The sequence below is a fragment of the Arthrobacter sp. 01T414 genome (assembly GCF_056398965.1).
On record NZ_JBFTQK010000006.1, the window covers coordinates 56,198 to 168,604 of the forward strand.

At 67.7% G+C, this 112,407-nt stretch carries 109 protein-coding genes, 2 tRNA genes, 1 pseudogene and 4 riboswitches (2 of these 116 only partly in view); of the genes and pseudogenes, 32 read left to right on the forward strand and 80 right to left on the reverse strand.

Features of this window, described 5'->3' with window-relative positions; genetic code table 11:
* The 9 genes from AC1DK9_RS13800 to AC1DK9_RS13840 form a co-directional block, all read right to left on the reverse strand.
* Positions 1–382, reverse strand: partial view of a four-carbon acid sugar kinase family protein gene (locus AC1DK9_RS13800; RefSeq protein WP_476916280.1) — the 5' end (the start) only. It extends 1,124 nt beyond the left edge of the window; 382 of the gene's 1,506 nt are visible here — the first part of the coding sequence; the start codon lies at positions 380–382; its stop codon lies off the left edge, out of view.
* A gap of 62 nt (positions 383–444) precedes the next feature.
* Entirely contained in the window at positions 445–1,221 is a 777-nt protein-coding gene (locus AC1DK9_RS13805; RefSeq protein WP_476916281.1) for an SDR family NAD(P)-dependent oxidoreductase, read from the reverse strand.
* A gap of 9 nt (positions 1,222–1,230) precedes the next feature.
* Positions 1,231–2,577: an MFS transporter gene (locus AC1DK9_RS13810; RefSeq protein ID WP_476916282.1), complete on the reverse strand. Its 1,347-nt coding sequence runs from the start codon at positions 2,575–2,577 to the stop codon at positions 1,231–1,233.
* Positions 2,578–2,797: 220 nt separating this feature from the next.
* Positions 2,798–3,526, reverse strand: coding sequence for a FadR/GntR family transcriptional regulator (locus AC1DK9_RS13815; protein ID WP_476916283.1), 729 nt, complete (start codon positions 3,524–3,526; stop codon positions 2,798–2,800).
* Positions 3,527–3,704: 178 nt separating this feature from the next.
* Positions 3,705–4,607 carry a succinate--CoA ligase subunit alpha gene (gene sucD, locus AC1DK9_RS13820; RefSeq protein WP_175322052.1) on the reverse strand — a complete coding sequence of 301 codons (903 nt, stop codon included), beginning with the start codon at positions 4,605–4,607 and terminating at the stop codon, positions 3,705–3,707.
* Positions 4,608–4,619: 12 nt separating this feature from the next.
* Positions 4,620–5,789, reverse strand: a complete 1,170-nt coding sequence (sucC, locus tag AC1DK9_RS13825; protein WP_476863354.1) for an ADP-forming succinate--CoA ligase subunit beta — start codon at positions 5,787–5,789, stop codon at positions 4,620–4,622.
* A 224-nt stretch (positions 5,790–6,013) separates the two neighbouring features.
* Positions 6,014–6,721, reverse strand: coding sequence for a hypothetical protein (locus AC1DK9_RS13830; RefSeq protein ID WP_476916284.1), 708 nt, complete (start codon positions 6,719–6,721; stop codon positions 6,014–6,016).
* 85 nt (positions 6,722–6,806) lie between these two features.
* Positions 6,807–9,368: a DNA helicase PcrA gene (gene pcrA / locus AC1DK9_RS13835; protein ID WP_476916406.1), complete on the reverse strand. Its 2,562-nt coding sequence runs from the start codon at positions 9,366–9,368 to the stop codon at positions 6,807–6,809.
* Between the two features lie 124 nt (positions 9,369–9,492).
* Positions 9,493–10,365 (reverse strand): inositol monophosphatase family protein, encoded by an 873-nt coding sequence (locus tag AC1DK9_RS13840; RefSeq protein WP_476916285.1) that lies wholly within the window; start codon positions 10,363–10,365, stop codon positions 9,493–9,495.
* Positions 10,366–10,473: 108 nt separating this feature from the next.
* On the opposite strand from AC1DK9_RS13840, the gene AC1DK9_RS13845 reads away from it, so the two are divergent.
* A complete protein-coding gene (locus AC1DK9_RS13845) occupies positions 10,474–11,127 on the forward strand; it encodes a hypothetical protein (protein WP_476916286.1) in 654 nt (217 codons plus the stop codon).
* Positions 11,128–11,271: 144 nt separating this feature from the next.
* Here AC1DK9_RS13845 and AC1DK9_RS13850 read toward each other — a convergent pair whose 3' ends face one another.
* The gene (locus tag AC1DK9_RS13850) at positions 11,272–12,198 is read right to left on the reverse strand and encodes a hypothetical protein (RefSeq protein ID WP_476916287.1); all 927 of its coding nucleotides are present in this window, start codon (positions 12,196–12,198) and stop codon (positions 11,272–11,274) included.
* Between the two features lie 344 nt (positions 12,199–12,542).
* Here AC1DK9_RS13850 and AC1DK9_RS13855 point away from each other — a divergent pair, with 344 nt between their 5' ends.
* Complete coding sequence (locus tag AC1DK9_RS13855) at positions 12,543–12,692, forward strand: hypothetical protein (protein WP_476916288.1); 150 nt, start codon at positions 12,543–12,545, stop codon at positions 12,690–12,692.
* 131 nt (positions 12,693–12,823) lie between these two features.
* On the opposite strand, the gene AC1DK9_RS13860 is transcribed toward AC1DK9_RS13855, so the two are convergent.
* The 3 genes from AC1DK9_RS13860 to AC1DK9_RS13870 form a co-directional block, all read right to left on the reverse strand.
* Entirely contained in the window at positions 12,824–14,359 is a 1,536-nt protein-coding gene (locus tag AC1DK9_RS13860) for a putative bifunctional diguanylate cyclase/phosphodiesterase (RefSeq protein ID WP_476916289.1), read from the reverse strand.
* Entirely contained in the window at positions 14,349–14,768 is a 420-nt protein-coding gene (locus tag AC1DK9_RS13865) for a DUF7793 family protein (protein WP_476916290.1), read from the reverse strand. Before AC1DK9_RS13865 ends, AC1DK9_RS13860 begins: the two co-directional genes overlap by 11 nt.
* A gap of 319 nt (positions 14,769–15,087) precedes the next feature.
* Positions 15,088–15,873, reverse strand: coding sequence for a DUF998 domain-containing protein (locus tag AC1DK9_RS13870; RefSeq protein ID WP_476916291.1), 786 nt, complete (start codon positions 15,871–15,873; stop codon positions 15,088–15,090).
* Between the two features lie 84 nt (positions 15,874–15,957).
* Between AC1DK9_RS13870 and AC1DK9_RS13875 the strand changes: the two genes are divergently transcribed.
* The 3 genes and pseudogenes from AC1DK9_RS13875 (at position 15,958) to AC1DK9_RS13885 (ending at position 16,991) form a co-directional block, all read left to right on the forward strand.
* Positions 15,958–16,030: transfer RNA gene (locus AC1DK9_RS13875), tRNA-Arg, on the forward strand.
* A gap of 115 nt (positions 16,031–16,145) precedes the next feature.
* Positions 16,146–16,541, forward strand: a pseudogene (locus AC1DK9_RS13880) (DUF6314 family protein); the annotation flags it as partial.
* Between the two features lie 18 nt (positions 16,542–16,559).
* The gene (locus AC1DK9_RS13885; protein WP_476916407.1) at positions 16,560–16,991 is read left to right on the forward strand and encodes an NUDIX hydrolase; all 432 of its coding nucleotides are present in this window, start codon (positions 16,560–16,562) and stop codon (positions 16,989–16,991) included.
* Here AC1DK9_RS13885 and AC1DK9_RS13890 read toward each other — a convergent pair.
* On the reverse strand, positions 16,988–18,901 hold the full coding sequence (locus AC1DK9_RS13890; RefSeq protein WP_476916292.1) for an ABC transporter ATP-binding protein: 1,914 nt from the start codon (positions 18,899–18,901) through the stop codon (positions 16,988–16,990). The genes AC1DK9_RS13885 and AC1DK9_RS13890 overlap by 4 nt on opposite strands.
* Positions 18,898–20,568 (reverse strand): ABC-F family ATP-binding cassette domain-containing protein, encoded by a 1,671-nt coding sequence (locus tag AC1DK9_RS13895; protein WP_476916293.1) that lies wholly within the window; start codon positions 20,566–20,568, stop codon positions 18,898–18,900. The genes AC1DK9_RS13890 and AC1DK9_RS13895 overlap by 4 nt, the downstream gene beginning before the upstream one ends.
* Positions 20,569–20,827: 259 nt before the next feature.
* Between AC1DK9_RS13895 and AC1DK9_RS13900 the strand changes: the two genes are divergently transcribed.
* The 4 genes from AC1DK9_RS13900 to AC1DK9_RS13915 all read left to right on the forward strand — a co-directional run bounded on the left by AC1DK9_RS13900 (position 20,828) and on the right by AC1DK9_RS13915 (position 24,082).
* Positions 20,828–21,709 (forward strand): hypothetical protein, encoded by an 882-nt coding sequence (locus AC1DK9_RS13900; RefSeq protein WP_476916294.1) that lies wholly within the window; start codon positions 20,828–20,830, stop codon positions 21,707–21,709.
* Positions 21,710–22,441: a hypothetical protein gene (locus tag AC1DK9_RS13905; protein WP_476863366.1), complete on the forward strand. Its 732-nt coding sequence runs from the start codon at positions 21,710–21,712 to the stop codon at positions 22,439–22,441. It begins immediately after the preceding gene.
* A 55-nt stretch (positions 22,442–22,496) separates the two neighbouring features.
* Complete coding sequence (locus AC1DK9_RS13910; protein ID WP_476863367.1) at positions 22,497–23,279, forward strand: hypothetical protein; 783 nt, start codon at positions 22,497–22,499, stop codon at positions 23,277–23,279.
* 77 nt (positions 23,280–23,356) lie between these two features.
* The gene (locus AC1DK9_RS13915) at positions 23,357–24,082 is read left to right on the forward strand and encodes a hypothetical protein (RefSeq protein ID WP_476916295.1); all 726 of its coding nucleotides are present in this window, start codon (positions 23,357–23,359) and stop codon (positions 24,080–24,082) included.
* A 248-nt stretch (positions 24,083–24,330) separates the two neighbouring features.
* Here AC1DK9_RS13915 and AC1DK9_RS13920 read toward each other — a convergent pair whose 3' ends face one another.
* The 9 genes from AC1DK9_RS13920 to AC1DK9_RS13960 form a co-directional block, all read right to left on the reverse strand.
* On the reverse strand, positions 24,331–27,354 hold the full coding sequence (locus tag AC1DK9_RS13920) for an alpha-mannosidase (RefSeq protein ID WP_476916296.1): 3,024 nt from the start codon (positions 27,352–27,354) through the stop codon (positions 24,331–24,333).
* A gap of 105 nt (positions 27,355–27,459) precedes the next feature.
* Positions 27,460–28,344 (reverse strand): formate dehydrogenase accessory sulfurtransferase FdhD, encoded by an 885-nt coding sequence (gene fdhD, locus AC1DK9_RS13925; RefSeq protein WP_476916297.1) that lies wholly within the window; start codon positions 28,342–28,344, stop codon positions 27,460–27,462.
* 84 nt (positions 28,345–28,428) lie between these two features.
* Entirely contained in the window at positions 28,429–29,895 is a 1,467-nt protein-coding gene (locus AC1DK9_RS13930; protein WP_476916298.1) for a molybdopterin-binding protein, read from the reverse strand.
* Positions 29,892–30,179 (reverse strand): DUF6457 domain-containing protein, encoded by a 288-nt coding sequence (locus AC1DK9_RS13935; protein WP_476863372.1) that lies wholly within the window; start codon positions 30,177–30,179, stop codon positions 29,892–29,894. The genes AC1DK9_RS13930 and AC1DK9_RS13935 overlap by 4 nt, the downstream gene beginning before the upstream one ends.
* A complete protein-coding gene (mobA, locus tag AC1DK9_RS13940) occupies positions 30,163–30,900 on the reverse strand; it encodes a molybdenum cofactor guanylyltransferase (protein WP_476916299.1) in 738 nt (245 codons plus the stop codon). Before mobA ends, AC1DK9_RS13935 begins: the two co-directional genes overlap by 17 nt.
* A 61-nt stretch (positions 30,901–30,961) precedes the next feature.
* Positions 30,962–31,462, reverse strand: a complete 501-nt coding sequence (locus AC1DK9_RS13945) for an HNH endonuclease (protein WP_441418266.1) — start codon at positions 31,460–31,462, stop codon at positions 30,962–30,964.
* 233 nt (positions 31,463–31,695) lie between these two features.
* Positions 31,696–32,454: an NlpC/P60 family protein gene (locus AC1DK9_RS13950; protein ID WP_476916300.1), complete on the reverse strand. Its 759-nt coding sequence runs from the start codon at positions 32,452–32,454 to the stop codon at positions 31,696–31,698.
* Positions 32,455–32,717: 263 nt separating this feature from the next.
* A riboswitch (cyclic di-AMP (ydaO/yuaA leader) is annotated at positions 32,718–32,876 on the reverse strand.
* A gap of 146 nt (positions 32,877–33,022) precedes the next feature.
* Positions 33,023–33,841: a M23 family metallopeptidase gene (locus AC1DK9_RS13955; protein ID WP_476916301.1), complete on the reverse strand. Its 819-nt coding sequence runs from the start codon at positions 33,839–33,841 to the stop codon at positions 33,023–33,025.
* Between the two features lie 4 nt (positions 33,842–33,845).
* A riboswitch (cyclic di-AMP (ydaO/yuaA leader) is annotated at positions 33,846–34,087 on the reverse strand.
* Between the two features lie 121 nt (positions 34,088–34,208).
* A complete protein-coding gene (locus AC1DK9_RS13960; RefSeq protein ID WP_476863376.1) occupies positions 34,209–34,901 on the reverse strand; it encodes an iron-dependent transcriptional repressor DtxR in 693 nt (230 codons plus the stop codon).
* 348 nt (positions 34,902–35,249) lie between these two features.
* On the opposite strand from AC1DK9_RS13960, the gene serC reads away from it, so the two are divergent.
* Positions 35,250–36,380: a phosphoserine transaminase gene (gene serC, locus AC1DK9_RS13965; protein WP_476916302.1), complete on the forward strand. Its 1,131-nt coding sequence runs from the start codon at positions 35,250–35,252 to the stop codon at positions 36,378–36,380.
* A 20-nt stretch (positions 36,381–36,400) separates the two neighbouring features.
* On the opposite strand, the gene AC1DK9_RS13970 is transcribed toward serC, so the two are convergent.
* The 3 genes from AC1DK9_RS13970 to AC1DK9_RS13980 are packed head-to-tail and all read right to left on the reverse strand — an operon-like array spanning position 36,401 to position 38,731.
* Positions 36,401–37,744, reverse strand: coding sequence for an MFS transporter (locus AC1DK9_RS13970; protein ID WP_476863378.1), 1,344 nt, complete (start codon positions 37,742–37,744; stop codon positions 36,401–36,403).
* A gap of 42 nt (positions 37,745–37,786) precedes the next feature.
* A complete protein-coding gene (locus AC1DK9_RS13975; RefSeq protein WP_476863379.1) occupies positions 37,787–38,338 on the reverse strand; it encodes a DUF3027 domain-containing protein in 552 nt (183 codons plus the stop codon).
* A 9-nt stretch (positions 38,339–38,347) separates the two neighbouring features.
* The gene (locus AC1DK9_RS13980; RefSeq protein ID WP_175322024.1) at positions 38,348–38,731 is read right to left on the reverse strand and encodes a cold shock domain-containing protein; all 384 of its coding nucleotides are present in this window, start codon (positions 38,729–38,731) and stop codon (positions 38,348–38,350) included.
* Positions 38,732–38,908: 177 nt separating this feature from the next.
* Here AC1DK9_RS13980 and AC1DK9_RS13985 point away from each other — a divergent pair, with 177 nt between their 5' ends.
* The 6 genes from AC1DK9_RS13985 (at position 38,909) to AC1DK9_RS14010 (ending at position 46,216) form a co-directional block, all read left to right on the forward strand.
* Positions 38,909–39,142, forward strand: a complete 234-nt coding sequence (locus AC1DK9_RS13985; protein WP_476863380.1) for a hypothetical protein — start codon at positions 38,909–38,911, stop codon at positions 39,140–39,142.
* A 10-nt stretch (positions 39,143–39,152) separates the two neighbouring features.
* Entirely contained in the window at positions 39,153–41,648 is a 2,496-nt protein-coding gene (locus AC1DK9_RS13990; protein ID WP_476916303.1) for a helicase-associated domain-containing protein, read from the forward strand.
* Positions 41,645–43,291: a DNA repair helicase XPB gene (locus tag AC1DK9_RS13995; RefSeq protein WP_476863382.1), complete on the forward strand. Its 1,647-nt coding sequence runs from the start codon at positions 41,645–41,647 to the stop codon at positions 43,289–43,291. Before AC1DK9_RS13990 ends, AC1DK9_RS13995 begins: the two co-directional genes overlap by 4 nt.
* 67 nt (positions 43,292–43,358) lie before the next feature.
* On the forward strand, positions 43,359–44,069 hold the full coding sequence (locus tag AC1DK9_RS14000; RefSeq protein WP_476863405.1) for a response regulator transcription factor: 711 nt from the start codon (positions 43,359–43,361) through the stop codon (positions 44,067–44,069).
* A gap of 2 nt (positions 44,070–44,071) precedes the next feature.
* Positions 44,072–45,754: a sensor histidine kinase gene (locus AC1DK9_RS14005; RefSeq protein WP_476916304.1), complete on the forward strand. Its 1,683-nt coding sequence runs from the start codon at positions 44,072–44,074 to the stop codon at positions 45,752–45,754.
* A 174-nt stretch (positions 45,755–45,928) separates the two neighbouring features.
* A complete protein-coding gene (locus AC1DK9_RS14010) occupies positions 45,929–46,216 on the forward strand; it encodes a WXG100 family type VII secretion target (protein ID WP_476916305.1) in 288 nt (95 codons plus the stop codon).
* Between the two features lie 32 nt (positions 46,217–46,248).
* On the opposite strand, the gene AC1DK9_RS14015 is transcribed toward AC1DK9_RS14010, so the two are convergent.
* The 6 genes from AC1DK9_RS14015 to AC1DK9_RS14040 all read right to left on the reverse strand — a co-directional run bounded on the left by AC1DK9_RS14015 (position 46,249) and on the right by AC1DK9_RS14040 (position 52,752).
* Positions 46,249–47,286: an RNase H family protein gene (locus tag AC1DK9_RS14015; RefSeq protein ID WP_476916306.1), complete on the reverse strand. Its 1,038-nt coding sequence runs from the start codon at positions 47,284–47,286 to the stop codon at positions 46,249–46,251.
* A gap of 756 nt (positions 47,287–48,042) precedes the next feature.
* Positions 48,043–49,680, reverse strand: a complete 1,638-nt coding sequence (gene groL, locus AC1DK9_RS14020) for a chaperonin GroEL (RefSeq protein WP_476916307.1) — start codon at positions 49,678–49,680, stop codon at positions 48,043–48,045.
* A 297-nt stretch (positions 49,681–49,977) separates the two neighbouring features.
* Positions 49,978–51,156 (reverse strand): ABC transporter substrate-binding protein, encoded by a 1,179-nt coding sequence (locus AC1DK9_RS14025; protein WP_476916308.1) that lies wholly within the window; start codon positions 51,154–51,156, stop codon positions 49,978–49,980.
* Between the two features lie 140 nt (positions 51,157–51,296).
* Positions 51,297–51,500: a cold-shock protein gene (locus tag AC1DK9_RS14030; RefSeq protein ID WP_175322015.1), complete on the reverse strand. Its 204-nt coding sequence runs from the start codon at positions 51,498–51,500 to the stop codon at positions 51,297–51,299.
* Between the two features lie 187 nt (positions 51,501–51,687).
* Positions 51,688–52,335 (reverse strand): LytR C-terminal domain-containing protein, encoded by a 648-nt coding sequence (locus AC1DK9_RS14035; RefSeq protein WP_476916309.1) that lies wholly within the window; start codon positions 52,333–52,335, stop codon positions 51,688–51,690.
* 93 nt (positions 52,336–52,428) lie between these two features.
* Complete coding sequence (locus AC1DK9_RS14040; RefSeq protein ID WP_476916310.1) at positions 52,429–52,752, reverse strand: DUF3263 domain-containing protein; 324 nt, start codon at positions 52,750–52,752, stop codon at positions 52,429–52,431.
* Positions 52,753–52,939: 187 nt separating this feature from the next.
* On the opposite strand from AC1DK9_RS14040, the gene AC1DK9_RS14045 reads away from it, so the two are divergent.
* Complete coding sequence (locus AC1DK9_RS14045) at positions 52,940–53,644, forward strand: uracil-DNA glycosylase (protein ID WP_476916408.1); 705 nt, start codon at positions 52,940–52,942, stop codon at positions 53,642–53,644.
* Between the two features lie 26 nt (positions 53,645–53,670).
* A complete protein-coding gene (locus AC1DK9_RS14050; RefSeq protein WP_476916311.1) occupies positions 53,671–54,510 on the forward strand; it encodes a siderophore-interacting protein in 840 nt (279 codons plus the stop codon).
* A 54-nt stretch (positions 54,511–54,564) separates the two neighbouring features.
* Here the strand turns inward: AC1DK9_RS14050 and AC1DK9_RS14055 are convergent, their stop codons facing one another.
* A complete protein-coding gene (locus AC1DK9_RS14055) occupies positions 54,565–56,061 on the reverse strand; it encodes a threonine/serine exporter family protein (protein WP_476916312.1) in 1,497 nt (498 codons plus the stop codon).
* Positions 56,062–56,093: 32 nt separating this feature from the next.
* Positions 56,094–57,167: a lipid II:glycine glycyltransferase FemX gene (locus tag AC1DK9_RS14060; RefSeq protein ID WP_476916313.1), complete on the reverse strand. Its 1,074-nt coding sequence runs from the start codon at positions 57,165–57,167 to the stop codon at positions 56,094–56,096.
* A 136-nt stretch (positions 57,168–57,303) separates the two neighbouring features.
* Here AC1DK9_RS14060 and AC1DK9_RS14065 point away from each other — a divergent pair, with 136 nt between their 5' ends.
* Positions 57,304–57,858 (forward strand): TspO/MBR family protein, encoded by a 555-nt coding sequence (locus tag AC1DK9_RS14065; RefSeq protein WP_476916314.1) that lies wholly within the window; start codon positions 57,304–57,306, stop codon positions 57,856–57,858.
* A gap of 4 nt (positions 57,859–57,862) precedes the next feature.
* On the opposite strand, the gene AC1DK9_RS14070 is transcribed toward AC1DK9_RS14065, so the two are convergent.
* The 6 genes from AC1DK9_RS14070 to AC1DK9_RS14095 form a co-directional block, all read right to left on the reverse strand.
* Positions 57,863–59,275: an L-serine ammonia-lyase gene (locus AC1DK9_RS14070; protein WP_476916315.1), complete on the reverse strand. Its 1,413-nt coding sequence runs from the start codon at positions 59,273–59,275 to the stop codon at positions 57,863–57,865.
* Between the two features lie 235 nt (positions 59,276–59,510).
* Positions 59,511–60,845 carry a serine hydroxymethyltransferase gene (gene glyA, locus AC1DK9_RS14075; protein WP_476916316.1) on the reverse strand — a complete coding sequence of 445 codons (1,335 nt, stop codon included), beginning with the start codon at positions 60,843–60,845 and terminating at the stop codon, positions 59,511–59,513.
* On the reverse strand, positions 60,842–61,225 hold the full coding sequence (gene gcvH / locus AC1DK9_RS14080) for a glycine cleavage system protein GcvH (RefSeq protein ID WP_476863553.1): 384 nt from the start codon (positions 61,223–61,225) through the stop codon (positions 60,842–60,844). Before gcvH ends, glyA begins: the two co-directional genes overlap by 4 nt.
* A gap of 499 nt (positions 61,226–61,724) precedes the next feature.
* The gene (gcvT, locus tag AC1DK9_RS14085) at positions 61,725–62,873 is read right to left on the reverse strand and encodes a glycine cleavage system aminomethyltransferase GcvT (protein WP_476916317.1); all 1,149 of its coding nucleotides are present in this window, start codon (positions 62,871–62,873) and stop codon (positions 61,725–61,727) included.
* Positions 62,874–62,885: 12 nt separating this feature from the next.
* Complete coding sequence (gcvP, locus tag AC1DK9_RS14090; RefSeq protein ID WP_476916318.1) at positions 62,886–65,777, reverse strand: aminomethyl-transferring glycine dehydrogenase; 2,892 nt, start codon at positions 65,775–65,777, stop codon at positions 62,886–62,888.
* A gap of 39 nt (positions 65,778–65,816) precedes the next feature.
* A riboswitch (glycine riboswitch) is annotated at positions 65,817–65,932 on the reverse strand.
* 1 nt (position 65,933) lies between these two features.
* Positions 65,934–66,032: riboswitch (glycine riboswitch) on the reverse strand.
* Positions 66,033–66,420: 388 nt separating this feature from the next.
* Complete coding sequence (locus AC1DK9_RS14095; protein ID WP_476863550.1) at positions 66,421–66,960, reverse strand: TetR/AcrR family transcriptional regulator; 540 nt, start codon at positions 66,958–66,960, stop codon at positions 66,421–66,423.
* A 68-nt stretch (positions 66,961–67,028) separates the two neighbouring features.
* Here AC1DK9_RS14095 and AC1DK9_RS14100 point away from each other — a divergent pair, with 68 nt between their 5' ends.
* On the forward strand, positions 67,029–68,597 hold the full coding sequence (locus tag AC1DK9_RS14100; protein WP_476863549.1) for an MFS transporter: 1,569 nt from the start codon (positions 67,029–67,031) through the stop codon (positions 68,595–68,597).
* A gap of 115 nt (positions 68,598–68,712) precedes the next feature.
* Here AC1DK9_RS14100 and AC1DK9_RS14105 read toward each other — a convergent pair whose 3' ends face one another.
* On the reverse strand, positions 68,713–69,195 hold the full coding sequence (locus tag AC1DK9_RS14105) for a Dps family protein (RefSeq protein ID WP_476863548.1): 483 nt from the start codon (positions 69,193–69,195) through the stop codon (positions 68,713–68,715).
* 136 nt (positions 69,196–69,331) lie between these two features.
* Complete coding sequence (locus AC1DK9_RS14110) at positions 69,332–70,150, reverse strand: sigma-70 family RNA polymerase sigma factor (protein ID WP_476863547.1); 819 nt, start codon at positions 70,148–70,150, stop codon at positions 69,332–69,334.
* Between the two features lie 225 nt (positions 70,151–70,375).
* Between AC1DK9_RS14110 and AC1DK9_RS14115 the strand changes: the two genes are divergently transcribed.
* Positions 70,376–70,891, forward strand: a complete 516-nt coding sequence (locus tag AC1DK9_RS14115) for a flagellar protein FlgN (RefSeq protein WP_476863546.1) — start codon at positions 70,376–70,378, stop codon at positions 70,889–70,891.
* 67 nt (positions 70,892–70,958) lie between these two features.
* On the opposite strand, the gene AC1DK9_RS14120 is transcribed toward AC1DK9_RS14115, so the two are convergent.
* The 29 genes from AC1DK9_RS14120 to AC1DK9_RS14260 all read right to left on the reverse strand — a co-directional run bounded on the left by AC1DK9_RS14120 (position 70,959) and on the right by AC1DK9_RS14260 (position 95,574).
* Entirely contained in the window at positions 70,959–71,258 is a 300-nt protein-coding gene (locus AC1DK9_RS14120) for a carbon storage regulator (RefSeq protein ID WP_476863545.1), read from the reverse strand.
* 9 nt (positions 71,259–71,267) lie between these two features.
* Positions 71,268–72,422: a hypothetical protein gene (locus tag AC1DK9_RS14125; protein WP_476916319.1), complete on the reverse strand. Its 1,155-nt coding sequence runs from the start codon at positions 72,420–72,422 to the stop codon at positions 71,268–71,270.
* Positions 72,400–74,448: a flagellar biosynthesis protein FlhA gene (locus tag AC1DK9_RS14130; protein WP_476863543.1), complete on the reverse strand. Its 2,049-nt coding sequence runs from the start codon at positions 74,446–74,448 to the stop codon at positions 72,400–72,402. The genes AC1DK9_RS14125 and AC1DK9_RS14130 overlap by 23 nt, the downstream gene beginning before the upstream one ends.
* A gap of 61 nt (positions 74,449–74,509) precedes the next feature.
* On the reverse strand, positions 74,510–75,592 hold the full coding sequence (locus tag AC1DK9_RS14135; protein ID WP_476916320.1) for an EscU/YscU/HrcU family type III secretion system export apparatus switch protein: 1,083 nt from the start codon (positions 75,590–75,592) through the stop codon (positions 74,510–74,512).
* The gene (locus AC1DK9_RS14140) at positions 75,592–76,350 is read right to left on the reverse strand and encodes a flagellar biosynthetic protein FliR (RefSeq protein ID WP_476863541.1); all 759 of its coding nucleotides are present in this window, start codon (positions 76,348–76,350) and stop codon (positions 75,592–75,594) included. Before AC1DK9_RS14140 ends, AC1DK9_RS14135 begins: the two co-directional genes overlap by 1 nt.
* A gap of 1 nt (position 76,351) precedes the next feature.
* The gene (fliQ, locus tag AC1DK9_RS14145) at positions 76,352–76,627 is read right to left on the reverse strand and encodes a flagellar biosynthesis protein FliQ (RefSeq protein ID WP_175321994.1); all 276 of its coding nucleotides are present in this window, start codon (positions 76,625–76,627) and stop codon (positions 76,352–76,354) included.
* A complete protein-coding gene (fliP, locus tag AC1DK9_RS14150) occupies positions 76,624–77,421 on the reverse strand; it encodes a flagellar type III secretion system pore protein FliP (protein ID WP_476863555.1) in 798 nt (265 codons plus the stop codon). The genes fliQ and fliP overlap by 4 nt, the downstream gene beginning before the upstream one ends.
* A 77-nt stretch (positions 77,422–77,498) precedes the next feature.
* Positions 77,499–78,095, reverse strand: a complete 597-nt coding sequence (gene fliO, locus AC1DK9_RS14155; RefSeq protein WP_476916321.1) for a flagellar biosynthetic protein FliO — start codon at positions 78,093–78,095, stop codon at positions 77,499–77,501.
* The gene (gene fliN / locus AC1DK9_RS14160) at positions 78,096–78,824 is read right to left on the reverse strand and encodes a flagellar motor switch protein FliN (protein WP_476916322.1); all 729 of its coding nucleotides are present in this window, start codon (positions 78,822–78,824) and stop codon (positions 78,096–78,098) included.
* A complete protein-coding gene (locus AC1DK9_RS14165) occupies positions 78,821–79,717 on the reverse strand; it encodes a flagellar motor switch protein FliM (RefSeq protein ID WP_476916323.1) in 897 nt (298 codons plus the stop codon). The genes fliN and AC1DK9_RS14165 overlap by 4 nt, the downstream gene beginning before the upstream one ends.
* Positions 79,718–79,764: 47 nt before the next feature.
* The gene (locus tag AC1DK9_RS14170) at positions 79,765–80,592 is read right to left on the reverse strand and encodes an OmpA/MotB family protein (RefSeq protein ID WP_476916324.1); all 828 of its coding nucleotides are present in this window, start codon (positions 80,590–80,592) and stop codon (positions 79,765–79,767) included.
* Entirely contained in the window at positions 80,589–81,410 is an 822-nt protein-coding gene (locus tag AC1DK9_RS14175; protein WP_476863536.1) for a motility protein A, read from the reverse strand. The genes AC1DK9_RS14170 and AC1DK9_RS14175 overlap by 4 nt, the downstream gene beginning before the upstream one ends.
* A gap of 3 nt (positions 81,411–81,413) precedes the next feature.
* Positions 81,414–81,701, reverse strand: coding sequence for a flagellar FlbD family protein (locus tag AC1DK9_RS14180; protein ID WP_476916325.1), 288 nt, complete (start codon positions 81,699–81,701; stop codon positions 81,414–81,416).
* Positions 81,702–82,088: 387 nt separating this feature from the next.
* Positions 82,089–83,264 (reverse strand): flagellar hook protein FlgE, encoded by a 1,176-nt coding sequence (locus AC1DK9_RS14185; protein WP_476863534.1) that lies wholly within the window; start codon positions 83,262–83,264, stop codon positions 82,089–82,091.
* A 32-nt stretch (positions 83,265–83,296) separates the two neighbouring features.
* A complete protein-coding gene (locus AC1DK9_RS14190; protein ID WP_476863533.1) occupies positions 83,297–83,731 on the reverse strand; it encodes a flagellar hook assembly protein FlgD in 435 nt (144 codons plus the stop codon).
* An 18-nt stretch (positions 83,732–83,749) separates the two neighbouring features.
* Positions 83,750–85,360, reverse strand: coding sequence for a flagellar hook-length control protein FliK (locus AC1DK9_RS14195; protein ID WP_476916326.1), 1,611 nt, complete (start codon positions 85,358–85,360; stop codon positions 83,750–83,752).
* Complete coding sequence (locus AC1DK9_RS14200; RefSeq protein ID WP_476916327.1) at positions 85,357–86,076, reverse strand: C40 family peptidase; 720 nt, start codon at positions 86,074–86,076, stop codon at positions 85,357–85,359. Before AC1DK9_RS14200 ends, AC1DK9_RS14195 begins: the two co-directional genes overlap by 4 nt.
* On the reverse strand, positions 86,073–86,507 hold the full coding sequence (locus AC1DK9_RS14205) for a flagellar FliJ family protein (RefSeq protein WP_476863530.1): 435 nt from the start codon (positions 86,505–86,507) through the stop codon (positions 86,073–86,075). Before AC1DK9_RS14205 ends, AC1DK9_RS14200 begins: the two co-directional genes overlap by 4 nt.
* A complete protein-coding gene (locus AC1DK9_RS14210) occupies positions 86,504–87,832 on the reverse strand; it encodes a FliI/YscN family ATPase (protein WP_476916328.1) in 1,329 nt (442 codons plus the stop codon). The genes AC1DK9_RS14205 and AC1DK9_RS14210 overlap by 4 nt, the downstream gene beginning before the upstream one ends.
* A complete protein-coding gene (locus AC1DK9_RS14215) occupies positions 87,829–88,509 on the reverse strand; it encodes a FliH/SctL family protein (RefSeq protein ID WP_476863528.1) in 681 nt (226 codons plus the stop codon). The genes AC1DK9_RS14210 and AC1DK9_RS14215 overlap by 4 nt, the downstream gene beginning before the upstream one ends.
* Entirely contained in the window at positions 88,499–89,515 is a 1,017-nt protein-coding gene (gene fliG / locus AC1DK9_RS14220; protein WP_476916329.1) for a flagellar motor switch protein FliG, read from the reverse strand. The genes AC1DK9_RS14215 and fliG overlap by 11 nt, the downstream gene beginning before the upstream one ends.
* Positions 89,512–91,122 carry a flagellar basal-body MS-ring/collar protein FliF gene (gene fliF / locus AC1DK9_RS14225; RefSeq protein ID WP_476916330.1) on the reverse strand — a complete coding sequence of 537 codons (1,611 nt, stop codon included), beginning with the start codon at positions 91,120–91,122 and terminating at the stop codon, positions 89,512–89,514. The genes fliG and fliF overlap by 4 nt, the downstream gene beginning before the upstream one ends.
* Positions 91,122–91,427, reverse strand: coding sequence for a flagellar hook-basal body complex protein FliE (fliE, locus tag AC1DK9_RS14230; protein WP_476863525.1), 306 nt, complete (start codon positions 91,425–91,427; stop codon positions 91,122–91,124). Before fliE ends, fliF begins: the two co-directional genes overlap by 1 nt.
* Positions 91,427–91,819: a flagellar basal body rod protein FlgC gene (locus AC1DK9_RS14235; RefSeq protein ID WP_476863524.1), complete on the reverse strand. Its 393-nt coding sequence runs from the start codon at positions 91,817–91,819 to the stop codon at positions 91,427–91,429. The genes fliE and AC1DK9_RS14235 overlap by 1 nt, the downstream gene beginning before the upstream one ends.
* Entirely contained in the window at positions 91,819–92,160 is a 342-nt protein-coding gene (locus AC1DK9_RS14240; RefSeq protein WP_476863523.1) for a flagellar basal body rod protein FlgB, read from the reverse strand. The genes AC1DK9_RS14235 and AC1DK9_RS14240 overlap by 1 nt, the downstream gene beginning before the upstream one ends.
* A gap of 167 nt (positions 92,161–92,327) precedes the next feature.
* Complete coding sequence (locus AC1DK9_RS14245; RefSeq protein WP_476863522.1) at positions 92,328–92,729, reverse strand: hypothetical protein; 402 nt, start codon at positions 92,727–92,729, stop codon at positions 92,328–92,330.
* Positions 92,722–93,219: a flagellar export chaperone FliS gene (gene fliS, locus AC1DK9_RS14250; protein WP_476863521.1), complete on the reverse strand. Its 498-nt coding sequence runs from the start codon at positions 93,217–93,219 to the stop codon at positions 92,722–92,724. The genes AC1DK9_RS14245 and fliS overlap by 8 nt, the downstream gene beginning before the upstream one ends.
* Positions 93,219–94,547 (reverse strand): flagellar filament capping protein FliD, encoded by a 1,329-nt coding sequence (fliD, locus tag AC1DK9_RS14255; RefSeq protein WP_476863520.1) that lies wholly within the window; start codon positions 94,545–94,547, stop codon positions 93,219–93,221. The genes fliS and fliD overlap by 1 nt, the downstream gene beginning before the upstream one ends.
* Before the next feature lie 190 nt (positions 94,548–94,737).
* Positions 94,738–95,574: a flagellin N-terminal helical domain-containing protein gene (locus tag AC1DK9_RS14260; protein ID WP_476916331.1), complete on the reverse strand. Its 837-nt coding sequence runs from the start codon at positions 95,572–95,574 to the stop codon at positions 94,738–94,740.
* A 304-nt stretch (positions 95,575–95,878) separates the two neighbouring features.
* On the opposite strand from AC1DK9_RS14260, the gene AC1DK9_RS14265 reads away from it, so the two are divergent.
* The 4 genes from AC1DK9_RS14265 to fliW are packed head-to-tail and all read left to right on the forward strand — an operon-like array spanning position 95,879 to position 99,129.
* Positions 95,879–96,364 (forward strand): flagellar protein FlgN, encoded by a 486-nt coding sequence (locus tag AC1DK9_RS14265; protein ID WP_476863518.1) that lies wholly within the window; start codon positions 95,879–95,881, stop codon positions 96,362–96,364.
* Between the two features lie 10 nt (positions 96,365–96,374).
* Positions 96,375–97,817, forward strand: a complete 1,443-nt coding sequence (gene flgK / locus AC1DK9_RS14270) for a flagellar hook-associated protein FlgK (protein WP_476916332.1) — start codon at positions 96,375–96,377, stop codon at positions 97,815–97,817.
* A 2-nt stretch (positions 97,818–97,819) separates the two neighbouring features.
* A complete protein-coding gene (gene flgL / locus AC1DK9_RS14275) occupies positions 97,820–98,743 on the forward strand; it encodes a flagellar hook-associated protein FlgL (RefSeq protein ID WP_476863516.1) in 924 nt (307 codons plus the stop codon).
* Positions 98,740–99,129: a flagellar assembly protein FliW gene (gene fliW / locus AC1DK9_RS14280; RefSeq protein ID WP_476863515.1), complete on the forward strand. Its 390-nt coding sequence runs from the start codon at positions 98,740–98,742 to the stop codon at positions 99,127–99,129. The genes flgL and fliW overlap by 4 nt, the downstream gene beginning before the upstream one ends.
* Positions 99,130–99,170: 41 nt before the next feature.
* Here the strand turns inward: fliW and AC1DK9_RS14285 are convergent, their stop codons facing one another.
* Together AC1DK9_RS14285 and AC1DK9_RS14290 are read right to left on the reverse strand one after the other, a co-directional pair.
* A complete protein-coding gene (locus AC1DK9_RS14285) occupies positions 99,171–99,734 on the reverse strand; it encodes an AMIN-like domain-containing (lipo)protein (RefSeq protein ID WP_476916333.1) in 564 nt (187 codons plus the stop codon).
* 269 nt (positions 99,735–100,003) lie between these two features.
* Positions 100,004–100,306 carry a DUF4193 domain-containing protein gene (locus tag AC1DK9_RS14290; RefSeq protein ID WP_354233579.1) on the reverse strand — a complete coding sequence of 101 codons (303 nt, stop codon included), beginning with the start codon at positions 100,304–100,306 and terminating at the stop codon, positions 100,004–100,006.
* A 141-nt stretch (positions 100,307–100,447) separates the two neighbouring features.
* On the opposite strand from AC1DK9_RS14290, the gene AC1DK9_RS14295 reads away from it, so the two are divergent.
* Positions 100,448–100,795 carry a hypothetical protein gene (locus AC1DK9_RS14295; RefSeq protein ID WP_476863513.1) on the forward strand — a complete coding sequence of 116 codons (348 nt, stop codon included), beginning with the start codon at positions 100,448–100,450 and terminating at the stop codon, positions 100,793–100,795.
* A gap of 18 nt (positions 100,796–100,813) precedes the next feature.
* Here AC1DK9_RS14295 and AC1DK9_RS14300 read toward each other — a convergent pair whose 3' ends face one another.
* The gene (locus tag AC1DK9_RS14300; RefSeq protein WP_476863512.1) at positions 100,814–101,296 is read right to left on the reverse strand and encodes a GyrI-like domain-containing protein; all 483 of its coding nucleotides are present in this window, start codon (positions 101,294–101,296) and stop codon (positions 100,814–100,816) included.
* A gap of 171 nt (positions 101,297–101,467) precedes the next feature.
* Here AC1DK9_RS14300 and AC1DK9_RS14305 point away from each other — a divergent pair, with 171 nt between their 5' ends.
* Complete coding sequence (locus AC1DK9_RS14305; RefSeq protein WP_476863511.1) at positions 101,468–102,013, forward strand: hypothetical protein; 546 nt, start codon at positions 101,468–101,470, stop codon at positions 102,011–102,013.
* A gap of 527 nt (positions 102,014–102,540) precedes the next feature.
* Here AC1DK9_RS14305 and AC1DK9_RS14310 read toward each other — a convergent pair.
* Positions 102,541–102,617 (reverse strand) — tRNA-Thr (locus AC1DK9_RS14310).
* Positions 102,618–102,765: 148 nt separating this feature from the next.
* Entirely contained in the window at positions 102,766–103,659 is an 894-nt protein-coding gene (locus tag AC1DK9_RS14315; protein WP_476916334.1) for a DsbA family protein, read from the reverse strand.
* 336 nt (positions 103,660–103,995) lie between these two features.
* On the opposite strand from AC1DK9_RS14315, the gene AC1DK9_RS14320 reads away from it, so the two are divergent.
* The 3 genes from AC1DK9_RS14320 to AC1DK9_RS14330 all read left to right on the forward strand — a co-directional run bounded on the left by AC1DK9_RS14320 (position 103,996) and on the right by AC1DK9_RS14330 (position 106,746).
* On the forward strand, positions 103,996–105,405 hold the full coding sequence (locus AC1DK9_RS14320) for an alpha,alpha-trehalose-phosphate synthase (UDP-forming) (protein ID WP_476863554.1): 1,410 nt from the start codon (positions 103,996–103,998) through the stop codon (positions 105,403–105,405).
* The gene (gene otsB / locus AC1DK9_RS14325; protein ID WP_476863509.1) at positions 105,395–106,207 is read left to right on the forward strand and encodes a trehalose-phosphatase; all 813 of its coding nucleotides are present in this window, start codon (positions 105,395–105,397) and stop codon (positions 106,205–106,207) included. Before AC1DK9_RS14320 ends, otsB begins: the two co-directional genes overlap by 11 nt.
* Before the next feature lie 134 nt (positions 106,208–106,341).
* Positions 106,342–106,746: a hypothetical protein gene (locus AC1DK9_RS14330; RefSeq protein WP_476916335.1), complete on the forward strand. Its 405-nt coding sequence runs from the start codon at positions 106,342–106,344 to the stop codon at positions 106,744–106,746.
* A 44-nt stretch (positions 106,747–106,790) separates the two neighbouring features.
* Here the strand turns inward: AC1DK9_RS14330 and AC1DK9_RS14335 are convergent, their stop codons facing one another.
* Complete coding sequence (locus tag AC1DK9_RS14335) at positions 106,791–107,201, reverse strand: VOC family protein (RefSeq protein WP_476916336.1); 411 nt, start codon at positions 107,199–107,201, stop codon at positions 106,791–106,793.
* Positions 107,202–107,459: 258 nt separating this feature from the next.
* Between AC1DK9_RS14335 and AC1DK9_RS14340 the strand changes: the two genes are divergently transcribed.
* Positions 107,460–108,542, forward strand: coding sequence for an ABC transporter ATP-binding protein (locus AC1DK9_RS14340; RefSeq protein ID WP_476909065.1), 1,083 nt, complete (start codon positions 107,460–107,462; stop codon positions 108,540–108,542).
* Between the two features lie 158 nt (positions 108,543–108,700).
* Entirely contained in the window at positions 108,701–110,113 is a 1,413-nt protein-coding gene (locus AC1DK9_RS14345) for a DUF4032 domain-containing protein (protein ID WP_476916337.1), read from the forward strand.
* Positions 110,114–110,211: 98 nt separating this feature from the next.
* Here the strand turns inward: AC1DK9_RS14345 and AC1DK9_RS14350 are convergent, their stop codons facing one another.
* Positions 110,212–111,582, reverse strand: coding sequence for an FAD-binding oxidoreductase (locus AC1DK9_RS14350; protein WP_476916338.1), 1,371 nt, complete (start codon positions 111,580–111,582; stop codon positions 110,212–110,214).
* A gap of 49 nt (positions 111,583–111,631) precedes the next feature.
* Positions 111,632–112,407, reverse strand: the 3' end of a protein-coding gene (locus AC1DK9_RS14355) for a glycoside hydrolase family 13 protein (RefSeq protein WP_476916339.1). The gene runs 1,099 nt beyond the window's last position; the window shows 776 of its 1,875 coding nt (coding positions 1,100–1,875); its start codon lies beyond the right edge, outside the window; its stop codon occupies positions 111,632–111,634.

A 112,407-nucleotide genomic window follows, 5' to 3' on the forward strand; every position in this document is an offset into this window, starting at 1 on the left:
GGCTGACCAGATCCAGGGGTGCGCCGAGCCGCTGCTCGAGCTCGAACAGGGCCCTGCCTGCGGCCTGGTTCAGGGCGACGGCGTCGGCCTCGTCCAGGCTGCGGGTGTTGGTCAGGATGAAGCAGGTCGATTCCGGCTGTGCAAGGGCCGCGGCGTATTCGTCTGCCTCAAGCACGGTGACGACGGAGACGCCGTGCACGGACTGCGAACCGGTCGGATCGTCGTCGAGCACTGCGGTCCGCCTGCCGGTCGCGGCGCGGTAGTCGCGGATCCGTTGCCGGGCATCGGCTAGCCGGACGGGCTCGGGGAAGGCTGCAGAGGCGGCGGCGTGTGCGCCCGGCTGTGCCGGCTGGTGTCCGTCGGAGTGGGTTTCGTGGGTCATGCTGTGGTCCTTCCGGGTGCCGTGCGGCCGAAGCCGCACGGCACGTCGTGAAGCATGCGGGGTCAGGAGACCTGCAGGCCGCCGTTGATGTCGTAGGTCGCGGCGGTGATGTAACCGGCGTCCTCGCTGAGCAGGAAGGCCATCAGGGCAGCGACTTCGTCGCGGGTGCCGACCCGGCCCATCATGATGCCCTCGGACATGGCGGCCTTGCGCTCTTCAGTCAGCGTGCCGCCCATGATGTCGGTGTCGATCGGGCCCGGTGCCACGGCGTTCACGGTGATGCCGAACTCGCCGACTTCGCGGGCCAGGGCACGGGTGAAGCCGAGGATCCCGGCCTTGGAGGCGCTGTATGCGACCTTGGAGAACGTTCCGCCGCCGCGCTGGGCGGAGATCGAGGAGACGCTGACAATCCGGCCGAGGCGTCGTTCGATCATGCCCTTCAGGACCCGCTGCGAAACGATGAAGGTGCCGCGCATGTTGATCGCGAAGACCTTGTCCCATTCGGCGACGGACGTTTCCATGAACGGAGCCGGTGAGCTGATGCCGGCCAGGTTGGCCAGGCCGACGATCGGCGGCAGCGTCTGCTCGACCTCGGTGATGGCCCGGTCCACGGAGGCTTCGTCCGAGACGTCGGCCCCCACGCCGATCGCCTTGACGGCCCGGTTGGAGCCGATCTCGGCTGCGGCGGCCTGGGCGTCCTCGGCGTTGATGTCCAGGATCACGATCGACCAGCCGTCGCGGGCCAGTCGGTCTGCCGTGGCGCGACCAATGCCGCGGGCGGAGGCGGCGCCGGTGAGGACGACCGTGCGTTCGGCGGGGAAGGTGGTGTTTTCAGTCATGGGTGGTTCCTAGTGGCTTTCAGTGGCGGAATGGGCCGCGGCGGCAGAGACGCCTTCCGGGCGGTTGCGGGCGTAGAGGTAGGTGGCGACGGCGGTGATCGCGAGGCAGGCGGCCAGGAAGACCAGTCCGCTCTGGCTGTTGCCCGTGGCGTCCTTGAGGATTCCGACGATGTACGGGGCGACGAAGCCGCCCAGGTTGCCGAGCGAGTTCACCATGGCGAGTCCGGCCGCGGCTGCCGCGCCGGTCAAAGCCGCCGAAGGCATCGCCAGGAACGGCGCAATGGCCGAGTAGATGCCCATCGCTGCGAGCGTCAGGAAGACCATGGCGAGGACCGCGTTGACCGGAAGCAGGTAGCCTGCGCCGAGCAGGCCGACGGCGGCAAGCACCATGCTGGCGCTGGCATGCCAGACCCGGTTGCCCGTGCGGTCCGAGCGCTTGCTCCAGAAGTAGACGAACACGGCCGCGATGGCGTAGGGAATGAAGACGATGAAGCCAACCTGGACGGTATCGAACTTGCCCAGCGCCTTGACGATGGTCGGCAGCCAGAGGCCCAGGCCGTAGATGCCGCAGACCAGGCCGAAGTACAGGGCCGAGTACGCGAGGGTGCGCGGATCCTTCAGGCCGGCCAGGAAGTTGTGCTTGCCGGACTTCTGCTTGTCGGCCAGTTCCTTGCTCATGGTCGTGGAGAGCCACTCGCGTTCCTCGGGCTTGAGCCACTTGGCGTGCTCCGGCCGGTCGGTCATGACGAACGGGGTGATGATGCCCAGCACAATCGCCGGGATGCCTTCGATGATGTACAGCCACTGCCAGCCGTGCAGGCCGGCAACGCCCTCCAGGCCCAGGAGCATGCCCGACACCGGCGCGCCGAGGGCGTTGGAGATCGGCTGGGCCAGGATGAAGATACCCAGGACGGTCACGCGCTGCGCGGCCGGGAACCAGAGGGTCAGGTAGAACAGGATGGCCGGGAAGAAGCCGGCTTCCGCCGCGCCGAGCAGGAAACGGACGATGTAGAAGCTGGTCTCGCCGTTGACCAAGAACATGGCAGTGGCGAAGATACCCCAGCTGATGAGGATGCGGGCGATCCACTTACGGGCGCCGTAGCGGTACATGCCGCCGTTGCTGGGGATCTCCAGCAGGGCGTAGCCGATAAAGAAGATGCCGGCGCCGAGGCCGTAGGCGGCTTCGGTAAGGCCGATGTCGCCCTGCATGCCGAGCTTGGCGAAGCCGACGTTGTTGCGGTCCAAGTAGGCGACGAAGTACAGCAGGACAATCAGGGGCATGAGCCGGCGGCGGACTTTGCGGAGGGTGGTCTGGCCGAGTTCGCTCAGGGCCGGGGCTGCGGTCAGGGAGGTCATCGCGGGCCTCCACCGGTAATCAGGGTGCCCAGGGCAGGGACGTGCGCGCGCATAGAGACTCCTTTGGCTTGCGGCATTCCGAGGTGATTGGGATGTCAGATGTCTGATATCTATCTGAGATTCTAGTCACACGGCTATGCGGCGTCAACAGGATTCGTAAAAATGCAGCGATGGAACGACGCCCCCGCGCAGCCGCCGGCTGGGGTGGGCCGGCTGCGGGTCAGCTGGCCGCGGCGCCGCGGCTGGAGACCGCGAGGTAGCGTTCGTAGTCCTCGAAGGTCTGCGTGATGTGCGCGTCCATCGCCGAGCGTGCGGCCGCCGGTTCGCCGGCCGCAATAGCGGCCAGGACCAGCTTGTGGTGGTGGATGGCGTGCCGCTGCACGTCCGGGAACGCCGAGGTCTCGCGCCGCATGGCGTAAAGCAGGGTAGAGAGCTGGCCAAGCAGGGCTGGCACGAACGGGTTGCCGGATGCCCTCAGCACGGTGTCGTGGAAGGAAATGTCGGCCAGGGTCAGCGCGTCGACGTCGCCGGAATGGTGCGCGGCCTCCATCAGCTCAACGCTTTCGGTCATGGCGGCGAGGTCGGCCGGGCTGTGGCGTGAGGCGGCGAGTTCGGCGGCGCCGGTCTCGACCATGCGCCTAACTTCGAGTAGGCGGAGGGCCACCTGGTCCGAGGCGACGCCGCGGGAGGCAGCCCGCATGATCGCGTCCAGGCCGGTCCAGCGCTCGGGCGGATTCACGAAGGTGCCGAGGCCCCGCTTTACGTACACGACATCCTGGGCCTTGAGCACCTTCATCGCTTCACGTGCGGTCAGGCGGCTGACGCCCGATTCCTTGGCGATGTCCGATTCCGGCGGCAGCGCGTCGTCGGCTTTGATCTGGCCGCTGAGGATGTACTCGAGGACTTTGTCCACGACGACGTCGACCAGCGTCCGTCGCGCATCTGCCATCGTGATCCCCTGCCTGCGCACCAACGGGCGCGCTTTGCCTTTTCTCAACATTACTAGACGCACGACGCCGGCCTCCGCCGCCGTCGTGCTTAACAGAACAACGCGGAGCCGCTCCCGGCCTATCCCAGCGAGTGGGACGGTCCGGAAGCGACCCCGCGTTACGTTGAAGCTGTGATGCCTAGAGTGCCGCGTAAACTTCGCGCAGCAGCTTGGCGGTCTCGGACGGCGTCTTGCCGACCTTGACGCCGGCAGCCTCGAGGGCTTCCTTCTTGGCCTGGGCGGTGCCCGCGGAGCCCGAGACGATGGCGCCGGCGTGGCCCATGGTCTTGCCTTCCGGGGCGGTGAAGCCAGCCACGTAGCCGACGACCGGCTTGGTGACGTGGGCCTTGATGTAGTCAGCCGCACGCTCTTCGGCGTCGCCGCCGATTTCGCCGATCATGACGATCGCCTTGGTTTCCGGGTCAGCCTCGAAGGCTTCGAGCGCGTCGATGTGGGTGGTGCCGATGACCGGGTCGCCGCCGATGCCGATGGCGGTGGAGAAGCCCAGGTCGCGCAGTTCGTACATCATCTGGTAGGTCAGGGTGCCCGACTTGGAGACGAGGCCGATGGGGCCCTTGCCGGTGATGTTCGCCGGGGTGATGCCGACGAGAGCCTCGCCCGGGGTGATGATGCCGGGGCAGTTCGGCCCGATGATGCGGGTGACCTGCTTGCCATCGGCGTCGACCTTGGACTGGGCCAGGGCCCAGAACTCGGCCGAATCCTGGACCGGCACGCCTTCGGTGATGACGACGACCAGGCCGATGCCTGCCTCGATGGCCTCGACGACGGCGTCCTTGGTGAAGGCCGGCGGTACGAAGACGATGGAGACGTCAGCCCCGGTCTCGGCCATGGCTTCCTTGACGGTGCCGAAGACGGTGATCTCGTTGTCGCCGTGCAGGACGGTGGTGCCGGCCTTGCGGGCGTTCACGCCGCCCACAATGTTGGTGCCGGCCTTGAGCATGAGGGCGGTGTGCTTGGTGCCTTCGCCGCCGGTGATGCCCTGGACGATGACCTTGGAGTCCTTGTTCAGATAAATAGACATAGTCGTGTCCCTTTACTTCGCTGCGTTGGCGAGCTCGGCAGCCTTGTCGGCGCCCTCGTCCATGGTGGCGGCCAGGGTAACCAGCGGGTGGTTGGCCTCGGCCAGGATGCGGCGGCCTTCCTCGACGTTGTTGCCGTCGAGGCGGACGACCAGCGGCTTGTTGGCCGAGTGGCCCAGCTCGGCCAGTGCGCCGACGATGCCCTTGGCGACAGCGTCACAGGCGGTGATGCCGCCGAAGACGTTGACGAAGACGGACTTGACCTGCTCGTCGCCCAGGATGACGTCGAGGCCGGCCGCCATGACCTCGGCGGAAGCTCCACCGCCGATGTCCAGGAAGTTGGCGGGCTTGACGTTGCCGTGGTTCTCGCCGGCGTAGGCGACGACGTCGAGCGTGGACATAACCAGGCCTGCACCGTTACCGATGATGCCAACTTCGCCGTCGAGCTTGACGTAGTTGAGGTCCTGGGCCTTGGCCTTGGCCTCGAGCGGGTCCGCGGCGTCCTTGTCTTCAAGGGCGGAGTGCTTCGGGTGGCGGAAGTCGGCGTTCTCGTCGAGGGTGACCTTGCCGTCCAGGGCAACGATGTCCCCGGCGCCGGTCTTGACCAGCGGGTTGACCTCCACGAGGGTGGCGTCTTCCTTCTTGAAGACGTCCCAGAGCTTGAGGATGACGGCGGCGACCTTGCCGCGCAGTTCCTCAGCGAAGCCTGCGGCGGCGACGATCTCGTCGGCCTTGGCCTGGTCGATGCCGACGGCGGGATCGATGGCGACCTTGGCCAAAGCTTCCGGACGCTCGACGGCGAGCTGCTCGATTTCCATGCCGCCTTCAACCGAGCACATGGCCAGGTAGTTGCGGTTGGCCCGGTCCAGCAGGACGGAGAAGTAGTATTCTTCGGCGATGTCGGCACCCTGGGCAATCATCACCTTGTTGACGGTGTGACCCTTGATGTCCATGCCGAGGATGTTGGTGGCGTGCTCGAGCGCCTCGTCAGCGGTCTTGGCGACCTTAACGCCGCCGGCCTTGCCGCGGCCACCGACCTTAACCTGTGCCTTGACGACAGTTACGCCGCCGATCTTCTCGGCAGCTGCCTTTGCTTCTTCAGGGGTGTGCGCCACGATGCCAGCAAGCACGGGTACACCGTGCGCCTCGAACATATCGCGCGCCTGATATTCAAACAGGTCCACGGTTTAGTGTCCTTCTACGTCGAAGTAGTTTCTGTACAGCCGGACCCCGCGTATTCGCGGTTACCGGGCTGCGGAATAAACGCACCCTGCGACAAGCTTGGAAACGAGCCACACGGCGCAATGCTCCTTTTGGAACTCTAGTCCTTCGCGGGGACCAGCCCGACCCAGAGTACCGCTTATGTGAGTAAGGACACTATTCTATTGAGCGTAGAAAAACCGCTAGATTACGGGGTTTTTGAGGCTTGCGACGGCGTCGGGGAGGCCGGTTTGGAGCCCGGAAGGATCAGCTCGTAACGGTCGCGCGAAACGAAGAACGCGACCCCGGCGGACACGTTTCCGCAGGCGACACCGCCGTTGTAGGCAGAGCAGCGCAGGCCGTTGCGCTCGACGTTCTTGCCGTCTTCAAGGACCGGAAGCTGGGAGATCGGGCCGTTGGGCGTGCCCTTGGGACCGAATTCCGCTTCCTGCTGTGTGACGCCGGAGCGGCATTCGCCGTAGACCGCGGCGTCCGGGGTCAGCAGGGCCGTGCCGCCCAGGTAACCGAGGCCGGTGCCGGAGCAGTCGTCGCGGATGTCCTTCGCCTCGGGTTTCGGGTAGGCGGCAAGCTCACAGTGGGCCACGGGCACCGTTGCGAACTTGCCCGTCCCGCTGCCGCCGAAGCCGTTTTCTTCATAGGGCAGGTTGACGTGGCCGCCCCGGGCCGAGGTCAGCGAGCAGACGATGTTACGGTCCGCCGTGACAAAGCTCAGGTAGTCCTGGCCGGCACTCAAGGCCGCCGGGTCCGTCAGGGGCGCCTGCTTGAGCTGCTCCAAGGCCGGCAGCGGGGCCGGCGGGACGTAATCGGGGTCCTTCTGCGTGACGCTGCACGCCGTGGCCGTCAGGGTTAGGAACGCAGCCAGGATCCCCAAAGATGTCCGTCGCATGCGCTCCATTATGCCCGGCAGCTCTATACCGGGCCGCTACATACCCGGCCACGGGCTGCGGCCGGCTGATCCGCCGGGCAGGCGCCCCGCCGGGTCACGCGTCGATCTTGGTGAGCGGGGCGTAGCGCAGCAGGAGCCGCTTCTCGCCGACGCCAAACTTCACCTTCGCCACCGTCTTGTCTCCTGCGCCTTCGACGGCCAGCACGGTGCCGTTGCCGAAGCTGGTGTGGTTGACCTTGTCCCCCACGCTGACGGCGACGATCTCCTTCTGCGGCTGGACCCGGTTCTTGGCGATGGCGGCCGGGACGTCGGCGTTGAAGCCTGCCGCGGCGTCCGCGCCGGTGCCGCGGGCGGGGCCGGCGCCCCAGAAGGATCCGCCGTAGCGGCTGGAGCCGATCGAGCCACCGCTCCCCCAGCTGCTGGCCTGGCGGGTGGACCCTTCGCGTTTCCACTCGACCAGTTCGGCCGGAATTTCTTCGATGAACTGGCTGGCCGGGTTGTACTGGCTCTGGCCCCACATGCTGCGGACCTCGGACCGGGTGAGGTAGAGCCGTTTCCGGGCGCGGGTCAGGCCAACGTAGGCGAGCCGGCGTTCCTCCGCGAGCTCCTTGGGGTCCGTGGCGGAGCGCTGGTGCGGGAACAGCCCGTGTTCCATGCCGGTCAGGAAGACCACCGGAAACTCCAGGCCCTTGGCGGTGTGCAGCGTCATCAGGGTGACGACGCCCAGCCGCTTCGCTTCGGCGACGGCAGCGGCCAGTTCGTCGGCGGTTCCCGCCGGGGCGTCCGGGATCTGGTCGGCGTCGGCCACCAGGGAAACCTGCTCCAGGAAGGCTCCGAGGGAGCCTTCCGGATTGTCGCGTTCATATTCGCGCACGACGGCGACCAGTTCGGCGAGGTTTTCGACCCGGGACTCGTCCTGCGGGTCGGTGCTGGAGCGCAGGGTGGCGAGGTAGCCGGTCTGTTCCAGCACGGCCTCGAGCGCGGCGGCCGCACCAGAGCCGGAGGCAACCTCGGCCAGATCGTCGAGCAACTTCACAAAGCCCAGCACGGCGTTCACCGAGCGGGTGGCCATACCCGGTGCTTCGTCGGCGCGGCGGGCCGCGGCCATGAAGGAGGTCCGGTCGCGCTGCGCGAGCGAGGCGATGGCTCCTTCGGCCCGGTCGCCGATGCCGCGCTTGGGCTCGTTGAGGATGCGGCGGAGGTTGACGTCGTCGTCCGGGTTGACCAGCACGCGCAGGTACGCGAGGGCGTCCTTGATTTCCTTGCGCTCGTAGAAGCGGGTGCCGCCGACTACCTTGTAGGGCAGCCCGACACGCACCAGGACATCTTCGATGGACCGGGACTGGGCGTTGGTGCGGTAGAAGATCGCGACGTCGCCGGGGCGCAGGTTTCCCTCATCCTGCAGCCGGTCGATTTCCTTGGCAATGAACTGCGCCTCGTCGTGCTCGTTCTCGCCCACGTAGCCGACGATCTTTTCGCCGTCTCCCTCGGCCGTCCAGAGCCGCTTCTCGGGCCGGTTGGGGTTCCGGGAGATTACCGAGTTGGCGGCGCTCAGGATGGTCTGGGTGGAGCGGTAGTTCTGCTCCAGCTTGATGGTGCGGGCATCCGGGTAGTCCTTTTCGAACTCCACGATGTTGCGGATGTCCGCGCCGCGGAAGGCATAGATGGACTGGTCGGAGTCGCCGACGACGGTGAGTTCCGCCGCCCCGGGGCCCTCGCCGACGATCTCGCGGACCAGGGCGTACTGGGCGTGGTTGGTGTCCTGGTATTCGTCCACGAGGACGTGCCGGAAGCGGCGCCGGTAAGAATCGGCGAGCGCGGGGAAGGCGCGGAACATGTAGACGGTCTCGGCGATCAGGTCGTCGAAGTCCATCGCGTTGGCCTGGCGGAGCCGCTGCGTGTAGCCCTTGAAGACCTCGGCGACGGCCTGCTCGAAGGGGTCGCTGTGGTTGGCGCTGGAGGAGTAGCTGTCCGCGTCGATCAGTTCGTTCTTGAGCGCGGAGATCTTGTGCTGGATGGCCTTGGGCGCGAAGCGCTTCGGATCCAGATCCAGGTTCTTGGCCACGAGCGTGATCAGGCGCAGCGAATCGGCGGAGTCGTAGATGGAGAAGTTGGAGTTCAGTCCAACGTTGGCCGCCTCGCGCCGCAGGATCCGGACGCAGGAGGAGTGGAAAGTGGAGATCCACATGGTCTTGGCGCGGCCGCCGACCAGGAGCTCGATCCGCTCACGCATCTCAGCGGCCGCCTTGTTGGTGAAGGTAATGGCCAGGATTTCGCCGTGGTGCGCCCGCTTGGTGGCAATCAGGTAGGCGATGCGGTTGCTGAGCACGCGGGTCTTGCCGGAGCCTGCGCCGGCCACGATCAGCAGTGCGCCCCCAGCATGCTTGACGGCCTCCTCCTGCTGCGGATTCAGTCCCTGCAGCAGCTCGTCCGCGTTGGGCAGCTGGGGCCGGTCCCAGTCCTCGCCGTGCCCGTGGTGGTTTGCAGCGTTGTTTCCGCCGTTGGCCCCGAAGTTTGGCCCGCCGTCGGCACCGAAGGCAGCTGACTTCAGGCCCGGCATGCCGGTGCCGGCCCCCGGGTTTCCGGATGATTTAGCGGGCGCGCCCGGATTCGAGGCAGCTTGGAAGGGTCCGTCGGCGTAGGGGTCAAACAACATATCCATGGTGTTAACAAGTCTAGGCGGTGCCACTGACGGCACGGTCCGCGCCGCCCGGTCCACCTCCGGACATGCCCCTCTCCTGCGCCCAGCAACGACTCCGGCAGACGTTGCGCGGGTGCGCCTACCCCACGGAGCCTGACTCAAGTGCCGCTCGGAGCTGCCGCACCGCCGTCGTTCCGCCGGCGACGTGCCACTCAAGTCCGTTGACGCGGACGACGTCGGTGGCGCCGCCGGCGGCGAGCACGATCGCCTTGCCCGGCAGCCAGTCCCACTCCGGGGAGCTGTGCTGGAACCAGCAGTCCAGTTCGCCGTCGGCCACCCGGCCGAGGTCGCACGAGCCCGAACCGAACATCCGGAGCGCCGCAGCGGAGGTCGCCGCTGCGTGCCAGGGCATGGCGCACATCGGGTCGGCCAGCCAGGTGGGATGAATGTACGTGGCGGCGCCGAGCTCCGCCAGCGGCGTCTCGGCGCGGCCCCGGCCGCCCGCATCGCGGGGCAGGAAACTGGTCAGCTGCTCGCCGTTGAGGGTTGCCGTGCGCTCGGTGCCGCCGAGCCAGAGCTTGTCCTCCTCCGGCTGGAAAATGGCGCCGAGCAGCGGGCCCGAGGAATCCTTGAGCGCGATCGCGGCGCACCAGTAGCTGGAACCGTGCAGGAAGTTATAGGTGCCGTCCACCGGGTCGATCACCCAGGTCCGGCCGCTGCTGCCCTGCACGGAGGCGCCCTCCTCGCCGAGGATGCCGTCGTCGGGCCGGCAGCGCTGTAGCTGTTCGAGGACGTAGGCTTCGGCGGCGTGGTCCGCGGCGGTCACGACGTCGGAAACTGATGTTTTCCGCTTGCCCTCCAGGCCAGCCTGCCGCATGAGCAGGGCCAGGGTGCCGGCCTCCCGTACCAGGGCCTCGGCAAGCTGGTAATCATCCAGCTCGGGGCTGAGTTCCGCGGTGCTGTGCCGGCCGAGCCGGTGCCTGACGAGTTCGTTGTTGCCTGATTCGCTCACGCGTTCAGCCTATCGGGCGCCGCGAGGTGCTGAACAGGCAGACCGGGTGGGTGGGGAACCTGTCCGGATCCGGCCAAGACGTCTCCAGCGAGGGGCGATAATGGAGCCATGGCCAAGACACCCGCCCAGCGGATCAAGAAGCACGGCGCGAGCGCGGCCGTTCCCCAGCACCATCTGCCCTCGGTGATCAATCCCAGCACCACCCGGACCCCGCAGAAGGCGCAGAGCAACAGCAACCTGATCCTGATCGCGGGCGTCGTGGCGAGTCTGTTCCTGTTCTGGTACCTGCACCTGTTGACCCTGAACCAGCTCACGCAGCTCAGCGGCGGACTCCCGATGCCCGATTCGCTTATCGGCGGCTTCGACCAGGGTTTCGTGGAGCAGTTGCGCTTGGCCCTGGACACCGACGCCCGCGGCCAGCTCAACTACGTGCACAAAACTGCCGGGACGCTGTTTCCGCTGATCTTCGGCTTCACCTGGTTGCTGCTGATCGGCACCAACGTGGCCCGGAAACCGCTCCGTTGGGCACTATGGGCGGTGCCGCTGCTCTTTGCAGGCGTGCGGCTATGGGGCAACGCGGCCATTGACGCCATGATGTCTGCGGCCACGCTCGACGGCGGTCAGGTTGCCCTAGCGTCGGGCCTCACGGTGGCCGGCTGGGTCCTGCTGCTACTGAGCCTGGTGGCCGGCGGAGCCGCAGTGTTCCTAGGCCGCAAACCCGCGCGTGGGCGGACTGACGCGTCGGGTGCCAAGCCGGCATAGGGTTCGGATTCTGCTGGCGAGGTCTGCTGCACGTGCGGGGTTAGCCTCGACGGTGGACATGCCCACTTCCGGCCGCAGCCGATGAGCACATTCCCTGTATGTCCAAGGCTCAGCGCCGGCGAAGGGCATGCTCAGGAGGGGGAGTCAGCTCCGGTCGAAGCCTGTGACGCGAAGCAGCCAGGACCATAGCGTGTCCCGGCCCACTTCGTTCCTGAGGATGGTTCTGGCTTGCTCAGCGCGTGCGGACGCACCTGCGCTCTCGAAGTGGCTCACAGCTTCCGAAAGAGCCTGACGCGCCATAGCCAGTTCACCGGCTGCGAGGTATGCCCTCCCCAGCAGAAGGCAGATATCACCGAGAGTCTGAGGTGTAAGGCTCTTTGCCGTTGATCGGATGTCCTCCAACGCTGCAATAGCCGATTCCGCGTCGCCTGCCAGGTAGCTCCAGTGAGCCCTGTTCCGTTTCAAAAGGAGCAGGTCGGCCTCGCTCCCGCCAATGACGTCCGTCGCCAGCTCGGCTCGTTCGATACAACGCAATGTGTCGCCATCCGCGACGTTCGCCGCAAGGCGCATGGCCGCCGAGGCTTTGTTGAATTTCGCCCACACGTCCAAGTTCTTCGTGGGCGAAAACGTAGTTGCCGCAAGTTCGTGGTACCGCAGGCCTTCCTCGATCTTGTCGAAGAGAAATGCGACATTACCAATGACCCAATAGGCTTTGCCGGCCAACTGGTCGTCGACATCGTCGGAAACGACGCCCGCGAGACGTTTACTCTCCTCCCAAGCCTCAGGAAGCCTTCCACCATCGGCCAAGGCTGCAATCAGAGCCTGCCTCGCTTTGATGTTGATCTCTGACTCCGACTCTCCGGTCGTTAGCTGAACCGCATTCCGAGCCGCGGCAGCAGCCTGTTCGAGTAGGCCCGCGCCCTGGCTAGCCTTAGCAAGCAGGATGTGTGTCCTCGCTTGATCGTGAAGGTTCGAGGCATCCGTTTGATCAACGATGAGGCGGCTCGCCAATGCCGCGCATTCATCAAAGCGCCCTGCATCCAGGAGGTTCTCAGCCTGAAGGAAAGTCATGCTCCACCAAGAGTCGTAATTCCCGTCGCGGAGGGCTATTTCCGCAGCCCGCTCTGCACTGCCAGCCGCCTCAGCGAAGGCGTGATTGCTGCGATGCTCGTGCGCTCGGAGCTCAGCGGCTGCGTATCGGGGTGAAACGGAATGCATGAATCAATTATCGGTGCCAACAAGCGCTAATGCGTACGCGGCGCGCAAATATCCGCGATCGCACCTGACGAGATTGTTCAGATATCACAAGCGCTGAGCCCCCGCGGCAAATCGTTACACGGTGGCGTGTCGAAAACCCCTATGATGATCCTGCACCACGCATGTCACATCCGCCCCACACGTAACAGGAGTTCTAAATGAAGAAAACCCTCGCTACCCTCCTCGTAGCCGGAGCGCTGGCTGCAGCTGGCCTGTCGGCCGCCTCCGCTGTCTCCGCCACCGGTGACAACGCCGGACAGACCGTAGTAGCTGTCGAGTACTGGCCGAACTCCACCCCGAAGAACTAACGGAGTCAGCAACCGCAAAGGGCGGGAACCGGAGTTAACTCCGGTTCCCGCCCTTTGTTCTTGTCTGGCACGAGTTCAGCGGCCCAAGCCACCCCCAAGACCCAACACCGCCGTCGTTCCTCAAGAAACAATTACTGCGAAATAGAGCTGTCCTGGCTGATGAGCGCCTCGATGGCTTCGGCGGGCGCTGGCCGCCCGAAGTAGTAACCCTGGCCGCTGCCGCAGCCCAGCCGGACCAGTTCCTCGGCCTGCTCGGCGGTTTCGATTCCTTCCGCCACCGCTTTGAGCCCGCAGGCGTGGATCAAATGCAGCACGGCCTCGACAAAGCCGCCCTGCTCCTCGTCCGTTCCCAGCCCGTCGATCAGGCTCTTGTCGATCTTGACCACGTTCACCGGGAGCCGGCGCAGGTAGCTGATGGACGAATATCCCGTACCGAAATCGTCGATTTCGAGCTGCACGCCCAGCTGCCGCAGCCCGCTCAGGGAGTACTTGTCCACGTCGCCGCCGGTGACGGCCATGGACTCGGTCAGTTCGATGATGAGGTTCGCGGCATCCACGCCCGTCTCACGGAGGATGTCCTGGACGTGCTCAATGAGCTCGAGGTTCTGCAGTTCGGTGGTGGAGATGTTGACCCGGACGGAGAACTCGCTGTCCAGAGCCAGCCGGTCCTGCCAGTCCCGGAGCTGCCGGACCGCGTTGCGCAGCACCCAGTGCCCCAGCTCCACGATCATCCCGGTTTCCTCCGCCAGCGGGATGAACTGGTCCGGCATCAGGAGCCCGCGTTCGGGGTGGTTCCAGCGGACCAGCGCCTCGACGCCTTCAATCCGCCCGGTGGCGAGCTCCACAACCGGCTGGTAATGCAGGGTCAGCTGATCCTCGAGGATCGCCTCGCGCATCTCCGTGACCATCAGGCTCTGCAGCCTGCGGGCATACAACAGCGCGGGTTCGAAGACCTTGATCCCGCTGTGCGGCTGCGCCTTCGCCGCGTACATGGCTGTGTCGGCCTCCATCACCAGGTCGTCGGCGGACTGGCCGGGCTCGGCCACGCGGACGCCGATGCTGGTGCCGCAGGTGACCCGCAGGTCCCCGATCTCGAGGCTCTCGCTGAGCGCCTTGAGGATTCTGTTGGCGACCCGCCGGGCCCGCACCAGGTTGGATTTGGGAAGCATGACGGCGAATTCGTCTCCGCCCAGCCGCGCCACGGTATCGGTCACCCGGACCGCGTCTTGAAGCCGCCGGGCGATCACGCGCAGGACGTCGTCCCCCGCGCTGTGGCCAAGGGTGTCGTTGATGCCCTTGAAGGAATCAAGGTCGAGAATGAGCAGGGCCGGTGGCATCTCGCCGCGCGACGTCTCCGCCAGCGCGTGGCTGAGCACCGAGTTCAGCGCCGTCCGGTTCGCCAGTTGGGTCAGCGGATCGGTCAGCGCCATCCGCTCGAGCTCAACCTGGGCCTGGCGCAGCATGGCGGTGCGGCTCTCGACGCGTTCCTCGAGCTCCTGGTAGATGGTCTGCAGGTCGTCGGCCATCAGGTTGATGCCCGCGATGACAGCCGCGACGTCGTCTCGGGCACCGGAGTGCGGGATCCGGGTACTTAGGTCGCCGCTCGCGATTCGGACAATGCCCTCGACAAGCGCATGGAGCCGGGGGTCTGGAACATCACTTTTCACTCGTATAAGGCCTTAACCACTCGAGGGCAACCGTGCGGGAAAGAAAAAACTCCGCCGGGATTGTTTCGGTTCTTGAGCGCAGGAGGTAATGCGCAATGACGCGGTCCACGGGGCTCTCCCCTACCAGCGCAAACGCCGACGCCGCAATGGAACTGGCGTAAACCTGGCGGGCTTCCACGCTGACCCCGACGACGCCGGAGATGACCAGGAGCACCGGAACCCTCTCGCCGCCGGCGAGCATGCGGACTGTCTCACCGGCCACGCGCGCTTCCGGGCCCTCGATCTCCCGGTTATGCGGCAGCTCGACTTCAATGATGCCGCCCTCGAGCAGCCGGACGCCAATGACCGGCTCGCCGGGCGCTTCCTCGGGGATTTGCCCCTCCGGCGCAACGGGGGCTTCGACTGTCATCGGGCAGCGACCCGACGGCCCGCGACCCGGCGTGAAGGAGCACTGTTGTGGTCGCCGAAGACAGTCGCAGCCAGGCGCGGCGCGAATAACTGTTCAGACATGTGCCCCCACAGACTTCAAGTCGGCAATTCGGCGTGCGCTGTACCCAATCTCCCGCACGAGGCACCGGAGCGTTCCGGCGAATGCCCTCATGATAGTGCAACCCTGCGCACAAATGAGGCGTAAGACACCCCTGCGACACAGAATCGCCTCGGCCGCCTGGCCTAGGCGCACTTCCCTTCGGGGCCGGGGCCTGCCGCCGCCCAGCCGGCGGAGTCGGTCACGTCCTGTTGCCGCCGGCTGCGGCCACGCGCGCCCGCTTCCGGGCCACGAGCTCCTGCCGGACGCGTTGCGCGACGACCAGCCCCAGTGCCGCCATGCCGATGGTGATGGGGTACCCCATGAGCCGTTCCAGCGTGCCCGGTTCCGGAACCCGCATCCCCGTCACGCCGCCGGTGATCAGCGCGGCCAGCGAAACGGCGCCGCAGGCCAAGATGAACCAGCCCAGCGGCGTCTGCTTGCGCCACAGCCAGCCCACCACCAGGAGGGCCAGGCCGCCGGCGGCGAAGTACATGACCGCGCCGGCCACATGCCAGCCGGAACCGGCGTCCTCCGGGACCAGGCCCACGATCACCGTCCCGGCACCCGCGGTCAGGCTCAGCGAGCGGGCGGCAAACGCCGCGACCGACGGCGAGCGCCGCCCGGGCGCCACTGCCAGCCGCACTCCGGCCCGGGCCGCAATACCGATCACGGCCGAGCTCAGCAGCAGCGCCCCGACCATCATGCCGATCCCCTGCACCACGAACGAGGCGTTCATCAGCAGGTGCGCCGGCGAGCAAACGTCCCGGCCGGAAAACTCGCCGCAGCCAAGGGCGCCGAGGTCGCTGATGTAGCCGGTGCGGCGGCTGTACGGCTCCGGCCCCGCCCAGGCACCGATCACCGCCGCTTCGGCGACGAAATACTGCAGCACGCTCAATTTCGCGAGCGCGCCCAGATAGAACCGCGTGGAGGCCACGTCCGGGAAGTAGAGGAGCTCCCGGGAAACCGTCGGGGCAGAGGCTGTCATGCCAAGAGCGTAGTACGCGTCCCCACCTTGTATGCTTGTATCCGTGCCGGACGGGCCGGCCGACGGCCGACCGACTGCACGCCCGCCCTCGTAGCTCAGTGGATAGAGCACGGCTCTCCTAAAGCCGGTGTCGTTGGTTCGATTCCAATCGAGGGCACTTGAACTCCCAGACCCCGGGCGACGGCCCGGACTTTGCCCCGCGCGACGGACCGGACTTTGCCCCGCGCGTTGACCGGAGCCGTGACCAGCACCAGGACCTCCGCGCCTACCTGTTGGGCAACTGGACCGTGGCCCGCACCATGCTGGACCGGGCCACCGGCAGCCGCGGCACTTTCACCGGCGTCGTCCGCTTCACTGAAACCGACGACGGCGGCCTCTGCTTCCGCGAAGAAGGCATCGTGCAGTGGAACCCGGCCGGCGGCACGCCTTTTCACGGTCCGGCCAGCCGCGAGTATCTCCTCAAGCCGTCGGCATCGCCGGAGACGATGGACATGTTCTTCTCCGACGGCCGCGCGTTCCACCGGATGGGCTTCGGCGTCCGGGACCACCGGGACCAGCACTGGTGCGCTCCGGACACCTACCGGGTCGACTACACCCGACTGGGCCCGGATGAGTTCCGCTACCGCTGGGACGTCACAGGCCCGGCCAAGGACCTCCTGCTCGAATCCGTGCTCACCAGAACGGGCGTGAATCCCCGCATCGTGGTGTCCGCCGTCTGCGTTTTTGACGACGCCGGCCGGCTCCTGACGGTCCGCAAGCGCGGCACTGACAAGTTCATGCATCCGGGCGGCAAGCCCGAAGTTGGCGAAACCGCGGCACAGGCAGCCTCCCGCGAACTCGAGGAGGAGGTCGGCATCATCGTCGCGCCCGAGGACCTTGCGCCGTTCGGAATCTGGCTGGCCGAGGCGGCCAATGAGGCGGCCACGCAGATTGAAGCCACGGTGTTCACCGCGCCCACCCTGGGTAGCGCAGCAGGCAGCTGGACCGCGCGCCCGTCGGCCGAGATCGCCGAAATCCGCTGGCTGGACCTGACCGCCGCGCTGCCGGACGACCTGGCGCCCCTCCTCACGGACCATGTGCTTCCCGCCCTCGGCGCGAAGCCGGAGCGGAAGGGCTAGAGTTCCGGCACCGACTCCGCCGCTACCGCGGTGGCCTCGGCGAACTGGGTCCGGTACAGCTCCGCGTAGCGTCCCTCGGCGGCGAGCAGTTCGTTGTGCGTGCCGCGCTCCACGATCCGGCCGTCCTCGACTACCAGGATGGCGTCGGCGGCGCGGATGGTGGAGAGCCGGTGGGCAATCACGACGGCGGTGCGGCCTTCGAGCGCCGCGCCGAGCGCCTCCTGCACCGCGGCCTCGTTGGTGGAGTCCAGTGCGGCCGTGGCCTCATCGAGGATCACAACGCGCGGCTGGGCGATGAGCAGGCGGGCGATGGTGAGGCGCTGCCGTTCGCCGCCCGAGAGCCGGTAGCCGCGCTCCCCCACCACGGTGTCCAGGCCGTCCGGCAGGGAGCGGATCATGTCCTCGAGCCGGGCCTGGCGCAGCACGTCCCACATCAGCTCTTCGCTGGCCCCCGGACGGGCCAGGCGCAGGTTGGAGGCGATGCTCTCGTGGAACAGGTGACCGTCCTGCGTGACCATGCCCAGCGTCTGGCGCATCGAATCGAAGGTGAGGTCGCGGACGTCCACAGCGGTGCCGGGTTCGATGCCGCCGAAGCGGACGGCGCCGGAGTCGACGTCGTACAGCCGGGAGAGCAACTGGGCGATGGTGGACTTGCCGGCGCCCGAGGACCCGACCAGGGCCACGGTCTGCCCGGGCTCCACCCGGAAGCTGATCCCGTGCAGCACTTCCTCGCCGCCGCGGGTATCCAGTGTGGAGACGTCCTCAAGAGAGGCCAGCGACACCTTGTCAGCCGAAGGGTAGGAAAAACGAACGTCGTCGAATTCCACCGCGAGCGGCCCGCGCGGCGATTCCACCGCGTCCGGCTTTTGCTGGATCAGCGGCTTGAGGTCCAGGATCTCGAACACGCGCTCAAAGCTGACCAGCGCGCTCATGATTTCCACCCGCGCGTTGGAGAGCGCGGTGAGCGGCGCGTAGAGGCGGGTGAGCAGCAGCGCCAGCACGACGACGTCGCCCGCGGCGAGCTGGCCGCCGAGGGCCAGCCAGCCGCCGAGTCCGTACACCAGGGCCAGGGCCAGCGCGGAGACGAGGGTCAGCGCGGTCACGAAGGTGAACTGGAGCATCGCGGTGCGGACGCCGATGTCCCGCACCCGGCCGGCGCGGAGTGCAAACTCGTGGGATTCCTCGTCCGGCCGGCCGAAGAGCTTCACCAAAGTGGCGCCGGGGGCGGAAAAACGTTCCGTCATCTGGGTGCCCATGGCGGCGTTGTGCTCGGCTGCCTCGCGGCGCAGTTCGGCCAGCTTGGAGCCCATCCGGCGGGCCGGAATGAGGAAGATCGGCAGCAGGATCATGGCCAGCACGGTCACCAGCCAGGACTTGTTCAGCATCACCACAAGCGTGAGGACCAGCGCCACCACGTTGCTGACGACGCCGGAGAGCGTGCCGGCGAAGGCCGACTGCGCGCCGATCACGTCATTGTTGAGCCGGCTGACCAGTGCCCCGGTGCGGGTCCGGGTGAAGAACGCGATGGGCATCTTCTGCACGTGGTCAAAGACCTTGGTCCGCAGGTCGACAATCACGCCCTCGCCGATGGTGGAGGACAGCCAGCGGGTGACCAGGCCCAGGCCAGCCTCGGCCACCGCCACGATGGCGATCAGCACGGCCAGCCAGATCACGGTTCCGGCAGCCGCCTTCGCGATGATCGCGTCCACCACCTGGCCGGCGAGCACCGGCGTGGCGACGGCCAGGACCGCCATCACGATGGACAGCAGCACGAAGGCGATCAGCCGGCCGCGGTGCGGGCGGGCAAAGCCGAACACGCGCTTGAGGAGCTCCTTGGAGAACGGCTTGGACCCGCTGGAGGCGCGGGTGATGTTGTAAAGGGAGCTCCAGGCAACCCGGTCCATGCTCATGTGTTGGTACCTTTCGGGGCGCTCGCGCCCAGCAGTTCGGTGACGACGCCGTCGACGACGTTCCAGCGCACGTCCAGGCGCACGTTTTCCAGCAGCCGTCGGTCGTGCGTAACGAGCAACAGGGCGCCGTCGTAGTTTTCGAGCGCCTCTTCGAGCTGCTCGATCGCGGGAAGATCCAGGTGGTTGGTCGGTTCGTCGAGGACCAGCAGGTTCACGCCGCGGGCCTGCAGGAGTGCCAGCGCGGCCCGGGTCCGTTCGCCGGGTGAAAGTGAGTCAACGGGCCGGGAGGTGTGGTCGGCTTTGAGCCCGAACTTGGCCAGCAGGGTCCGGACCTCCGCCGGGGTTTGGTCCGTCAGCACCGCCTCGACCGCGTCCGCGAGTTTGAGGTGGCCGGCCAGCAGCCCGCGGGCCTGGTCGATTTCCCCGACCGCCACGGAGGCGCCCATCGAGGCGTCCCCGGCATCGGGCCGCTGCACGCCCAGCAGCAGCCGCAGCAGGGTTGACTTGCCCGCCCCGTTGGGCCCGGTGATGCCGATCCTCTCGCCAGCGTTGAGCTGCAGGTTTACCGGCCCCAGGGTGAAGTCACCCTGCCGCGCCACAGCGTCCCGCAGCGTCGCGACGACAGCGCTGGACCTTGGTGCCGCCCCGATGCTGAACTGCAGCTGCCATTCCTTCCGGGGCTCTTCGACTTCCTCGAGCCGGGCGATCCGCGACTCCATCTGCCGGACCTTCTGGCCCTGCTTCTCCGAGGACTCGGTGTTCGCCGCCCGCCGGATCTTGTCATTGTCCGGGCTTTTCTTCATCGCATTGCGGACACCCTGCGAACTCCACTCGCGCTGCGTGCGGGCGCGGGAGACAAGGTCCGCCTTGGTGGAGGCGAACTCTTCGTAGCGTTCCCGGGCATGCCGGCGGGCGACGGCGCGTTCTTCCAGGTACGCCTCGTAGCCGCCGTCGTAAACAGCGACGGCGTTCTGGGCCAGATCCAGTTCCACCACCGTGGTCACGCAGCGGGCCAAGAACTCCCGGTCGTGCGAGACCAGGACGACGCCGCCCCGCAGGCCCTGCACGAAGGACTCCAGCTTGGCCAGGCCGCCCAGGTCAAGGTCATTGGTGGGCTCGTCCAGGAGCACGATGTCGAAGCGGCTCAGCAGCAGGGCCGCGAGCGCCACCCGGGCGGCCTGGCCGCCGGAGAGCCCGGTCATCGCGGCGTCGGGTCCCACTTCGAGGCCCAGGTCCGCGAGCACCGGCGGAATCCGCTCCTCCAGGTCCGCGGCACCGGACGCCATCCAGCGGTCGAACGCCACCGAGTACGCGTCCTCGGAGCCCGGAGCACCGCCGCCCAGCGCCTCCGCGGTGGACTCCATGTCCGCCGTAGCCTGGCCGCATCCGGTCCGCCGGGCGATGTAGCCGGCCACCGTTTCGCCGTCGATCCGTTCATGCTCCTGCGGCAGCCAGCCGACGAAAGCGTCCGCCGGGGCGAGGCTTACCGTGCCCTCCTGCGGCTGGTCGACGCCGGCCAAGAGCCGCAGCAGCGTGGACTTGCCGGCTCCGTTGGCGCCCACGACGCCGACGACGTCGCCCGGCGCGACGGTGAGGGAGAGTTTGGAGAAGAGGGTCCGGTGGTCGTGACCACCGGAAAGGTCCTTGGCAACAAGGGTTGCAGTCATTAGTCCATTCTCTCACCGCCGCCCAGAAGGGCCTGACGCTGGCAGCCGTCCGGGCCGAAAAATCCGTTCAAATCCGCCCACATTCCGCCGGGCATAGAAGAACCCGCTGGTCCGGACTTGGGGGGTGTACGGACCAGCGGGTTCGAGCATCTAGCATAGTTGAATTGGGTTCCCCGGCAAAATCGCCAGCGTCTCGGACCCTCGTGAGTGAAGACGCGCAGCGGAAGCACGTGCGGACACATTGGAAGAGGAAACGCCCATGATCAGTGCCCTGCAATGGTTCGTCCTGGCTGTCTGTGCCCTGATCACCCTCCTCCGAATGCCAGCGGCGCTGCGCGGGGAAAACCGCTCACTTTTCGGCATCTTCCTGCTCGTCACGGTGGGCATGCTCCTGAGCATTCAGTGGAGCTACACACTGATCGACGGTTTCCTGGGTTCCAACAACTACGCCAACCTGCTGCTCCGGTATGTGGTTTACGCGACCGTCCTGCTGGCCGGGTACAAGATTGTCAAGGGCTTTGAAAACACCCACAGCCTCCGCTTACTCCTCGGACCCGTGGGCCTGGCGGCGCTGGCAACCATCTGTATCGCCACCGCTGTGCCGTTCCTGATGGCGAATACCGCCGGCACCTCGGTGGGACTGTCCACGCTGCCGGACCAGAGCGGCCCTAACCGCCAGCTGATCGCCCTCTATACGACGGCCGGCCGGCTCTACCCGGCATACGTAGCGGCCTGCCTCCTGCCGGCGACCATCAAGGTCCTTCGATCCCGGCTGCCGCGTCTCGTCCGCGGCGGAGCGGCACTCCTGACGACCGGATCCGCCGCCATGATCCTTCTGCCCATCAGCGACCTCCTGCCCCAGCGCCTGGCCTTCATCCAATACATCATCAGCCTGGCTGGGGTGCTCGGACTGATGGTGGGCCTGTCACTGATTTGGCTGGGAAGGGTGGCCGCGCGACGCGCGGTTCGCGAAACTGCCCGCCCGTGGCCGACGCGCAACCCGTGCCGGGTCGAGAGAACATCGCGGCTAAAGAATTATGATGATGTGAGGGCCGCGGCATCGCACTCCTCCCGCGGGGTCGCGGCCAAGCAGCGAACTTTGACCCAGCCCGCGCCCGACCGAACCTGCAGAAAGTCATAGATGCCCGTACCCGCCAAAGCGTTCCAACTCTGGCTTCATGGCGTTGCCCCGACCGCGAGCACGGCTGACATCTGCAGGGTCTCCGGCGTCAAGCGGACCACGCTGGCCCAGCAATTGGTGCGCGGCAAGGTAGCCGAAAGCACGGTAGTGAGCATCAGCCGGGCGCTGGGCATCAACCCTGCAGACGCCCTGGCCTCGTTTGAGAACTACGCGGATCTCACCCTGCTGGCGCAGGCTCCCACGGCGGCCGAACTCGTCAGCCAGGTCGCCACCATGGACCTGCTGCGGGCCGTCATCTCCCGCTCCGCCGATCAGGAACAAGGTGAGCGGCAGCCCCACGCCCTCAGCCCGGCGCCGCATGCCACCTCGGTCCGGAACTGGGTTGATGCCATCGACGACGGCGAACTCCGCCACCGGGTCTCCGCCGCCACCGGCGTCGCGCCACAGAACTATTCCGCCCAATTGACGGCCAACCGGCTCTCGCCCGAACTTGCCGTCGCCACCTCGCGGGCGGCCGGCGTGGGCCTCGCCGGCGGTCTTGTGGCGACAGGGCTGATCACCGAGGTTGAAGCCGGCTGGCCAACGGATGCCCGGCAGGCTGCCCTGGATGCGCTGTCCGACGGCGAACTGGTTGCCTTGGCCGGAGAGCGGCTGCAGACCCTCGGCAAGGTGCTTCGCCGCCAGGAACAGGAACGGGCGCAAACCGAGAAGATCTGGGAGAACCTGGGATGATCGCCGCGACCTTAGCGAAGCGCCTGCCGCGACCCCGGTCCGCCGGAGCAAAGCAATGATCGCGGTCCTGCAGTGGCTTGCCCTGGCGATCTGCGGGGCGGTGGCCCTCGCCCGTATTCCCGACGCGGTCGCGGGCCGCAACCGTTCGATTTTCGGCGCCTTCTTCCTCTCCGCCTGCGCGATCCTGCTCAGCATCGACGGGCCGTATCTGGCCGTCGACTCCTGGCTCGGGGGTGCCAACTACGCCAACCTGATTTTGAGGTTCCTTACCTACGGGGCAGTGGCCTTGGCCGGCTACCGGACGGCGAAAGCGTTCGATGACGGGAAGGGTGTCCGCCGTGTCTCAGGGCCGTTCGGGCTCGCCGTGCTCGGCGCTATCGCGGTGGCCACCGCCGTCTGCTTCGTCTTGGCTGACACCGAAGGCTCCTCCACCGGACTCAACGGACTTCCCCTGCGGAGCGCCGCGAATGCCGAACTGATCGGGCTGTATGGGACGGCCGGAAGGGTCTACCCCGCGTTCGTCGCGGCCTGCCTGCTGCCGGCCACGGTTCGTGCCGTGAGCCGCCGCTTGCCCGCCGCGCTCCGGGTCGGTGCCGCGCTCTTGTCCCTGGGATGCGCGGCGCTGATTGCCGCCGCCGTGTTTCCCTTCGTCGTGCCGGGCACAAGCGGTGTGCAGGCAAAGATCAACTTCACCGCGGTAATCGGCCTGAGCCTAGGACTGACGGTGATCTGGCTGTCGCGGGTGGCGGCCAGTCGCCGCCGGCCGGGGACGGCGGCGGGAAAGATTCCAGGCCCCGGGGGAACCTCGACGGGGCCCTCGACGACGGCCCCGCGATAGCCGCGACGTAGCCAAGGGAGAGCACGCAAGGGCCCCGACGCCAGGGACAGCACAGCCAGAATGAATAGGAGGTGGACATGCTCCAATGGGGCACGCTGATCATCTGCGGCCTGGTTCTGTTGCTGCGTCTGCCGGATGCCCTGCGCGGACGTAACAGGGCTGTTTTCGGGATCCTGTTCCTGGCCACGGTGTGCAGCCTGCTCAGCATCGACGGACCCTACGCCGCGATCGATGGTGCGCTGGGAGGCATTAACCTCACCAATCTGGCCCTGCGCTTCATCGTGTTCGGGATGGTCTTCCTGGTGGGGCAGCGGCTGGCCAAGGGGCTGGGGGCTACCCGCGCCAGGGACCTGATCACCGGCCGCGCCGGCCGCTGGGGCATGGCAGCGGCCTGTCTGGCGGTGGCGGTGACGTTCCTCCTAATGGACACCCGGGGGTCATCGGCCGGGCTCCAGGATCTGACGGACAGCGGCCGAAACGCGGTCCTTGCCCCGCTCTACGCGGCGGCCGGACGCAGCTATCCGGCCTTTGTTTCACTTGTCCTGCTGCCTCCCCTGCTGTCGACCATCAGGGCGGCGCTGCCACGGCTGGTCCGGGCCGGTGCCGTCGTTACCCTGGTGGGTGCGGCGGCCGCGGCCCTAAGCATCCCGGCGTCCTTTACGCCGGAGGCTTGGTTCGGGGCCCGGCTAATCGTCAACTACGCAGCGGTCCTCGGGTACGTTCTGGGGTTACTCATCTTCTGGTTTTCCGGGCAAATCTCCCGACCGCCGGATAACGCTCCTGCAACGTTCCGTAAAAAGTAGCCCCACCCGTTCACAAAATCATTAGAGCGTGAGAGAATCATAAATGTGTGAAAACGCTAGCCGGCTTCGTGAATGGGGATTCAGTTCTTACGTGGCCAGGTGAAACGTCCAAGCGCCATTGGGGGGATGAGTGGTAGCGGTCCGGAAGGACCGCTCCCACTCAGCCTGTTTAAAGGGCACTATTAACTGGCCGATGCGGCTGCGCAGGCCGCCCCTTCATCTCCTCCTGCACCATCAGCCTGGCACCGTCAGCGCCGGAACCTCAGGGTGAGCAGCTGGAAGGGCCGAAGCGTGAGCTCGGCAGCCCCGTCCCGCACCGTCACACCGGGAGCGTCCACCACGCGTTCCAACAGATCCACCGCCTGGACATTCGTGGCTCCGAAATGCTCCGAAACCGCTCCGGACGAGCGCTGCCCGAGGGACTCGTAGAGGCGGACAACTACGTCGCCTGAACCGTCCTCCGCCAGCTTGACCGCCTCGATCACGATGGCGGGATTGGAGACCGTGAACAGCGGCTCCACGCCGTGCCCTCCCCTGACCACGCGCGGGGCGAGGTTGGTGCGGTAGCCCTCCTCGACTGCGTCGGCGATGCTGGCGCCGGGCCGGACGGTGACGGTGAGTTCGTGCGGGCCGCGGTCCGCGTTCGGGTCCGGGAACTTGGGTGCCCGCAGCAGCGAGACCCGGACGGTGGTGGTGGTGCCGCCGTCGTCCTGGCGGATATTGCGAGTGACGTCGTGGCCGTAGCTGGCGGCATTCGAGACCGCCACGCCGTAGCCGGGCTCGGCCACATGGATCCAGCGGTGCGCACAGATTTCGAACTTTGCGGCCTCCCACGAGGTATTGAGGTGGGTAGGCCGGAACACGTGGCCGAATTGCGTCTCCGCGGCGGATCGGTCGGCCCGGACGTCGAAGGCGAAGCCGAGCTTGAGCAGCTTCTCGCGTTCCTGCCAGTCCACCGCCGTGGAGATCTCCAGCGACGCCGAGCCCGGCTCCAGCCGGATCCGCTGGGTCACGGCGGAGGTCCCGGCCAGCCGCTCCACCACGACGACGGCGGCACCGCCGTCGCGTTCCAGCGCTACGGAGCGGGCCTCGGTCAGCGCCGTGACGTTGCGGCGATAAAACGCGTCGATGTCCCAGGCATCCCATTCGTTCGGGGTGTCCCGGTGCAGTTCCAGCAGGTTGCCGAACTCCCCCGGCGCGATCGCTTCGCGCCCGGCGGCGTAGTCCCGCAGCGAGACCAGCAGGCCGTCGGCGTTCACCACGGCGCGGATGATTCCGTTATCCAGCAGGTAGCCGCCCTGGGCCTCCGCCGATTCCACGGGGGCGGCCGCAGGCGCTGGCGTGGCTGCGCCGAGCGCCGGGACGCCCTCGCGCGGATGAGGGGCGGCGTTGAGCAGGAACTCCTGCTCGCCCTCCCCCAGCACGGCGCCGGCCGCGGCTGCGATGATCGCTTCCAGCTGGCGGGCGACGGCGTCGTAGTTCCGCTCCGCGTCCTGATGCACCCAGGCGATCGAACTGCCGGGCAGGATGTCGTGGAACTGCTGCAGCAGGACCAGCCGCCAGAGCCGCTTGAGCTCGGCTGCCGGGTAGTCGGCGCCGGTCCGGACCGCCGCGGTGGCGCACCAGAGCTCCGCCTCCCGGAGGAGGTGCTCGCTGCGCCGGTTTCCCCGCTTGGTGTTGGCCTGGCTGGTGTACGTGCCGCGGTGGAGTTCCAGGTACATCTCGCCCATCCAGACCGGGAGTGCCTGGTATTCCGCCTCGGCGCCAGCGAAGAACTCCGCGGCCGAGCCGAGCCGGACCTTGGGCGACCCCTCCAGGTCCGCGTTGCGCCGCGCTGCCGCCAGCATCTCCCGGGTGGGGCCGCCGCCGCCGTCGCCGTAGCCGAACGGAAGCAGCGACATGGTGCCGCGGCCGTGGTCCCGGTAGTTGCGCTCGGCGTGCGCCAGCTCCCGGGCGCTGATTTCGGAGCTATAGGTGTCCACCGGCGGGAAGTGCGTGAACAGCCGGGTACCGTCGATCCCTTCCCAGTGGAAGGTATGGTGCGGCATCCGGTTGACTTGGTTCCAGGAAATCTTCTGGGTCAGGAACCACTTGCTGCCGGCGGCCTTGACGATCTGCGGCATTGCTGCGGAATAACCGAAGGTGTCCGGCAGCCAGGCTTCCTGGCATTCGACGTCGAACTCCGCGAGGAAGAAGCTCTTGCCCTCCAGGAACTGGCGCGCCATGGCTTCGCCGCCGGGCATGTTGCTGTCCGATTCGACCCACATCCCGCCCACCGGGACGAATTGGCCGGTCTTGACCTTTTCCCGGATGCGCGCGAAGAGCTCCGGGTAGTACTCCTTCATCCAGGCCAGCTGCTGCGCCGAGGAGCAGGAAAAGACGAATTCAGGATCCTCGTCCATCAGCGCAACGACGTTGGAGAAGGTCCGCGCGCACTTGCGGATGGTTTCCCGGACGGGCCACAGCCATGCGGAGTCGATGTGCGCGTGGCCGGTGGCGACCAGCTGGTGGGCGGAGGCGTAGGCCGGTCGGGCCAGCACTTCGGCGAGGGCGGCGCGGCCGGCGGCGGCGGTTCCGGGGACGTCGTCCGGATCCATGACGTCCAGCATCCGCTCCAGTGCCCGGAGGATCTCGTGCCTTCGGGGCAGCTCCATGGGCAATTCGTGCATGAGCCCGCGGAGCGCATCGATGTCCTGCTGCAATTCCCAGACCGCCTGGTTGAGCTCGGCGATCACGATCGGGCCCAGCCGGTACTGCACCTCGGAGCCGGCGGTGGCCTTGTCCCCGTAGGGGGTGGCCGCGAAGGTCCAGCCCTGCGACAGGTCGGGATTCGCCGCTGCCTCGACGTAGAAGTCCACGCTCATGCCGCTGCCGAGCAGCTTCAGGGGGATGTACTGGTTCCGGGGCGAGATCGCCTTGATCACCGACCCGTCGGCGCGCCAGGCAGTGCCCTCACACTGGAATCCGGGCAGATCACTGTTGAAGCCAAGATCCACCAGGATTTCGACGGCGGTATCCGCACCGCTGCCCCAGGAATCGGGGACATCACCCTGAAGGCGGAGCCACTTGGTGCTCCACGGCTGCCCCCACGGCGCCCCCTGCTCCTGCGGGCTGAATGTCTGCCGCAGCGCCTCCTGCACCGTGACTGGTTCACCGGGAGCGTCCCAGCTGTTCAAGGTGAGTGGGACGCGGCGCGGGTACACGGCCGGGAAGACGCGTTCGCGTAGAAAGCGGTCCAGCCGGACTTCCGTGAGACGGCGGTCGTCGTGCAATGTGATCCTCTTAGCGCTGGTGCCGGTGTGGCAACGTCGTGGTCGACCTTGTGTCCAGTCGATGGATAAAATCTACGACGGCCGCCGCGGTAAAGCCAACGCAGGTTATGCGTGTGCGTCGCTGGCAGATGACTGCCGCAGGGCCACTCGTTCGTGGCCGGCGTACACGTTCAAGGTGGTGCCGCGGCTAAAACCGGCGAGCGTCATTCCGCTGGCTTCCGCGAGTTCCACGGCCAGGCTGGAGGGCGCGCTGACAGCGGCCAGCACCGGGATCCCGGCCAGCGAGGCCTTCTGCACCAGCTCGAAGGACGCACGGCCCGAAACCTGGAGCACGGTCCCGCGCAGGGGCAGCAGGCCTTCCCGCAGCGCCCAGCCCACCACCTTGTCCACCGCGTTGTGCCGGCCTACGTCCTCCCGCAGGCAGAGCAGTTCAGCCGAGCCGTCGTCGGAAAGCCGGAAAAGTCCTGCTGCGTGCACACCGCCGGTGACATCGAAAACGGCCTGGGCTCCGCGGAGCCGGTCCGGCAGCGAAGCCAGCGTCTCCACCGGAACGGTCAGCGGGTCCGCCACGGGGCTGAAGTGGGAGGACTTGCGCACGGCGTCGATCGAGTCGGTTCCGCAGATCCCGCAGGAGCTGGAGGTGAAGAAGTTGCGTCCTGTGTCCGGCCGGACGACGTCGGGGCGCAGCTGGGCCTCAACGACGTTGAAGGTCTGGACCCCGTCCTCGTCCTCGCCGGCGCAGAAGCGCAGTGAGACGAGCTGCTCCGCCGTCCAGATGACCCCTTCCGAGACCAGGAATCCGGCGACGAGGTCGAAGTCGTTGCCGGGGGTCCGCATCGTGACGGAGAAGGACAGATTACCCAGCCGGATCTCGAGCGGTTCCTCGACCGCCAGCACGTCTTCCCGGTGCCGGACCGGGAACTCCAAGGCCTGCGCCGAGCCGTCCAGAACAAATTTGTGCACCTTGCGGCGCTGTGTCACGCGGCCCATCGGATACTCCTCATAAACATTGCGTTCGGATCCTGCCGCGTGGCGCGACGGGTCCCTGAATCCATCATGGCCCCGGTTCGCGGGTCAGCCAAGCAGCCCGCTCCAGTCAACCGGACCGTCCGCAGCCGGCTTCCTGGCGGCGCGCTTGGCGGCCGGTTTTGCGGCGGTCTTGGCGGCGGCCGGTTCCGGCAGGGCAGCTCCCCACGGCAAGGCGAACGCCGGCACCGGCTCCCCCAGCTGCACGCCGTGCGGCGGCACCACCAGGATGCCGTCGGCCGCCGCCAGACCGCGCATCATGCCCGGGCCGGTGTGCTGGGCCGGCGATGCCATGCCGTACACCATGCGGAACGGCATCAGCCGGGTGCGGCCGGGGTCGGGCTCGATCATGGTCCCGCACGGCACCTCGGTCACCGGAGGCGCCGTCCTGTGGCCCAGCGCTGCCAGCAGCGGGGCGCCGATCGTGGACAGCGCCATCATGGCCGCGAGCGGGTTGCCGGGCAACCCGATGACGAAGCGCCCGTCCGGCAGTTCTGCCAGGACCGCGGGGTGGCCTGGCCGCATCGCGATGCCGTCGATCAGCAACCTGCCGCCCAATTCCGCGACCGTCCGCCGCAGGTGGTCGGTGCCGGAACGTCCTGTGCCGCCGGTGGTGATGACGACGTCGGCCGGCAGCGTGTCCTCGGACTGTTCCGCGCCGTCCCCAAAGCCGGAGAGGGGGTCGTTGCCGGCCTCCGGCGCCTCGGTGTCCTCGAGTGCGGCGAGCCAGTCGGCGTCGCTGTCCCCGATCTTGGTCTCTCCCGCACAAATCCCGCCGAGCATTTCCACGACGGCGGCAAGTTGCGGGCCGAAGGTGTCCCGCACCTCTCCCGGCGCGGGTACACCGGTGCTGACGACTTCGGCGCCGGTGAACACCAGCCGGACGACGGCCTTGCCGAGGACCGGCAGGGCGTCGTGCCCGGCGAGGGCGGCCAGGGCGAGGTGTGCCGGGTTGAGCACGGCGCCCGCCTGGATCAGAAGTTCGCCGGCGGCCGCCTCCTCAGCGGCCTTGCGGATGTGGTCGCCATTGCGGGGTTCGCCGGGTTTGGCGCCGCCGCCGAGTTTGAGGACCGGAAGCCCGTCCTCGTCCGGGGCGATGACGCCGCTCTCGCTGCGGAGCACGGTCTTGGCACCCGGCGGAATCAGGCCGCCGGTGACAATCGGACTCGCCTGGTGCGGGGCCAACCGCTGGCCCGGTTCGGCGAGGATCCAGGGCCCGCTGCCGCTGACCGCCCAGCCGTCCATCGCGGAGGACGCGTAGTGCGGCATGTCGTGCAGGGCCGTCACATCCTCGGCCAGGGTCCTCCCCAGGGCGTGGCGCAGCGGCACAGGCGCTGAGGGGATGGGCGCGGCGCAGTCGAAGGCCAGTTGCCGGGCTTCCTGCCAACTGTGCGCCAGATGCCGGTGCGGTGCCTCCGGGGCATCGCTCGCATTGGTTCCGGCGTCGGTTTCGGCGTCCGCGGCTTCGGTTTCGGCGTCGGCGCCAGGGCTGCCGTGAGGGGGTTCCGGGGTCATGCCCCGGAGGCCTCGGCTGCGGCGTAGTCCTTGGCGAGTTTCCGGGCGACGCCCATGGCGGCCTGCATCGAGACATCGTCCGGCGCCTGCCCGGTTCCGGACGCCAGGCCGGCTGCAAAGCCGGCGATGAAAGTGGTCAGCGGCGCGGCGGGGCGGACGACCGAATGGGCCGCCACACCGGCCAGGCCCAGCACCTCGTTGATGTCGATCTCGACATCTTCGAGCTCAAGGGCCTGGAGCAGCGCACGGCACCAGTCTTCAAGCGTTTCATCCTGGCTCTTCACCGTTTGCCTCCAAAGTTAGGTTGGGCTGCAGCGCCCCGGACGGTCCCTGGCCGGGAGTCGACGCCCCCAAAGCGGCGGCGTCGTCCCAAGTATCCACGTCATCCGTGGAGCCGGGCGGAGCCGGAACCTCCCGCAGCTCAAGACTAGCAAGGAGGGAGAACACCGAGCCGCCCTCAAGCGCGTTCCGCCGGGCCGCGTCGGCGACGGCGCGTTCTAGCGCGGCCGTGCCATATAGCCCCACGAGTGGCTGCGTTCGGCCTTCCGCCGAGACGGCGACGACCCCGTCCCTGGGACCGGCCTCGTCACTGCCCGGCGCTCCGGCGGGCAAGTCGGCGGGGAAGTCGGCGGGCAAGTCGGCCGCGACGTCGAGCAGGGCGCGGACGGCGGCGGCGGCGCGGGGCATGTCGCAGGCCAGCACGAGGGTCAGTGGTGCCGGGCGCCCGGCACCGGGATCGCCCCTGTCTGCCGCGGCAGACAATGCGGAGAGGCCGGCCGCAATCGCGGCGGCGGGGCCGGCGAAGGGCGGTTCCTCCCGGCAGGCCAGCACGTCCGACGGAAGGCTACCGGCGGCGGGGCCGACGACGACTATCCGGCGGGCGCCCCGGGCAGCCTGCAGCGACCGCTCGAGCAGGGTGGCGCCGTCGACCGCCAGCAGGGCCTTGGGCACGCCGCCCAGCCTGGTCGACCGGCCTCCGGCGAGAACAATAGCGTCGAATTCCACCAACCCAGCCTAGCCCTACCGTCACCGGGTAGAGCCGGCCCGCGGCGTCGGCGGCCCTTTGTCAGTGCGCCTTTTCGGGGAGCAGGAACGGGTCCCAGGCGGGCGTCGGCTTTTCCAGTTCCTTGATCTGCCAGATCGTGCCCTTGGGTGGGCCCGGAACGAAGCCGAGCTTCCAGCCCATTTCGGCGGGGGTATGGTCCCCCTTGGCGTTGTTGCAGCGCAGGCAGGCTGCCACCAGGTTCTCCCACGAATCCGCGCCGCCCCGAGACTTGGGGTGGACATGGTCGATGGTGTGCGCCGCCTTGCCGCAGTACGCGCAGCGGTGGTTGTCCCGGCGCAGGACTCCCCTGCGGCTGACTGCCGTCAAGGTGTTGTAACGCGGCCTGATGTACCGGTTCAGCAGGATCACGGTTGGCCGGCCTAGGATATCCTGCGGTCCCACCACGGGATCGTCCCCTTCGGCCACCACGCTGGCCTTTCCGGTCAGTACAAGCACCAGCGCCCGGCGGAAGGTAACTACCGCCAGCGGTTCATATCCAGCATTCAGAACGAGAGTGCGCATCCGCATACCTCTTCACGGCCGCACCCGCCAGGGGCACGAGGGCCGGCTGCCCTGTGCATGGTCGGGCTATGGATCGACACCACAAGAGTAAACACCGGAGGCCCGGATTGCCGAATTTTTCTTTGACGGGACTCTCGGCTCGCGATGCGGTTGCCGGCTACGCATGACAAAGGACCCCTGCCGCAGGGGCAGGGGTCCTTCGCAAAGCTTCAGGCGTTAGAGGCGCCTAAGTCCTAGCCGCCGACGCGGATGAAGACCGGGCCGGAGCCGACGTTGACGCTGTACAGCGCGGTGGTGCCGCCGTTCCAGCCGCCGTGGACGGCCATGCCGTTGCCGACGTAGACGGCGATGTGGGCCATGCCCATGCCACCGTTCTGATAGTAGGCGAGGTCACCCGGCTGAGCCTCTGCGGCACTCACGGTGCGTCCCAGGGACAGGTAACCTGCCGGCCAGCCGTGGTAGTGGATGCCCACTGCGGCCAGGGCGTTGGTGGCCAGCATGGTGCAGTCCTGGGAGACACCGATCTGAGCGTAAGCAGCAGCAGCGATGGAGGCGCCCATGCCGCTGACGGCGGCGGGAGCCTTGGTGGCCAGCGATGCGGTGACCGCGGTGCCGGTGCCGGTGCCGGTAGCGGCGGTGCCGGCTTCCTGGACGTTGACGACGGGCTGGGCAGCCTCGGCGACCGGGGCAGGTGCGGTCTTTACAGCAGGCTTCTCGTAGGAGATCGCGATGCTGGAGGCCGCGGAGATCGTGGCCGGCGCGTTGGACTGTACTTCCATGGCCGAAGCGGAAGCCGATTCACGCTGAACGTTGGTGTCGGCAGCGTTGGCTGCGATACCGCTGGTCAGGACCAGGCCGGAGGCAGCAGCGATAACCGCGGCCTGGCGACCCATGCCACCGGCGTTGTCGCCGACGGCCTTAGCAATGACAGCCAGCGAGTTGGTCTTGGTGACCTCCGCGCGGTGGCGTGCAATGGTTGCACGAGTAGTCATCTAGTTCTCTCTTTCGTGATCCTTGGGTCCGCGCTGCATGCAGGCGGGACTGAGGACGCTCCGGCATCTTGGGGGTACGCCGGATCGCCCCGAAACGGGTTTCTTAGCGAAGGGTGTACTGCGAAGACGCGCCAAAAGCGGGAACTGCGTTGTGTGAACCAGTCCGGGCGCCGGCAAGGGCAAGGCGGAGCATGGAGTTCAGCGGGCTCAACTGAGCCTCGCCAGCGCGAGAACGCGCAGCATTGTGGCGTGAAGACACGAAAGTAGCCTCTCCCAATGCCTACGAGGTGAGCTGTCGGATTCGGATGGGAGTCACCCGGCCGCGCTGCTTCCTGGGAAGCTTTGCGACTTAACCCCTAGGTCTTCTTGCGAAGACCAAAATTGGTTCCCCCGCCCCTGCCAGACGATGTCATGCGAACGGACCTTGAGCGGTGGCAGAGTTAGGCAATCCACTCAAGAGCGCCAACTTCGGAGAAGTTGGCGTGCTTCATACGGTACAACAGTTGGGACTCAATGTCACATTCAGATCACGGCGTGTCACAGAAATGCGAGCTGTCCCTCGGCTTGGCTAAAGCCAGCCGAGCGGGTCAACAACTTCTCCATTGACCATCACCTCGAAGTGGAGGTGGCAACCGGTGGAGGCGCCGGTGGTCCCGCTCATCGCCACCACATCACCACGGGAGACCTGCTGGCCCACGTGGACATCGGACGACGACAAGTGGTTATACGTGGTCTCCAGGCCGTTGCCATGGTCGATCACGACCCGGTTGCCGCCCCCATAGGGGTGCCAGCCGGAGAAAGTTACGGTGCCGCTCGCAGCGGCATGCACGGGGGTGCCGCACTGGGCTGCGTAATCCTGCCCGCGGTGGAATTCCCCGAGGGCTCCCGTGATGGGACTGACCCGGTAGCCGAAAGGCGAGGCAGTGACCATGACGTCCAAGGGAGCCCCAAGGCTGCCCGCGGATGCCGCCCGGGTGATGCTGCCGACGGACTGGGCGCTCAGCAGCTGCTTGAGCTTGCTGTCCGGGTCACCCTTCGTGGTGACGGCCGTGCGGTTGAAATTGATTTCGGCAGCCGGGGCTTTGACCTCGGGCTGCGCCGCCGCGGAAACGGAACCGGACCGGGCGGGGTCTGAGGCCATTACCGGGCCGGTGGCAGGGACCGTCACTGTGAGGACCAGACCCGTGGCAGCCAAGGCTATGCCGGCCTTCTGCCCGACGCCGCTGACGGCGGCGAAGTCTGTCACCTGACGGAGCGGGCTGCGCCGGCCGCGGCGCTCATCGCGGCGCGCGTCACGCGGGCGCTCGTCAAGGAAGACGGCGGCCGGGCGCGGCTCCGGAGCGGGACCGGTCGCACGACGGCGGCCCCTGACGGTCTGGGTGGTCAAGAAGGGTTCCTCTCTGGATAGCCTGCGAAGTTAGCTGTCGGATTCGGGTCAGAGAGATCAAAGACCCGGTCCGCCGGTGCAGGCATCCAGGCACAGGGGCATCCAAGGATGCTCCCGATTGAGTTTGCCTGCCGCTAGCGGACTTCACCCCAAGGCTGCTGAATTAGGCAGCCGGTTGTGGTTCCCCCGCCTCTGCCAGAAGGTGAATCGCCTACTGATCCGCTGGCAGAGCTCGGCTTCGGATCAGATAACGCTTTAGTATCAGTGCTAGTCATCAACTATAGGGGATTAAGGCAGACGGTGATAATTCCGTGATCTCCCTTGTGGACAACTCCCCGGCTATTTCGGGGCAAGATGCGACGCCAGGTTACCCGAGGGTAACGAAGACGTGCGCGGCAACCTCGGGCGGCAGTTCGAGTGCCCCTTCAATGTCCGGCACCCGGACCGAAATGTACTCGCCCACGCGCTCCAGCGACACCCTGGCGCCGGGGCGGATTCCGCCCTCGTCCAGCTGGAGCAGCAGCTCCGGCTCAACCTGGATCGGCTCGGCCAAGCGGTTGACGGTGATCCGGGAATCCGCGCCGTACCCGGCCATCGCCTCCAGCAGGTTGACCACCCCGCCGCGTTCCGGCGTCGGGAGTCCGCCCAGTTCGGCGAGTCCGGGGATCGGGTTCCCGTAGGGGGAAACGGTCGGATGGTCCAGCATTTCGAAGATGCGGCGCTCGACCCGTTCGCTCATCACATGCTCCCAGCGGCACGCTTCCTCGTGGACGTAGGCCCAATCCAGTCCGATCACGTCGGCGAGCAGCCGCTCGGCCAGGCGGTGCTTGCGCATGACTTCGATGGCACGCTTGCGGCCCGTGTCGGTCAGTTCGAGGTGCCGGTCCCCGGAAACAACCACGAGGCCGTCCCGTTCCATCCGCCCGACGGTCTGGGAGACGGTGGGGCCGGAGTGGCGGAGGCGTTCGGCAATTCGGGCGCGGAGGGCGACGATGTTCTCTTCTTCAAGTTCCAGGATGGTCCGAAGATACATCTCAGTGGTATCGATCAGATCCGTCATTCAGCTCAGCTCCTCGAGCGCCGTCCTTGCGTCATTCCCACCGTACAGCGTGCGGGATGCGCCCCGGCGAGATCCGCCGTACGTCACCGCATAGCCTAGCCTATTTTGAATTTGTCCGAATAATCTGCCGGCCTTCGGGCTGACCCGTGCGGGCTGCCGCCCGCACCTTTGGCGGGCTCCCGCAGGGCACCCGCCGGACTCCCCCACCGGCGTCTCAATGACCGGACTGTGACGGCCGCAGTTCCCGCCCGGATGGCGCCGTCGGGCAGAATAAATAGCGGGTCCCGGCCACGCCCGGCAGGGCCCGTCCGAGCCACGCCACGCACCCAGCCGAAAATTGGAGCCACTGTGAGCGACACCAGCATCACTATCCCTGCGAACCTCCTGCCGAAGGACGGGCGGTTTGGCGCCGGCCCGTCGAAGGTCCGGCCCGAGCAGATGGCGGCCCTGTCCGCAGCGTCGGCGACGCTGCTGGGAACCTCGCACCGCCAGGCCCCGGTCAAGAACCTCGTGGGGTCGGTCCGTACCGGCCTCAGCGACTTCTTCCGCGCCCCCGACGGCTACGAGGTCATCCTCGGCGTCGGCGGTTCCACGGCGTTCTGGGACATCGCCAGCTTCGGCCTGGTGGAGAACAAAGCGCAGCACCTCTCCTTCGGCGAGTTCGGCTCCAAGTTCGCCGCCGCCACCAACAAGGCCCCGTTCCTAGCCGAGTCCTCGATCATCAAGTCCGAGCCGGGCACCCGTCCCGCGGCTCAAGCCGAGGCGGGCGTCGACGTGTACGCCTGGCCGCAGAACGAGACTTCCACCGGTGTCGCCGCACCGGTCCAGCGCGTGGCAGGGGCCGATGCAGGCTCCCTCGTCCTGGTGGACGCCACCTCCGCGGCCGGCGGCCTGGACGTGGACGTCACCGAAGCCGACGTCTACTACTTTGCCCCGCAGAAGAACTTCGCCTCCGACGGCGGCCTGTGGCTGGGGCTGTTCTCTCCGGCAGCCTTGGAGCGCGCCGCCCGGATCAAGGCCAGCGGCCGCTGGATTCCGGACTTCCTGGACCTCCAGACCGCGATCGACAACTCGCGCCTGAACCAGACCTACAACACCCCGGCGCTGGCGACCCTCGTAACGCTGGATGCGCAGGTGCAGTGGCTCAACGCCAACGGCGGCCTCGACTTCGCCGCCGCACGCACCGCCGATTCAGCCGGACGCATCTACCGCTGGGCCGAGGCCTCCGAGTACGCCACACCGTTCGTGGCCCGGGCCGAGGACCGGTCCAACGTGATCGCGACCATCGACTTCGACGAGTCAATTGACGCCTCGGCCATCGCCAAGGTCCTGCGCGCCAACGGCATCGTGGACACCGAGCCTTACCGGAAGCTGGGACGGAACCAGCTGCGGATCGCCACCTTCGTGGCGATTGATCCGGACGACGTCTCCGCACTGCTCGAGTGCATCGACTTCGTGGTGGGCGAACTCAAAAAGTAGGGCCGCCCCTCGCGAAAGCTTTAGCCGTCGACGGCGCCGTTCGGGTTTTCCGCCCGGGCGGCGCCGTCCGGCTTCCCGTCCCTAACCGCGCCGGTTGCCGCACCGCCCGGGACAACCCGGAAATAACGCAGCCCCCGCGCACGCCGGTTGAAGGCGATCCGCAGCTGCTTTGCCCGGATGATCCAGACCATGCCGATCACGGCCGCGATAAGCCCGGACGCCGCCGCCACGCCCATCGACCAGCGGGCGCCGGCTACGTTGGCCACCCACCCGACCAATGGCGCGCCGATGGGGGTGCCGCCCATGAAGATCGCCATGTACAGGGCCATCACCCTGCCGCGCATCACAGGGTCCGTGGTGGTCTGGACGTAGCCGTTGGCGCTGGTCATCATGGTGATCGCGAACAGGCCGACCGGCACCAGCGCGACGCCGAACCAGAAGTAATCCGGGGCCAGGGCGGCGAGGCCGGAGGTCAGCCCGAAGGCGCCGGCCGCGCCGAAGATCACCCGCATCCGCGGCTTGTTCCGTCCGGCGGAGAGCAGTGCGCCGGCAACCGAACCAATCGCCATGATCGAGTTCATCAGGCCGAAGGCGCCGGCGTCGAGGCCGAATTCCGTGCCGACCATGGCGGCGATGAAGAGGACGAAGTTCAGCCCCAGGGTGCCCACGATGAAGACGGCCACCAGCACCACCACGATGTCCGGCCGGAAGCGGACGTAGCGCAGTCCCTCGCGGATCCTGCCCTTGCCGGCGGGGGCCTTGGGCAGCTGCCGGAGCGAAGCGGCCGGGATCCTGGCCAGGCTCAGGAGCAGCGCCACGAAGGTGAGCGTGTTAATCAGGAAGACCCAGCCGGGCCCGATGGCCACGGTCAGCAGGCCCGCGACGGCGGGTCCGATCATCCGTGCGACATTGAAGGAGGCACTGTTGAGGGCGACGGCGTTGGGCAGGTAGTCGTCGCGCACCAGCTCGGAAACGAAGGTCTGGCGTACCGGCGCGTCCACGGCGGACACGACGCCCAGCAGCAGCGCGAAGACGTAGACGTGCCAGAGCTGCGCCGCTCCGGACAGGACCAGGGCGCCGAGCGCCGCGCTCAGCAGGGCCATGGAGGACTGGGTCATCACCAGCAGTTGCCTGCGGTTGAAGCGGTCGGCAACCAGCCCGGCGACGGGTGCGAGGAAAAGCTGCGGGCCCAGCTGCAGGGCCATGGTGATGCCCATCGCGCCGGCGTCCTGGTCGCTCAGGTGGTCAAAGACGAGCCAGTCCTGCGCGGTGCGCTGCATCCAGGTTCCGATATTGGAGATCAGGGCCCCAATGAACCAGATGCGGTAGTTCAGGATGTGCAGCGATTTGAAGGTGGACCTCATGTCCCGACCTTCCACTGCATGCTCCCGAACGGCGCCAAACCGTTAGTCGGCCTCGACGGCGGACTCGCCCTGGACCGTACCGTCGGCGTCGGCGGGCTCTGCCTGCGTGTCCGCGGAACCTGCCCCGGCTGGCTCATGCGCCGGGGCCCCGGCAGCGGGAGTTTCGGCGGCGTCGTCCTGTTGCGCGTCCTCGGGCCGAACCCGTTCGGCCCACGGCACCCATTCCGGGGCCAGGATGGAGTCCTCGGAGGGCAGCAGCCCCAGCTCATCGACTGTCACGGTCTTGGAGCGCGAGTTCCGCGTCAGCACCGCGTACCACTGCCAGCCGCCGTAGCCGGGCAGCTTGGACTCGAAGAGGTGCGTAACCAGGCGGTCGCCTTCACTCTTGGCGCCCAGATGGCGGCCAATCTGTTCTGCCGGCGCGATCCCTTCCACAGCCGAGCGCGCGACGTCGACGGACGCGGCCAGGAAAGCATCGGGCTTGCCGACGCGCCAGACCGGCACGCCGTAGCGGGGCTTGGATCCTGCTTTGGCGCCGACGGCCTTGGCGGCCGCACCGGCCGCCGGGGCGTTCTGTTCAGGTTCCGGAGTCATCGCAGGGCCTTACGCGTCCAGCTCGTCGGCGACCTTACGCAGCGCGACGGCGATCGCCTTGGCCTTGTTGCCTTCCGGGTACTTGCCCGCGGACAGCGTTCCGGAGAGGTTGTCCAGCACGCTGACGAGGTCCTGCACCAGCGGCGCGAGGTCCTTCGCGCTGGGCCGCTTGGCCTTGGCTATCGAAGGGGTCTTGTCCAGCACCCGCAGGCCCAGGGCCTGGGCTCCCTTGCGGCCGTCGGCCACGCCGAACTCCACCCGGGTTCCGGCCTTCAGCTCCGTGACACCCTCGGGCAGCGCCGACTTAGGCAGGAAGACTTCCTGGCCGTCTTCGCCTGCGAGGAATCCGAAGCCTTTTTCCTTGTCATACCACTTGACCTTGCCGGTGGGCACGTAATCAACCTTCTTCGTTCTGCGGGGACGCGGCCGGCGGTCACCGCATCCGCATGGATATGCGGGTTCAGGGTGTGACTGCCCGGACCGTGTTGGTCTGTTCCTCTAAGGTTATCCTGCCTTGGCTACTTTGACGGCTTGAGGCGCGGGCGAAGCCGGGCTGTTAGCGTTGGCTCCATGACTGCACAGCGCTTCCGGCGGCCCCTCTTGATTCTTGCTGCCGCCGTTGCCGCACTCTCGCTGGCGGCTGTCGGAGCCGTCATGGCCATGGCCTTCAACAACGTGGTGGCACCGGCCTGGATCACGTCCACCGCGCTCTACGGGCTGCCGGTGGCGTTCCTGCTCATGGTCGCCCTGGTGGTTGACGCCGTCGTCGCCCGACGCCGGACGCCCGGGCACGGCGAAAGGTAACGTTGGACTGATGTCCCTCATCCGCGCGCTCAGCAAGGAACTGCAGGCACGCAGCGACGACTCGTTGCGGGCCCTGTTCTCCGCGCGGCCGGACCTGATGACCCCCTCGGTGCCGGATTTCTCCGCCCTCGCCGCCCGGGCCAGCGGCCGGGTCAGCGTGCAGCGGGCACTGGAACGCTTGAACCGTCCGCAGATGCAGGTGCTCGAAACCCTGCACCTGTGCACCAACACGGACACCGGGCACAGCGCGTCCGCCGCAACGCTCAAGCGGCTGATCAACGGCTCCACCGTCGCGGCACTCGATCGGCTGCTCCACTCCCTGCAGGAACTGGCGCTCGTACACCGGGCCGAACCCCCGCACGGCGTGGGCCAGGCCGCGAGCCGGCAGCGCCACTACCTTCCGGTCGGCAGCCTCAAGGACGTCATCGGCATCTACCCCGCCGGCCTGGGGCGCAGCTACACCGAGCTCGTCCGGCTCCAGCCCGCCTTCGCGCAGCGCGTGGTGCAACTTGTCGGCGAACTGCACCGCACCGGCGCCGACATCTCCCCCGCCAGCACCCCGATGGAGGCCGCGCTGTCCCTGCAGCACTGGACCGCGTCGCCGGAGGCCCTGCAGGAGCTCCTCGCCACCGCCCCGGACCGCACCGCGGCGCTGCTCGCGCGTTTCGGAAACTGGGCCATGGGCGCAGTGCCCCAGGCTCAGCGCCGCGCCTCCGTGCTGAACGAAGGCTCCGACGTCGGGCCCGTCGACTGGCTGCTGGCCCGAGGGCTGCTGGTGCCCCTGGACGCAGCCCATGTGGAGCTCCCGCACAGCGTGGGCGTGGCGCTCCGCGGCGGATTCGTCATCGAGCACTTCGCGCTCAGTCCGCCGGTACCGCAGCTGGGGCACACCAGCGCATCGCTGCGCCGCAACGCCGCGCTGGGCGCCATTGCCGAAACGCTGCGGCTGACCGGCGAACTGCTGTACGCCGTGCGCGAGCAGCCGCTCGCCACCTTGCGCAGCGGCGGCGTGGGCATCCGGGAAATGAAACGCCTCGCGGACGCCCTGCGGATCGACGTGCATGAGGCCGGCGTCCTCGCCGAACTGTGCGCCCTCTCCGGGCTGCTCCGCCTGGACGTGGACAGCTCCGTCTGGACCCAGGCACCGCAGCTGGAATGGTTGACCCTGCCCCGGCAGGAGCAGTGGCTGTGGCTGGTCAACGCCTGGCTTGCCAGCGAACGGATCCCGTCCCTGGTCGGGCAGCCGGTCAGCGGGGTCGCCACCGCGCAGGCGCACCGCGGCCCCGCGGGCAGCAGCGTCAATGCCCTCTCCGCGGAGGCAGAGCGGCCGGACGCCCCTGTGGTCCGGAAACGGATCCTGGAAATCCTCAACGAGCTCACCGAGGAGGCCGCCGCGGCCGACGGAGAAGCGCCCGTGCTGGACGCCGGCGCCGTGCTGGAACGGGCAGAATGGTCGCAGCCGCGGATGGCGCGCCGGTTCAGTTCGCTCATTCAGGGCGTTCTCGCCGAAGCCGAGATGCTGGGCCTGATCGGATCCGGCGCCCTTAGCCAAATCGGTGCGGCGATCGCCGTCGAGCAGCCGGACGAAGCCCTGACCATCCTCGGCGAGCACCTGCCTGCGGCGCTGAACCACGTGCTGCTCCAGGCGGACCTGACCGCCGTCGCCCCCGGCTACCTGGACCCGGAGTTAAGCGAGAAACTCCTGACAATGGCGGACGCGGAAGGCCAGGGGCCGGCCACGATCTACCGTTTTTCGGTCGCCTCGGTCCGGCGCGCCCTGGACAGCGGGCAGGACGCCGGCGCGCTGCTGGACTTCCTGCGCGAGCACTCGGCCACCGCCGTCCCCCAGCCGCTGGAGTACCTCATTGAAGACACCGCCGCCCGCCATGCCCGGCTCCGGGTGGGCACGGCCGCGAGCTTCATCCAGAGCGAGGACGAGACAGCCCTGCTGGAACTGCTCAACAACCCCGCGGCGTCCGGGCTGGGCCTGGTCCGGATCGCGCCGACCGTGCTGATCTCGCACGCCGCGCCCCGGGAAGCCGCCGCGCTGCTGCGCGGGCTCGGCCTCTCCCCCGCGGTGGAGGAATCCGGTTCCGCCGCCATCCGGCTCCGCCGCAACACCGCCGTACCGGGCAGCGTCCGGCCGGTCTACACCGCGCCGCGCACCGCGCCCGCCGACGCCGACGTCGACGCCCAGCTCGCGGTGCTGCGCGACGGCGGTTCCTCCGCCCACGCCGCCCCCGGCGGACACGGAACAGCCGCGGAGGCCGCCGGCGAGACGGCGACACAGCTCGGCCTGGAGACCCTGCAGAAGGCCATCCGGCTCAAGCAGCGGGTGGTGATGAACATCGTGGACGGGCTGGGGAATGCCACCCGCGAAACCGTTGTTCCGGTAGCAGTGAATGGCGGTCGTGTGCGCGTGTTCGATCCGGCCAAGGAAACCGAACGGGTTCTGTCCATCCACCGGATCATTGATGTTGAAGGCACAGAGGAACTGCTCCAGTGAATGACGGACCGCTGATCGTCCAGAGTGACAAGACCATCCTGCTTGAGGTGGACCACGAACAGGCCACCGAGGCGCGTCATGCCATCGCGGCGTTCGCCGAGTTGGAGCGCGCTCCGGAGCATGTCCATAGCTACCGCCTCACGCCGCTGGGACTGTGGAACGCCCGGGCGGCCGGGCTGGACGCCGAACAAGTCCTGGACACACTGCTCAAGTACTCCCGGTTCCCGGTCCCGCATTCGCTGCTGATCGACATCGAAGAGACTATGTCCCGCTACGGCCGGCTTCGGCTGGAGAAAGATCCGCAGCACGGCCTCGTGATGCGTACGTCCGACTATCCGGTCCTCGAGGAAGTCAGCCGCGCGAAGAAGATCGCCCCGCTGCTGGGGCCGCGCATCGATGGCGAGACCGTAGTGGTGCATTCCTCCCAGCGCGGCCAGCTCAAGCAGCTGCTGCTCAAGATCGGCTGGCCCGCGGAGGACTTCGCCGGCTACGTGGACGGCACGCCGCACCCCATCATGCTCAACGAGTCCGGCTGGAAACTCCGGCCCTACCAGCAGCTGGCGACGGAGAACTTCTGGGCCGGCGGCAGCGGCGTCGTCGTGCTCCCCTGCGGGGCCGGCAAAACCCTGGTGGGTGCCGCCGCGATGGCCACCAGTTCCACCACCACGCTGATCCTGGTAACCAACACGGTCTCCGCGCGGCAGTGGAAGGACGAGCTGCTCAAGCGGACCTCCCTCACCGAGGAGGAAATCGGCGAATACTCCGGCTCCGTCAAGGAGGTCCGCCCGGTCACGATCGCCACCTACCAGGTGCTCACCACCAAGCGCGGCGGACTGTACCCGCACCTGGAACTGGTGGACGGCAACGACTGGGGCCTCATCATCTACGACGAGGTGCACTTGCTGCCGGCGCCGATCTTCCGGATGACCGCGGACCTGCAGGCGCGCCGCCGCCTCGGGCTGACCGCCACCCTGGTCCGCGAGGACGGCCGGGAAGGCGAGGTGTTCAGCCTGATCGGACCCAAACGCTATGACGCCCCGTGGAAGGACATCGAGGCGCAGGGCTACATCGCGCCGGCCGACTGCGTGGAGGTCCGGATCGACCTGCCCCGGGACGAACGGGTGGCCTACGCGATGGCCGAGGACGCGGACAAGTACCGGCTCTGCGCCACGTCCGAGACCAAGACCGGGATCGTGGAGCGGCTCGTGGCCGAACATGCCGGCGAGCAGCTGCTCGTGATCGGGCAGTACATCGACCAGCTGGACGAGATCGGCGAGCGCCTCCAGGCACCCGTGATCAAGGGCGACACCTCGGTCAAGGAGCGCCAGCGGCTCTTCGACGCGTTCCGCGCCGGTGAAGTCCAGACCCTCGTCGTGTCCAAGGTCGCCAACTTCTCCATCGATCTGCCGGAGGCCTCGGTGGCAATCCAGGTTTCCGGTTCCTTCGGCTCACGCCAGGAGGAGGCCCAGCGGCTGGGACGGCTGCTGCGGCCCAAGCAGGACGGCCGCGCCGCGCGCTTCTACTCGCTCGTGGCGAGGGACACCCTGGACCAGGACTTCGCGGCCAAGCGGCAGCGCTTCCTGGCCGAGCAGGGCTACGCGTACCGGATCATGGACGCCAAGGACGTCGGCGCCGGCAACTAGCGGACGCCCATCCAACACCCATCCGCCTTCCAGAAAACTCACAGAGTCTGGGAGCATCATGGGAACCATGAAAAAGAACGGTCCCGAAGCCAAGCTGCTCGTCGTCGATGATGAACCCAACATCCGCGAGCTGCTTTCTACCTCGCTGCGCTTCGCAGGGTTCGAGGTCGTCTCCGCCGGCACCGGCCGCGATGCCCTGGCCGCCGCCGAACTCCACTCCCCGGACCTCGCCGTCCTCGACGTGATGCTGCCGGACATGGACGGGTTCACCGTCACCCGCCGGCTGCGCGCGGCGGGCAAGCACTTCCCCGTGCTGTTCCTGACCGCCAAGGACGACACCGAGGACAAGGTCACCGGCCTCACCGTCGGCGGCGACGACTACGTCACCAAACCGTTCAGCCTCGACGAGGTGGTGGCCCGCATCCGCGCCGTGCTGCGCCGCACCCAGCCGCTGCAGGACGACGACGCCGTCATCCGCGTCGACGACCTGGAGCTCGACGACGACGCCCACGAGGTGCGCCGCGGCGGCACGGTGATCGAGCTCTCCCCCACCGAGTTCAAGCTGCTGCGCTACCTCATGCTCAACCCGAACCGGGTGCTTTCCAAGGCGCAGATCCTGGACCACGTCTGGGAGTATGACTTCAACGGGGACGCGTCGATTGTGGAGTCCTATATCTCCTACCTCCGCCGCAAGGTGGACATCGACCCCACGGCGCCGGCCCTGATCCAGACGAAGCGGGGCGTCGGCTACGTGCTGCGGACGGCTGAGAAGCGCTGACCTTGTTGCACCGATGGAAGGCGGCATCGCTGCGGTCGCAGCTGGTCGCCATCATGATGGCCCTGATGCTCGTGGCCCTCACCGCCACGGGCGCCGGCACGCTGGCCCTGCTGCACAGTTACCTGCAGGGCCAGGTCGATGACAAGCTCAAGGCCGCCGTCGGCTCGGCCCGCCAGCAGCAATCCTTCAGCCAGCTGCAGGACCAGAACCCGAACGTGCCCACCGACTACTCGCTGATGCTGTTCAGCCCCGGCCAGTCCGCGTACGTCTTCGGCGGCAGCAAGGGATCGCGCCCTGCCATCAGCAGCATCTCGCCCCAGGAAGCCCACGACCGCGGCGAAGTTCCGTTCCAGGTCCGCGGTACCGACGGCCGGAACTGGCGGGTGGTCGCCGTCAATGTCCTCGACGGGAACCAGCGCGCCGCCGTCGTCGTGATCGGGCTGTCCCTGTACCCGGTGGACTCGGTGATGGAGCACGCCGTCCTCGTGGTGGTCGGCGTGGGGCTGCTGACGCTGGTGCTGGCCTTCTTCATCGCGACTTGGACCGTCACCCGGTCCTTCCGTCCCTTGGCGCGGGTGGAAAAGACCGCTGCTGCGATCGCCGCGGGCGACCTCTCGCGGCGTGTAGAAGTTGAGAATCCCGACACCGAGGTGGGCCGGCTGAGCCGATCCCTCAACGCCATGCTGGCGCACATCGAGTCGGCCTTTGCCGCCCGGATGGCCTCCGAGGAAAGGATGCGCCGCTTCGCCGCCGACGCGTCGCACGAGCTTCGCACCCCGCTCGTCACCATCCGCGGTTTCTCGGAGCTCTACCGGCACGGCGCCCTGGCCACGCCCGAGGACGTTGCCACCGCCATGGGCCGGATCGAGAGCGAGGCCAAGCGGATGGGGGCAATGGTGGAGGACCTGCTGCTGCTGGCCCGGATCGACGAGCAGCGGCCCTTGCAGCAGAAGCCGGTGGACCTGCTGCTGCTGGCCCATGACGCCGTTGTTGATACTCAGGCGAGCGACCGCGGCCGGGTGATCTCGCTTCGGGGCCTCGACGGCGGTACGGGCGCCACGGCTCCGGTGATGGGCGACGAGGCGAAGCTGCGCCAGGTGGTGGGAAACCTGGTCGGCAACGCGCTGCGCTACACCCCCGACGGGACCCCCATCGAGCTCGCCGTGGGGGTACGGACCGACGACGACGGCACGCGCCGCTCCGTGATCGAGGTCCGGGACCACGGACCCGGCGTCCCCGAGGACGAGGCGGCCCGGATCTTTGAACGCTTTTACCGTGCGGACACCTCCCGGACCAGGGAGACCGGCGGCAGTGGCCTCGGACTGGCAATCGTGGCGGCCATCGTGGGCTCGCACTCGGGCTCGGTGCGGGTCGAGCCGACCGAAGGCGGCGGCGCCACCCTGGTGGTCAGCCTCCCGTTCCTGGCGGAATCGGAGCACCCCGAGGCGGAGGCAGCGGAAGCCGAGGTGCCTGCGGCGGAGGTGCCGACTGCGGAGACAACGGCGATGGAATTGCCGGCAGTGGGGGTGCCGGGCCACCGGACCGGCACCGGGGCCGCTACCGAGCCGGGGCCGGTCACCGGACCGGAACTCGGAAACGACCCAGGAGTTGATGCTGGGGATGGCCCCAGAGGTGGCCTTGGAGATGGCCCGGGGAACGGAACAACCGGCACGGTGCGCGGCTAGCGTTTTCCACATAGCCAACCTGCCCGCTGGGGCGTCCGCTTGGGCCTACCTAGGCTGAAAGCGTCCGGAAGATCCGGTCACCCCCACCCGGGCAGCCGGGGATCCTGGATCCTGGTCCCCCCGCCACAACGTCGGGAAACCCGGCTGCCTGCCGCACCCTCGAAAGGCCCTCCCGTGAGCATCATTTCCGTCGATACCGAACTGCTCCAGCTCAAGTCCGCCAACGTCCAGGCCACGGTCGAAAGGATCAGCGCCGACGTGCAGGCCATGAGACACGGGCTGGACGAGCTGCAGGCAAGCTGGCGCGGATCGGCCGCGAGCAATTTCCAGGCCCTGCTCGCAGAGTGGACCCTGACCCAGGGCAAGGTCGAGGCGTCCCTCGCCTCGATCAACCTCGCGCTCAAATCCGCCGCCGCCAGCTACGCCCAGGCGGAACTGAGCAACACCCAGCGCTTCAGCTAGGGCCAGAAACTGCCCGCAGCCGTGTGCGCCGCCTAGGCCTCAGCGGTGCCCTGGTGGAAACGGAGCCGCCATTGGACTCCATCCAGGACCCACAAGGAGCTGCGCAACGCCGTCCCGCTGCGGGTGTGGCTACGGTAGGTGAGCAGCACGGCGTCCGCGCTGAGGCGGTCGGCGGCCAGGAGCTCCAGCTCGGCGGGCACGCCGGGGTCATCTTCGAGAGCCATCATCATCTCGTCGCGGGTCCAGAACCGACCCGAACTCCCGATCTCGGTGAAGTCGGGGTGAAGCAACACCCCTGTGCGGCCCAAGTCCGAGCGCGTCTCGGGGAGCAGCAGCTCCCGCTCCAGCGCCTCGACGATGGCCTCCGGGGTCCGCTCCGGTCCGCCTGCCGCAGCGCGAGATTCCTCCTCCAGCTCGCTGAAGAGGTCCGGCTCGGCGTAGAGGGAGGATTCGCCGAACAGCGTGGGCTCGGCGATCACTTGCTGCGTTCCCGTGTGAGCGTCTGCCGACTGTCCAGATGTTGCCCGGGCGCCGTTCATGGCCGCGGCCGAGGCGCCCTGCGCGGCGGGGGCGGCCTGCGCTTCGGGGGCGGCAGCGTCCCCCTCCCGGACGAATCCGGGACCCTGTCGAGCGGCGACGCCCTGCTGGTAGGCGGTGGCAGCGGCCCTGGCCCGGTCATCCGCTGCTTCGTTAAGGTCGTGGCCGGCGTGACCTCGAACCCATTCGAAGGTGTACTTGCGTCCGGTAAGCGCTTGGTCGATTTCCTTGAGCAGCTCGACGTTGAGCACAGGCTTGCCGTCGGACTTCCGCCAGCCCTTCCGCTTCCAGCCCGGCATCCACTTGGTCACCGAGTTGATGACGTACTGGCTGTCGCACAGAATGTGCAGGTCCTCGCCCGGAAGGTGCGCCGTGGCCCGGAAGAGGTCCAGGACGGCCATCAGCTCGCCCTGGTTGTTGGTCCCGTGCGGCCACCCGCCGGCACGCCAGCAGTCGTCGTTCACGTACCAGGCCCATCCGGCCGGACCGGGATTTCCTAAAGCCGAACCGTCGGCCGCTGCTGTAATCGTCACTGCACTATCCTGCCAGACCCCTGCCACCCAACGCTCCCTCAGATCCGGCGCCCAATCCCCCAACGCTCCCGCACCACCGGCGCCCAATCCCCCAACGCTCCCTCACATCCGGCGCCCAATCCCCCAACGCTCCCTCACATCCGGCGCCCAATCCCCCAACGCTCCCTCACATCCGGCGCCCAATCCCCCAACGCTCCCTCAGATCCGGCGCCTGCCTACCCAATGCTCCCGCACCACCGGCGCTCAATCCCCCAACGCTCCCTCAGCTCCGGCGCCCAATCCCCCAACGCTCCCTCAGCTCCGGCGCCCAATCCACCAACGCTCCATCAGCTCCGGCGCCTACCTATCCAAGGCTTCCCGCCCCCGGAGCTCGCCTGAGGGAGCGTGCGGCCAAACTCCGCCACAACTGAGGGAGCATCCGGCCAACCCCCACCACAACTGAGGGAGCGTCCAACCAAACCTCGCCACAACTGAGGGAGCGTCCAACCAAACCTCGCCACAACTGAGGGAGCGTCCGGCCAAACCCCGCCACAGCTGAGAGAGCGTCCAACCAACCCCCGCCACAACTGAGGGAGCGTCCGGCCAACCCCCGCACAACCTGAGGGAGCGTCCGGCCAAAAACCCCACAACCTGAGGGAGCGCCTCGGGGCTCGGTTAAACGCCGACGGCGGCCCCACCGCAAGGTGGGACCGCCGTCGTCGTTGTACCGGGGCCGGCAGCGGACTGCCGACCGGGGTGGGCCGGGTAGCCAGGGGGTTAGAAACCGCCCATGCCGCCCATGCCGCCCATTTCGTCGCCGCCGCCCATCGGGGCACCGGCCCTTTCGGGCTTGTCGGCCACAACGGCCTCGGTGGTGAGGAACAGACCGGCGATGGAAGCCGCGTTCTGCAGGGCAGAGCGGGTGACCTTGACCGGGTCGTTGATGCCGGCAGCGAGCAGGTCGACGTACTCGCCGCTTGCCGCGTTCAGGCCGTGGCCGGCGGGCAGGCCGCGGACCTTGTCGACCACAACGCCCGGCTCGAGGCCGGCGTTGAAGGCGATCTGCTTCAGCGGGGCGTCGATGGCTACGCGGACGATGTTCGCGCCGGTTGCCTCGTCACCTTCGAGCTGCAGGTTGGCAAACGCCTTGGCGCCGGCCTGAATCAGGGCCACGCCACCGCCGGCGACGATGCCCTCTTCGACAGCAGCCTTGGCGTTGCGGACGGCGTCCTCAATGCGGTGCTTGCGTTCCTTGAGCTCAACCTCGGTTGCGGCACCGGCCTTGATGACTGCAACGCCGCCGGCCAGCTTGGCCAGGCGTTCCTGCAGCTTCTCGCGGTCGTAGTCCGAATCGGAGTTCTCGATCTCGGCGCGGATCTGGGACACACGGCCGGCGATCTGGTCGGCGTCGCCGGCACCTTCGACGATGGTGGTCTCGTCCTTGGTGACAACGACCTTGCGTGCCTTGCCCAGCAGTTCGAGGCCGGCGGTCTCAAGCTTGAGGCCGACTTCCTCGGAGATGACCTGGCCACCGGTGAGGATGGCGATGTCGGCCAGCTGCGCCTTGCGGCGGTCGCCGAAGCCCGGAGCCTTGACGGCGACGGACTTGAAGGTGCCGCGGATCTTGTTGACGATCAGGGTGGCCAGAGCCTCGCCCTCGATGTCCTCGGCGATGATCAGCAGCGGCTTGTTGGACTGCATGACCTTTTCGAGGACTGCAACCAGTTCCTTGACGTTGGAGATCTTGGAGTTGACGATCAGGATGTACGGATCCTCGAGGACCGTTTCCTGGCGCTCGGCGTCGGTGACGAAGTAGGCCGAGATGTAGCCCTTGTCGAAACGCATGCCCTCGGTGAGCTCCAGCTCGAGGCCGAAGGTGTTCGACTCCTCGACGGTGATGACGCCTTCCTTGCCGACCTTGTCCAGGGCTTCAGCAATCAGTGCGCCAATTTCGTTGTCACCGGCGGAGATGGACGCGGTCGCGGCGATCTCTTCCTTGGTTTCGATTTCCTTGGCGGAGGCCAGGAGCTCGCGGGTGACCGCGTCGACGGCCTTTTCGATGCCGCGCTTGAGGGAGAGCGGGTCAGCGCCGGCCGCAACGTTGCGCAGGCCTTCCTTGACGAGGGCCTGGGCCAGCACGGTTGCCGTGGTGGTGCCGTCACCGGCGACGTCGTCAGTCTTCTTGGCAACTTCCTTGACCAGCTCGGCGCCGATCTTCTCGTAAGGGTCGTCCAGTTCGATCTCCTTGGCGATGGAAACACCATCGTTGGTGATCGTGGGGGCGCCCCACTTCTTTTCGAGGACGACGTTGCGTCCACGCGGGCCGAGGGTGACCTTGACGGCGTCGGCGAGGATGTTCAGGCCCCGCTCAAGACCGCGGCGTGCCTCTTCATCAAATGCAATGATCTTGGCCATAACGGCAGTAGTCCTTTCGGGACAGTCGTTAAGAATGAACCTTGCGCTGCGGTGCCCGCGACGGACGATTCCTGCCCGGCAGCCTCTGTACGCCGCCGGGCCAGGGATCTCACCCCAGCCAGGTATTTCTCTCGCTCCCGCTCAGCCCGCCACCACAACGCAACCGGCCGAACCGGACGTCGTGTTAGCAGTCAATACGCGGGAGTGCTAACTCCATAATTAGCACTCCCCCGGGGAGAGTGCAAGCAGTGGTGACGCCGGGGTCGGCCACCGACGGGCGCTCTTCGCTACCAGCGATCAGGAGCCGGTGCTGCGGGCGGTTTCGCTGCCTGTCATCTCGGCGTTGTTGTCCGGCCCATAGGTATAGAGCATGTACGCGGCAGCGGTGACGTCGCCGTTGCCATCGAAGTTGATCGGACCCGAGGCGCCGTCGTAGTCAGGGCGTTTGCCGGCCCGGAGGGCGGTTACGCATTCCTGGTAGGACTTGCAGACCACTGCTTCCCCGGAATTACCGGCGGCATCGCTGCCTGACGTAGTTCCGCCCGAGACGGCAACCAGCTTTGAGGCGATGGAGGTCCCGGCGTCGTCCTCCGCGGCGGCTGCGGCGAGTGCGGCAAGGTTGACGGCGTCGTACGTCTCCGCGGCGAACGCCATGTCCTTCAGGCCAGGGTCCACGGCCACGAGTTCGGCCTGGAAGTGAGCGGAAGGGAATGTGCCGGGCAGGACCCCGCGGGCGCCGTCCAGGGCTTTGGAGCCGAGGCCGGCCCCGTACTGGTTGACCGCTCCGTCGCTGAGGATGAGCTTCTTTCCGGCCAGGCCCGCATTGTTGAGCTCGGCAATGGCGCCTTGGGCGCCGTCCCGGGCTACCAGCACGACCGCGTCCGGGGCGGCTGCTTTGGCGGCCGCTGCCGCCTGTTGCGCCTGGCCCGCCTTGAACTCGGCGTCGACCGCTGTGCCCAGGCCGGCGGCCTTTGCGGCGGCCGAGACTGCGACGGAGACGTCTTGGCCGTAGCTGCCTTCCTCGTGGACCACGGCCAGGGTCTTGGCGCCGCCGTCCTTGGCGAGCTTGACCAGGACCGAAGCCTGCGCGATGTCGGCGGCGGCGGTGCGGAAGTAGTAGCCGCCGCTCTTGTACTTGCTGAGCCCCGACGCGGTGTTCGCCGGGGAAATGACGGCGACCTTGGCGCCTGCGAGGACGTCGATGGCGGCCGCGGCGCGGCTTGAGTCGGTGGGCCCGATCACGACGTCGGCCTTGGCCGCCACCAGGTCTTTGGCCTGCGCCGCGGTGTCCGTGCCGACGGACTGCGGGAGCAGCTCCACCGGTTTGCCCTTGTGGCCGCCCGCCGCATTAATTTCCTTGACCGCCAGTTTTGCCGCCGCCAGCTGGGGCGCGTTAAGGAATGCCTGGCTTCCGGTGTTGTCTAGGATCAGGCCGATCCGCAATGTGCCGTCGCCGCTTGCTTCCGCTGTGTCCACCCGGGCATTGCCCGCGGGTCCGGCGCAGGCGCCCAACGCCACGGCTGCTGCTAACCCGGCCGCCGCGGCACGGCTGAACCGCCGGAACCGAAGCCGGCGGTCAGGGCTCGTCGGGGCAATGGCCACAGAGGAGACTGCCACTAGGCGGGCCGGACGCTTTCGGCCTGCGGGCCCTTTTCGCCTTCGCCGACTTCCAGCTCCACCCGCTGGCCCTCGGCCAGTGCGCGGTAGCCCTCGCCCGCGATCGCGGACCAGTGCACGAAAACGTCGGCCCCCGAGCTGTCGACGGTAATGAAGCCGTAGCCCTTCTCGGCGTTAAACCACTTGACGGTCCCCAATGCCATGTTCTCCACACTTTCTAGCTAGCTTGCCAACGGCCCACCCCGATGTGCGCCGCGGTATGCGAAACGGGTATGCGAAACGAAGTCCGCAGTCACTCTACCCACAGCCTTCCACCAGCGCCCGGACGGGGTCCCGGCCATGCCGGGAATAGTTATTCAGGCGTAACCGAAGCCGTCGGCCGGCCCGGCGCTACTGGAAACCGGGGCCTAGGACGACGACCAGCGGCATTTGGAAGTCCGCCGAATCCACCAGAGTGCCAATTCCGAGGAGCGAGCCCAGCGCTTCGGCGTTCGCCTTCTGCGCCGGGCCGTTGTAGAAGACCACGGAGGTCTGCTGGGGGGCGCCGCCCCAGTTGCCGACCGGGCCCTGGACCCATCCAGCGCCGGTGAGCCTTGATCCGACGCGGCCGGCCAGGCCCGCCGTCGTCGTTCCGTTGTAGACCGCCACCGGCTGCGTCTTGTCAATCTTCTTGTCCCCTGCCTGGTCCGCGGCGGCGCTCGGCGTGGCGGAGGGGGACGGCGTGGAGCCCGCCGGGGCGAGGCTGCCGATCGGCCGGCTGCTGGGGGACGGCTTTGAGCCGTCGCCGGAGGAAGCTGCCTGCGACGCCGCGGCGTTGCTGCTGGCCTGGTCGGCGGACATGGCCGAGCCGCCGGCCGGACCAAAGCCCAGTTTCGGGAGCAGGAGGAACGCGACGAGGCCTACGGCGAGGGCTGCGCCTCCCGAGGCGAGGATGGGACCCAGGCGGCGGGCACCGGGTGCCGCGACTGTCCGGTGGACACCTTGGCGCGTGGAGGCCTCCGGGACCCGATCAAATTCATCCCGAGCGTATTTGGTCATGGTAAAACGACGTCCTTGCTGATTTCTGGCTGATGGCCCGACGCCGGAATCCGCGCGGATTTCCGCGCCTCCGGCCGGGCTACACGCGCTTTCTTACGCGTCCGAGCCCAAACGGCGTGCAGTGCGGGCACGTTGTCGTGACGTACGTAGTCTACGCAATCTCTTGACCAGCATGGGATCGTGGGCCAGAGCCGCCTCGGTGTCGATCAGCGCGTTGAGGATCTGGTAGTAATGCGTTGCGGAGAGGTCAAAGAGCTCCCGGATGGCTTGTTCCTTGGCGCCGGCGTACTTCCACCACTGCCGTTCCAAGGCAAGCATCTGCTGCTCGCGGCTGCTCAACGGCGAGTCCTCGGAGACTGCCGTAAGCGCGGCGTCGGCGCCATCCGCGGGCAGGTACTCGGGTGCTGCTTCGGCCACTGCACACTCCCTGGCTCGTTCCGATAGGTCTCCCCCACATGTTACGGCCGAATAACAGGCTTGTCATTTGGCGGGCCCGGGCAGCATCCCGGGTCCCTGCGAGAATGAAGCCGTGCCTGATTCATTTAATTCCGATGCGCTCTTCGAACTGGACCCCGCCGCCGGCGAAGCGGTGGACCTCGCGGCAATGGCGCGCCTTCCCTTGCACGAACTCGTGGCACCGGACTGGGCCGAGGCGCTGGCGCCGGTCGAGGAACAGCTGCGCTCGGTCCTGGAGTTCCTCGCCGCGGAGACCTCCGGCGGGCACGAGGTGCTGCCGGCGCCGTCGAACATCCTGCGGGCCTTCCGGCAACCGCTCTCCGACGTCCGCGTTCTGATAGTGGGCCAGGATCCCTATCCCACGCCCGGCCACGCCGTCGGCCTGTCCTTCGCGGTGGACGGCGGCACCCGGCCGCTCCCCCGCAGCCTCGCCAATATCTACAAGGAGCTCGACGCCGACCTCGGGCTGCCGGCACGCGTACACGGTGACCTCAGCCGCTGGGCGAAGCAGGGGGTACTGTTGCTCAACCGCGTCCTCAGCGTCCGGGCCGGAGCTGCCGGTTCACACCGGAACAAGGGTTGGGAAGCCGTGACGGCGGCCGCGATCCGGGCCGTCGCGGAGCGGCAGGACGCCCACGGCGGCCCGGTCCCGCTCGTGGTGGTCCTCTGGGGCAAGGACGCGGAAGGCGTGCGGCCGCTGCTTGGCTCGTCCGCCGTGATCGCCAGCGCCCACCCGAGCCCGCTGTCGGCCTCGCGCGGATTCTTTGGCTCGCGCCCGTTCAGCCGCACCAACGAGCTGCTCGCCGCACAAGGCGACGGGACGGTGGACTGGGAACTGCCGCCGCTGCCCTGACCGGCTTCTTGGCTAGGCTTAGCACCATGACATCTGTCCCCGCTGCCACCTCGGCGAACCGGAACTCCCGGCCCCAGACCAACCTCACCGTCCTGCGCCGGGAACAGCTCTCGCCGCACATGGTCCGCATCGTCGCCGGCGGCCCCGGTTTCGCCGCCTACGTCAACAATGATTACGTGGACCGGTACGTCAAGATCGCGTTCCCGCAGCCGGGCATTGATTATCCGCAACCGCTGGACTTGTGGGCCATCCGGGAGTCGCACCCGCGTGAGCAGTGGCCGCACACCCGGACCTACACCGTCCGCTGGGTCGACGAGGCGGCGGCCGAACTGGCGATCGACTTCGTCATCCACGGAGACGAGGGCCTGGCCGGTCCCTGGGCCGCCTCCGCTCAGGCCGGAGACAGCCTCGTCTTCACCGGACCAGGCGGAGGCTACAACCCCGATCCGACGGCGGACTGGCACCTCTTCGCCGGCGACGAGTCCGCCTTGCCTGCCATCAGCGCCGCCATCGGGTCCCTCCCCCGGGACGCCCGCGGGCTCGCCTTCCTGGAGGTGGACAGCGACGCCGACGTCCTGGCGATCGACGCCCCCGCAGGACTGGAACTGCGCTGGCTGCTGCGCCGCGGTGCCCCGGCCGGGAGCGGTACCCTGCTGGTCGATGCGGTGCGTGACGCCGAGTGGCCGGAGGGCAAGGTGCACGTCTTCGCGCACGGGGAACGCGGCTACATGAAGGGCCTGCGCCCGGTGTTCTTCGCCGACCGCGGCCTGGAGCGCTCCCAGGTCTCCCTTTCCGGGTACTGGGCCAGCGGCCGGGTGGAAGATGATTTCCAGGCCGAAAAGAAGCTGCCGATCGGCAAGATCTAGTCCGCCCAGGCCACTGACTCTCCGGAGCCCCCGCGGTGCAGGGGCTCCGGAGATTCAGCGGCGGCGGGCGCGGCGCCGCTCGTTGCTGGCCAGGCTGCGGGTCAGCGGCCGGGCGAGCGTGTCGCCGAGCACAATGCCGGCCGCGACGCCGAGCACGATTGCCCCTGCGTTGAGCATCCCGCCGGCCCCCATCAGGATCTCAGATTCCTCGATGGTCAATACATACATGGACCGGAATATGGTCAGGCCGGGCAGCAGGATGAGTGCCGCGGGCACCGCTACGACGAGCTGCGGGGCGCCCATCCGGAGCGCCACCACCCGGGCCAGCAGGCCAATGACGACGGCGGCGAGGGCCGGGGCGAAGCGGGGTCCGATGCCTGCGGCCGATCCGCCGATCAGCACCAGATGACCGACGACGCCGACCGCCGCCGTCGGGAGCAGGAGCTTCAGCGAGGTCTGCTCCGTGACGCCGATGGCGACCACGGCGACGGCGACCAGCGGCACCAGCACCCACAATGGATACTCCGCCGGGAATGTTTCGGTCACGTCGATGGCCTTCATCCCCGTCATTGCCCCCACCACGAAGCCGACGGCTATCCCGGCCACCAGTGCGCCGAACGTCAGCATGGTGGACAGGAACCGGCCCGCCGCGGTCACCGGGAAGCCGTTGATGGCGTCTTGCACCGACGAGACAAGCCGGCCGGTGGGGAGCAGCAGCAGGATCCCGCCGACCACGACGATCGCCGGCGGAATCTGGATTCCCGCCCGGCTGCCGAAGCGCCAGAGCAGCAGGGCGATCAGGGTCACGACGAACGAGCAGGCCGCCGTGATGAAGAAGTCCGGGGTGCGCCAGCGTCCCAGTTGCCGTGCCAGCAGGCTGATCAGCAGGTTGGAGAGGAAGGCTACGCCGGAAGCGGCCAGGTCGCCGCCGAGCACGCCGACAAAGACGGCGGAGAAGACGCCGAATGCCACGGTGACCATCCAGCGCGGGAACGGCTTTGGGCTGTGCGTGATCTCGTCGAGCCTGCGCACCGCTTCCTCGCGGCCCACTCCGCCGGCGACGATGTCCGTGACCAGTTGGTGGACCTCGGCCAGGCCGGCGTAGTTGTTGGTCCAGGACCGGACCACCCGCAGCAGCGTGATGGGCGTCTGGTCCTTCGGGGCATAGTTGATGGCCACCGACTGGTTGGTGATGTCCACCTCGATGTTCTTCAGCCCCAGCGCAGCGGTGATGGCGATGATGCTGGTTTCCACTTCGAGGGCGCCGGCGCCGTACCGGAACATCGATTCGGCGAGCTTCAGGGCGAAGTCGATGGTCTTCCGGGCGGAGCTGTCCACGCCGCCGACCTGGATCATCGGATTGGCGTACGGGCTGCCGGCCAGCCGGTCAACGATACTCAGCGGCGCCGTCGGCGGGTTCTCGCCCTGCACCAGCCTGCGGAGCATGCGTTTCGCGGCGGCGTTCTGGCGCACCTCCATGGGCGACATCGGCTCGGTCCGGGGCAATCCGTCGGTCTGCGGCCCGCGGCGGCCGTCGGGGGGTTTGGTCATTGCGGCCTCCTCACATCAAGCTTGCGGGCGGTTTAGTAGAACTGCTGGCCCGTACGCCGCGTGTACAGCTGGCGGGCGACGCGCTCACCGGCGGCCATCCAGGCCTTGTACTTCAACGGGCTCAGGACTTGGTCGTAGCATCCGACGAAGTCCGTGACGGTCTTGCTGAAGCTGGTCTTGAACAGGCCCAGGCCGTGGAAAGGGTTGGACGTGTCCTTCAGCTTGTCGCTGGGCGGCGTGCCGCAGAAGTCGTATTCCGTGCAGCCGAGTTCCTTGAGTTGGTTGATAGCCGTCCACTGGACCAGGTGCGAGTCGCCATACTGGCTGCGCTTCTGCAGGGAACCGCCGTCCTTATACGTGCCCTTGCGCCCGTAGTTGATCACGAACGCTCCCACTGAGGGCACGCCGTTTTCGTAGACGAACAGCAGGCGGCCCTGGCCGCGGTCCAGGAAGTTGGTCCAGAACTGGCGGTAGTACTCGTACTCGCGGACCCGGACCTGGGACTTGGCCTCCACCGTGTTGGTCATCAGCGCATACATCGCCCGGAAGTTCTCTTCGCTGGGCTCCACGTTGTGGACCTCGACCTCCTCGCGGATGGCCCTGCGCACGGCGTTGCGGCCACGGGAATGCAGGTTGCGCAGCAGTTGGTTTTCCTGCGGCGAGATGTCCAGCAGCGCAGTGGAGTCGTTGGGCTGCAGGTTGTGGGTCTTGACCAGTCCCGCGCCCTCGATGATGCGCCGTGCGTCGTCGGAGAGGACGATGTCTGGCTCGATTTTGATGGCAAAGATGCCGAGCCGGGCACGCTTGACGAACTCGGCGTTTGCGGCCGCGATGCCCGGGATGTCCTCCACGGAAGCGACGTCTGGTCCCTTGATGAGGTACCAGAGCTTGCCGAGGACGGGGAAGGACTTTTCCAGGACCAGGTTATAGCTCGTGTAGTCGGCCGTCTCGTAGACCAGGTGGAGCGGCTTCCAGCCGTAGTGTTGCTTGACCTCGGCGAAGGCCTCGGATTGGAGCAGGTTCCCGCCGTTGGGGTTCGCGGTGACGTGGGCGTCCCAGTTGGCAACCTCTTCGGCGGAGGCAAAGCGGGCGGTGAATTCTCGCAAGGGTGCGGTATCCAATCTTTGCGGAACGAGCTTCGGCGGCATGGCTGGCATGCAGCCTCAAGTCTATCGGGAGGCCGGGGACTGCCGTGGCGCAACTGCCCTGCGCCGGTCGCCGTACCGGGGTTACGCTGAAGATATGCATGCACAGCCGGAATCCTCGGCCGCCCGCCGGCAGCACCCGCCGGGAGGAGCGGGCAGGCCCCGGCCCGGCACCCAGGCGTTGGTCCTCATGGCCTTGCTGGGCGCCTCGGCGCTGGTGGCGGCGCTCGGCGGGCTGGCCAGCGCCAACAATGTCGACGGCTGGTATGCCGCCGCGGACAAGGCTCCGTGGTCTCCGCCGAACTGGCTCTTCGGACCGGTCTGGACGTTCCTCTACGTCGCGATGGCTGTGGCGGCGTGGCTGGTCTGGCGCAGCCGGGCCGAAGGGGCCAGGACCGCCCTCACCGCCTACGCCGTCCAGTTGGTACTGAACCTGCTGTGGACCCCGGCGTTCTTCGGCCTGTACCCGGTTTTCGGAACCCCGGCGCTGTGGGTCGGCTTCGGCATCATCGTGGCGCTGGCGGTCGCGGTGGCCGCCACTGTCCTGCGCTTCGGCCCGATCAGCCGCACGGCCGGACTGCTGCTGCTCCCCTACCTGTCCTGGATCGTGTTCGCCTCGTCACTGAATCTGTGGGCGGCACTGAACAACTAGGGGCTCAGCACTCCACCACGTTGACGGCGAGGCCGCCCATGGCGGTCTCCTTGTATTTGGAGGACATGTCCTTGCCGGTCTCGCGCATGGTCACGATCACCTCGTCGAGAGAGACGCGGTGGGAGCCGTCGCCCCACAGGGCCATCTTGGCGGCGTTGATCGCCTTGGCCGCCGCGATCGCGTTGCGTTCGATGCACGGGATCTGCACCAGACCGCCGATCGGGTCGCAGGTCAGGCCGAGGTTGTGTTCCATCGCGATTTCCGCTGCGTTTTCCACCTGCTGCGGAGTGCCGCCCATGACTTCGGCCAGGCCGGCGGCCGCCATCGACGACGCCGAACCCACCTCGCCCTGGCAGCCCACCTCGGCGCCGGAAATCGAAGCCTGTTCCTTGTAGAGGACCCCGATGGCTCCGGCGGCGAGCAGGAACTTGACCACGACGTCGTCGCGGTCCTCCTGGGTGGCCTTGTCCATGCCCGGGGCGAAGTGCAGCGCGTAGTAGAGGACGGCGGGGATGATCCCGGCGGCGCCGTTGGTCGGTGCGGTGACGACCCGGCCGCCCGAGGCGTTCTCCTCATTCACGGCCAGGGCGATCAGGTTGACCCATTCCTGCCAGTACTTCGGGTCCCGGTAGTCAGGGTCCTGGCCACGGTTTTCCTTCATCAGCCGTTCGTGCCAGTCCGGTGCACGACGGCGGACCTTGAGCCCGCCGGGCAGCAGGCCCTCGCGCTTGAGGCTGACCTCGACGCAGCCTTCCATGACGGAGTAGATGTGCAGGAGGCCCTCGCGGATTTCCGCTTCGGTGCGGGAGGCACGCTCGTTGACGAACATGATCTCGCCAATCGAGAGCCCCTTGGACTGGCAGCGTCCCAGCAGTTCCGCGGCGGTGCGGAACGGCAGCGGCAATTCCTTCTTGGACTCGGCCAGTTCCTTCAGCGCGGCGTCCTCCTCGCCCTCTCGGACGATGAAGCCGCCGCCGACGGAGAAGAAAGTGGCGCTGTGAACAACGGTTCCGTCGGCGTCGGAAACCGTGAACGTCATGCCGTTAGTGTGCCGGGGCAGGACGGTGAGCGGGCGCAGCACCATGTCCTTCACCCCGTACGGCAACTGTACGGATCCTGCCAGCTGGAGGGTTCCCGTCTCGGCAATGGCCGCCAGTCGATCCTCGACCTCGTCGGGGAGGATCTTCTCCGGGTGGTAGCCCTCGAGCCCCAGCAGGATCGCGGTCATGGTGCCGTGCCCGTGACCGGTCGCGGCCAATGAGCCGTACAGGTCCACCCGGAGCGCGGCGACCTTCTCCAGGTCCCCCGACGCCTTCAACTCCTCGGCAAAGACTGCGGCGGCCCGCATGGGCCCCACGGTGTGCGAACTTGAGGGCCCGATCCCAATAGAGAAAAGATCAAAGACGCCAACAGCCATGGCCGGGTTCCTAACTGGGGATAAATGTGGGGACGGAGCAGAAGGTGAGGTGCCCTCGCGGGGCCGGCGGAGCCGGGCTTTTCGAAAGCGTGCGTCAAAGCGAGGGCCCACGCCGTCCGGGTTCCCTGGCCGAGCTTGCGAGGCTAGGGGGACGGTGGGGAGAAGGAGCAGCACGCGTGAAAAGTCCGGTCCGCCGGTCCCGGAGCCAGCCCGGGTAGGGCCGGCCCCTGGACGGTCAGGCTAGGTTAGCAACCGAAGGGTAGAGCGGGTGGGCGGCGGCGAGGGCCTGGACCCGGGCGCGGAGCCCGGTCAGGTCCGCGCCGGCGTCCGCGGTCAGGGCCTCGGCGATGATGTCCGCGACCTCGGCGAACGCGGCCTCGCCGAACCCGCGGGTGGCCAGGGCCGGGGTGCCGATCCGCAGCCCGGAGGTCACCATCGGCGGGCGCGGGTCGAACGGGACGGCGTTGCGGTTGACCGTGATGTCGATCGCGGCGAGCCGGTCCTCGGCTTCCTGGCCGTTGAGCTCGCAGTCGCGCAGGTCCACCAGGACCAGGTGCACGTCGGTGCCGCCGGAGACCACGGTGATGCCCTTGGCCGTGACATCGGGCTGGACCAGGCGTTCGGCGAGGATCCGGGCGCCGGCCAGGACGCGTTCCTGGCGTTCCTTGAACTCGGGCGACGCGGCGATCTTGAACGCCACGGCCTTGCCCGCGATGACGTGCTCGAGCGGGCCGCCCTGCTGGCCCGGGAACACCGCGGAGTTGATCTTCTTGGCGATCTCGGCGTCGTTGGAGAGGATGATCCCGCCGCGCGGACCGGCCAGGGTCTTGTGCGTCGTGGACGTCGTGACGTGCGCGTGCGGCACCGGGGAGGGGTGCAGCCCGGCCGCGACGAGCCCGGCGAAGTGCGCCATGTCCACCATCAGGTACGCGCCGACCGAGTCGGCGATCCGGCGGAACTCCGCGAAGTCCAGCTGCCGGGCGTACGCGGACCAGCCGGCCACGATCAGCTGGGGCTTGTGTTCCTGGGCGAGGCGTTCGACCTCGGCCATGTCGATCCGGTGGTCATCCTCGCGGACCTGGTACGGGATGACATTGTAGAGCCGGCCGGAGAAGTTGATCTTCATCCCGTGCGTCAGGTGCCCGCCGTGGGCCAGGTTCAACCCCATGATCGTGTCGCCCGGACGGATCAGGGCGTGCATCACCGAGGCGTTCGCCTGCGCCCCGGAGTGCGGCTGGACGTTCGCGTACCCGGCGCCGAACAGGGCCTTGACCCGGTCGATCGCGAGCTGCTCGACGACGTCGACGTGCTCGCAGCCGCCGTAATAACGCTTGCCCGGGTAACCCTCGGCGTACTTGTTCGTCAACACCGAGCCCTGCGCCTGCATCACCGCCCGCGCCGTGTGGTTCTCCGAAGCGATCATCTCCAGCCCATCCCGCTGGCGGCCCAGCTCCGCGTCGATCCGCGCGGCGATCTCCGGATCCAGGGCCGCCAGCTCCGCGTCCAGCGACGGGGACACAACCTGCTCAAACACTGCTTCGGTGCCGGCGGCCACGGTCGAGCCGCTCACAGCTCGCCGCCGTTCTTGGAGGCGTAGTCCTGGGCGGAGAGCAGCGGACCCTCGGACTCCGCGGCCACCTTAAAGAGCCAGCCGGCACCGTACGGATCGCTGTTGATCAGCGCGGGATCGGACACGACCGCGTCGTTGATCTCCGTGACCTCGCCCGTCACCGGGGCGTAGAGATCCGAAACGGACTTCGTCGACTCAACCTCACCGCAGGTCTCACCCGCCGTTACCGACGAGCCCACCTCGGGCAGGTCAACGTAGACGATGTCGCCCAGCGCGTCCGTGGCGACCGCCGAGATGCCGATGGACACTACGTTCCCGGCCTCGCGGGCAACCCACTCGTGCTCGTCGGAGTACTGCAGTTCAGGGGCAACTTTTGCCATGTGTTTTTCCTAAGTCTTGGAGTGGTCGGTGGTGCTAAATCTATTGTGGCCGGTGCCTAGCGAACGTGGGTGGGCCGGGGTGCGCGGCCGGAGCCCGAATTCCTCCGCGTGCTCGCTCGTTCCTCGCTTAGACGCACGCTTCCGGAATCCGTTCCCCTGCCGCTATCGGCCGCTTCATATCCGCTGGCCAACAGTTTTCAAACAGCCCGCCCGCTCTCCGGAAAGAAACGCTGGCCGTTTAAATCTTCCAGGGCCGACCCGCGGTAGGCGGCACAGACCCCGCACCATTGGCTTTCGAAAGCGCTGGCTCCCGTTGGTGTTGAAGGTGAGCGGTCCCCGAGGGGCCGGCCGGGCTGGGTTTTCGAAAGCGTGCGTCTAAGCGAGTGGCCGCCGTCCGGGTTCCCTGACCGAGCTTGCGAGGTTAGGGGGACGGCGGGTCAAACGAGCGAGCACACGTGAAAACCCAGACGGCCGGTCCCGGAGCCGGGAACCAGCCCGCCTACTTTTGGCGCTTGTAGAAAGGCAGTGCGACAACTTCGAACGGCTCGCTCTTTCCGCGCAGGTCGATGTCCAGGGCCGTGCCGGGTTCGGTGAAGGCGACGTCGACGTAAGCCATGGCGACCGGGTAGCCCAGGGTGGGTGAGGGCTGGCCGGAGGTGACTTCGCCAACTGTGTTGCCGTCTTTGAGGACCGGGTAGTGGCCCCGGCCGGCCCGGCGGCCCAGACCCTTGAGCCCGACGAGCTTGCGGCCCGTCGTGGACCCGGCGCCGGCTTCCTTCTTGGCTGCCAGGGCGGCTTTGCCGACGAAGTCGCCTTCCTTGGACAGCGCGACGACGGGACCCAACCCGGCGGCGAACGGGTCGCCTTCGAGGGAGAGCTCGTTGCCGTAGAGCGGCATGCCGGCCTCGAGGCGGAGCGAGTCGCGGGAGGCCAAGCCTGCGGGCGTCAGCTCGCCTTCCTCAGCGATGGCGATGAGCGCCTGCCAGAGTGCGGCGGCGTCGTCGTTGGCGACAAAGATTTCGAAGCCGTCCTCGCCGGTGTAGCCGGTGCGGGCCAGCAGGAGGTTCTGGCTGCTGCCGCCGAACATGAACGGGACGTCGACGGCGGCGTAGTACTTCAGGCCGGTGACGAGCTCGTGCTGCGCGGCGGGGACCAGGCGGAGCAGGATGGCCTCCGCTTTCGGTCCCTGGACGGCGATCAGCGAGGTCTCGGCGGAGGCGTCCTGGACCTTGACATCGAAGTCTGCAGCGCGCTCGGCCAGGGCCGCGGCCACGACCTTGGCGTTGCCGGCGTTGGGGACCACCAGGAACTTGTCGGTGCCGTCGGCCGCGGCCGGGCGGCGGTAGGTGATGAGGTCATCGATGATGCCGCCGTCTTCGTTGCAGATCAGCGAATACTTGGCTTTGCCGACCGTCATCGCGGAAATCTTGCCGACCAGGGCGTAGTCCAGGAAGGCGGCGGCGTCCGGGCCGGTGACCCAGACTTCGCCCATGTGGGAGAGGTCGAACAGGCCCGCGGACTTGCGGACGGCGTGGTGTTCGGCAAGTTCGGAGCTGTACTTGAGCGGCATCTGCCAGCCGCCGAAGTCCGTGAAGGAGGCTCCAAGCTTCTTGTGCTCTTCGTAAAGTGCCGTGTAGTTCTCAGTCATCGTTGGCTGTCCTTAATTGGCAGAGTCTGCGGAGTCGTCGGAGTGATCTTCGAAGGCTTCGAGGGGAGGGCAGGAGCAGATCAGGTTCCGGTCACCGGCGGCGCCGTCGATCCGGCCGACCGGCGGGAAGTACTTGTCCTGCCGCAGGGTGTGGACCGGGAAGACGGCCTGTTCGCGCGGGTAGCTGCGCTCCCAGTCGGTGCTGACGACGGCGGCCGCGGTGTGCGGTGCGTTGCGCAGCGGGCTGTGCTCGACAGTGAAGTCGCCGTGGGCGACCTGGTCGATCTCCTTACGGATGGCGATCATCGCCGTGATGAACCGGTCGATCTCGCCCAGGTCCTCGGACTCGGTGGGCTCGACCATCAGGGTCCCGGCCACCGGGAATGCCAGGGTGGGGGCGTGGAATCCGTAGTCGATCAGGCGCTTGGCGACGTCCTCGGCCGTGACGCCGGTCTTGGCCGTGAGTTCGCGCAGGTCCAGGATGCACTCGTGGGCCACGAGGCCGCCCTCGCCGGTGTAGAGCACCGGGAAGTAGTCGTTGAGGCGGGCCGCGATGTAGTTCGCGGCGAGCAGGGCCGACTTGGTGGCTTCGGTCAGGCCCTGCCCGCCCATCAGCTTCACGTAGGCCCAGGAGATCGGCAGCACGCCGGCGGAGCCGTAGCGGGAGGCGGAGATCGGGGTGCCCTCGGCGCCGTTGGCCGGGTCTGCTGCGTTGCCGGGCATGAACGGGGCCAGGTGGGCCTTGGCCGCGACCGGGCCCACGCCGGGTCCGCCGCCGCCGTGCGGGATGCAGAAGGTTTTGTGCAGGTTCAGGTGCGAGACGTCGCCGCCGAACTGGCCGGGCTGGGCCAGTCCGACGAGGGCGTTGAGGTTGGCGCCGTCGATGTAGACCTGGCCGCCGGCTGCGTGGATGGCGTCGCAGACCTCGCGGACGTCGGCGTCGTACACGCCGTGCGTGGACGGGTAGGTGATCATGATCGCCGAAAGGGCGTCCTTGTGCTGTTCGATCTTGGCCTGTAGGTCCGCGTGGTCGATCGTGCCGTCCGAAGCGGTGGCCACGACGACGACCTTCATGCCGGCCAGCACCGCGGAGGCGGCGTTGGTGCCGTGCGCGGAGGCCGGGATCAGGCAGATGTTGCGCTGGTCATCTCCCCGGGAGAGGTGGTAACCGCGGATCGCGAGGAGCCCGGCGAGCTCACCCTGGGAGCCGGCGTTCGGCTGGATGGAGACCTGGTCGTAGCCGGTGATCTCGGTCAGCTGGGCTTCGAGGTCCTCGATCAGTTCCCGCCAGCCCGCCGTCTGCGAGTCCGGGGCAAAGGGGTGGATGGAAGCGAACTCCGGCCAGGAGATGGCCTCCATTTCGGCCGTGGCGTTCAGCTTCATGGTGCAGGACCCCAGCGGGATCATCGTCCGGTCCAGGGCCAGGTCCCGGTCCGAGAGGCGGCGGATGTAGCGCAGCAGCTGCGTCTCGGAGCGGTGCGTGTTGAACACCGGGTGCTGCAGGTAATCCGAGGTGCGTTCGACGGCGGAGTCCAGGGCGAAGCCTTCAGAAGTGTCGGCGACGGACGCGCCGAAGGCGGCGACGACGTCGGCGACGATGGCCGCCGTCGTGGCTTCATCGGCGGAGATGCCGACAGTGTCGGCGTCGATGGCGCGCAGGTTGATGCCCTTGGCGTCAGCGGCGGCGATGAATTCGGCGGCCTTGCCAGGGACGGACACGGTCACGGTGTCGAAGAACGAGGTGTGCTGCACGTCCAGTCCGGCGGCCTTGAGCGAGGCGGCAATGGTCCGGGCGTGGCCGTGAACGGTCTCCGCGATCGCCTTCAGCCCGTCCGGGCCGTGGTAGACGGCGTAGAACGAGGCGACGATGGCCAGCAGGGCCTGGGCGGTGCAGATGTTGGAGGTCGCCTTTTCACGGCGGATGTGCTGCTCGCGGGTCTGCAGCGCCAAGCGGTAGGCGGGGACGCCGGCGTTGTCCTTGGACACGCCCACGAGCCGACCGGGCATGGAGCGTTCCAGGCCCTTCTGGACGGCCATGTACGCGGCGTGCGGGCCGCCGAAGAAGAGCGGAACGCCGAAGCGCTGGGCGGAGCCGACAGCGATGTCGGCTCCCTGCTCACCGGGAGGGGTGATCAGGGTCAGGGACAGCAGGTCAGCCGCGACGGTGACGAGCGCGCCGCGCTCCTTCGCGTCCGCAATGACGGCCGAGTGGTCGAAAACGCGGCCGGAGGCACCGGGCTGCTGCAGCACGACGCCGTTGATGACGCCCTCGGGCAGGCCCTTGGACAGGTCCGCGACCTCGACCTCGAAGCCAAGGGCCTCGGCGCGGCCCTTGACGATCGCGATGGTCTGCGGGAGGCAGTCGGCGTCGAGGACGGTCTTCCCGTCGTGGGCCGTCTTGTTCTTGTTCGCCCGGCGCATCATCAGCACGGCCTCGGCGACGGCGGTGGCTTCATCCAGCAGCGAGGCGTTGGCGATCGGCAGGCCGACGAGGTCCTGGACCATGGTCTGGAAGTTCAGCAGGGCCTCCAGTCGGCCCTGCGAGATTTCCGGCTGGTAGGGGGTGTAGGCGGTGTACCAGGCCGGAGCTTCGAGGATGTTCCGGCGGATCACGGCGGGGGTGACGGTGTCGTAGTAGCCCTGGCCGATCATCTGAACGGCGGTCTTGTTCTTGGAGGCGATCCGGCGCAGTTCGGCGAGAACTTCCACTTCGCTCAGGGCGGCGCCGAGCGCCAGGTCGGAGTCCTGCCGGATGTCCTTCGGAACGGCGGTGTCCACCAGGGCGTCGACGGTGTCGTGGCCGACAGCCCTCAGCATGGTGTCGACGTCGGCCTGGCGGCGAGCGCCGATATGCCGGTCAACGAAGGACGTGGAGGCTGAGGTAACAGTCACAAGGAACTCCATAACTAAGGCGGCGCAGGGTACGCCACATTGATTCGGGTTCCTCCCCGCTCTGTATTGGACCTGAGAGTTTCCGCGCAGCCGCTTTCGCGAGGCTCCGCTTGCACCGTCGGTGAGCACAGCACGCCATGGGGCGCACTCGCTGCTTTCCAGAGTTGCCTTGCCGCGGCGGTACATGGGCCTGAGAGATTCCTGGGGAGGGTTTGCTCCTACGGCGCCTGCTTGTACCTACTTGCAGAACTCTCCCGCCGCAGATCAAAGGCATATTCAATTGCTCGTGACCGTAGTCACAGCCTCCATTGTCCTACGCCGGAGACGCGTCCGCAAACTCCGATCCCTCGGGCGCTCCCTCACCTCCGGCACGACTTACCCCAACGCTCCCTCACCTCCGGCACGACCCACCCCAACGCTCCCTCACATCCGGCGCGAATTTCCTGAACGCTCCCTCACCTCCGGCACGACTTACCCAACGCTCCCTCACGTGATGTGAGGGAGGGTTTCCCCGGAAGGGCACCAGACCTGAGGGAGCGTCCCCCGGAAGAGCACCGGACCTGAGGCAGCGTCCCCCGGGAGGGCACCACACCTGAGGGAGCGTCCCCCGGAAGAGCGCCAAACCCGAGGGAGCGTCCCCTCGGCTTGGGCCGGATCAGCCGCGGAGTCGTTCGACGGCGGCCAGCAGGCTTTCGACATCGCCGGCCACCTCGGCCGGCGCCTCGCCGGGCCCCCGCGCCAGCATGGCATTGAAGTACAGCCCGTCCCCCATGTAGAGCACGGGCTTGGCCATCGCGGGTCCCACGTCGGCGGCAAGGAGGGCCAGCCAGCTCGCCTGCACCCCGGCCATCCGCCGCAGGGTTTCAGCGTGGGCCACTTCGGCCAGGCGGGTGGCGGCGACAAAGACGCGGTCCAGCGGGGTGTCGGCCCACACCGAGGACCTGATGAAGTACGCGGCCGCTCCCTCCGGGGCTGCGGCCATGGCAGCCAGATCCTCGGCGAGGAGCCGGTCCAGGCGCTCCAGCAGCACCGAGATCATGGCTTCCTTGTTCGGGAAGTGGTACAGCAGTCCCCCCTTGGAAACGCCGGCCAGCTTGGCTACGGCGTCCAGCGTCGCAGCGCGCTCTCCCTCCGTAATGAGAAGGGATTCGAAGGCGTCAAGGACGGCTTCGCGGGCAACGGGTTTTCTGGCCATGGCTCCCATCATGCCTGCCTGAACAGCAATTTCTTAACTATACCGTCCAGACGGTACAGTTATTGTTTATGAGTACCGCGTCCCTGTCCGCCGCCACCCATGCCGCCCCGGCTCCCCGCGCACCCTGGCGCGATTGGCTGGCCTTGTCGCTGCTCATGTTCCCGGTTCTGCTCGTGGCCGTGGACAACACCGCACTGACCTTCGCGTTGCCGGCGATTGCCCGCAGCCTGGATGCCACCGGGGTGCAGCTGCTCTGGATCGTCGACGCATATCCGCTGGTGCTGGCCGGCTTGCTCGTGGCGATGGGCAGCCTGGGTGACAGGATCGGCCGGCGTCGGCTGCTGTTCATCGGCAGCTCCGGCTTCGCAGCGGTGTCCGCCGTGACTGCTTTTGCGCCCGGCGCGGAGTGGTTGATCGCGGGCCGGGCCGGGCTGGGCTTCTTCGGCGCGATGCTGATGCCGTCCACGCTGTCCCTGATCCGAAATATCTTCCCCGAGCCCAACCGGCGTCGGCTCGCGGTGGCAATCTGGGCCGCAGGCTTCTCCGGCGGCGCTGCGCTGGGCCCGATCTTCGGCGGCTGGCTCGTGGAACACCTCTGGTGGGGAGCGGTCCTGCTGGTCGCGGTGCCGATTATCCTGCCGCTGCTGGTCTTTGGCCGCGTACTGATCCCGGAATCACGGGACCCTAACCCCGGCCGGGTGGACGCCCCCAGCATCGTCCTGTCGCTGCTGGCCATGGTGCCAGCGGTCTACGGCATCAAGATGCTGGCTACCGACGGCGTTGCGCCGGAGCCGCTCGCGGCCCTCGGCGTCGGGCTGTTGATGGGCTACGCCTTCGTCCGACGCCAGCACCGGCTGGCGGCGCAGGACTCAGGCACTCCCCTGCTGGACCTGAGCCTGTTCGGCAATCCGGTCTTCAGCACCGCCATCACAGCCAACGTCCTGGCCCTGTTTTCCTACAACGGATTCATCCTGTTCCTCGCCCAGCACCTGCAACTCCTCGAGGGGCAGTCGCCCTCGGAGTCCGGCATGGCGATGGTCCCGGCCCTGGTCGCCACAGTGGTCGCGGGACTGCTCGTGGTCCCGCTGGTGCGCAAGGTCCGTCCGGGCTTCGTGGTGGCCGGCGGCCTGCTCCTGAGCGCCACGGGATACAGCCTGGTGGCTTTCGGGGACCACGGCACCGGGCCCGGCCTGCTGCTGGCCGCCTTGCTGGTGCTGTGCCTGGGCGTCGGCGCGGCCGAAACCATCTCCAACGACCTGATCCTGGGAGCGGCGCCGGCGGCGAAATCAGGCGCAGCGGCCGCCATCTCGGAAACCGGCTACGAGGTCGGCTCCCTGCTCGGCACCGCCATCCTCGGCTCCATCCTGACGGCGTCCTACCAGCGCAACCTGCACCTTCCCGCCGTCGCCGACGGGACGGTCCCGGCGGGGGCCGCTGCCCAGGCCGGCGAGACCCTCGCCGGGGCCGCGGAACTGGCACACACCCTCCCCGCGCCGCTGGCGGAATCTGTGATGGCCGCCGCCCGGGCCGCCTTCGATTCGGGCGTCCACATCACGGCAGCCATCGCGCTGGTGCTGATGTCCGGCGCCGCGGTGCTGGCCGCCGTCGTGCTGCGCAAGGTGCCGACGGCGGCCTAACAGCCGGCGCAGGGCCGCCGCGGCGGGGGGCAAGGTCTGTCAAGGGTTAAGAGCGAGCGCCCGACGCCGGGGGGACCCGGCGTCGGGCGCGTGGAAACCGCGTGAACGAACGCGGCTACTTCTTGCTGTCCGGCGTGGTGACGCTGGCGGTGGCGCGCATAGTTTCGGCGTTAACCATCCAGGCGTACTGCTCGAACTTGGCAATGAACTCGTGCAGCAGGTCCGCGGTGGTGGGGTCTTCCTCGTCCACCTCGTCGTGCACCTTGCGCATGGTGCCGACGGCGGCCTCGAGCGCGGCAACGATCTTGTCGATCGCATCCTTGGTGTTGATCAGGCCGGTGGGGAATTCCGCGAGCGCGGTGGTCTTCGAAACCGTGGAGCTGCGACCATCCGGCAGTGCATGGAGGGCGCGCATCCGCTCGGCCAGGTCGTCGGCGAATCCACGGGCCGCCTCGATGATTTCGTCCAGCTGCAGGTGAAGGTCGCGGAAGTTGGTGCCCACAATGTTCCAGTGCGCCTGCTTGCCTTGTACGTGGAGTTCGATCAGGTCCACGAGAACGGCCTGCAGGTTGCTCGTCAGGGTAGGTGATGCTTTCATGAATCCTCCTTGATAGGAACGTCTGATCCGGCGTTATGCCTCAGACGCTACCCCAGGGAGCAAACGGCACGCGATGGTCGCGGGCGAATTTCACGATCAGCTTACTAAGTGAGCTTACTAATCGTCCGGAATCGCCTCAGACGGCCTGGTTCAGCACCGGCCCCTGCGGGAAGATGGCCCGGGTAATTCCCCCGGTGGTGGCCTCGGAGAGCTGGGCGAGATAGTCATTCCGGCGGCGCGGCGTGATCCGGGACTGCGGTTCGAAGCCCTGGTCCGGGTCATCGGCGTAGTGGGCGGTGAGGCCGTCGCGCATAAGGCGGATCGCTTCGGCGCGCTGCTGCGAGACGGCCGCGTGAGTGGAGCCCAACTCTGCTGCCAGGTCCTTGACGGTCCGGTCGCCGAAGTAGATCTCCTCGACGACGTAGCGCATCCGTTCCGGCAGCGACTTCACGGCGGCACGGAGGTACTGGAGCCGCTCGTCAGCGAGGACCGAGCCCTCCGGGGACAGGGTTTCCGCTGCGAGGGTGTCGACGACGGCGTCGTCGAGCGGCGTGAGGGTCCGCGACGCGTCCGCGAGGGCAGCTTCCACAACGCTCTGCTGGACGCCGAGCGCGGAGGCGATCTCGTCAACCGAGGGGGTGCGACCGAGCGCCGCCGCCAGGGTCTCCTGGACGGACATGGTCTCTTTGATCCGTCGGCGTGCCGAGCGCGTCGCCCAGTCGCTGGCGCGCATTTCATCGGCGAAGGCGCCGAGGATGCGGCGGCGCGCGAAGGCGCCGAAGGGCACGCCAAGGTCAGGGTCGAAGGAATCGGCCGAGGTAATCAGGGCAACGGCGCCAGCCGACGCCAGGTCATCGCGCGAGAGGTGGGACGCCTTCGAGCACAAATCTGAGACGAGATAGCCAACCAGCGGAAGGTGCTGGGTGACCATCTCGTTGCGTTCCACGCGATTCAATAGTGTGTCCCCCCATGAGACGGATCAGGAGCTTTAAAAACCCTGAGAGCCGCACCACCAAACGGTCGCGCACTCCCCCCATGGGAGGCGGTGTTCGAAGCTCGGGCGCAGCACCCAGAACGAAACCTATCACCTGATCCGGAATCTGCGTGTACCCTCAGGGAAAAGCTTGGCGGAAAATGCGGAAAGCCGTAATTTGGCCGGGATGTCAGGGGAATGGGGCCCATGGGTGCAGGGGATCTTTCGGCGGCGCTGTGGCAGGAACGGCGGCAGTTGGAACTGCTCCTGTTCCGGTTGGAAACGCAGCGACTGCATGCGGCCGCCGGCAACACCCACTGGCTGACCTTCACCGCGTCCGAAGTAGAAGGTGTGCTGGACCGCCTGCGCTTCGAGGCACTGGCCCGGAATGTCGAGTCCGCGGCGGTGGCGGCCGAATGGGGCCTACCGGCGCAGGCCACTTTGCTTGAACTGATTGCCGCCGCGCCGCAGGGTTCCTGGCCGACCGTCCTGCAGGAGCATCTTGAGGGCCTGCGCGCCTTGATGGGCCGGCTCGGCGAGGCAGCCCGCACCAACGAGGCAACGCTCCGGAGCCTGCAGCGACCGGAGGCCCCGGACGATCCTGCCGGTGTCCTTGAGCAGTTGACGATTGCCGGGAACATTGAGCGGGCCCTCGCCATCACGCGCCGTGCGACCCAGCCGTTACTGGCCCAGTACCTCGGCGACGACGCGAACTCGCACTGAGGCGACACGCCGGGGCAGCCGGCCGGCGGCGACCGCGGCGGCGAAAGCGGCGGACGTCAGGCGCGCGTCAGTCGGCGGCGGGTGCAGCGGGGCGGCCGGTCTCGGCCGCCGGCGGAACCGCGGGGACGGCCGGGGGCAGCAGCCCGCGCAGCGCGTCCTCGGTGCCGGTGCCGGCGTCGGCGCCTGCTTCGGCTGCCGCCAGGTTCGCCGCAGCGATGGCCTCGATTACTTCCCGCCGCTGGATCGGGACGCCGCGGGGCGCCTCGATGCCGATCCGGACGCCGTCGCCGCGCCCTTCCAGAACAGTGATGACGATGCCGTCGCCGATCATGATCTGTTCGCCCGGCTTGCGTGTTAGTACCAGCATTCTCTCAATCTACCCTTCGCGGCCGGACGCTGCGGCCCACGGCGCCGGCCGGGCCGCCGGGCGGCCGTCGATCCAGCCCACCGGCAGGCCAAGGCCGTCCACGCTTTCGGGCGTTCCCGTGTCGGCTGCGCCCACCACGGCCACGCCGGCCACCTCCAGCCGGGCCCGCAGCAGGCTCACCCAGCGGGCGGTGTCTTCATGCTTGCGTCCGGCGTCCACCACTACCCAGAGCTGGTCCGGGGAGAGCGCCGCGATCGCCTGCAGCCTGGCCAGAGTGTTGCGGGCCTTGCCGAGTCCGAACGCCGCGAGCACCGTCTGCTCCGTCTCCACGGCGTGGGCGCGGGCCGCCGTCGCGCTCTGGCGTCCGTCCAAGTGCAGGTGCCCGTAGGCGCTCAACTCCCCCGCCGTGCGCACGTCCGCGCCGCCGGCAGCGATGGACATGGCCAAGGCCGTGTCCAAGGCGTCGTCACCGAGACCCACCAGCACCACCAGGTCACCGGTACCGCTCAGCGGAACCGGGACTTTCTCGCGCACCGGAGCGGACCGCATCGACGAAGAAGACGACGGCGCCGACACCGCAGCCTGCTGTTGGGCCGGCGCGGCGTCTTCCGCCGCGCCGCTTCCCGGGGTTGCCGGCCTCCCGCGCTCAGGCTGGCCGGCACCGGCGGAGGTCGGACGGAGTCCGGAGCCGAGCTGGTCCAGCAGTTCGGCGAAGTCCGGTGACTCGGTAGAGACGCCGGGGGTGCCGGAGCGGTGCAGGGTCAGTTCGGCGGCGTCGGCTTCGGCCAGCAGGGCCGCGATCGCGTCTCCCTGCAACTCGTGGCCCGGAGCGGAGGCGACGCGGGTGCTGGCCGGAGCCTCCGGGCGCCGCGGCGCGTCCCGGACGGTGTCCCGCGGCGCGTCCGTCGTCGTGGCGGAGGCACGCTCGAGGATCTCTCCTTCGGAGAGGATGTCCGCATCCGGCACGACCTCGCCGGTGACGACGTCGTGCTTGGGCTGGACCTCGACGACGGCCTCGTAGCGGTTCGCCGCGAAGAGCCCGGCGATGCCGGGGCTGATGACGCGTTCCGCGGAAACGATCCGGGCGGACGGGCCGTATTGGGCTTCGGCCTTGCTGCGGATTTCCTCCAGCGAGGCTCCCTTAAGCCGATAGCGGTTCGGCATGGCGCACGACTCCTACAGTTTCGATCCGGACATTGGCGGAAGTGACTTCGCGGTACGAGAGCACGGGGATGGACCCGGGCTGCGCCCCGATGAGCCGGTGGATGGCCGGACGCAGCGCCGGGGCGCAAACCAGGACGGCCTGGCGGTTGGCGGCGGCCGCGGAGTCCACCGCGTTGCGCACCGAGCGCAGCACGGCGTCGAGCCGGTCCTGTCCCATCACGATCTGGCTGCCGCCCTCGGCCGGGCGCATGTCCTCGAGCATGGATTGTTCCAGGAGCGGGTCGATCATGATCACGTTGAGCACCGGGCCCTCCATGAACTTGGCCGTCAGCGCCGGGCCGAGCGCCTGGCGCGCAGCCTCCACCAGCGATTCCGGGTCCGTGGAAATCTTGGCCCGGAGGGTGAGCGCCTCGTAGATGCGGGCCAGGTCGTTGATGGGGACCTGTTCGTCGAGCAGGCCCTGCAGCACGCGCTGCAGCTCGGCGAGCGAGAGCAGCGCCGGGGTCAGCTCGTCGACGGCGGAGGGGCTCTGCTTGCGCACACCCTCCGTGAGCACCCGGACATCCTCGCGGGACAGCAGCCGGGCCGCGTTGCCGGTGACGATCGAGGACAGGTGCGTGACCAGCACCGAGACGCGGTCGATCACGGTGGCCCCGGTCATTTCGGCGTTGTGCCGCATCTCGGCCGGAATCCACTTCCCGGCGAGACCGAAGACGGGCTCGATCATGGCCACGCCCGGGAGTGAATCCAGCGAGTCGCCCAGGGCCAGCATCTGGCCGCCGGGAGCGGTGCCGCGACCGGCCTCCACCCCGGCGATCCGGATGGCGTACGTGGCGGGCGGGAGGTCCACGCTGTCCCTGGTGCGCACCGGCGGAATGACCAGGCCCAGCTCCATCGCGATCTTGTGCCGCAACGAGCGGACCCGGGCCAGCAGGTCATCGGACGCGCCGGAGACCATGTCGACAAGGTCGGGGGCGAGCAGGATCTCCACCGGGTGGACGCGCATGTCCTCGAGCAGCTTCTCGTTCGGATCCATTTCCGGGGAGTTCAGCGCGGCCGCCTCGGCGCCGCGCGCCAGTTCCGCCTGCTGCTGGCTCGCTTTGGTACGGCGCGAGGCCAGGATCAGCCCCGCCCCGACCAGGATGAACGGGATGGGCGGCATGCCCGGGATGAGGGCCATGGCGAGGGCGGCCACACCGGCGATCATCAGGGCGTTGGGCGACTGCAGCAGCTGGGTCGAAGCGGTCCGGCCCATGTCCGCTTCCGCGTTGGACCGGGTCACGATCATGCCGGTGGAGACGGCCATCAGCAGCGCCGGGATCTGGGTGACGAGCCCGTCGCCCATGGTCAGGATGCCGTAGGTGTTCAGCGCGTCGCCGATTTCCAGGCCGCGCTGGACCATGCCGATGGCGATGCCGCCGATGAAGTTGATGATGATAATGATGATGCCGGCGATGGCGTCGCCCTTGACGAACTTCGAGGCGCCGTCCATGGCGCCGTAGAAGTCGGCCTCGGCCGAGACCTCGGCGCGCCGTTCCCGGGCCTGGGTGTCGGTGATCAGCCCGGCGTTCAGGTCGGCGTCGATCGCCATCTGCTTGCCCGGCATGGCGTCCAGGGTGAAGCGCGCTCCGACTTCGGCGACGCGCTCCGCGCCCTTCGTGACCACGACGAACTGGATGACCACCAGGATCAGGAACACGACGGCGCCGATGATCATGGACCCGCCCACGGTCACCTTGCCGAAGGCCTCAATGACCTGGCCGGCATAGCCGTTGCCCAGGACCAGCCGGGTGGAGGCAACGTTCAGGCCCAGCCGGAACAGGGTGGCCACGAGCAGCAGCGAGGGGAACACGGAGAAGTCCAGCGGCTTCTTCACGAACATGCTGGTCAGCAGCACCAGCAGCGCGAGCAGGATGTTGCACACAATTAGGAAGTCCAGCAGCGGCGCGGGCACGGGAACCACCAGCAGCAGCACGATGCCCACGATGCCGATCGGCACCGCCAGTCGGGCGAGCCTGTTGTTCATGATGCGGTCCTTTCACAGACGCTGGTTCCAAAAATGTTCGCGAAAATGTTCCGGAAAATGCTCATCTCGCGGCCCCGGCCATCCGGTGCAGTCCGGCCCCGGCGCCGCGCGCCTTGAGCGACATTACGAAGGCCAGTACGCCGGCCACGGCGTGGTAGAAATCCACCGGGATCTCCTGCCCCAGCTCGCAGGCGCCGTGCAGCGCCCGGGCGAGCGGGATGTCCTGGACCATCGGCACGCTCTTCGCCTCGGCCTCCTGCCTGATCCGGGACGCAACGTGGCCGGCCCCCTTGGCGACCACCCGCGGGGCCGATTTGCCCGGTTCGTACTTCAGCGCGACGGCGACGTGCGTGGGGTTGACGAGGACGACGTCGGCGTCCCCGATCGCGGCGATCATGCGGTTCCGGCTCATGGACAGCTGCCGGGCCCGGCGCTGGGAACGTATCAGCGGATCGCCTTCGCTGCTCTTGTTCTCGTCCTGGACTTCCTTCTTGGACATCCGGGTCTTCTTCCGGTTCCGGCGCATCACCACGAAGAAGTCGACGGCCGCGAGCGCGATGCCGGCGAAGACAGCGAACTGGACCAGGGACGAGATGCCGCCCCCGGCGGCCGCGACGACGCCGGACACCGGAAGGCCGCCCGCGGTGAGCAGTACCGGGATCAGGCCCTGCACGACGGAATACAGCACGAGGCCGACGACCGTGGCCTTCAGCAGCGCCTTCACGCCGCCCCAGAGCGCCTGGGTGCCGAAAATGCGCTTCAGCCCGCTGAGCAGTTTGAAGTTCTCGAAATCCAGCCGGAACTTCTTAAGGTGGATTCCGCCCTGCAGCGCCGAGCCGACCAGGACCACAACGAGCACCACGATCAGCATCGGCCCGAGGATCCCGGCGACCGAGTCGACGCCGTCCTCCAGCGCCTTCACGGCCTTGGCCGGGTCCGGCTCCGCCATGACGCCGCGGACGGTGAAGAGCTGGTCGGTGGCGGCGTTCGCCCCGCGTTCCACGGTGGCCGGGATCATCACGGCGGCGGCGCCCACGGCCAGCCACGCGGTGAGGTCCTGGGAGCGCGAGAGCTGTCCCTTGGAGCGGACCTCCCGCATGCGTTTGTCGGTGGCTTGTTCGGTTTTTTCCTGTGAATCCGACATCAGCCCACCCCCAGCACCGTCTTGGCGGCCTGACCGGCGAGCGTGGAGACGATCCTGGGCAGCGCCAGGAAGAGGAATCCCGCGAGCGAGAGGGTCAGCATGATCTTCAGCGGGAAGCCGAGGGAGAAGGCGTTCAGTGCCGGGGCCACCCGGGTCAGCAGGCCGAGTCCGACGTCGGCAAGGAACAGCACCACCAGGAGCGGGCCGGCGATCTGGACGGCGGCGAGGAACATTCCGGTGACGGCGGAGACCATGGCCTGGACCGGCTGGGCGAGATCGAGGCCGCCGGCCAGCGGCAGGGCGGTGAAGCTTCCGGTCAGCCCGCCGATGACAAGCTGGTAGCCGTCCGAGGAGAACAGCAGGGCGAGGGCCGCCATCTGCAGCAGCCGGGTGAATTGGGCGCCGTTGACCATCATCTGCGGGTCGAAGGCCTGGGCCATCTGGAAGCCGCTGAAGAGGTCGATCAGGCTGCCGGCGGACTGGACGGCGGCGAAGACCAGCATGACCAGGAAGCCCAGGACGAGCCCGGTGACGAGTTCCAGGACGACGCCGGTGAGGAAGCCTGCCGTGTCGCGGGCGGTGTAGCCGGCGGAGAGGCGCTGCGAGACGGCCAGGCCCAGGCCGACGCCCAGCATGGCCTTGATCCGGCCGGGGAAGGCCTGGTGCGCGAACGGGGGTGCCACGATCAGGAATGCCGTCATCCGGACCGTGGCCAGCAGCAGCACTTCCAGCCACGTCTGGTCGATCGGGATGCCCACCTCACAGGCCTCCGAGCAGGGAGGGGATCTTGGCGAAGAGGTCGTTGGTGAAGGCGACCATCTCCGAGATCATCCAGTGCCCGCAGATCAGCAGGGCGACCGCCACGGCGGCCAGTTTGGGCACGAAGGAAAGGGTGGCTTCCTGCAGCTGCGTGATGGACTGCAGCAGGGAGATCGCCAGGCCGACCACCAGCGCCGTTACCAGCACCGGGGCCGAGAGCTTGGCGGCCACGATCATGGCCTGGAGGCAGATGTCCAGGACGGCGTTGGCGTTCATCCCGAGCCTGCGTAACTTTGGATCAGCGAGGTGATGATCAGGCCCCAGCCGTCCACGAGGACGAAGAGCAGGATCTTGAACGGCAGCGAGATCATCACCGGCGGGAGCATCATCATGCCCATCGACATCAGGGCCGCGGAGACGACGAGGTCGATCACGAGGAACGGGATGAAGATGACGAAGCCGATGATGAAAGCGGCCCGGAGCTCGGAAATCATGAAGGCCGGGATGAGGGTCTGCAGCGGCACCGCTTCCGGCGTGGCCGGGTTCTCCATGCCGGCGGCGCGGGTCATCAGGGCGATGTCCTCCTCGCGGGTGTGCGCCAGCATGAAATGCTGCAGCGGCACCGAACCGGCATTGAGCGCGCCGTTGAAGTCGAGGGTGCCGTTCAGGTAGGGCTGAACCCCGACGGTGTTCATCTCGTTGATGACCGGCCACATGACGAAGATCGACAGGAATAGGGCCAGGCCCGCCAGCACCTGGTTGGGCGGGATGGACGGGAGCGAGAGTGCGTTGCGGGTCATCGCGAGCACGACGAAGATCTTGGTGAACGAGGTCATCATGAGCAGCAGCGCGGGCGCCACGGACAGCAGGGTGATCCCGATCAGGGTCAGGACCGCCGTCGAGGGCTTCCCGTCCATGCCGTTGATCTCGATGTTGACGCTGCCCGTGTCCGGGCTGGCCGGAGGGGTGGGCGGCACCGGGGGCACCGGGGCGGTGGCGTGGCCGGCGGAGGCGTTAAGCCAGAGCAGCAGGACGGCGAACAGCAGGGCGGCGACGCCGGTTACCAGCACACGGACGGCCCGGCTGGTACCGGACTGGGTGACGCTGCTTGAGGGGACGCGGGCGGAGCGGGCGATGGCAGGGCGGATCAATTGCGGCGTCCGCTCCTGAGAGCGGCAGCGGCCTGCTTCCACGTGGAACCGGCCAAGATAGACCCGTGCAGCGGCGGGTGGGCCGCCGGGGGCATGGTCCCCCGTCCCGGGGCAGTCCGGGCATGGGATTCGCGGTGGATGGAGCTGCGCCTGGAGAGCGGCAGCTCCGAACCACCCGTCTCGGATGCTGCAGTTGTGGCCGGCTCGGCGGAAGAACCGGCGCCGGCTGAGGATGCGGCGGCGGAAGTTCCGCCCGCGCTGGCCAGGATCTGCGCGAAAGCGCCGGCAGCCCCGCCGCGGCGGGGCAAGGGTGCCAGCGCATCCGCGGCTTCTTCGGTGTCCTCCGGGATGTCGCCGGTGTGCAGGACGTTGACGGAGTGGTCGGTGACGCCCAGCAGGAAGCGCTGCCCGCCGGCGTCGACCACCACCACGGAGGCCCGCTGGCCGACGCTTTGGCGGCTGACAACGCTCAGGGCGGCGTCAGCGCGGCGTCGTCCCGTGCCTTTGCCGAGACGGCGTTGCAGCAACCAGATCAGTCCAAGCACCGCGCCCAGGGCTACGGCTACCCGCAGCCCGAGGATCAGCGAGTCCATTCAGCTAAGCCCCTCGGCCACGTCGAGGATCCGGGTGATCCGCACGGCGTAGTCCTGGTCCAGGACCACGACCTCGCCGTGGGCGATCAGCCGGCCGTTGAGCAGGACGTCTGCGGGGGCGCCGGCGGAGCGGTCCAGTTCGATGATTTTGCCGGGTTCGAGCGAGAGGACGTCGCGGACCGACATCCGGGTGCGGCCGATCTCCACGGTCAAGGCCATCTCGATGTTGTTGATCCGGCCCAGCCGGCCGGCCACCGTGTCGCCGCCACCGAAGAGGTCGCCGCCACGGTCCTGGCTGGTGCCGTGTTCGCGCAGCCGGACGGCGAACCACGCCGCCGGGCTGGTGCCGTCGGAGAGTTCGAAGATGGCGGTGTCCGGGTCCGAGAGCAGGCCGGAAGCATCGGATTCGCGCAGGTCGGAGAGGACGCCGGCGCCGAAGACCGAGCTGGCGCTTTCCATCGCCGGGCGGAGGACGTCGGTGACGGAGACGACGCCGAGCTGGCCGCCGGCCATGCCGCCGGCCGCTTCGTCAAGGAAGGTGCGGTCGCTGAGCATCAGGGCCAGGTCGGCCGTGACGGAGCCGACGAAGGTCGCGGTGACGGCCTGGCGGGCGTAGGGGGCTGCGGCGCGGGCCGGGACCAGCGCGACAACCTTCAGGGCTACCGGGCTCGGCAGCTCCCCAACGAGCCGCTCCGCCGACGATTCATGCTTGGTCAGGGTGATGCTCATCGGTTGTTCTCCTCGATTGTGACAATGACGGCGGCGGCCCGGGACCCGTTGCGGGCGGGGGCGGCGGTGGCCAGCCTCGTGCCGTCCAGGGTGAGGTCAAAGGGCCTGTTTTCCAGGTGCGGGAGGGTCAGGACGTCGCCCACCGCGAGGCCCAGCACCTGGCTGGGGGTGACGTACGAGGTCGAGAGGCGCACCGAGAGTTCCACCGGGACGCGCTCCAGCTGCGAGCTGACGCGGGCGGCGGCGTCCCCGCGGTTGTCCGTCGGGTTGACCTTTTTCAGCCGGCCCAGCAGGATTCCCGCAGGCACCGCCAGGGTGGCCGGAGAGCTGATGTTGCCGACGTTGATCGTGAAGGAGGCGACAATCATGAGTTCGCTGGGTGCTGCCGCCTGGGCGAACTGGGAGTTGTACTGGACCGTGTCCACCCGGATGGTCTCGCTCAGCAGCGGCCCGAGCGAGTAGCCGAGGTCCTCGAGGGCCTCGTCCATGAGCCCCTTGACCAGGGCCTGTTCGATCTGGGTGAACTTCCGGTCCGGCATGGCCGTGTCGTTCGAGGCGCCCAGCATCCGGTTGATCCAGCCCAGGGCGGAGGGTGCGGGGAACTGCACCACCAGCTTGGAATCGTGAGATTCGACGGTGCACAGCACCATGGCGGTCACGGCCGGCAGGGAGGCGGCGTACTCGTCGTAGCTTTGCATGCCGACGTCTTCGAGCCGGACCACCGACTTCACGCGGACCTTGGCGGTCAGCTGGGTTCCCCACTGGCGGGCGAACGTTTCGAAGGCGAGTTCCAGGACGCGGCTATGCTCACGCGCCAGCGTCGCGGGACGCCGGAAGTCATAGACGCTGACGGTCCGCTCCCGTACCACTTCCCGCTCATCCAGAACACTCACGGTTGCCACTATCGGCAAGGGATCCGGCGCCGTAAGGCATCCCGCCGCTATTTCTGGCTGAGCTTCATTGCCTCGGGAATGAGGGCCCGGACGACGTCGGGCTTGTCAGAGATGACCACAATGTCCACCCGCCGGTTCCGCTCCATCAGCGCAGGTGTGGAATCGTCGTTGACCTGCCGGGCAGAGCCGAAAGCGACGGCCCCGATCCGCTGCTGAGGGATCCCGCCGTGGTCCACCATGTAGCGCAGCACGTTGACGGCACGTGCCGAGGACAGCTCCCAAGTGGAGGGGTAGGCAGTGATGCCCTTGGCCGCGTGGCCTTCCACCATGATCTCCAGGGCCGCGGAGCGAAGGATGGGCGAGACGATGTGCAGCACCTGGGACGCGCGGTTGGTGAGCTCGGGCCGGTCGGGGGCGAAGAAGGCCTGCGAACCGATGAGCTTGACGGTCAGCCCGCGCTGGTCGATCTGGAACTCCACGTTTTGGCTGAGCCCGGCCGCGGCCAACCCGGCTTTCATCTTTTTCTCGAGGGCGCGCAGCCGGTCCACTTCTTTCTTGGCGGCGGCGAGGGCCTCGTCCTTGGCCTTCTTGTCGTCCGACTGGACGGCGGCGAAGGCCTCCAGGTCCTTGTTGACGAATTCGGGCGGGACCACCGTTCCGGAAGCGGTGTCCACGGTTTCCGAGGCCACCGCGCCGAAGCCCGTGGCGAGTGAGTTGCGCAGCTTTTCGAACTTGTTCGCGTCAACCGTGGACATGGCGTAGAGGACGATAAAGAGGCACATGAGCACCGTGACCATGTCCATGTAGGAGGCCATCCAGCGTTCGTCGACGTGGTGCGCCTCGGGCTTCTTGCGCGGCCGGCGGCGGCCGCTCACGCGGCCGTGTCCATCGGCTCCGCGCGGTCCTCGCCGCTGGGCGCCTTGCGGCCCTTGTCGGCGCTCTTGAGCTGGTGCTCCGGGACCATGGAGCGGAGCCGTTCGGCCAGCAGCAGGGGCTGGGCGCCGGACTGCACGGCGAGCATGCCCTCCATCACCAGGGTCATGCGTTCGATGTTCAGCTCGGAGAGCCTGGCCAGGCGCGAACTGAACGGCAGCCAGATGAAGTTGGCCGAGAGCAGGCCCCACAAGGTGGCGACGAACGCGGCCGCGATCATGTGACCCAGCTCGTCCGGCTTGGAGAGGTTTTCCAGGACGTGGGTGAGCGAGACAACGGTTCCGACGATGCCGACGGTGGGGGCATAGCCGCCGAGGCTGGCGAAGAACTTCGAGGACGCGTGGTCGCTGCGGGACTTCGTGTCGATTTCGTCCTCCATCTGCATGCGGAGGTCCTCGGCGTCGGTGCCGTCGGCGATGTTCTGCAGGGCGCGGGCCAGGAACGGATCCTTGACGCTGGCCGCTTCCTCCTCGAGCGAGAGCAGGCCCTCGGCGCGAGCCTTCTCCGCGAAGCGGACCATCTGGTCGATGCTTTCCTGGGGCTTCGACGTCTTTCCCATGAACATTGCCGGCACGGCCTTGAACGCCTGGATTACATCCTTGAGCGTGTTGCCGGCCAGCCCGATGGCCAGGGTTGCCCCGAACACCAGGACCAGGGGCCCGGGCAGCAGCAGGCCAGAGATGCTGCCGCCTTCAATGACCACCATGGTGACGACTGAACCAAACGCGAGGAGCAGTCCGATGATTGTTGCGGGATCCATGGCTTACTTCCTTGGTGGTTCAGGTGCGGAGGCGTCGGCGTCGTCGTCCGGTCCGGCAGGCGGAACCAAGCTCAGCGGGAAGCCGGTGACCACGGGAAAGTCCCGGGCCTTGCTCAGGACGTAGGCACGGTAGTCGGCAATCAGTTCCACCACCTCGGCGAGGCTTTCCAGCACAACGTAGGCGGCGCCGTCGAGCGTAACCAGGTGGGTGTCCGGGCTCTCGTGGATCCGTTCAATCAGGTCCGGATTGACCGCGAAGCGCGTTCCGTTGAGGCGTGTGACAACGATCATGGGCCGATTCTGCTCTGGGGACTGCCTGGCGGTGCGGCCAGGCGGCGGGTAAGGGGTGTTCTCCCCTTACTGTCGGCAGGCCGCCCGCTTTCGTTAGGCGCCGGGCGGACACGAAGAGGCTTCCAGTACGACGCCGGCACGAATTTCGCTACGGCAACGGACACCGGCGGCGGAACCGGACCTGCGCCCCCCGGATCCGAGCCGCATCCGTCCGGCCGCGCCGCGCTTTTCCAAAACCGGCGCGAAAAAGCAGCCATGCCGCGGTTTGGCCTGCACCGTATTTGCCRTCAGCCGGGCGCAGCGGCGGGGACAGCCCGGGCGTCGGTGCGGTATGAGGCCCGTGCTGTTCCCTGCGCCTTTCGCAGACGACCGTGGACTGCGGTGCGATTAGCGCTTGAGGTTGCCGAGCTCCTGCAGGACCTCGTCGGAGGTGGTGATGATGCGGGCGTTGGCCTGGAAGCCGCGCTGGGCGACGATCAGGTTGGTGAACTCCTGGGAGAGGTCCACGTTGGACATTTCCAGCGAGCCACCGGCCAGGGTGCCGATGCCGGGGTCGCCCGCGGCGCCGAGCAGGACGTTGCCGGAGTTGGCGGTGGCGACGTAGGAGGAGCCGCCGGCCTTTTCGAGGCCCGCCGGGTTGGTGAACTTGGCGAGGGCGATCTTGGCCAGGACCTGCTTAACACCGTTGCTGAAGGACCCGATCAGGGACCCGTCGTTGCCGAGAGTGAAGGACTCCAGCTTGCCGGCCGCGGAGCCGTTCTGGCCGCTGACGGTCAGGGAACTCATGCCGGCGAAGCCAGTGACCTTGGAGAGGTCGACGCCGATGCCGTTGACGGCAAGCGCGGGGCTCGCCACCATTGCGCCGCCCGTGCCGGGGGTCAGCTTGGTGACCGGAGAGGTGGTGGCCCCGTCCTTGGCGGTGACGTCCCAGGCGGCACCGTTCCGGGCGAAGTTCAACGTGAGGTCGCGGGGGGCGCCAAGGCCGTCGTAAACCTTCACTACGCGGGTAAATGAGTCGTTGGCGGCACCATCGGCGGGAAGGTTCCCGTCGAGCGTCACCGTGGTGGTGGGGGTCGCGATCATGGTGTTCGGGTTCAGCGTGATGTCCCCGACGGCCCCGGCCTGGTTGACGACGCCGCTGTTGTTGGCGGTCCAGCCCTGCAGGATGCCGCCGTCGGGGCTCACGAGCTGGCTGGCGGCGTCGAACGTCATCGAACCGGCGCGGGTGAACAGCTGCTGGCCGCCCTTGCTCGTGACGAAGAAGCCCTCGCCGGAGATCATCATATCCGTGGCGCGCCCGGTGCTCTGCGAGGAGCCCTGGGCGAAGTTGGTGCTGACGCCGGCAACGCGGACGCCGAGGCCGATCTGTGCCGGGTTGCTGCCGCCGGACTCCCCCTGCGGAGCGGAGGCGCCCTGGGTCATCTGGGAAAGGGTGTCCTGGAACTGCGTGGAGGACGCCTTGAAACCGGCCGTGTTGACGTTGGCGATGTTGTTGCCGGTGACATCCAGCATGGTCTGGTGGGCACGAAGGCCGGAGATTCCGGAGTACAGCGAGCGGAGCATGGGAACTGCCTTTCTACGGGAGGAAAAACTGATCAGGAAGCGGCCGGCGCGGTAAGGCCGGTGATGGAGTCGAGGGGGATGGAGAGTTCGCCTACCTTGACGGCAGGGACGGCGCCGGCGAAGGAAACCGAACTGGCGATTCCGGTGCCGGTGGTGCCGTCGGCGAGGGTGTAGTCAACCGAGTGGCCAATCAGCTGGGCCGCAGCGGAGCGCATCTGGAGGGAGAAACCCTCCTTGCTGTTGCTCGTCAGCTCGGTCATCTTTTCCATCATGGAGAGCTGGATGGTCTGGGCCATCATCTGGTTGGTGTCCATGGGGGCACTCGGGTTCTGGTTCTTGAGCTGGGCCACGAGGAGGGTCATGAACACGTTGGCGTCCATGGACTGCACGGGCGCCCGGACGGCAGCAGCCTCCGGGGTCGCCGCCGCGGCCGTGACCGGCTGGGGGGCGATGGGCTGGATGGTCATGAGTCGGGTTCCTTCGCGTTAGACAAGAATGTCGAGGGTGGTTTGGGGGCCGTTCTGGAGCCTGGCGGTGCGCAGCGACGCTTGGTCCGCCAAGGCGTCCCACCGGTGTCCGGGCCGCGGTTCGCCGGGCCCGTTTCGGCCGCCCGCGCCCGCCCCGGAACCGGCGCCGCTGCCGGCGTGGGCGGCTTCGCGGCCTGCGCCGTCCTGCCCCTGTCCGCCGCCGGCCGGCCCGCTATGGTCCGAAAGGTCGAGCGTGGCTCCAAAACCTGAGTCGGCGAGTTCCTTGCGCAGTTCGGGCAGGATCCCCCGGAGAGCTTCCCGGCCGGTGTCACCGGGAGCGAACAGCTCGATCCGGACGCCGGCGCCGTCGATGTGGGCGCGCACCGTCAGCGGTCCGAGGTCCTCCGGGGTGACCTTCAAGGTCATGATGTGCTGGCCATGCGGTGCCCCGGCAAGGGTAAACAGCGGCTTGGCCAGCTGCGGCTGGAGCGCGGGCTGCTGGGCCGGCACCGGCGCTGCGGTCACTGTCGGACGGGCCGCACCGGGCGCGGGCTGCGCCACCGCGGTGGCGCCCGCGGCTCCTGCAGCGGCGACGAGGTCAGTGGCGGCGGGCAAGCCGGGCGCGGGGGCGTCGGAGTCCCGGTTGGGAAGCTTTCCGGCGCCGCCGACGACGCCGGCCAGGCCGAGTGCCGCAGTTGCGGTGGCGTTGGGCACCGCTGGAGTGGGCGTCGCCGTCGTCGGAAGCGTCGCCGGAACCGTCGTTGGAGCCGCTGCCTGGTGCGTTGCCGGTGAGACCGCGGGGGCGGGATCCGCGGGCGCAGCCGGGGCGGCCGCAGCCGTCGGATCCGCGGCAACAGCTTGAGCGGAGGCGGTGCCGGCAGCCAAGCCGCCGCCTGCCGGTGCGCCGGCGGAACGGGCGGCGCCCGGAGCCGCGGCGGCCGCGACGGCGATACCCGGAAGGGCCGTAGCCGAAACGGCACTGCCCGGCAGCGTCGCTCCGCGCTGCGGAGCGGCCCCAAGGCTACTCGGGGTGCTGCCCGCCGGTTCCTGGCGCACGGCGGTGGCGCCGGGAACGGAAGCCGGGGACGGAGCGGCGGCAGGGCCGTTGTTCGTGGCCGGAACGGCGGCAGTTCCGGCCACGTTCACCAGGCGCGGGTCCATCAGGCCGGAAGCTGCGGTGGTCTGGCTTTCCGCCGGCAGGGCGCCGTTCACGGGCGGCGTCGCAGCAGCACTTGCACCGGCCACAGCCTGCGCGGCGGGGATGTCACCGGTAGCCGCGACTGGCTGGACTGGCTGGATTGCGGCGGCGAACTGGGCCGAGGCTGCCAGGACTCCGGGCGCGGCCGCGGCGGAGTCGGCAGCAGCAGCTGCATCCTGGGCCGGTGTGTCGGCTTGGTGCTTCGAGCGGCCGGCGTCGCCCGACGCGGCGGGGGTGGATCCTTTGGGAGCGGCGGGGGCAGCCGGGGAAGCGGCCTCCTGGCTCACGGCGTCGCTCAGCACGGAGCCGAAACCGCCGCCGTCGGAGGCTCCTTGCTGGGCACGGGTGCGGCCCCCTTGCTGGGCGCCGCGGGCCTGCACCGGGGAACCGGCGAGCGCGGTCGCCACGTCCATCGAGGCCATGCCTTTCATCGGGCGCCTCCCGCCGGGACGATCCGCCGGATGGAGGTCAGGTTGGACTGCTGCTCCCAGGCGTCGCGGATCTGGATGGTCTTGCCGGGCACGGGCGCGTCGATGGCCTTGCCGTTGCCGAGGTAGATGGAGATATGGTTCCCGCCGAAGCTGATCAGCAGGTCCCCGGGCTTTGCCTCGGCGAGCGATGCCACCGGCGTTCCCTGTTTCATCTGGTCGCTGACGACGCGGGGAAGCTCGACGCCGAGGTCCTTGAAGACCCGCTGCGTGAAGCCGGAGCAGTCCATCCCGGTAGCAGGGTTGGTGCCGCCCCAGACGTAGGGCACCCCGATGTACTTCTTGGCCATGGCAACGACGTCCGTTCCGGTCGCGGTCCCGGCAGGGACAGACACCGGACCGGCCACCGAGGCGGGCCCGGCGAGCCCCGCCAGGTCCCCGAGGCCCTTGGTCGCGCCGAGGCCCAGGCCGCTTCCCAGGCCCAAGCCGCCGGCCAGGGAAGAGGGATCCGTCGCCGCGACGTCGGCGTTTCCGCCCAGGGCCGCGCTGAGCGCGTCGGTGAAGGACCCGGCGTCGGCGTTTCCTGCCCCGGTGGCGAGGGACGTCGCTGTGGCGGCCTTCAGCGCCGCGGCGGTGCTTTCGGTCTGCGCGGGACGGGTGAGTTCAGCAATCATCGACTGGATGCCCTGCATACGGCCCAGCGCCTCGGTCATGCTCATGAGCGCACCTGCTGTTCATCTCGGTGCCAGATCGTCGAGGAGATTTCGTCCAGCGTGGACTGTTCGGCACGTAACTCGGCGGTGTTCAGCTCAGCGTGGTGGCGGGCCTGCAGCTTTTCCAGGCCAACGGACCGGGTGCGGGCGGCGATGAACTCCTCGCGCGCGGTGGCCTCATCCGTCTCGGCGACGCGGGCGAGGTTCTGCAGGTCCGCGAGCATGCTGTGGGACGCCGAGCGGGCAGCCGCGACGGCACGCAAGGACGCGGAGCTCTCGATGGCCTCGTCGGTGGCGGACAGCTCCCGGCGGGCGGAGGCTTCGCGGGCGCGGACGGAGCTGGACCGGGAACGGGCGCGGGCCAGCCCGGAGGCTGCCTGGTCCTGCTGGATCTGGCGGAGGCGCAGCAGCCCCGCGAGCGAAAATTGCCGGTTCATGCCGCGGCTCCCAGGATCGAAGTGAGGTGGTCCAGTTGACGCCAGGACTCAGGGTGGGGGGTGGACTCGTCCATCGGCTGCTGCAGGAAACCGCTGACGGATTCCTCGTGCGCCAGGGCGGCGTCCACCAGCGGGTTGGTCCCGGACTGGTAGGCGCCGACGTCGATCAGGTCCTGTGCTGCCTTGCGGGCGGCGAGGACGCGGCGAAGCGTGGAAGCCGCCTCGAGGTGCGGGCGGGCGTTGACCTTGGACGCGACGCGCGAGACGGACCCCAGCACGTCCACCGAGGGGAAGTGTCCCGTCACGGCGAGCTTGCGGTCCAGCACCACGTGGCCGTCGAGGATGGATCGTGCGGCGTCGGCGATGGGTTCATTGTGGTCGTCGCCGTCCACCAGCACGGTGTAGATGCCGGTTACGGAGCCGGTTTCGGCGGTGCCGGCGCGCTCCAGCAACCGGGCGAGGATGGAGAAGGTCGACGGCGGGTAGCCGCGGGTGGCGGGGGGTTCGCCGGCGGAGAGGCCGATCTCGCGCTGGGCCATGGCCACCCGGGTCAGGGAGTCCATCATGAGCACGACGTCCTGCCCCTGGTCGCGGAAGGATTCGGCGATGCGGGTGGCCGTGAACGCGGCCCGCATGCGCATCAGCGCCGGCTCATCGGAGGTGGCGACGACGACGACTGAGCGGGCCAGCCCGGCCGGGCCGAGGTCGTCTTCGAGGAATTCGCGGACTTCACGGCCGCGCTCCCCCACGAGGGCGATCACGGACACTTCGGCGTCGGTGCCACGGGCAATCATGGACAGCAGCGAGGACTTGCCGACGCCGGAGCCGGCGAAGAGGCCCATGCGCTGGCCCTTGCCAAGGGTGGTCATGGTGTCGAGGACCCGGACGCCGGTCTGCAGCGGGGTGTTGATCCGGGCGCGCTTCATGGCGTTCGGCGCCTCGTTGTCGATCGGCACGCGCGGGCCGCTGAGCAGCGGGCCCTTGCCGTCAATCGGGCGGCCCAGGCCGTCGAGCACCCGGCCGAAGAGTCCCGCGCCGGTGGGAACCAGCACGGTGCCGCCCTTGGCACGGACTGCGTCACCGGCGGCGACGCCGGCCAGGCGTCCCAAGGGCATGCAGCGCACGGCGCCGTCCAGGGCTGCCACCACCTCGGCGTCGAGCCCGGGGTTCTCCCCCACGGTAACCAGGTCACCGAGGGCGCAGTCCAGGCCGGATACCTCCAGGCCCAGGCCCATCACCGAGGTGACGATGCCGACCCGCTGGGGTGCGGCAGCGGCAAGTGCGGCCGCGAAGTCATCGCCCTTGGGGCGCCACTGGTCGATCATGGCTGCCCTCCGGAGAGCGCATCCGGGGCCTCCGCGGCCCGCTGCTGGTCCCCCAGCAGAGCTGCCTGGGCGCGGGCCAGGGCGCTGCCGAGGCTGGCGTCGAGCCAGCCCTGCTGGTACTCCACCTTCGCGTCTCCGCGCAGCAGGGACGAATCGGCGAGCAGCGGCAGGCCGGCCGGCAGGTCCTGGCCTTCCTTGGCGAGCACCTCGATGTCGGCGGGGTGCAACCGGATGGCCAGCACCGTGGCGGCGTCGTTGCCGGACAGGGCGCGGGCCAGGGCGGCGCGGGCGGTCCGGGTGCCCTCGGCGAGTTCGTAGCCGAGGATGGCCTCGGCCAGCTCCAGGGCGGTGCGGGCCAGCACCTCTTCGGCGTCGTGCAAGGCCTGGACGTTGCGGTGGGCGAAGTCGGTACGGGCGACGGCGAGGGCGCGGACGGCACGGTCCAGGTCCTGCTGCCCGGCGGCGAGGGAGGCGGCCTGCTCGGCAGCCATCCGGTCGCGCCAGCGGCGCTGTTCCTTCGCGGCGGCGCGGACACCCGCCGCGTAGCCGGCGGCGTGGCCCTCGGTGTAGCCGGCCTGTTCGTTGGCCGGGCCGCCGGAACGCAGTGAGGGGAAGACGATGCGGGCCGGGGCGCCCCCGGCCGAGCCGGCGTCCGTCGAGGACGCGTCAGTAAACATAGTCTTCTTCGTCCCCGCGCTGGATGGTGATCTGGCCTTCCGCTTCGAGCTCGCGGATGGAACGGACGACGGCGGCCCGTGCCTCCTCGATCTGCGAGGCGCGCAGCGGTCCCAGCGCCGCCATCTCGGATTCGAGGATTTCCAGGTTGCGGCCGGAGACGTTGGTGGTGATGGTTTCCAGGACCTGTTCCGTGGCGCCCTTCATGGCGACGGCAAGCACGGAGGCGTCCAGGCCGCGGAGCACCAGCTGGACGTCGCGGCGTTCCAGCTTGACGATGTCGTCGAACGTCACCATCTGGGCGCGGATCTCCACGGCGAGGTCGGGGTCGAGCAGGTCCAGTCCATCCAGGACGGAGCGTTCGGTGCCGGCGTCGGTCCGGTTGATGATTTCCAGCAGCGGCTGGATGCCGCCCACCACCTTGGAGGCCTGCTGCGAGACTGCCGCGCCGCCGCGCAGTTTCAGCGTGTCGGCGACGATGCCGATGGCTTCCGGCGCGCCCGAGCCCATGGTCGCGATGCTCAGTGCGACGTCGGCCCGGAGCGAGCCGGGAAGCCCGGACATCACGGCCGAGGCCTTGCGCGGGCTAAGGTGCGCGAGCACCAGCGCGATGGTCTGCGGCAGTTCGCCGTCGATCAGCGCCAGGATCTGGACCGGTTCGATGTCTTCGAGGAATTCGAAGGACTTGCCGGCCATGTTGACGGTGAGCCGGTTGATCAGGCCCGCGGCCTTCTCCGAGCCGAAGGAGGCCTCGAGCAGGCCCTCGGCCAGTTCCCGGCCGCCGCGGGCCTGCCGAGGGCTGCTCAGGGCGGCCTCGTGGAAGTCCTTCATGATCTGTTCGGCGACTTCCGGGTCCACCTTGCGGAGCCGGACGATCTCGGCAGCGATTTCTTCCGCCTCGGCGTCCGTGAACTGTGCCATCACCCGGGCCGCGTTGGGCGGGCTCATCTGCATCAGGACGACGGCGGCGCGCTGGGTGCCGGTAAGGGTCGAATCGGCGAGTTTCATGCGGGCTGCCTGTCATCCATGAGGCTGCGGAGGTAGTCGGCTGCCTTCTCCGGGTTGGAGGCGACCATGTTGTCGATCTCCTGCATGCGGCGTTCGGCTTCCAGCACCTCCATCGGCGGCGCGGGCAGCGGCTGCAGCGGCAGGGCAGTCAGCGGGATGGCCGACGTCGCCGGGGCGGGGTCAAATGCGGTGACGGCGGGGATCGTCGGCAGCAGGTCCAGGCGTTCGCCCAGGTCCACCGGCTCGCGCTTCTGCCGGCGGCGCAGGACGACGACGACAATCAGCGCCAGGATGAGCAATCCGAGCAGGATGCTGCCGGCGGTGACCAGGGTTGCGAAGAAGGCCTGCTGCTTCTGTGCCTCGAGGTCGGCCTTGGCCGCGTCGAGCGAGGCGTTGGCCTGGTCCGCGGCCGCGGTGCTGAACGGGATCACCTCGACGGTGACGATGTCGCCGCGGGCCTTGTCCACGCCGGCGGCCGACGTCACCAGCGCGGTGAGCGAGCCAATGTTGAGTCCGCCGGCGGCGGCCTGGCTGACGGCCACCGAAATGGTCTGGCGCTTGACGGCGCCCGGCGGGATGACCCGGTCCTCAGTGACCTTGTTGACGGCGTTGTTCTTGGTGGCGGTCGTGGAGTCGAAGCTGCCGTTGCCGCTGGTCCCGCCGGGAACGGCGATGTTGTCCGGACCGAGGACGCCGGCGGCACCGCCAGCGCCCCCGCTGTACTTTTCCGTCTTGGAGCTTTCGCTCAGCGGCAGCGCGCCGGGAGTGTTGGAGAAGGTTTCGCTCTTTTGCTGGGCCGACTCGCCCGTGATGTCCGCCGCCACTGCCACGGTGGAATTGCCGGGACCGACCACGCGGTCCAGGACGGCGCGGACGGCGTCGCCGGTGCGCTGCTGGTAGTCGGCGGCCTGCTTCGAGGAGGAACCTGCGGCTCCACCGCCCACCGTGGACAGGACGTTGCCCTGCGAGTCCACCACGGAGACGTTGGCGGGCTTGAGGTTTTCGATCGCGGCGGAGGTCAGGTGCACGATGGCCTGGACCTTGTCGCCGGAAAGGGTGACGCCGGGCGCGGTCTCCACGAAGACCGAGGCCGTGGTGTCCGGGGTCTTGGAGACGAAGACGGTCTTTTCCGGGATGGCAAGCCGGACCGCGGCGGTCTTCACGCCGTCCATGGCGGAGATGGTGCTGGCCAGTTCGCCCTCGAGGGCGCGCTTGTAGGTGACAGACTGCTGGAATTCCGAGGAGGTAACGCCCATCTTGTCCAGCAGCGAGTAGCCGGTGGCCGCGGCTGTCGGCAGGCCCGCTGCCGCAGCCTTGAGGCGTTCGTCGTAGACCTTGTCCTGCGGAACGAGGATGGTGGAGCCGCCGTCGCTGAGCTCGTAAGGCACGTTGTCCTTGCGGAGCTGCTCCACGATGCCGTTTGCGTCCGTGTCCTTGAGGCCGGAGAACAGCGGCGCCAGGGTGGGCCGGGTGAGCCAGGCGGAGAGAGCCACAATTCCGACCACCAGCAGCGCAGCACCAATGACGGCCAGCGTGCGCTGGCCGGTGGTGAAGCTCTTGAGTCCGGCGCCGAAACGCTGGAAGAAGACAGTAATCTGCGGAGGCATCAGGCCTGCATCCTCATGATCTCGTTGAAGGCGTCAACGCCCTTGTTCCGGACGGTGGCCACGAGTTCCAGGGTGATCTGTGCCCGGCTCGCAGCGATGGTGGCGTTGTGGATGTCATCCAGGTTGCCGGTCACCGCGGAGACAGCGAGCTGCTTCGACGTCGATTGCAGCTGCTGGAGGTTGTCGACGGCGCCGGTGAGCGAAGTGGCGAAACCAGAGCCGTCCGTCGCGGGCACCGATGCGGCGCCGGAGAGGTAGTCCGTGGGCAGTACGCCCTGAACCGGCGCGATGGGGGAAACAGGCATCAGGATCTTCCAATCTCAAGGGCGGCGAGATAGGTCTCGCGTGCGCGGTCCACGACCTGGGCGTTGGCCTGGTAGCCGCGCTGGGCGATGATCAGGGCACCCATCTGCTCGGCCATGTCGATGTCCGGGTACTTCACGTTGCCGTTGGCATCGGCAAGGGGGTGGTCCGGCTGGTAGACGATGCGGCCTGCGCCGTCGCCAAGCTGCGTGCTCTTGACGTACACGCCGGTGCCGTCGGCGCCCTCGGCCGCTTCAACGTACTTGGCGCGGAACGCCGGTCCGGAGGTGGCGGAGGCGTTGTTCATGTTGGCAAGGTTGTCCGAGACCGCGTCGAGCCACTTGCGGTGCACGGTAAGGGCGGAGCCGGCGATGCCGATTGCGTCGAAGGTCATTAGTTGGTCCTCATGGCTGCGCGCACGGCGGTGAATTCCCCACCGATGGCGCGGGCGGCGAACTGGAAGCGCAGTACCGTGTCGATATTCGAAAGGGTCTCGGTGTCCAGGTTGACGTTGTTGCCGTTGAGCTGGGTGGGCTCGAGGGAAGTCGCCGTCGTGGCCTCGGCATGGCCGTCCCCGGACTCAACGGACGCGGCAAGGGCAGCTTCAAAGCTGACGCGCTTGGCGTGGTAGTTCGGGGTGTTGACGTTCGCGATGTTGTTCGCGATGGCGCGTTGGCGCAGAGCCAGCCCGTCCATGGCGCTGGCCAGGGCTGCGGAAGTCACGGATTCGAGCACAGAGTCCTGCCTGGGGAATTGTGGGGTGGCCGATCCGTGGCCGGTAAACGAGCGATCCGTGCTCTTACTGTGGTTATCGGCACAGTTCCGCGCCGCGTTAGAGAAAACGTGAAAGGTTTATTCGGGTTTTTTCAATTCACTGTTCGACGGCGGTTTTTGCAGCAGGCTCAGCTGTTGACGTCGAGGTAAATTGCCCCCGCTGGGTCGCCGATGCCGGGCACCGAGCTGACTGCCTGCAGTTGCCTGCCGACGTCGTGCTTCGCTGCCTCCAGTCGCCGGGCGACGCGCTCCTGGGCCGCCGAGAGCGCCATGGCGCGGCGCCGCGCCTCCGGCGGCAACGGCGTGCTCAGCGCGGGCGGAGACCAGCGCTCGGCCGGGAGCGCCGCTACCGGCTGCTCCGGCGAGGAGAGTGGTCCCAGCGGATCCTTCAGCGTCTTCTCCGCAGCGACCACAGCCATCTCCAGCACGTCCAGCACCAGCATCCACGCGGCGAGGGCAGGATCTGCTGCAAGCTCCGCCGCGGGCGGGTATTCAGCCGCGTATTCCCCCCGAAAGGCTGGCTCAGCCAAAACCAAGGCTCCCGCCACCAGCGCCCGGCTGCGTGGCCCAGGCCCCGGCTGCAGCGAACGGCTTCGCGGCGGAGGCTGCCGTCTGGGCTGCCGGGATGGCGGCGGCAGCCTCGTGCCAGGCTTGGCGCAGGGGCTCCAGCAAGTCGATCGCCTCGCGGGTCAATCCTGCGTCCCGCTGGACGTTGGCGTTGACGAGGGCCGTGAAGGCGTAGTTGTAGAGGCCCAGCAGACCGTCCGCGCCGTCCCAGGCATCGGTCTTGAGAGAGGAAATGAGTTCGGCGATGATCGCCTGGCCGTGCAGGAGGTTCTCAGAGGCAACGGGCCAATTGGCGGACTGCTGCGCGGTCTCGGCGCGGCCGAGGTCCAGCAACAGGCGGTCGTACAACATGGTCAGTAGGCGGGCGGGCGGTGCGGAGAGCACCGAATCCGCGAGGTATTGGTTGCGCTGGGCTGCGCCGCCGCTGCCGTAGCCGAAGGGGGTGCTGGTCATTACTTGGAGCTCCCGCTGGAGAGGCCGGCAAGCTGCCCTGCGAGCCAGGACTGCTGCGCCTTCATGTTGCTCATTGCCACTTCGAGAGCCGAGTAGGTGCTTTTCAGGGTGGCTTGCCGGGAGGCAAGACGAGTGTCCCAGTCGCTGATCCGGTCCGCAAGATCCCGGACCTCCGACTGCTGGCCGGTGATCTTGGTGGTCAGCGTGCCGGTGTACTTGTCCGAGGCGGCCATGGCCGCGGAAGCGATGCGACCCGCAAGTTCCTGCACCTTTGCTGCGGTGCCGGCCGGATCGGCGGCCAGGGCGGCGCCGAATTTGGTGGCGTCAAACTCCATGGTGCCGGTCTTGGTGATGCTGATGCCCATCTCAGACGGCGACCGCGGCGGCGTGCCCACCGGCAGCGAGGCGGCGGAGAGGATGTTCTGGTTCACCGAGCGCACGGTGCTGTCACCGGCAAAGACACCGGCTGAGGTCGAAGTACCGCTGGTGTTGGTCGTGGTGCTTACCGTGGTCTTGCTGGCCACCAGCGAGAAGATGCCGTTCACGCCGTCCACCAGATCCGAGGCCAGCTTGGTGATACCCGCGTCATCGCGGGACACGGTCACGGTCACGGGCGCCGCGGTGACGTCCTTGGCGGTAATGGAGACCCCGGGCAATAGGTTGGTGAAGGTGTTGCTCGAAGACGTCACTGTCTGCGCGGCCGTCGTGTTAGGCCAGAGCGAAATCTCGGCGTCCTGGGCGGTCTTCACGTTGGTGAAGGTGGTGCCGGCGTCCGTGATAGTGAAGGCACCCGCGGTGCCGGACTTGGTGGCGGTGAACTGGAGGCGGAAGTCTCCCCCGCCGACGTCGACCTTGGTAGCGGTCACACCGGCCCCGGCGGCGTTCACCGCGGTGACGACGTCGTCCAAGTTGTTGGACGCGGGGGTGATCGTGTAGTCCTTACCGCCGCTGTTGATGGTCATGGTGGTGTAGGGCCAGCCGGTTACGGCGTTGACCTTGGGCGTCACGGTGACCTGCGTCTGGGCAAGCTTGGTTACCTGGAAGTCGATGGAACCGGCCTTGGCTGCCGCGGTGGTAGTGGCTACGACTAGGTCGCTGCTCGTGGTCGCGGTGGTGAGATCGAGCGCCCCGGGCTTTGCAGCGGCAGTCGCCTGGGTTGCCAAGGCCGCCACTTTGCCGTTGAGCCCTTGGAGCGCGGACACCATGGACTGGATGTCGTAGGACTTGTTCTTGAGCAGCGTTTGCGGGAGAGCCTCCGACTGCATGATGGAGCTGATCAGGGCGGTGGTGTCGAGCCCGCTGGCCAGTCCGTCGAGTGAGATTCCCATCGCTGCCTCTCCTTGCTGTCAAGTGCTGCAAAAACGTTCGGTGGTGGTGTTAGTTCTGACGTATCGGGTGTTGCACGTAAGGGCCGGACGATGGTTTTGCCATCGTCCGGCCCCTCCGCAGCTGGATGATCGGGAGTGTCTCTTCGTCCGATCGCCGGTGGCAGCCCTACTGCTGAACTGCCGGATTCGCCTAGCGCAGGAGCGAAAGAACGCCCTGGCTGGACTGGTTGGCCTGGGCCAGCATTGCGGTGCCGGCCTGGGACAGGATGTTGGCCTTGGTGAACTTGACCATTTCCGAAGCCATGTCGACGTCGGCGATGCGGGACTGAGCGGCCTGCAGGTTCTCACCAGCGATGTTGAGCGACTTGATGGTGTGCTCGAGGCGGTTCTGGGTAGCACCCAGGTCCGCACGCTGAGCAGAGATCTTGCCGATGGCGTCGTCGATCTTGCCGATCGTTGTGGCAGCCAAGGCGGCCGTCGAGAMGTCAAAGTCGGTTCCCGCACCACCCAGCGCGCCAACGGCAGTGGGCACGTCGCCGAGCTTGATGTCGATCTGCTCTGTGGTCGCATCCTTTCCGGTACCTACCTGGACCTTGAGGGTCGCGCCGGTGTCGAGCAGCTTGATGCCATTGAAGTTGGTAGAAGCACCAATGCGGTCCAGCTCCTTGCCAAGAGCCGTGGCTTCCTTAGCAATTGCCTGGCGTGATTCCGTGTTGTTGGTGTCGTTACCACCCTGGACAGCAAGGTCACGCATACGCTGCAGGATGGAGTGAACCTCGGTCAGGGCACCTTCAGTCGTCTGGATGACAGAGATGCCGTCCTGGGCGTTGCGAGCCGCCACAGCCGAGCCGGTGACCTGCGACTTCAGGCCCTCGGAGATGGACAGGCCTGCTGCGTCATCGCCGGCGCGGTTGATGCGCAGGCCGGTGGACAGCTTCTCCAGGGACTTGGAGAGGTCGTTCTGGGTGGAGTTGAGGTTGCGGTACGAGTTGTTCGCCGCGAGGTTGTTGTTAATAACGAAGCCCATGGTATTTCCTCCGTGATTGGGACTGTAAGCGATGGCCCATCCGTGGGCCTTCAGCAGTAGTTATCGCCACTTGTCATGCAGGGGTAAGGAGAAATCCAAAATTCTTTTCAAAAGTTGCTCGCGGTCGAAATCCGCGTGTTATCAGTCTTATTCCTGCTAACGGGTGCGGAAATCCTGCCGATAGTTTGTACGAACCCTGCTGCAGGCCTCATCGTCCGCACGAAGCGACCACGCCGCGGGTTCCATGAATGAACCGCATCAATCGCCCGCACCATTCGCACTCATATAGGGAGCCGTCCGGACCATGGCCATCCACGAACTTTCCGCCCTGCTGTGGCGGGAGCGTGAACTTCTGGACGTTCTGACGTTCAAGCTGGAAGAAGAGCAGCTGCTCCTTACCTCCGGCAAGTCCCGCTGGCTGCCCCACGGCACCCGCGAAGTGGAGCAGGTTCTGGGACACCTCTCGCAAGCGAGCCTGGCACGCACCATCGAGGCCGCCGTCGTCGCCGAAATGTGGGGCCTTCCCACAGATGCCACGCTCGGCGAACTCGCCGAGGCCGCCCCGGAGGGCGCCTGGGCAGAGGTGTTGAGCGCGCACCTCGCGGCCCTGACTCGCCAGACTGCCCTGATCAAGGAACTGCGCGACGCGAACGAACAATATTTGCGCACCGCAGTCCGGTCCACGCAGGAGTCCCTCGCAGACCTGCGTCCAGCCGCCGCCGGCACCTACGACGCGCACGGCAAGACCGGGGAATCTGCCGCCTCCCGCATCTTCGACAAGCAATTCTAAGGAAGCGACCATGAGCACCTTTGGCGCGCTGAACACCGCCTACCGCGGACTGACTGCTGCCCAGCAGGGCATGAACGTTGCAGGACAGAACATCGCCAATGCCGCCACGGAGGGCTACACCCGCCAGCGCGTCCAGCAGTCCGCGATCGGCGCCCCGGCCCCGGGGATGTTCAGCAGCGGCACAGTCCAGACGGGCCAGGGCGTTTCGGTGGACGCAATCGCACGGCTCGGCAACAGCGTCCTGGACACCAGCGTCCGTTCCGCCGGCGCTCAGGCCGGCTACGCCGGGATCCGTTCGTCGGCACTTCAAGGCATTGAGGGCATCCTGCAGGAGCCCGGCGACAACGGCATTTCCTCCGCTCTCCAAGGGTTCTGGTCCGCGTGGCAAGGCGCCGCGAACCAGCCGGGCGAGGACGGCCCCAAGGGACTGCTGCTGAACGCAGCCAACTCCCTTACGGACAAGATTTCCTCCAGTTATCAGGCCCTGCAAGGTCAATGGAGCAGTGTCCGCGCCCAGGCTGCCGACGCCGTGGACGTCGTCAACTCCGCGGCCAACCAGGTGGCCGCTTACAACGCCACCATCCGCTCCACCCTGGCCGCCGGTGGATCCGCGAACGAGCTGATCGATGCCCGCGCCAAACTCACCGAAACCATTTCCCGGCTTGCCGGCGGAACCGTGCGCGAACAGCCGGACGGCACCGTGGACGTCCACGTCGGCGGCAACCCCTTGGTGATGGGCACCTCCGTCCGGGTGCTGGAGCTCTCCGGCAGCCAGTCCGGCGACGCCCTCGGATCCACGGTGCAGTTGCTGTGGAAGGATTCCGCGGGGGTGGCATCCTCCGACGGCGGCGAAATCGCCGGCGCCCTGTCCGTCCTCGCCCCGGCCGCCACAGCACCTTCGACCCCGGGCACCGGCGGTGCCATCGCCGAAGCTGCCGAGACCTACAACAAACTCGCGGCAACCCTCGCTACGACCGTGAACGAAGTCCATAAAAAGGGCCAGCTTCCCGATGCCGCACCGGGCACTCCCGGCGCCATCGGCGTCGACTTCTTCACGATCAGCGGCACTCCCGCTGCACTTGGGATCAAAGCCCCGACCGGCACCGCCGGCATCGCACTGAAATCGCCGAACTCGGGCGCCCTGGATACCAGCATCGCGGACCAGATCTCCCAGCTGGGCACCGGCGCAGCTTCCCCGGACAAACTGTGGTCCGGGATCGTCACCGGAATTGGCGTCCAGTCCCGCGGAGCCCAGCAGCGCGAGTCCCTGACCTCCGCCGCCGAAGCCTCCGCTCTGACCAGCCGCGCCTCGCAGGCGTCGGTGAGCCTGGACGAAGAAAACGTCAACCTGCTCACCAACCAGCACGCCTACCAGGCGGCCGCCCGCGTGATGACCGCCGTCGACGAGGCGCTGGACGTCCTGATCAACCGCACCGGACTGGTAGGAAGGTAATCATGCTGAACCGCGTAACGAACCTGACCATGAACGCGAACGCCCAGCGGACGCTGCAGTTCCAGCAGGCCAAGCTGGCCGAACTGCAGGACAAGGCCACCTCGCTAAACAAGATTTCCCGCCCTTCGGACGACCCCGCCGCCACGGCCCAGGCCCTGGCCACCCGGTCACTCCAGGCGGCCAACGCCCAGTACGGCCGGAACATCGACGACGGGAACACCTGGTTGACCGCCGCGGATTCTGCCCTGGAGCAGGCGACGAACGTGATGCGCCGGGTCAAGGACCTGACAGTGATGGCGGGCAACGGCTCGTTGAACCAGTCCGGCAAGGACGCGATCGCCGCGGAGCTGGAATCCCTCAACCAGGATCTGGTGGGGATTGCCAACTCCCAACACCTGGGCCGCAACATCTTCGCCGGCAGCTCGGACGCGTCCGGCGCGTTCACCCCGGGAACACCACGCAACCCCGCCATCCGCAGCGACACCGGCACCCCTCCGACGTTTAACGGTACGGGCGTCAACCCGGTGGAGCGCCGGATCAGCGCCACGCAGACCGTGCGTGTGGACGCCGACGGCGCCGGGATTTTCGGCAACGGCAATGGTTCCGTTTTCGACGTCGTGAGCAAGCTGGCGGCCGATCTGCGGACGGGCACGGATGTCACCCCGCGTGTGGGCGACGTCGACACCGCGTTTAAGAACATCGTCAATGGCCGTGCTGAAATTGGAACGCGGCAGGCACAGCTGGAACGTGCCGGCAACGTCAACACCGAAATGGAGGCCTCGTTGGACGCCCAGCGGAGCGGGATTGAAAAAGCTGACCTTGGCAGCGTGATCATGGACCTGAAGCTTCAGGAAACCAATTACCAGGTGGCCCTGGCGGCTACGGCGAAGGTCTTGCAGCCCACCCTGATGGACTTCCTGCGATGAACTCCGTTCTCAGCAGCACTCCCGTGACGTTCACCGCGCCCATGCCGGGGCTGGAAAACGTCCACGACTTCGCCCTGCGGAACATCGACAGCGCCCCGGGTCTGTTCGCCCTTGAGTCCGGCTCCGCACCGGTGCGGCTGTTCCTCGCGGATGCCGCAGTGTTCGTCCCGGGCTACACGCCCCCGCTTCCGGCCGCCGCGCTGGACGCCCTGGAACTCGGCAACGACGAGACGCCGCAGGTCCTCGTGGTGGTTAACCACTCCCCCACTTCCACCACCGTGAACCTGATGGCACCGATCGTGCTCAATCCCGCTAGCCGTCGCTGCACCCAGCTGGTGCTGGACGGCAAAGAGTACCCGTTGCGGGCGGAGCTCGGCGCGCTGTAGCCGGGACCGCCGTCGACCCCTCGGCGCCCGACCGGAGCCGCTCACCAGAAGTGGGCGACGTCGATGACCAGGCGTGAGCCGCCGTCGGGCCCGGCAAGCGTGAAGACCCGGAACGGCAGCCGCGCCCGGACGCCCAGTCCCAGGCTGGTGTAGCCCTCGAAGCTTCCGGCCCAGGCCACTTGGCGGAACGTCTGGTACCCGGCAACATTGCTTAGCTCGGCCTTGTTGACCGGGTTGTAGCTCGACCTGCCGTTCGCGTCGTTGGCCGGCGCGTTGGCGGTGACCTGGATGAAGGCCTGCCCGCGCAGCGCGATCGGCAGCCCGGAACCGTCCTGCACCACCTGCGGCACGTAGCGTACGGAGTAGCCTGCCAGCGCCCGTCCGTTAAGGTCTATCACCAGGCGGTCGAAGCAATAGTGCTGGCCGGTCCGGACGTTGACCACCTTCGCCTGGCTCATCGCGGCATTGGCCTTGGCCAGCGATCCCCAGACGAGGCCGCAGTAGGGCGCAGCGACCGCCGGTGCGGGCGCCAGGAGACCCCAGCCAGCCGCCGTCAGTAAAGCCACCAGCCAAACGGCGAGCCTGTTCCCACGGGATCTTGTCACGACAGCCGCCCCCTCAAATCATCCGGATATCCACCCCACCCGGATACCTCAAGAGTAGAACCGCGCGTTTGGGTTGACGAGAGGTCGTTAGCCCCAACTAACTCGCAGTAGGTGTCGTTTTGAGGGTTGAAAACGGCAATTACTGCGAGTCAGTTGGGTTGGGCATCTCCGGATACGGCAAAGCGCCGGGCCCCCAAGGGCGTCCGGCGCTTTGCTTTGTGTAATTCAGAATTCTTGAAACAACCCCCGGTGTTCCAGGCAGGAAGGTTTTAGCCTTCGCAGTCGCGGCAGTACTTCTGGCCGTTCTTTTCCTTGGCGACCTGGGACCGGTGACGGACCAGGAAGCAAGAGGAGCAGGTGAACTCGTCCGACTGCTCGGGAACAACAATGACGGTCAGTTCTTCGCCGGAGAGGTCGGCGCCGGGAAGGTCAATGCCTTCGGCGGTGTCGTTCTCGTCGACGTCGATAACAGCAGTCTGGGCACCGCCGCCACGGGATGCCTGAAGGGCCTCCAGCGATTCAGCGGGAGATTCTTCTTCTGTCTTGCGTGGGGCGTCGTAATCGGTAGCCATAGCGGGGTTCACTTTCGTTGCTGCACAGCGCCATTTCAGGCACCTCAGTGAAGCAGTTTAGGGCATCATGCTGGTAGTTGGCGCATAGTGTGTTGAAAGCGACATCCCGCGTCACGAACCGGTTGAACCAAGGAGGCAATGATGGCTACGAAACTCAACAAAAAGTCGCTCGCCCACGCCCGTCGACTGATCAAGGACGGCAAGGTCCAGCGCGACACCCGGGACGACTGGAGCGAGCACGCCCCGTCGGCCGAACAGGAAAACAAGTTCATCGATAAGAACGGATTCGCCGAGTTCTCACAGTGGCATCTGGGCCTCGACCCGGATGCTTCCGAGGGCACCAAAGGCAGCGTCACGTTTCCCTTCGGCGACTTCAAGAAAGTCCACCGCTGCGCGGTCATATCGCTGGAGAGTCGCGCGGCGCAGCACGGCCACGACGACATCGCCGACGCCGCCAGGAAGCTTCTCGAAGAGATCGACGCCGACTAGCGCCGGACTGCGTGCGGCTCAGGTCACCGGCCAGACAACGAGGGTCTTCCAGGCCGCCGGGTCCGGCTCGGTGGCCGGATCGCTGAGGTAGTACTCCCACATGGCGTCGCCCGGCGTCAGGCCCTCCGCCTGCATCTTGGCCATCACGGCGCTGTAGGTCTCCGGGAGTGCGTCGTAGGGGCCCACGTGCATCGCCTCGAGGGCACGCCCGGCGGGGAGCACGCCCGCTGTCACGGCACCCTCTCCCCCGCCCGGGTACGGTGCGGCAAGCGGGAAGCCTGCTTCGACGTCGACGACGTCGGTGGGCATGCCGCGATACAGGGCGAACGGCGGGCCGGCCAGCTGCACGTTTTGCTGCTGCACGGCCGTCATCACCGAACGGTAGGCGCGGTCGAAGAAGTCGCGCAGGGCGTTCATGGGCACGGTCTCGCGCAACACCGCGGTCGGCGTTTCCTGGAGGTCGGTGGATTTGATGTCCGGGGCCGGGTTCGATTCAGTCATAGCGCAAGGCTCCGCCCTCGGCCGCAGGCCGGTCAAGGGGCTCTTGGCCCCTGCCGTCGATGCGGCGCAGGGCCTGAATGCGAACGCCGGCGATGACCGCTGCAATCGAATCATGCGCCCGCGAGCGCGCGGCCCACTTGCCATCCCGTAGGTGGTCCGTAGACTCAGCGCATGTCTGTTCTTGGGGGAATGACGACCGTGCGTTGCGCCGCGGCGCTGGCCGCCTGCCTGGTGTTGGGGCCCGTGCTGGCCGCGTGCGCCTACGAAGACGACGGCGGTCCCCAGCCTTCGGTGGCCGGCTCCAGCGGCCGCCCGGGGTACACCCTCCCGCCCAAGGATCCTGACATCCTCGCCGTTGAAACCCGCAACTACGCCGAACTGGAGCGGCGCCTTGCCACAGCATCAGGAAAGCCGCTGCTGACCGATTCAGGTCCCGCCGACGGCCCAAGTGTCGGCTTCCAGAAATCAGCCACCGTAGAGACGGCCGGGCCCCACACCGTCACCGCGGCCTGCGTCGGCATCCCCCACGCCCAGATCTACCTCTCCCAGGACATCAAGGGCGGAAGCCAGTACACAGTCCTCGAGATCGACTGCTCGGAAACCCGTGCGCAGGTTGTCCAGCTGGCGGCAGGACACGTCGGCGCCCACCTCACCCGGGCCGATCCGAACGGCGCCTGGACCGGAGCGGTCGCCGGACTCAGGATCACCTCCGAGTAAGGCTCGTCGGCTGGAGCATGGGCGTTGCCCGGCCCGAGGACCCGGAATGACTGCCCAAGCTAATGGGACCGCATTAGGACCTTCAGCCCTAAGTAACTGTGAGAGGCGGGCGCACACTGTTGCCGAGGTCGGATCAGCCGGGATCGGGCTCAGGCGTGGGAGGGCATCTCATGGATGTTCGGGTCGTGGAGTCACTGGTCATGCTGCACATCGGGGATGGGGTGCTGACCGCTTTGTTCCCCGTAGAGCATTCCGCACGTTGGGAGTTCGGTCCGTGGGCCCCACTCATGGGCTGGTTCAAGAAGCGCCCGGGCCTTACCCGCGCCATTGGGGTGGCACAAGTCGCCGGTGCCATTGCGGTGTCAGCGTCCCTTTCCAAAACCCCGGGGCCGGCCTGGAAAAAGTGACGGGGAGCGGTCCAGACGCTGGTGGAGCCGCCGCATCTCCTCGGCCGCGCTAAGCGTCCCGACTGGTTTGTACAAAAACCCCTCCGTCCCGGGGCAAAATCGCCGGGACGGAGGGGTTCGTGGAGCCCCCTGTCGGATTCGAACCGACGACCCCCGCTTTACAAGAGCGGTGCTCTGGCCAACTGAGCTAAGGAGGCAATGCGCCGTCGTCGTCCGGGCACGAGACGGCCGGACGCTAAGCGCTAGATAAGGGTAGCCCACGGACGCCCGCCGGTAAAAAATGCCAGCAACGCAACAGCCCGGCCCCGGAGTAACCGGGACCGGGCTGTTTCCGCGGGACGGACGCTACTTCTTCTTGGCGTCCACCGCGGCCTGCAGGAACTGCTCGAACGGGGTCTGCGCGCTGGCGCCCTTGCCCCACTGCTTGCCCTCGACGAAGACGGTCGGCGTTCCGGTGACGCCGATGGCCGTAGCCTCCTGCGTCGTGTACTTCACGTACGGGCGGTAGGTCTTGTCGTCCACGCACTTGTCGATGCTCTTGGCACCGGTATCTGTGGCCAGCTTCTTCAGCTCGTTGTCGGAGAGGCCGGGACTGCCTTCCGCCGGCTGCTTGGCGAAGAGCGCGTCGACGAAGTCCGAGTACTTCTCCGGCGATTCGTTCACCACGCAGGCCGCGGCGTTGGCCGCGCGCGAGGAGTAGTTGGTGCTGGAACGGCTGTCCAGGAAGCCGAGCGGGCGGTACTCGACCGTAATCTTGCCCTCGTTGCGCAGCTTGGTGAGGGTCTCGTTGTACCGGGACTCGAAGTCCTTGCAGACCGGGCAGATGAAGTCGATGTACAGGACCACCTTGACCGGCTTGCCAGCCTCGGCCTCGGCGCCCGGCGCCTTGATTTCGGCAGGAGGCGTCGCAGCGGGCGAGGGCACGTCAGCTACGTTGACCGTGGCCGGTTCCGTCTTCGCCACCCCGGTGTTGGCCAGCAGGGTCACGCCGCCGTGGACGTTGCCGTTCGCCGGCGTCGGGCCGGAGTCGGCCACCGGGGCGTTGTTCTTGATGTTCGAGGTCACCACGAGGGCGACAATCACGATGATGGCGACGACGGCGGCCACGATGCCCCAGCCGATGAGCAGCTTGTTGCGTTTTTCCTTCTTCAGCTGCGCCTCGCGGATCTCACGGGCTTTCTCGCGGGCCGCGGCTGTGCGCTCCGCTTTGGACTGACGGGGTTCGTTTGCGGCGCTCATTAGTTCCTCGTGTCGATCGGCCTGGGATGGTCCACTTGGGTGGCAACTTCATCATTTTAGGGGAGAAACAAGGGAGCTTGCGCTTTCAAGTTTCCTTCTGTGTGCCCAACGGACGAATAGCCCGGAAGATTCCACCCGGCTAGGGTGGATAAGAGCCATAAGCGACCCCAGGGGGCACCAATGCAAGCAACCGAACGCGCCGAGCAGAGCGCCGAACAACGCGCCGAGCAGGCCGCCGAGCACGATACTGCCCAGACAGCCGACCGGGCGCAGCACACCGAGCCAGGCGCCGAAAAGCACCCGGACGCATCGGAGCCGGGCGCCACGTTCGATTTCATGGTGGTGTCCAACCGCATGCCGGTGGACCGGTGCTCCCCCGATGAGCCTGGCTGCGAGGACGGCTGGCGCCGTTCCCCCGGCGGCCTGGTGACCGCGCTGGCCCCGATGATGACCAAGACCGACGGCGCCTGGGTGGGCTGGCACGGCGCCCCCGACGAACACCTCGAGCCCTTCAGCCACGGCGGCATCGACCTTATCCCCGTCCAACTCAGCACCCGGGACATCGAGCTCTTCTACGAGGGGTTCTCCAACGCCACGCTCTGGCCGCTGTACCACGACGTTATCGCTCCGCCCGAGTTCCACCGCGCCTGGTGGGACTCGTACCGCAAGGTCAACAAGCGGTTCGCCGACGCCGTCATCCGCCACGCCGCCCAGGGAGCCACGGTCTGGGTGCAGGACTACCAGCTCCAGCTGGTCCCCAAGATGCTCCGCGAGGCGCGCCCGGACCTTAAGATCGGCTTCTTCAACCACATCCCCTTCCCGCCGCCGGAGATCTTCGCGCAACTGCCGTGGCGCCGCGCGATCATCGACGGCCTGCTGGGCGCGGACCTGGTGGGCTTCCAGCGCAGCAGCGACGCCGGGAACTTCATGCGCTCCGCCCGCCGCTTCCTCGGCGCCAGCGTCAAGCAGCAGCAGGTCCACGTCAAGGGCGCCGACGGCGAAACCACGCACATCGCCCGCGCCCAGGCGTTCCCGATCTCCATCGACGTCAAGCAGATCAGCGAACTGGCCCGGAATCCCGAGATCATCGAACGCGCCAAGCAGATCCGGCGCGACCTCGGCAACCCCAAAACCATCCTGCTCGGTGTGGACCGATTGGACTACACCAAGGGCATCCGGCACCGGCTCAAGGCGTACGAGGAACTCCTCGAAGACGGCAAGGTCACGGTGGAGGACGCCTCCCTGATCCAGGTGGCCAGCCCCAGCCGCGAGCGCGTCGAACAGTACCGCCTGCTGCGCGAGGAAGTGGAAGGCACCGTCGGCCACATCAACGGCACCTTCGACACCATGCAGAACACCGCCGTCCGCTACCTGCACCACAGCTACCCGATCGAGGAAATGGTGGCGCTGTACCTGGCGGCCGACGTCATGCTCGTCACCGCCCTGCGCGACGGCATGAACCTGGTGGCCAAGGAATATGTCACCGCCCGGACGAACAACGACGGCGCCCTGGTCCTGAGTGAATTCGCGGGCGCCGCGGACCAGCTCAAGCAGGCACTCCTGATGAACCCGCACGACATCGACGGCCTCAAGGACACAATCATGCGGGCAGTCAACATGCAGCCCGCCGAGGCCGCGCGGCGGATGCGGGCCATGCGCAAGCAGATCCTGGACCACGACGTCGACCTCTGGTCCGCGGACTTCCTGAGCGCGCTCCAGGAAAAGGTGGTCCGCGATGACTCCTGAGGCCGACGCCCCCCGGACCAAGCTTTCGCTCTCCCCCGAGCTGCTGGAGGCCGTGCACCGCGTCGCCGGCACGGAACAGCTCCTGGTGGCCATGGACTTCGACGGCACCATGGCACCACTGGTGGACCATGCGGAGGATTCCCGGGCCCTGCCCCGATCGGCTGACGCCTTCGCGGCCCTTGCGGAACTCCCCCGAACGACGACGGCGCTCATCTCCGGCCGGGCCTTGGACAGCCTGCGGGCGGTCGCCTCACCGCCGGAGCAGACCCTACTGATCGGCAGCCACGGCGCGGAAGTCTGGATGGGCCCCGGCTCCACCGAACTGGTCTTGGAAGACAGCCAGCGGGAACTGCTGAAGGAGGTGCGCCAGGTGCTGGCCGACATCGTGGACCAAGCGCCCGGAACCCTGCTGGAGGACAAACCGGCCGGCGTCGTGCTGCACACCCGGCTGGCCGCCGACGATGTCGCCGAGGACGCTGTGGCGGCGGCGAAGGCTGCCCTGCAGGACCGCCATGGCGTCTTCGTCAAAACCGGCAACCGGGTGCTGGAGACCTCCGTGGTCCACGCCTCCAAGGGAGAAGGGATCTCATTCCTCCGCCAGGCCACCGGAGCCACCGCCATCGTGTTCGCCGGTGACGACACCACGGATGAAGACGCCTTGGGCAGCCTCATCCGCGGCGACCTGGGCGTCAAGGTGGGACTGGACTTCACCCAGGCCGAATTTCGGGTGGAAGCCCCGGCACACGTCTCCGAGTTCCTGGAAGCGCTGCTGCGCGAACGGCGAAAGGCCGTCGGCGCCTAGGACGTCGCCGCCTGGCTCCCCCGCCCGCCCCTTCAACCCGGCACTCCCGGGTCATCCTGTCCGGGATCGACTGCCCTCGCTAGACTTAAATTGCGCCGCACAAGACGCAGATTTCGTTTCGGAAGGGAACGATCATGACCAAGAACAGCGGCAAGGAAAACACCTCGGAGGCAGCCGGTTCCGGCTCGAACCCTGAGGAAAAGGACCTTCGGGGCCGGTACGTCGAAGGCGACTTCGGCAAGTCCGGCGCCCAGTCCGGCCGGCACTCGGACGACGAGGAAGGCCAGTACATTGAGGGCAACTACGGTGCGGCGGGATCCGAAGGTGGACTGCCCGAACCGCTTGGCGACAAGGCCCGCGAATCGGGACGCTACGTCAGGGCGGACTACGGCGGTGCCGGATCGGCACCGGCGCGCACGGCGGAGTCGGAAGTCGGCCGGTATTCCGAGGGCAACTACGGCGCCGATGGCACCGTGGATCCCACGYGCAAGGCCCGCCCACACAAAGAGCCGGAATCTGAAGCAACTGACTCCCAGTAGCTGCCATTTCCGGCCCTCAGGCGCGTATAAGCCTGATCCGCGTATCAGCTCGGTGCGGACTCAGGTTCGTAACCGATCAGCCAGTGAAGTCCGTGGCGGTCGATAACTTGGCCGTCCGAGGCACCCCACGGCTTCGCGGCCAGGGGGTCCACCACCCGCCCGCCGGCCGAGAGCTTGTCGAACCACTCGTGCAGGACTGCAGGTTCCGCGGTCCCCAGCAGTGAGAGCATTAGGCCTTCGCACCGGACACTCGTCTGGCCGGCCGCCACATCGGATCCCGCCAGGGCCACTGGCCCGTTGAGCTGGCCATGGGCGACGGCATCGGGCGGGCCGTCGTCGCGGTTGAACTCCTGATAGGTGAACAGGGACAAGCCGCCGCCGAAAATACCCGCGTAGAAGCCAAGCGCTTCCCGCGCCGTGCCGGGGAAGCTGACATAGATCTGCAAGGCCGTCATGGGCACAGCATACACAGCGCCATCTCCCCCAAAGTGAGCGAGGTTACCTGTGAGATCCGCAACTATTTAGCCCCAAAGACAAAAATCTGACATACTCTGTATGTGATGTGGCGCACAACTACCGTGCGGCGTCACTGGATGCTCCTCGGCTTCGGCCGGGGAGCATGCGCATCCACCACCGGATGCCACAACTGAATACAAAGAACCATTCACTACGGATCGTCCGGCACGTACCTGCCGGTGAAGGGATTGATAACTGTGGCTACAGTTACTTTTGATAACGCTACGCGTCTGTACCCGGGCACAGAGAAGCCCGCTGTTGACAAGCTCAACATTGAAATCGCCGACGGCGAGTTCCTGGTCCTCGTTGGACCCTCCGGCTGTGGAAAGTCCACCTCCCTGCGCATGCTTGCAGGCCTTGAGGATGTGAACTCCGGCCGGATCCTGATCGGCGACCGCGACGTCACCGACGTTCCGCCGAAGGACCGCGACATCGCCATGGTGTTCCAGAACTACGCCCTGTACCCGCACATGACGGTGGCGGACAACATGGGCTTTGCTCTGAAGATCGCCGGCGTCAGCAAGGAAGAGCGCGCCGAGCGTGTCCGTGAAGCTGCCAAGCTCCTGGACCTCGAGCCGTACCTGGACCGCAAGCCGAAGGCGCTCTCCGGCGGCCAGCGCCAGCGCGTCGCCATGGGCCGCGCGATCGTGCGTAACCCGCAGGTCTTCCTCATGGACGAGCCGCTGTCCAACCTTGATGCCAAGCTGCGCGTGCAGACCCGCACGCAGATCGCGTCGCTGACCCGCCGCCTCGGCGTCACCACCGTCTACGTCACCCACGACCAGGTCGAGGCCATGACCATGGGCGACCGCGTGGCCGTCCTCAAGGACGGCCTGCTGATGCAGGTGGACACCCCACGCAACCTCTACGACAAGCCGAAGAACGTCTTCGTCGCCGGCTTCATCGGCTCCCCGGCCATGAACCTGCTCGAACTTCCCGTCGTCGACGGCGGCGTGCAGTTCGGCGGCACCGTCTACCCGGTACCGCGCGACGTCCTCGAGGACGCCTCCGGCTCCACCGTCACGCTGGGCACCCGTCCGGAAGACCTCGAGACCGCGCCGCAGGGCGAGGGCCTGCAGGTTGAGGTCGACGTTGTCGAGGAACTCGGCGCCGACGCCTACGTCTACGGCCACACCACGCTGGACGGCAAGGACCACGACATCGTGGCCCGCGTCGACGGCCGCCGTCCCCCGATGAAGGGCGAGACCGTCTGGGTCCGCCCGCAGTCGGGCCACGTGCACCTGTTCGACACCAAGACCGGCCTGCGCCTCGGCGACTAGTCCCCACCGGCTCCCTAACCTCGCTTCGCTTCGGTCAGGGAACCCTGCCGGCGTGGGCCCAGTCCGCTTCCGACGGCGGCTCTCCTCCGGGAGGGCCGCCGTCGGCCGTTATCCGGCAGCTTTAGGCGTGGCCCACCCAAGTACGGGAGAATTGCGTTATGACCGAGGACAACGGTGCCCAGTGGCACGATGAACCCACTGACTACGGCCAGATCGGCAAGCTGCCCCGGTACCAGGCCGCCAGCGCCAACGACGAGAAGGCGGCGTCGAGTTCGCTGAGCATTACCGCGGCGGCCACGGAACCCGAGCTGCTGGATCTGCCGTGGCACATCGCGCTCGAGGACTGGCCCGCGGAGTACCTCGCTGCCCTCCCCCGCGGCATCTCCCGGCACATTGTCCGGTTCGCCCACCTGGGCGGCTCCGTGATCGCCATCAAGGAAACCTCGGAGCACATCGCGCGGCACGAGTACCACATGCTCCGCAAGCTCGCCCGGCTGGACGTGCCGTGCGTGGAGCCGGTTGCGGTTATCACGGGGCGCACCACCCCGGAGGGCCGGCCGCTGAATCCCGTGTTGGTCACCCGGCACCTGAAGTTCTCGATGCCGTACCGTGCGCTGTTTTCCCAGATGCTGCGCAAGGACACCCTGACGCGCCTGATCGACGCGCAGGCTCTGCTCCTGGTCCGGCTGCACCTCATCGGTTTCTACTGGGGCGACGTTTCGCTCTCCAACACCCTGTTCCGCCGCGATGCCGGCGCCTTCGCGGCCTACCTCGTGGATGCCGAGACCGGCGAGCTGTACCCGGACCTGTCCACCGGCCAGCGCGAGTACGACCTGGAAATTGCCCGGGTCAACATCGCCGGCGAACTGATGGATCTGCTCGACGGCGGGCTGATCGAGGAAAAGGTGGACCCGGTGGCCACCAGCGAGCTCATCATGGAGAGCTACCGGCGGCTGTGGACCGAGCTGACGGAAAAGGAATCCTTCGAGATCGGCGAGCGCTGGCGGGTCGCGGCGCGAATCCGGCGGCTCAACKAACTGGGCTTCGACGTCGAGGAATACGCGATCAAGACCACGCAGAACGGCTCCACGATCCAACTCCAGCCCAAGGTGGTGGACGCGGGCCACCACCAGCGCCGGCTGCTGCGCCTGACCGGCCTGGATGCGCAGGAGAACCAGGCCCGGCGGCTGCTGAACGACATGGACTCCTTCCGTGCGGACAACAACCCTGGGATGGACGAGGAGTACAGCGCGCACCTGTGGGTGAGCCAGATCTTCGAGCCGATCGTCCGCTCGATTCCCCGCGACCTCTCCGGAAAGCTTGAACCGGCGGAAGCCGTGCACGAGATCCTGGAGCACCGCTGGTATATGTCGGAGAAGGAGAACCGGCACATCCCGCTCGCCGAGGCCGTGCAGTCCTACATCGACTCGGAGCTCCGGCACCGCCGTGACGAGGCCGCGATCATGCTGAACCCCGACACAGAGCTGCTCAAGATCCTTGAAGTCGAGACCGAGGAGTCACGCTACGGCGAAGACGAGGCGATCGACGAATACCCGGACTCGGACGACTGAGCCCTCCCCCAACCCAACTGACTCGCAGTCGTTGTCGTTTTGAGGGCTCATAACGGCAACTATTGCGATCTACTTGGGCGGGAAGAAGCACAGCCGGGCTAGATCGCCTTGCCGGGGTTCAGGATTCCGGCGGGGTCGAAGAGTTCCTTGATCCGGCGCTGCAGCTCGCGCACCGGTTCCTTCTGCTCCAGGCCGAGCCAGCGCAGCTTGTACTGTCCCACGCCGTGCTCCCCGGTGATGGTGCCGCCCATCGCCAGGGCCACGGTGACGGAGTTGTCCAGGGCCGCCCCCAGCCGTTCGATCGCTGCGGCGTCCACGGCGCCGCCCGTGCGGTCCACCCAGAAGGTCGGGTGCAGGTTGCCGTCACCGGCGTGCGCCACCACCTTGAGCTTGACCTGGTGGCGGACGGCCATCGCCTCCAGCTCCGCGACGTAGTCCACCAGCCGGGACCGCGGAACGGCCACGTCCTCGCCCACCCGGTATTCGTCGTCGACCTCGACGCCGCGGCTGTTGCGGCGCAGTTCCACCAGCTGCTCGGCTTCGGCATTGGCTTCCATGGTAACCACGGCCCCGCCGGCGGCCAGCACCGGCCGGATCGCGGCAGCCTCCGCCGCTGCGCCGAAGCCGTCGGTCTGGACCAGCAGCAGCGCGGCGCCCCGGGACGCCAGGTCGGAGCCGTGGGCGGCGTCGAGCTGGGCGAGCGAGCCGCCGTCGAGCAGTTCCATGATGGCCGGCTGCACGCGCGCCTTGCCCACGGCCAGGACACCCGCCGCGGCGCTGCGGAAGTCGGGGTAGAACGCCGCAATGGTGTGGACCTCCCGCGGCAGGTACTTCAGCCGCACCGTGATCCCGACGACGATCCCGAGGGTCCCCTCGGAGCCCACGAACAGCCCTGTGAGGTCGTAGCCCGCCACGCCCTTGAAGGTCTGGTGTCCGGTGTGGATCAGCGTGCCATCCGCAAGCACGACGTCGAGCGCCAGCACGGAATCCCGGGTCACCCCGTACTTCGCGCAGCGCAGGCCGCCGGCATTCGTGGCGACGTTCCCGCCGATGGTGGAGAGCTTGTAGCTGGCGGGATCGGGCGCGTACATCAGGCCGTGCACCGCGGCGGCGGCATTAAGCTCGGCGTTGATGACGCCGGGTTCGACTACGGCGGTTTCGTCGTCCGGGTTGAGGTCGAGGATGCGGTTCATCCGCTCTAGGCTCAGCACCACGCAGCCTTCGCTGGCGTGCGCACCGCCGGACACGCCGGTGCCGGCCCCGCGCGCTACCAGCGGCACCCGCTGGGCAGCGCAGGCCCGGACGGCAGCCTGGACGTCCGCCACGGATTCCGCCAGGACCACGGCCTGCGGGAGCTGGTAGTCCAGCACCGGCGCCTGGTCCACGGCATACGCCGCCAGGACCGCCTCATCCGCGATGACCTTCGCCCCGCCCAGGGCGGACGTCAGCTCCTCAACAATGCTGCGCATGCGCTCTCCAGTTCTCCGTCGAATCCGGCCCTCAGTCGTGGCCTTCAGTCTAAGGTGCCGGTAGCGCAACTCCGGGCAGCACCCAGACGCCGGCTGCCGGGCCGCCGGCACGGACGGTCGCTGCCGCCCCACCAGCGGCTGCCGCTATCGCGCCGACGGCGAAGGCCGGGGTATCCGCAAGCGCGGCGAGCTGCCGGGCAGAGAGCAGGCCCGCTGCGAGGTCCACTTCGGCCGCGGCCCGGGCCACCACCACCAGTACCGTGTTGTCCGCGGTTTCCCGCACGAAGGCCAGCGCATCGCCCTGCGCGTGCAGCCAGCGGATTCCGCCGCCGGTGAGGGCAGGCTGGGCCCGGCGCAAAGCGGTAAGCGCGGCGTACGGGTCCCGGAGGTCGGTCAGGATCCGGGACGGGTCGGTCCAGGGCATGGGAGTCCGGGAAAACTCCCCGTTGTCGCCCTTGAGTCCGAACTCGTCCCCGGCGAACACCACCGGCACGCCGGGCAGGGTGAACATCAGCACGGCGCCCAGCTGCTGGCCGCCGTCGATCATGACCGTGGCGGCGCGGGCGGTGTCGTGGCTGTTCAGGGCATTCATGTTCTGCTGCCGGACGTCCCAGCTGAAGGCCGCCGCCAGGTCCTGGTGGGTCGCAAGGAAGTCCTCCGCGCCCATCCGGTTGGGGCCGGGCAGTGGCGTTCCGAAAAAGTTGACGTGCCCGGCGTCGCCTGAAAGCCAGGCCCACAGCGGGCGGGTGAAGTTGGAATACGTCATGGCGCCGTGCCAGTGCTCGCCGCTGAAGTCCGGAGCGGCATCGTTGGTCGCCTCGGCCA

Bases quoted from the DNA above. Each gene is read 5' to 3' on its own strand.
- AC1DK9_RS13805 (WP_476916281.1), bottom strand. From the start codon at position 1,221: ATGACTGAAAACACCACCTTCCCCGCCGAACGCACGGTCGTCCTCACC.
- AC1DK9_RS13810 (WP_476916282.1), bottom strand. From the start codon at position 2,577: ATGACCTCCCTGACCGCAGCCCCGGCCCTGAGCGAACTCGGCCAGACC.
- AC1DK9_RS13815 (WP_476916283.1), bottom strand. From the start codon at position 3,526: ATGGCAGATGCGCGACGGACGCTGGTCGACGTCGTCGTGGACAAAGTC.
- sucD (WP_175322052.1), bottom strand. From the start codon at position 4,607: ATGTCTATTTATCTGAACAAGGACTCCAAGGTCATCGTCCAGGGCATC.
- AC1DK9_RS13830 (WP_476916284.1), bottom strand. From the start codon at position 6,721: ATGGAGCGCATGCGACGGACATCTTTGGGGATCCTGGCTGCGTTCCTA.
- pcrA (WP_476916406.1), bottom strand. From the start codon at position 9,368: ATGTTGTTTGACCCCTACGCCGACGGACCCTTCCAAGCTGCCTCGAAT.
- AC1DK9_RS13845 (WP_476916286.1), top strand. From the start codon at position 10,474: ATGGCCAAGACACCCGCCCAGCGGATCAAGAAGCACGGCGCGAGCGCG.
- AC1DK9_RS13850 (WP_476916287.1), bottom strand. From the start codon at position 12,198: ATGACTTTCCTTCAGGCTGAGAACCTCCTGGATGCAGGGCGCTTTGAT.
- AC1DK9_RS13855 (WP_476916288.1), top strand. From the start codon at position 12,543: ATGAAGAAAACCCTCGCTACCCTCCTCGTAGCCGGAGCGCTGGCTGCA.
- AC1DK9_RS13865 (WP_476916290.1), bottom strand. From the start codon at position 14,768: ATGACAGTCGAAGCCCCCGTTGCGCCGGAGGGGCAAATCCCCGAGGAA.
- AC1DK9_RS13870 (WP_476916291.1), bottom strand. From the start codon at position 15,873: ATGACAGCCTCTGCCCCGACGGTTTCCCGGGAGCTCCTCTACTTCCCG.
- AC1DK9_RS13890 (WP_476916292.1), bottom strand. From the start codon at position 18,901: ATGAGCATGGACCGGGTTGCCTGGAGCTCCCTTTACAACATCACCCGC.
- AC1DK9_RS13895 (WP_476916293.1), bottom strand. From the start codon at position 20,568: ATGACTGCAACCCTTGTTGCCAAGGACCTTTCCGGTGGTCACGACCAC.
- AC1DK9_RS13900 (WP_476916294.1), top strand. From the start codon at position 20,828: ATGATCAGTGCCCTGCAATGGTTCGTCCTGGCTGTCTGTGCCCTGATC.
- AC1DK9_RS13905 (WP_476863366.1), top strand. From the start codon at position 21,710: ATGCCCGTACCCGCCAAAGCGTTCCAACTCTGGCTTCATGGCGTTGCC.
- AC1DK9_RS13910 (WP_476863367.1), top strand. From the start codon at position 22,497: ATGATCGCGGTCCTGCAGTGGCTTGCCCTGGCGATCTGCGGGGCGGTG.
- AC1DK9_RS13915 (WP_476916295.1), top strand. From the start codon at position 23,357: ATGCTCCAATGGGGCACGCTGATCATCTGCGGCCTGGTTCTGTTGCTG.
- fdhD (WP_476916297.1), bottom strand. From the start codon at position 28,344: ATGGGCCGCGTGACACAGCGCCGCAAGGTGCACAAATTTGTTCTGGAC.
- AC1DK9_RS13930 (WP_476916298.1), bottom strand. From the start codon at position 29,895: ATGACCCCGGAACCCCCTCACGGCAGCCCTGGCGCCGACGCCGAAACC.
- AC1DK9_RS13945 (WP_441418266.1), bottom strand. From the start codon at position 31,462: ATGCGCACTCTCGTTCTGAATGCTGGATATGAACCGCTGGCGGTAGTT.
- AC1DK9_RS13950 (WP_476916300.1), bottom strand. From the start codon at position 32,454: ATGACTACTCGTGCAACCATTGCACGCCACCGCGCGGAGGTCACCAAG.
- AC1DK9_RS13960 (WP_476863376.1), bottom strand. From the start codon at position 34,901: ATGACGGATCTGATCGATACCACTGAGATGTATCTTCGGACCATCCTG.
- AC1DK9_RS13970 (WP_476863378.1), bottom strand. From the start codon at position 37,744: ATGAGGTCCACCTTCAAATCGCTGCACATCCTGAACTACCGCATCTGG.
- AC1DK9_RS13975 (WP_476863379.1), bottom strand. From the start codon at position 38,338: ATGACTCCGGAACCTGAACAGAACGCCCCGGCGGCCGGTGCGGCCGCC.
- AC1DK9_RS13985 (WP_476863380.1), top strand. From the start codon at position 38,909: ATGACTGCACAGCGCTTCCGGCGGCCCCTCTTGATTCTTGCTGCCGCC.
- AC1DK9_RS13990 (WP_476916303.1), top strand. From the start codon at position 39,153: ATGTCCCTCATCCGCGCGCTCAGCAAGGAACTGCAGGCACGCAGCGAC.
- AC1DK9_RS14000 (WP_476863405.1), top strand. From the start codon at position 43,359: ATGAAAAAGAACGGTCCCGAAGCCAAGCTGCTCGTCGTCGATGATGAA.
- groL (WP_476916307.1), bottom strand. From the start codon at position 49,680: ATGGCCAAGATCATTGCATTTGATGAAGAGGCACGCCGCGGTCTTGAG.
- AC1DK9_RS14030 (WP_175322015.1), bottom strand. From the start codon at position 51,500: ATGGCATTGGGGACCGTCAAGTGGTTTAACGCCGAGAAGGGCTACGGC.
- AC1DK9_RS14035 (WP_476916309.1), bottom strand. From the start codon at position 52,335: ATGACCAAATACGCTCGGGATGAATTTGATCGGGTCCCGGAGGCCTCC.
- AC1DK9_RS14045 (WP_476916408.1), top strand. From the start codon at position 52,940: ATGGCGCGCCTTCCCTTGCACGAACTCGTGGCACCGGACTGGGCCGAG.
- AC1DK9_RS14050 (WP_476916311.1), top strand. From the start codon at position 53,671: ATGACATCTGTCCCCGCTGCCACCTCGGCGAACCGGAACTCCCGGCCC.
- AC1DK9_RS14055 (WP_476916312.1), bottom strand. From the start codon at position 56,061: ATGACCAAACCCCCCGACGGCCGCCGCGGGCCGCAGACCGACGGATTG.
- AC1DK9_RS14065 (WP_476916314.1), top strand. From the start codon at position 57,304: ATGCATGCACAGCCGGAATCCTCGGCCGCCCGCCGGCAGCACCCGCCG.
- AC1DK9_RS14070 (WP_476916315.1), bottom strand. From the start codon at position 59,275: ATGGCTGTTGGCGTCTTTGATCTTTTCTCTATTGGGATCGGGCCCTCA.
- gcvH (WP_476863553.1), bottom strand. From the start codon at position 61,225: ATGGCAAAAGTTGCCCCTGAACTGCAGTACTCCGACGAGCACGAGTGG.
- gcvT (WP_476916317.1), bottom strand. From the start codon at position 62,873: ATGACTGAGAACTACACGGCACTTTACGAAGAGCACAAGAAGCTTGGA.
- gcvP (WP_476916318.1), bottom strand. From the start codon at position 65,777: ATGGAGTTCCTTGTGACTGTTACCTCAGCCTCCACGTCCTTCGTTGAC.
- AC1DK9_RS14095 (WP_476863550.1), bottom strand. From the start codon at position 66,960: ATGGCCAGAAAACCCGTTGCCCGCGAAGCCGTCCTTGACGCCTTCGAA.
- AC1DK9_RS14100 (WP_476863549.1), top strand. From the start codon at position 67,029: ATGAGTACCGCGTCCCTGTCCGCCGCCACCCATGCCGCCCCGGCTCCC.
- AC1DK9_RS14105 (WP_476863548.1), bottom strand. From the start codon at position 69,195: ATGAAAGCATCACCTACCCTGACGAGCAACCTGCAGGCCGTTCTCGTG.
- AC1DK9_RS14115 (WP_476863546.1), top strand. From the start codon at position 70,376: ATGGGTGCAGGGGATCTTTCGGCGGCGCTGTGGCAGGAACGGCGGCAG.
- AC1DK9_RS14120 (WP_476863545.1), bottom strand. From the start codon at position 71,258: ATGCTGGTACTAACACGCAAGCCGGGCGAACAGATCATGATCGGCGAC.
- AC1DK9_RS14125 (WP_476916319.1), bottom strand. From the start codon at position 72,422: ATGCCGAACCGCTATCGGCTTAAGGGAGCCTCGCTGGAGGAAATCCGC.
- AC1DK9_RS14130 (WP_476863543.1), bottom strand. From the start codon at position 74,448: ATGAACAACAGGCTCGCCCGACTGGCGGTGCCGATCGGCATCGTGGGC.
- AC1DK9_RS14135 (WP_476916320.1), bottom strand. From the start codon at position 75,592: ATGTCGGATTCACAGGAAAAAACCGAACAAGCCACCGACAAACGCATG.
- fliQ (WP_175321994.1), bottom strand. From the start codon at position 76,627: ATGAACGCCAACGCCGTCCTGGACATCTGCCTCCAGGCCATGATCGTG.
- fliO (WP_476916321.1), bottom strand. From the start codon at position 78,095: ATGGACTCGCTGATCCTCGGGCTGCGGGTAGCCGTAGCCCTGGGCGCG.
- fliN (WP_476916322.1), bottom strand. From the start codon at position 78,824: ATGAGCATCACCCTGACCAAGCATGAATCGTCGGCGGAGCGGCTCGTT.
- AC1DK9_RS14175 (WP_476863536.1), bottom strand. From the start codon at position 81,410: ATGGATCCCGCAACAATCATCGGACTGCTCCTCGCGTTTGGTTCAGTC.
- AC1DK9_RS14180 (WP_476916325.1), bottom strand. From the start codon at position 81,701: ATGATCGTTGTCACACGCCTCAACGGAACGCGCTTCGCGGTCAATCCG.
- AC1DK9_RS14185 (WP_476863534.1), bottom strand. From the start codon at position 83,264: ATGCTCCGCTCGCTGTACTCCGGAATCTCCGGCCTTCGTGCCCACCAG.
- AC1DK9_RS14190 (WP_476863533.1), bottom strand. From the start codon at position 83,731: ATGACCATCCAGCCCATCGCCCCCCAGCCGGTCACGGCCGCGGCGGCG.
- AC1DK9_RS14195 (WP_476916326.1), bottom strand. From the start codon at position 85,360: ATGAAAGGCATGGCCTCGATGGACGTGGCGACCGCGCTCGCCGGTTCC.
- AC1DK9_RS14200 (WP_476916327.1), bottom strand. From the start codon at position 86,076: ATGAGCATGACCGAGGCGCTGGGCCGTATGCAGGGCATCCAGTCGATG.
- AC1DK9_RS14205 (WP_476863530.1), bottom strand. From the start codon at position 86,507: ATGAACCGGCAATTTTCGCTCGCGGGGCTGCTGCGCCTCCGCCAGATC.
- AC1DK9_RS14210 (WP_476916328.1), bottom strand. From the start codon at position 87,832: ATGATCGACCAGTGGCGCCCCAAGGGCGATGACTTCGCGGCCGCACTT.
- AC1DK9_RS14215 (WP_476863528.1), bottom strand. From the start codon at position 88,509: ATGTTTACTGACGCGTCCTCGACGGACGCCGGCTCGGCCGGGGGCGCC.
- fliG (WP_476916329.1), bottom strand. From the start codon at position 89,515: ATGAAACTCGCCGATTCGACCCTTACCGGCACCCAGCGCGCCGCCGTC.
- fliF (WP_476916330.1), bottom strand. From the start codon at position 91,122: ATGCCTCCGCAGATTACTGTCTTCTTCCAGCGTTTCGGCGCCGGACTC.
- fliE (WP_476863525.1), bottom strand. From the start codon at position 91,427: ATGCCTGTTTCCCCCATCGCGCCGGTTCAGGGCGTACTGCCCACGGAC.
- AC1DK9_RS14235 (WP_476863524.1), bottom strand. From the start codon at position 91,819: ATGACCTTCGACGCAATCGGCATCGCCGGCTCCGCCCTTACCGTGCAC.
- fliS (WP_476863521.1), bottom strand. From the start codon at position 93,219: ATGACCAGCACCCCCTTCGGCTACGGCAGCGGCGGCGCAGCCCAGCGC.
- fliD (WP_476863520.1), bottom strand. From the start codon at position 94,547: ATGGGAATCTCACTCGACGGACTGGCCAGCGGGCTCGACACCACCGCC.
- AC1DK9_RS14265 (WP_476863518.1), top strand. From the start codon at position 95,879: ATGGCCATCCACGAACTTTCCGCCCTGCTGTGGCGGGAGCGTGAACTT.
- flgK (WP_476916332.1), top strand. From the start codon at position 96,375: ATGAGCACCTTTGGCGCGCTGAACACCGCCTACCGCGGACTGACTGCT.
- flgL (WP_476863516.1), top strand. From the start codon at position 97,820: ATGCTGAACCGCGTAACGAACCTGACCATGAACGCGAACGCCCAGCGG.
- fliW (WP_476863515.1), top strand. From the start codon at position 98,740: ATGAACTCCGTTCTCAGCAGCACTCCCGTGACGTTCACCGCGCCCATG.
- AC1DK9_RS14290 (WP_354233579.1), bottom strand. From the start codon at position 100,306: ATGGCTACCGATTACGACGCCCCACGCAAGACAGAAGAAGAATCTCCC.
- AC1DK9_RS14295 (WP_476863513.1), top strand. From the start codon at position 100,448: ATGGCTACGAAACTCAACAAAAAGTCGCTCGCCCACGCCCGTCGACTG.
- AC1DK9_RS14300 (WP_476863512.1), bottom strand. From the start codon at position 101,296: ATGACTGAATCGAACCCGGCCCCGGACATCAAATCCACCGACCTCCAG.
- AC1DK9_RS14305 (WP_476863511.1), top strand. From the start codon at position 101,468: ATGTCTGTTCTTGGGGGAATGACGACCGTGCGTTGCGCCGCGGCGCTG.
- AC1DK9_RS14315 (WP_476916334.1), bottom strand. From the start codon at position 103,659: ATGAGCGCCGCAAACGAACCCCGTCAGTCCAAAGCGGAGCGCACAGCC.
- AC1DK9_RS14320 (WP_476863554.1), top strand. From the start codon at position 103,996: ATGGTGGTGTCCAACCGCATGCCGGTGGACCGGTGCTCCCCCGATGAG.
- otsB (WP_476863509.1), top strand. From the start codon at position 105,395: ATGACTCCTGAGGCCGACGCCCCCCGGACCAAGCTTTCGCTCTCCCCC.
- AC1DK9_RS14335 (WP_476916336.1), bottom strand. From the start codon at position 107,201: ATGACGGCCTTGCAGATCTATGTCAGCTTCCCCGGCACGGCGCGGGAA.
- AC1DK9_RS14350 (WP_476916338.1), bottom strand. From the start codon at position 111,582: ATGCGCAGCATTGTTGAGGAGCTGACGTCCGCCCTGGGCGGGGCGAAG.